A 114,971-nucleotide genomic window follows, 5' to 3' on the forward strand; every position below is an offset into this window, starting at 1 on the left:
GCCAGATGATACGGCGTGGTCGACGGCATATCCCGTCGGCTCACGTTGCCCTGGGCATCCAGGCACTCATGCCAGCCCTTGGCATGCAGGAAGCGCTGCCGCAACGCGAGCAACTGGCGCTGCAGCACGGCTTCGCTGCCCGCGCGCAAGGTCAATGCGCGCAGGTATTCCGCCTGGGCCCAGATGCGTTGGGTGCCGTCGCGCACGCTGCCGTCCACGGCGAGCATGCCGCTGACCGCGCCGGTCTGGTTATCCACACCCTTTTGCTCGGCATAGGCAAAAGCCCGCGTCAGCGAAGCATGCAGCGGTGTGCCGCGCAGCACGTCTGAAGACTCGAGCAAGAAGAACCATTCGAACTGGTGCCCCGGCTCAAACCAGTTATCCACAGCGCCCAGCGGTTTTTCCATCATCACGCCATGCTGGCGCTCGATGAAACGCTGCTGCATGGCCGTCGCCAAGGCCAGTAATGCGCTTTGCACGTCGGCGTCTTCACGCACCGCCAGGGTGGCGAGGAAGCCTTCAGCCAGGTGCATCAACGGGTTTTGCAATGGGCCGGACTTGAGCGACGACCAGTTACGCTCCAGCACCGCCTCGTACAGGCCATCGCCGCTGGCGAAGCGTTGGGCGACCACTGCCAGCGCGGCATTCAGCACCGACTCCACCAGCGGTTCGCGTACTTTGGCCCAGTAATGGGCGCAGGCGAAGATGATGAAGGCGTGGGTGTAGAGATCCTTGCGCTTGTCCAGCGGCTGGCCGACGGGGTCGATGCTGTAGAACCAGCCGCCGTGCTCGGCGTCGTGGAAATGCCGTTGCAACGAGCGGAACAACGCGGCGGCGCGTTCTTCGGCAAAGGCTGCGCCGGGTTCGCCGATCAGGCTGGCGAACAGGTACAACTGCCGGGCGCAGGCCATGGCGCGGTAGCGTTGCGGTGGTAACGGCCGGTGGTCGGCGTCCAGCGCCTCATAGGGCAGCGCCAGCTCGGCGTTCCAGCCCGGGCCCTGCCAGAGCGGCACGATCAGGTCATGGAAGTGCGTGAGCACGGCATTCAAGGAAGGCTGAGGGGCGGAGCTTGGAGCGATGGGCATCGGCTGGCGTCGTCACGGCAGGGGTGTAGGCGCGCATGGTAGCAGGCTTGGGATCAGTGGTGTCTGCACCACCGCTATCGGGGGCAAGCCCCCTCCCACCTTTGACTGTGTAAACCCGATCAAATGTGGGAGGGGGCTTGCCCCCGATGAGGCGCTTAATCGCGCCGCAAATCAGCCAGCCAGCAACCAAACCCCAGTCGCCGCCGAGGCCGCCCCGGCAACCCGCACCAACGGCGCCGCTGCAGTCGGCAGCCAGCGCACCGCGGCATAACCGGCAGCGTGCAACACAGCGGTCGCGCCGACAAATCCGGCGGCATACGCCCAAGGGCTGGACATGTCCGGCAGCTCCAAACCATGGGCCACGCCGTGGAACAGTGCGAACAACGCCGTAGCCCCCAGCGCCATGAACAACGGCGGCCGCACCGCCAGTGCAACGGCCAGGCCCAGAGCCAGCACCGAAGCGGCAATCCCGCTTTCCAGCGCCGGCAACGCCAGGCCTTCAAAGCCCAATAGGCCGCCCAGCAGCATGGTGACGACGAAGGTGCAGGGCAGCGCCCAACGTGCGGCGCCTTTTTGCTGGGCGGCCCACAAACCGACCGCCACCATGGCCAGCAAATGGTCGAGACCGCCCAATGGATGGCTGATACCCGCCATCAGGCCGTTGTCGCCGTGACCCGGGTGGGCGAAGGCCAAGGCGGGTGCGAGCAGCAGGGCGGCGGCAGCGAAGAGTTTTTTCAGGCGCATGGACAGGTTCCTTATGGGTTGATCAGGCCGCGGTCAGCAGGCCCTGGCGTTCGATGAAGGCGACGATCTCATCCAGGCCGACGCCGGTTTTCTGGTTGCTGAACACAAAGGGTTTACCGTTGCGCATGCGTTGGGTGTCGCTGTTCATCAGCTCCAGCGAGGCACCGACCAGGGGCGCCAGGTCGATCTTGTTGATCACCAGCAGGTCGGATTTGCAGATACCCGGACCGCCTTTGCGCGGCAGCTTGTCGCCGGCCGACACATCGATCACATAGATGGTCAGGTCCGACAGTTCCGGGCTGAACGTCGCCGACAGGTTATCGCCGCCCGACTCGACCAGGATCAGGTCCAGGCCGGGAAAGCGCCGGTTGAGTTGGTCGACTGCTTCCAGGTTGATCGAGGCGTCTTCGCGGATCGCCGTGTGCGGGCAGCCGCCGGTTTCCACGCCGATGATGCGTTCGGGCGCCAGGGCCTGGTTGCGCACCAGGAAGTCGGCGTCTTCGCGGGTATAGATGTCGTTGGTGACCACCGCCAGGTTGTAGCGATCGCGCAAGGCCAGGCACAGGGCCAGGGTCAGGGCCGTCTTGCCGGAGCCCACCGGGCCGCCGATGCCGACACGCAAAGGTTGTGTGTTCATGTGCTTCTCCTAGGAACGGAACAGGCGGCTGTACTGGCGCTCGTGGGCCATGCACGCCAGGGACAGGCCGAACGCGGCGCTGCCGAAATGGTTGGGGTCGATGTGGCTGGCGTCCTGCTGGGCGTGTTGCAACAGGGGCAGCAGTTCACTGGTCAGGCGCTGCGCGGCTTGTTGGCCGAGCGGCAGGGTTTTCATCAGCACGGCCAGTTGGTTTTCCAGCCAGCTCCACAGCCAGGCGGCGAGGGCGTCATCCGGGCTGATGCCCCAGGCGCGTGCGGCCAAGGCCCAGCCCAACGCCAGATGTGGCTCGGCGTGTTGTGCGAGAAAACCGCGAGCCGCGTCGTCCAGTTCCGGCAGGCCGTTGAGCAGTTGCTGCAGGGAGTACCCCATCTGCCGGCTCTCCTGATACAGCTCGCGGGTCTCGCGACTGGCGCGGTGTTCTTCGCACCGTTGCGCCAGTTGCGCCCAATCGCCGGCCACGGCGGCGCGGCAGTGCGCGAGCAACAGTGGCGCTTCGAAACGCGCGAGGTTGAGCAGCAACTGGTCGCTGATCCAGCGGCGGGCGCCGGCCGCGTCCTTGACGCGGCCATTCTCCACGGCCATTTCCAGGCCCTGGGAATAGCTGTAGCCGCCAATCGGCAATTGCGGACTGGCCAGACGCAGCAGCGCCCAGGCTGGGTTCATACACGCACGCCGAACTGATGCAGCTTCGGCGGGTAGTTGAAATCTTCATCGCCATGGCGCGAATGATGGTGCCCGCCGCCGTAGGCCCCGTGTTCCGGTTGGAACGGTGCTTCGAGGCTTTCGGTCTGCGCGCCCAACTGTTCAAGCATGGCCTTGAGCACGTAATCATCCAGCAGGCGCAGCCAGCCGTCGCCCACTTGCAAGGCCACATGGCGATTGCCCAGGTGATACGCGGCGCGGGTCAGTTCAAACGCGTTGCGGCAGGTGACGTGCAGCAGTTGTTCAGGGCGCGCGCAGACACGCACGACACGTCCGTCTTCAGCCTGTAGGAACTCGCCATCGTGCAGCGGCGGCTGGCCACGCTCCAAGAACAGGCCGACGTCTTCGCCGTCGGCACTGAAACAGCGCAGGCGGCTTTTGCTGCGTGCTTCGAAGTTCAGCAGCAACTCGGCGGCCCAGAGGGCTTGCGGGGCGATTCGGCGGTGGATCACCAGCATCAGAAGGTTTCCAGCTATGGGCGATAAGAGTGCTAGAGCAAGGGGCTTGCCAATCCTGCGCAGGAGTAGGAATTCCCTGTAGGCAAGCACAGCCATGCCACCGAATAGGGCGTCAGCCATTTTGCTGGCTGCTTCAATCTGGTGCGTGATAGGTGGTGTGGCACTGGATAGGTGCGTTTTGCGTGGGTGCTGCGTCCGTATTGCGTGAATTTTCCTTCGTCTATTTCGTGCTGATGGTTTTTCAGATTTTTCCTACGGGACATCCGGATTCGGCGTTCAAAAAGTTACGTGCTGTTTCTTTAGGATTTGCGCCGTCTTAAAACCACAGCGATGTTCATCATGTTCAAGTCAGTTTTCTTTTTAATTCTTTTCAGTCTTTCCTGTGTCATTTCATCGGCCTCGGCCAACCTGAAACCCCAATCGACATTCGGCTCTTCGCTGCCAGGTGTCCCAACGTCGTCAGTGGCGAATGTGATCGACCGCGCTCATGCCCTGCTGGGCACCCCGTACAAATGGGGGGGCACCTCGGCCGAGCAAGGGTTTGATTGCAGTAGTTTCCTGGTCTACCTGTTCAAGACCGAAGCCAACATTCACATCCCGCGCACCACGGCGGCGATGCACCGTTCAACGGCCGCGACCGTCAAGCGCAGCGAACTCAAGCCGGGGGACGCGGTGTTTTTCAAAGGCAACGGGCGCGGCCAGGTCAGCCATGTGGGGCTGTATATCGGCGAAGGTAAATTCATTCATTCGCCGCGCACCGGCAAGAACGTGCGCATCGATTCGCTCGGCAACAACTACTGGAACAAGAACTACACCGGCGCCAAGCGTTTCCATAAGGCGGGTTGACGGCTTACTCGGTGCTGCCGAGGCCCTGCCAGTGCTTGAGGCCAATGAAGATGAAGCGCAACTGCTGGGTGATTTTCGCCTGGGGCGTGAGGTGGGCGGGCAGCGCGTGGGCGGGCGGGTCGATGATGTCGGGCAGGGTGGCGAACACACTTTTGACGATCAGGTCGGCCATCACGTGCAGGCCGTCGGCATCCAGGTGCTGGAGCTTGGGCATCAAGGTCAGGTCGGCGGCCAGGTCACGGGTGATGTCTTCGCGCAAGGCGCCGATGGCTTGGCGCACGGCGAGGCAGCCACCGTACTGTTCGCGGGCCAGGAACAGGAATTGCGAGCGATTGGCGGAGACCACATCCAGGAAGATCCGCACGGACGCATCGATAATGCCGCCCATCACGAATTCGTTGTGGCGCACCAGGCGGATCGTGGCGCGGAAGGTCTGGCCGACTTCGCTGACCAGCACCAGGCCCAGTTGGTCCATGTCGGCAAAGTGACGATAGAACCCGGTGGGCACGATCCCGGCCGTCTTGGCCACTTCGCGCAGGCTCAGGCTGCCGAACCCACGGCCGCACTCCATCAGATGGCGGGCTGCGTCCATCAGGGCGAGGCGGGTCTGTTGCTTCTGTTCGGCGCGGGGCAGCATGGCAGGCGGGCTTTGTCGGCAAGTACAGCGACGCACTCTAGCAAAACCGCTTCATTGGCGTCGAACTTGGCGGGGGATTGCTGCGTGGATACGTGACAGGTTCTGCAAAAAGTCAAAAGCCCGATCCAGGGATCGGGCTTTTTTTTAAGGCCACCACGGGCTTAGCTCTGAGCTTGATGCAGTTCTTGCAGGCGGTCAGCACCACCTTCAGCAACACCTTCGGTGTAGGCGCGCTTGTTGGCTTGTTCAGCACCACCTTCAACCAGACCTTTCTCTTCCAGGCGGTTGCGGCCGTTTTCGGTCACGCCTTCAGCGTAAGCGCGTTTGTTGGCTTGTTCCGAACCGTTTTCAGCAACGGCACCTTTGGCGTAGTCACGGTTCTCTTGTTCTTGCGACCCGCTACGGGCGAGGGTTTGGCTGAACTGAACGGCATCGGCTTTGACTTGTGGGATCGCTTGTTCAGCGGCCGGCAGGGCAAAGGCACTGGAAGCGAGGACAGACAGCAGCACGGTAGCGAGTACTTGGCGTTTCATGATCGGTTGTTCCTTGGGAGGGCAATTAAGTGGGTACGGGGCTAATGCTACTCTCGATAAGTCGATATAAAAGTTCATAAACACAATGGTAATAATCAACGGAATTGATTGTTCCCGTAGGAGGCTCTAAGTCGGACCTCTCAAGCCCGCGGTATTGCACCGTACTGGGTATTTTCGACACGTACCTGGGTATCAATGGTGCACTGGCGTAGAAAAAATCTGTCGAGTCGGTCAGAAAAATGTGGTTTTTCTGGCAAAACGTCGATCGGGTTAAACCCCGAGGTGGTTTGCCAGTCCTAGCTGTATAAGCTGTCTTAAGGGCTGTGACTCGGCCAGTCGTATTCAGGAGTTCTGTGCAATGACGCGCACTCGTAAAATCGTCGCTTGGTGCTGCGCCAGCATCGTTCTGTCAATCGTCGTGGCGGTGGTGTTTTTGCTGTTCTTCGACTGGAACCGCATCAAACCGCCGCTCAATGCCAAGGTCTCCGAAGAGCTGCATCGCCCGTTTGCCATCAATGGCAACCTGGCGGTGGTGTGGCGCCGTGAACTGGACGAGGGCGGCTGGCGTGCCTGGGTGCCATGGCCCCATGTGATCGCCGAAGACCTGAGCCTGGGCAACCCCGAGTGGTCGAAAAAACCGCAAATGGTCACGCTCAAGCGTGTGGAGCTGCGTATCTCGCCGTTGGCCTTGCTGGTGCAACGCGTGGTGATCCCGCGCATCGACCTCACCGAGCCGAGCGCCGAGTTGCAGCGCCTGGCCGATGGACGTGCCAACTGGGTATTCACATTCGATCCCAAGGACCCCAACGCTGAGCCCTCCAACTGGGTGGTGGAGATCGGCGCCATCGGCTTCGACAAGGGCCACGTGACGCTCGACGACCAGCCCCTCAAAACCCAGCTGGACGTGATCATCGACCCGCTGGGCAAACCCATTCCGTTTGGCGAAATCGTCGGCGATGCCGATGCCAAAAAAGTCTTGGAAAAAGGCGCGGCCCCCCAGGACTACGCGTTCGGTCTTAAGGTCAAAGGCCAGTACCACGGCCAGAAACTCGACGGTAGCGGCAAGATCGGCGGCCTGCTCGCCTTGCAGGACGCGGCCAAGCCGTTCCCGCTGCAAGCCCAGGTGAACATCGCCGACACCCGCATCGCCCTGGCCGGCACCCTGACCGACCCGCTCAATCTCGGCGCCCTGGACCTGCGCTTGAAACTCGCAGGCGCAAGCCTGGGTAACCTGTACCCGCTGACCGGTGTCACCCTGCCGGACTCACCGGCCTACTCCACCGACGGGCACCTGACCGCCCAACTGCGCCAAGCCAGCGGCGCGACGTTCCGCTACGAAAACTTCAACGGCAAGATCGGCGCCAGCGATATCCGCGGCAACCTGGCCTACGTCGCCAGCCAGCCACGCCCCAAACTCAGCGGCGCGCTGGTGTCCAACCAACTGTTGATGGCCGACCTTGCACCCTTGATTGGCGCTGATTCCAACGCCAAGCAAAAGGCCCGTGGCGGGATGAGTAAACAGCCGGCGACCAAAGTACTGCCGGTGGAAGCGTTCCGCACCGAGCGCTGGCGTGACATGGATGCCGACGTCGAATTCACCGGCAAACGCATCGTCCACAGCGCCGACTTACCCTTCACCGACCTCTACACGCACGTGGTGCTGACGGATGGCGAACTGAGCCTGCAACCCCTGCGGTTCGGCGTGGCTGGCGGCAAGCTCGATGCGCAGATTCGCCTGAACGGGCGCGTCACGCCAATGGAAGGCCGCGCCAAATTGACTGCGCGCAACTTCCAGCTCAAACAGTTGTTCCCGACCTTCGAACCGATGAAAACCAGCTTTGGCCAACTCAACGGCGATGCGGATATTGCCGGGCGCGGCAACTCGGTGGCGGCGTTGCTGGGCTCGGCCAACGGCGACCTGAAGATGCTGATCAACGACGGCGCCATCAGCCGGGGCCTGATGGAAATCGTCGGGCTCAACGTGGGCAACTACGTCGTCGGACGTTTGTTTGGCGACAAGGAAGTGAAGATCAACTGCGCGGCGGCGGACTTCGGCATCAAGACCGGGCTCGCGACCACACGCTTGTTTGTGTTCGACACCGAGAACGCCATCATCTACATCGATGGCACGGCGAACATGGCCTCGGAGCAGCTTGACCTGACCATCACCCCGGAGTCGAAAGGCTTCCGCCTGTTCTCCCTGCGCTCACCGCTGTATGTGAACGGTCCGTTCATCAAACCGAATGCCGGCGTGAAAGCCGTCCCCCTGGCACTGCGCGGCGCTGGCATGGTCGCGCTGGGGATCATCGCCGGCCCGGCCGCCGGGTTGCTGGCACTGGTCGCGCCGAGCGGGGACGTGCCCAACCAGTGCGCGCCGTTGTTGCAGCAGATGAGGGAAGGCAAGGCGCCGAAGACTGTGAAAGGCTAACTGACCCGACGGAGATGAAAAAAATGGTAGCGGGTTTGCTCGCGATAGCGTTGCGTGCGTCAGTCAATTTATCCGCTGACGGACACTCTACAATCGCACGCAAGCCCGCTACCACAGGGGGATTTCGGCACTTTTTGCAGCGGCTTATAGGCTTTCGAGAATATCCGCCATGTCATCCGCATGCTCTTCTTCCTGAGCCAGGATTTCTTCAAACAGGCGGCGAGTGGTCGGGTCTTTATCACCGATGTACTGGATGATTTCGCGATAGCTGTCGACCGCAATCCGCTCGGCGACGAGGTCTTCGTAGACCATTTCCTTCAAATTGTTGCCGGCCACGTATTGCGCGTGGGAGTTCTTTGACAGCAGGTCCGGGTTGAATTCGGGCTCGCCACCCAACTGCACGATACGTTCGGCGAGTTTGTCGGCGTGTTCGCCTTCCTGGGTCGCATGTTCGAGGAATTCTTCCGCGGCGATCTGCGCTTTCACGCCGCTGGCCATGAAGTAGTGGCGCTTGTAGCGCAGCACGCACACCAGTTCAGTGGCCAGCGAGGCGTTGAGCAGGCGAATGATCTCTTCGCGGTCGGCGCTGTAGCCTTCGGTCACGGCGCCGTTTTCGACGTTCTGGCGGGCGCGTTGGCGCAGGGTCGCAACGTCAGTCAAGTGTGCTTCGGTCATCTCAATCTCCTGGGGCTAATCCGGTTTTACGCCACGCTCTGTCGGCGTGATCGCTCCAAGTTGTGAGTCATGCGCAACGCAAAAAGTTTTATTGGATTTACCGGCAGGTGTCATCAGCGCGTCGCCGGATTGGGTTAGCCTGCTCGCATCCTTTCTTGATCAAGGACGTTCGCTTCATGTCGCAGTCGTTAGCCACGCGTTACCCCTTGGTGCTGGTGCCGGGCATGCTGGGGTTTGTGCGCCTGGGGTTGTTTCCTTACTGGTATGGCATCGTCCCGGCGCTGCGGGCGGGTGGGGCGCAGGTGTTTGCGGTGCAGGTGGCGCCGCTCGATTCGAGCGAGGTGCGCGGTGCGCAGTTGCTGGTGCAGGTCGAGCGGATTCGCCGCGAAACCGGCGCCGACAAGGTCAACCTGATCGGCCATAGCCAGGGCGCGCTCACCGCGCGTTATGCCGCCGCCAAGCGCCCGGACTGGATCGCGTCGGTGACGTCGGTGGCCGGGCCCAATCACGGCTCGGAGCTGGCGGATTATTTCCATACCCATTACCCGATGGACAGCGTCAAAGGCCGGATCGTCAGCGCGCTGTTTCATCTGGTCGCCGCCGTCATGAGCCTGCTCGAAACCGGCTACCGTGGCCCGCGCTTCAAGGCGGACCTGCACGCCTCGCACCAGTCGCTGACCAGTGCGGGGGTGGCGTTGTTTAATCGTGAATATCCCCAGGGATTGCCGCAGACGTGGGGCGGGCAGGGCGCCGCAGAGGTGAATGGCGTGCGCTATTACTCGTGGTCCGGCACCTTGCAACCGGGTAAGACCGATCGCGGGCGCAACCTGTTCGATGGCACGAATCGCAGTTGTCGCCTGTTCGCCCGCAGCTTCGTGCGTGAGAAGGGCCAGTGCGATGGCATGGTCGGACGCTACAGCTCACACCTGGGCACGGTGATCGGCGATGACTACGCCCTCGACCATTTCGATATCGTCAACCAGTCGCTGGGGTTGGTGGGCAAGGGGGCGGAGCCGATCCGCTTGTTCGTCGAGCATGCGCAGCGGCTCAAGGCGGCCGGGGTGTAGCAGGTGCACCGCGTTATCGTTCATCGGGGGCAAGCCCCCTCCCACATTGGACCGCGTTCGCCCTGGCGCCTCGGTCAACTGTGGGAGGGGGCTTGCCCCCGATAGCGATAGCTCAGGCAACGCCCAGCTTACGCCCGACCGGCGTGGTCCAGCGCTCCGACAAAATCACCCCGCCCAACGTCAACAGCCCGCCCACCAGGTGATACAGCGCCAACTCTTCCTTCAACACCAGGGCCGCGATCAGTGCGGTAATCAGCGGCAGCAGGTTGAAAAACAACGTGGTGCGGCTCGGCCCCAGGGTTTTCACCGAGTGCATCCAGGCCAACGGCGCGAGCATTGAGGCCAGCAGGCAGGCGTACAGCACCAACGGGATATTCGCCCAGCCCAGCCCGGCTTTTGCCGAAAACAGGAACAGCGGAAACAGCACCACCACCGCCACCAGCACCTGCAAATACAGCAACACCAACGGCGGCAGGCGCAGCTGCCATTTTTTCAACAGGGTGCTATAGACCGCGTAGGCCAGGGTGGCGACCAGCATCATCGCGTCGCCCAGGTTGACCCCGTGTTGCAGCAACGCGCCCAGGCTACCGGACGACACCACCACCACCACGCCGGCGAACGACAGCACCGCGCCGCTCAGTGCACCAAACGTCAGGCGTTGGCCGAGGCTGATGATCGCCGCCGTCAACGCCATCAATGGCATCAGCGACAGGATGATGCCCATGTTGGTGGCGCTGGTCAGCGACGCGGCGTAATAGGCCAGGCTTTGATACACCGCCATGCCCAGCACGCCGAGGATAAAAATCTTGCCCAGGTTCGGGCGGATGACCGGCCAATGGGCAATCACCGGCTTGAGCATGAACGGGGTAAACAGCAGCGCCGCCAACAACCAGCGGTAGAAGCCGATTTCAGCAGGGAAGATCGAACCCACGGCCAGTTTGTTGACCACGGTGTTGCCGGCCCAGATGAAAATGGCCAGCAGGGGATACGCGTATTGCATTGAAAGCAACCCAGTGTGTTGATGAGACGGGATTATCCCCTGTCTGGATCGAAGCCTATACTGCGATCCAGACAAACGACCTCTGAATCCAGACAACATGCCCAGACACACCGTCCGCCTTGCGGATTTTCCCAGCCTGCCGAGCCCGGTGTACTTCCGTTACTCCGATTTTGCCCCGAACACCGAATGCACTCCGCACCGGCACTTCTGGGGTTCGTTGGATTATTCGGCGAGCGGGGTGATGCGCATGGAAGTGGCCGGCAGTCGCTTTATGTCGCCGCCGCAGTACGCGGTGTGGATACCGCCGGACACCGAGCACAGTTCCTACAATGCCCAGGCCATTGTCTACCGCTCGGTGGGCCTTGCCCCGCCGTTGTGCGCGCAACTGCCCAAGCAGCCTTGTACCTTGGCGATCAGCGATATCCTCAAGGCGATCCTCAGCGACTTCGCCCAACGTGATGTCAACATCCCCCACACCGAAGCCGATATCCGCCTGGCCCAGGTGCTGGTGGACCAGCTCAAGCAAGCCCCGATCCACGATGGTTTCCTGCCCTACGCGCGCCAATCCGGGCTGCTCGGCGTGCTCGAAGGCATGCAGGCCGAACCGGGGGATAACCGCCCCCTGGCGCAATGGGCCGAGCAGGTGCATGTGAGCGAACGCACCCTGGCCCGCCAGTTTGTGCGCGAACTGGGCATGAGCTTCGGCGAATGGCGCCAGCGCCTGCGCTACCTGGCAGCGATCGAAGCCCTCGACAGCCCGCGCAGCGTGCAACAGGTGGCCTTCGACCTCGGCTACAGCACTGCCTCGGCGTTTATCGCCATGTTCCAGCGCCACGCCGGCTGTACCCCGGAGCAGTACCGACGGGCGAACATTCGCGGCCGGTGAATATGTAACAGGGTTTGGCTACACTCGTCGGTAGGCCGTGCCCTCCGGCACGGTAACAGGGAGAAAACTCCATGAAGATGCTGCGAATTCCGTTGTTGATGATGGGCCTGATGCTGTGTTCCCAAGGCTTTGCCGCTACCGCCCAGCAAAATAAAATGACCACCTGCAATGCCGAGGCCACCACCAAGACGCTCAAGGGCGACGAGCGCAAGGCCTTCATGAAAACCTGCCTGTCGGCGCCGGCGGCCAATGACGCGAAGACATTGACCCCGCAGCAGCAGAAGATGAAGGATTGCAATGCGTCGGCGAAAACCAAGGCGCTGACTGGCGACGCACGCAAGACGTTCATGAGCACCTGCCTCAAAGGCTGATTGCGATTTCGCGGCCGCTGAAGATCAAATGTGTGAGGCTGGCTTGCCTGCGATAGCGCGCCAGCTCCCACACTTGATCGCATTCACCACCGATCCCCTCGCTTGATTCCCCCAAGGCTGGCAGACTGCCCATCCTTTAACGCCGTTCGTTTTGAGGCTGTATGCCAACGTTTTCTCAGCGTCACGTGTTGTTGCTGGCCAGTTACATCATCATTTTCGGCGGGTTACTGCTGGTTCTGCCGCTGAAGTTACTGCCCAGCCTGCTGGCCGGTCTGTTGGTGTTTGAACTGGTCAACATGCTTACCCCTCAACTGCAACGGCTGATCGAAGGTCGGCGTGCGCGCTGGCTCGCCGTCGCCTTGCTCGGCACCTTGATCGTCAGCGTGTTGGCCCTGATCTTTGCCGGCGCGATCAGCTTCCTGCTCCACGAAGCGGAAAACCCCGGGGCCTCCCTCGACAAATTCATGGGCGTGGTCGACCGCGCGCGCGGCCAGTTGCCGCCGTTCCTCGACGCCTACCTGCCCGCCAGCGCCGCCGAATTCCGGGTGGCCATTGGCGACTGGATCAGCAAACACCTGAGCGACCTGCAACTGGTGGGCAAAGATGCCGCCCACATGTTCGTCACCCTGCTGATCGGCATGGTGCTCGGCGCGATCATCGCGCTGCAGCGCATCCCTGACCTGACCAAGCGCAAACCCCTGGCCGCCGCGCTGTTCGATCGTCTGCACCTGTTGGTCCAGGCGTTTCGCAACATCGTCTTTGCACAGATCAAGATCGCCGCCCTCAACACCGTGTTTACCGCCGTGTTCCTCGCGGTGGTGCTGCCGCTGTGCGGGATTCACCTGCCGCTGACCAAAACCCTGATCGTGCTGACCTTCCTGCTCGGCCTGCTGCCGGTGATCGGCAACCTGATGTCCAACACCCTGATCACCATCGTCGCGCTGTCGCTGTCGATCTGGGTGGCGGTGGCGGCGCTGGGGTATTTGATCGTGATCCACAAGGTCGAGTACTTCCTCAATGCGCGGATCGTCGGCGGGCAGATCAGTGCCAAATCCTGGGAGTTGTTGTTGGCGATGCTGGTGTTCGAGGCCGCGTTCGGCCTGCCGGGCGTGGTGGCGGGGCCGATTTACTACGCGTATTTGAAGAGTGAGCTGAAGCTCGGCGGGATGGTTTGAATGTGGAAGGGGCGATGTGTCAGTCAATATTCCTGGTGACTGACCCACTGCAATCGGGGGCAAGCCCCCTCCCACATTTTGATTTTCAGTGCCAGTGAGTTGGGGGGCAGATCAGCTGCCGTAACGCTTACTGGCCTCAATCGCCAACCCACTACCGATACTGCCGAAGATATTCCCTTCCACATGCCGCGCATTCGGCAGCATCGCCGAGATGCTGTGGCGCAGCGCCGGAATGCCGCTGGAACCGCCGGTAAAGAACACCGTGTCCACCTGCGCCACATCCACCGACGCGTCGGCGAGCAATTGGGTGACGCTGTTACGCACGCGCTCCAGCAGCGCATCGATGGCCGACTCGAACAACGCACGGCTCAGGTCCACGCTCAACCCTGGCTCCACCCGGTCGAGCAGCACATGGCGGCTGTCTTCGTGGGTCAGCTGGATCTTGGTTTCTTCCACTTCCATCGCCAACCAGTGCCCGGCCCGCTGTTCGATCAGTTTGAACAGGCGGTCGATGCCGCCGGTGTCTTCGATGTCGTAGCGCATGCTGCCCAACGCCAGCTGGGATTTTTGCGAGTACACCGAGTTGATGGTGTGCCAAGTGGCCAGGTTCATGTGATGGCTGGTGGGCATGTACGCGCCGCTTTTCATGCGGCTGCCGTAGCCGAACAGCGGCATCATGCCGGCCAGCGAGAGCTGTTTGTCGAAGTCGGTACCGCCGATGTGCACGCCGCCGGTGGCGAGGATGTCGTCGTGGCGGTTGTCGTTGTGACGACGGTCCGGCGACAGGCGCACCAGCGAGAAGTCCGAGGTACCGCCGCCGATGTCGACAATCAGCACCAGCTCTTCTTTTTCGATGGTGGACTCGTAGTCGAAGGCCGCGGCAATCGGTTCGTACTGGAACGAGATGTCCTTGAAACCGATCTTGCGTGCCACGTCGACCAAGGTGTTTTCGGCTTCCTGGTCGGCCATCGGGTCGTCATCGACGAAGAACACCGGGCGACCCAGCACCACTTCTTCGAACTCGCGGCCGGCGGCGGTTTCGGCACGGCTCTTGAGTTGGCCGATAAACAGCGCCAGCAAGTCGGTGAACGGCATCGCGGTGCCCAGCACGCTGGTGTCATGCTTGATCAGCTTGGAACCCAGCAGGCTCTTGAGCGAGCGCATCAGCCGGCCTTCGTAGTTCTCCAGGTATTCGTGCAGCGCCAGGCGACCGTAGACCGGGCGGCGCTCCTCGAAGTTGAAGAACACCACCGACGGCAAGGTGATTTTGTCGTCCTCCAGCGCGATAAGCGTTTCCATGCCGGGGCGAATCCAGCCGACGGTGGAGTTGGACGTGCCAAAGTCGATGCCGCAGGCACGGGCTGGGGATGGGTTTTTCATGTCTATCGGGTTCCGGTTGAAAAACGGCCGCGCAGTGTATGCCACCCGCGTGCAGATGCGTAGGCCGACGATCTGTTAAATAGCCGGCGCCGCGCCTTGAAAGGCCAGCGTTTGCCCCCAACTTGTCCCGCATACCGTCGGTGGCTGCAAGATTATTCATGCGGTGCCGATAAACTACTAGACGCAGCCATCGGCTTGGGATTGAGTTCAGTCAATCCAAACGCTGCAAACCGGCGCATGCTGTGCCCTTGGCTGTGCGATATCGATGACGGAGGGTGACCCCCCAGATGGACTTTAAAGACTATTACAAGATCCTTGGCGTGGAGCCGACGGCGGACGACAAGGCGATCAAGACCGCCTATCGCAAGCTGGCGCGCAAATATCACCCGGACGTGAGCAAGGAAAAAGACGCCGAAGCCAAGTTCAAGGACGCGTCTGAAGCCTATGAAGCGCTGAAAAGCGCCGACAAGCGCGCCGAGTACGACGAGTTGCGCAAATACGGTCAGCATGGCCAGCCGTTCCAGGGGCCACCGGGCTGGCAGAGCCGTGGCGGCTACAGTGGCGGCGAGGATCAGGGGGATTTTTCGGACTTCTTCAGCTCGATCTTCGGCGCCCGTGGCGACGGCTTCGGCGGCGGTCAGCGCCGCAGTACCGGGCGCAAAGGCCAGGACGTGGAGATGCAACTGTCGGTGTTTCTTGAAGAGACGCTGTCCACCGAGTCCAAGCAGATCAGCTTCCAGGTACCGCAATACGACGCTTCGGGCCGGCATGTCAGCAACACCGTCAAGAGCCTGAACGTGAAGATCCCCTCCGGGGTCACCGACGGGGAGCGCATCCGCCTCAAAGGCCAGGGCGCGCCGGGCATTGGCGGTGGGGCCAACGGTGATCTGTACCTGATCGTCAAGTTTGCGCCGCACCCAAAATTCGAGGTTGAAGGCGAAAACCTGGTGATCAGCGTGCCGGTGGCGCCGTGGGAACTGGCGTTGGGCACCGAAGTTGCCGTGCCGACCCTGACCGGCAAGATCAACCTCAAGGTCCCGGCCGGCAGCCAGAACGGCCAGCGCATGCGCGCCAAGGGCCATGGCCTGATGAACAAGGGCGGGCAGCGCGGTTATCTGTTCATCCAACTGAAAGTGGTGATGCCCAAAGAGGCCAGCGAGGAAGTGCTCGGGTTGTGGAAGGCACTGGCCGACAGCGCCGCCTTCGATCCGCGCAAAGGCTGGAACAACTGATCCACCCGGGCAACTGTCTTGCATAGTTAGGCCCAGGCCCGTGGGGGCCATGAATAAGCTGCTCATTTTCACAATGAGGTACTTTTCATGGCCCACGCTCAAGCCCCGCTCCCTCCGGGAGACCAGGGGCAGCACTACGCAACGCTCGCCAGCCTGATTCCGCAGGCACTCGTCAAAGCCTCCCCACACAACCGCGCTGCGCTGCGCCAGCTCAGCCCTGAGCTGCCTGGCTGGTACATCTCGACCAGCCTGCAGCAAAAAGACACGCTCAAGACCTTCATCGACGCCAGCTGGAACTCATTGAGCCAATGGGAAGCGCAGATGGCGAAGCTGCAGACGGTCACGGAGTTCGCCCAACCGTTGTTGGAAGCCGCATTAAAAGACGCCGGTTACACGCTGGATGTGCAGCAAACGTATCTGCTGCTGTATGTCCCGGCAGAAGACGCCTTCGGTCGGCAAACGGGCGGGTTCAAGACCAAGACGTTTTCCCTGCTGCAAGCGGCGCTGAACAACTTTGAAGCGCCGGAAGCGGCGCCCGGCTTTTTCAACAGTGCTTCAGGTTTCATCTCCCGGCCCGATGATGACACCGGTCGTTTTGAGCGGGTCGCTACCGCGCTTCCCATCGATACGTTTGTCACGCTCTGCCGTGAGCTGGACCTGGGCGCTCAGTACCAGGCCTACCTCAATGGTCACCTGCGCTCGGGCAATGTGATCGATGATGCGTTGTTGCGCCTGCGCTTTACCACGTGGAAAAAAGACGCCCTCAAGGTGGAGGCGCACCTCGCGTTGCTCAAGGGGGATATCGGCGCCGATGATTTTGCGTTGCTGTTGAGAGTGGCCAACGGCGAGAAAGACATCCGGATTGGCGACAAACAGATCTGGTACAGCACGCCGTGCCTGATGCACCTGCGGCTTCAAGGCTGTTTGCTCATCGAACCGAGCGTGATCCGGCGTTATGGCACCTGGTTTATCGCCTGGTTTCCCGACGATCCGGTCCAGCCGATCAAGCGCTATGAGTCGTTTGCCGAATTCCGCCAGGACATGACGGACCGCCTGACCCACGGCACGCAAGACGACGACCGATCCAAGGGCATCGAACCCACGCAATACCAGGTGTTTTTCAGCCGTTTCGTCGCCAAAAAGGACCGCCCCTATTACTTTCGCCGGTTGACTGAGCTGGTCAAAGACGCGCCACAACAGTCTTGGGCGGTGCAGTGGATGCGCTCGGAGCGTGGGCAGTTCTGGTCAAAACTGCTCGCCCCGACGCCGTTCACCCAGGTGCTGGGTGACCCCGCCCATACCGTTCGAATCCCCATCAAAGGCCCGAATCTGGATATCAACAGCGACCCGATCAAGGGGCTCTGGAGCGTTATCGACCTGTGGGACGAACTCTACGAAAGCCAACTCGAGCGTTTGCTCGACGATGGGCTCGCCGACGCGATTACGACCGCGCACACCGATGCCGCCAACCGCTCCCGCCGTTGGTCGCACTACCTGGGCCTGGGCATGTTGGTGTTGAACACGGTCTCGATGGTGGTGCCGCCGTTGGGGTATGCGATGCTGGCGGTCACGGCCGCGCAGTTGTTGCATGAAGTATTTGACGGGGTGCATGAGCTGAGCACGGGCGACCGCGAGGCCGGCTGGTTGCACTTGGGCGATGTGTTGGAAAGCCTGGTGATGCTCGGTGCGGGCGCGGTGGTGTTCCACTTTACCGTCTCGCCGTTTATCGAAGGCCTGAAGCTGGTCAAGTTGCCCGACGGCAAAGTTCGGCTGTGGAAGCCGGACTTGAAACCCTATGTGCGCAACATCAACATCGCCACCGACTCGCAGCCCTCGGCCGAAGGGTTGCACACCTACGGTCGCGACCAGATCCTGTTGCTGGAAGGCCAACCCCTGGAGCTGAAAAAGGACCCGTACCCCGGCAAATATCGCATTCAACACCCGCGCCGCCCCGATGCCTACCAGCCTGAGATCCGCCACAACGGTTCCGGTGGCTGGCGCCATGAAGTGGAGCAGCCGCGGGGTTGGCGACAACCACGCCTGATGCGACGTCTGGGGCCGTCCATGGACGCCTTCGAGGACATCGAACTGGAGCAGATTCGCACGGTCTGTGACGTGGATGACGATGCGCTGCGCCGTGTGCATAGCGAGAGCGAGGCGCCGCCCGCCGTGCTCCTCGACACGGCCAGCCAGTTTCAGGCCTATGCCGATGCGGTGACGGTAAGCGAGCTGATCCGCAGCGGCAACCTGTCCAGCCCGCTGGCCCAGTATGCCGTGCCGTTGACGGTCGAACTGCCCGGCTGGCCGGCGGCGTGGGCTATCGAGGTGGTCGAAGGTTCGGGCGCGGCGGCCAAGCGCGTGCGTTATGCGCCTGTGGGGCCGCCAGCGACGCAGGTGATCAACCTCGACATGGCCGACCTGATGGCCGGCAAACTGCCCGAGCGGGTCGTCCAGGCGCTCAGTCGCGAGCAGGTGGCGCACATCCTGCGTCAGTTCTTTCAGTACATTCCCGAAGACAACAGCGCACGCGTGACGCTGGTGCAGTCGGCCCTGGCCGATTTTGCGGTCGGGCAACGCGCGCGGTTGTTCAATAGCTTATACGCCGGCCAGGCGCCCGCCGCCGACTCGGCGCTGCAAGTGCTGCAGCGGGATTTCAAAGGGTTGTCGAACGCCATGGGCCGCGAGCTGCTCGATACTGCGCCCGCAGCTGCGCTGGCCAGCCTCAAAAACACCGGCAAGCTGCCGCTGGCGCTGGCCCGGCAGGCGCGCGGCATGCAGCGCCAGATGCGCCTGGTGCGCGCTTATCAAGGCTTATACCTGGAGGCGCTGGCCGGCCCGGACACCGAGACACTGGTGCTCAACACCCTCGAAACGCTGCCCGGCTGGCAAGACGACTTGCGCCTGGAGGTGCGCGAACATGACTATGACGGCACATTGCGCGCCAGTTTCGGCCCCATCGATGCGAGCAGCCGCAAGGTGCTGGTATGGGTTGCCCGAGGTCGCTATCAGCCGTTCGATGAAGAAGCCAACGCACTGTCCGGCATCAACAGTTTCTATGGGGCGATCCAGCATGCGCTGACCGATGGGCATCGCGCCTCCCTGGGCCTGCCGCACGTCGCGCAGGGCCAGCAGCTGAAGGCGCTGATCCAGCGATATGCCTTGCCCCGGCCGCAATTGCGCCGTTTGTTGCATATCCTGCCCGAGAGCCGGCCGTTCTTCCTCGCGCCCAGCGTTTTGCCCGGCAATCGCCGTGGGTATCCGTTGAGCGGTCGAGGCGTGGGCCTGGGCGACTGGGATCGCATCATTGAGGAGCGCTTGCGCACGTTGTACCCGGACTTTACCGACGAGGAGGTGATCGCGTTGCGTGCGGCCAACGATCCCTACAGCGATCAGTGGCTCAAGGCGCTGGAGCGCGAGTACAAGGTGCTGGATGCCGCGCTGCAAACCTGGATGAGTCAGCCGATCGAAGGCGTGGGCGAGTTCGGCAGCCAGGCCTATCGCGAACAGTTGCTCAGGCGCAGCGAGATTGTCCGCGCCCTCAAGGATGCCTGGCGCCGCATCGGGCCGCGGCATTACGACGAGAGCGGGCGCTACCTGGGGCAGAAAATCGAACTGGCGGACAAACCGCTTCAGCAGCAACTGCTGAGCCTGCCCGCGCTGAGTGCCAACTTTGAGCATGTCAGCGGGCTGGGTCTGTCCAACTCCGGTTTCAGCGATGCGAACGTGTCGTTCCTGGCGCACTTTCGCGCCTTGCACACCCTGGATATCGCCGCGTGCGAGTTGACCCGATTGCCGCCGCAGATCACGCAGATGGCGCGTCTTCAGGAACTGGAAATGGCGGAGAACCATATCGTTCTGGATGCCGATGCGGTCGCGCGGTTGCGCTCGATGCGGCATTTACGGACGCTCTGGTTGGACGGCAATCCGCTGGGGCTCGCGCCCGATATCAGCCAGATGCACGAGCTGCGCCTGCTGTGGCTGGGCGGCACTGGCCTGACCGACTGGCCGCCGGGCCTGCTTGAAGTGCCACGGCCGCGTTCGTTCCTGCTGGACTTGAGCGCCAACCCCATCGAGCGCATACCCGCTGTGGCGCTGGGTTCGGAGCATGCCGGTGTGCTTGCCCGCACGCGTGTTGACCCGTCACGCCTGACGCCTGAGGTGAGCCGCACGCTCAGGGGCTATATGGAATCCGTCGGTATTGACCCGGATCGGCGTCTCCCGCCGGCCGGCACGCAGGACAGCGCGCACTGGATGGCCGGTTTGACGCAGGACGAATGGCTGGCCAAGCAGCCGGTCTGGGATGCACTGGAAGGCGCGCGCGGTTCGGAGCCGTTTTTTGATGAGATCAGAAAGTTATCGGAGTCGTCCGATGCGCTTCTGGCGCCCTACAAGGTCGAGCTGACGAGCAAAGTCTGGCGCATGCTGGAGGCCGCCGACGCCGAACCCCGGCTGCGCGAAAAGCTGTTCCAGATGGCCACGGCGCCGACCACCTGCGTCGACGCCGGGGCGCAGTTGTTCAATGCCATGGGGGTCGAGGTGATGCAGTGGGAAGCCCACGCGGCAGGGCGTCCGGAATGGGTCCTGCTTGAACTGCTGGACCTGGCCAAGGGCAAGTGCCGGTTGGACGAAGTGGGCCGGATCGCCCGCGCCCGCGTGGAGGCGCTGCGCGCGCAGGGCCGGCGTTTTCCGCTCTATGACGAAGACGGGCATCTGCTCACCCAGTACGATGAACGCGGCAACCCGGTACGCACGCTGGATGAAGTCGAGATCCATCTGGCGTTCGTCACCGGGCTCGCCCAACGGCTGGACCTGCCTTGGCAATCGCGCAGCATGCGCTTCGACGAACCGGATGTGACGCCCCAGATGCTCGATGACGCCTATGAGCGCGTCACGCGCCTGGAAGAGGGCGACCTGCTCCGCGAGCAACTGATCGAACAGGACTTCTGGCGCAACTACCTGGAAGCCACCCACGCCGAGGCGTTCGAGGTGGTGCTCAACAAGAGCCGGGCCTTGGATGACCTGCTGGAGGCGCAGACGGCCTGGGCCAGCAATGGCAACCTGTCGGACATGCAAAAGGCCGCGCAACGAAGAATCATCGAAAGCACGGCCCGCACCCTGGGCAAGCCCGCCAGCGAAGTCGCCCCCGGCCTGGTGATGAGTGACGCGCGATACTACGCAGACATCGCCGTGTTGGCCGAGGAAAGTAAAAACATCCTGCGCCGCCTCTGCGACCAGGCGATGGGGCGCAGTGTCGATTGATCATGCGGGGTGCAACGCAACCCTGAAAACCTCGGTTTTCAGGGTTGAATCACCGGCGCTAAAACAAGAAATAGCGCTGCGCCATCGGCAGCACATCCGCCGGCTCGCACCACAGCAACACGCCGTCGGCCTTGACCTGATAGGTCTGTGGGTCCACGTCGATGTGCGGCAGGTAGTCGTTGTGGATCAGGTCGGTTTTCTGCACATTGCGACAGCCCTTGACCACCGCGATCTGCTTCTTCAAACCCAAGGCTTGCGGTAAGCCGGCATCCTCGGCGGCCTGGCTGATAAAGGTCAGGCTGGTGGCGTGCAGGGCGCTGCCGAAGCTGGCGAACATCGGCCGGTAGTGGACCGGCTGCGGCGTGGGAATCGAGGCGTTGGCGTCGCCCATCAGGCTTGAGGCAATCGCGCCGCCCTTGAGGATCAGGGTTGGCTTGATGCCGAAGAACGCCGGACGCCACAGCACCAGATCAGCCCATTTGCCGACTTCGATGGAGCCGACGATATGGCTGATGCCATGGGTGATCGCCGGGTTGATGGTGTACTTGGCGATGTAGCGCTTGGCGCGGAAGTTATCGTTGCCAGGGCCGTCGCCGGGCAGGGCGCCGCGCTGTTTTTTCATCTTGTCGGCGGTTTGCCAGGTGCGCGTGATCACTTCGCCGACGCGGCCCATGGCCTGGCTGTCGGAGCTGATCATCGAGAACGCGCCGAGGTCGTGCAGGATGTCTTCGGCGGCGATGGTCTCGCGGCGGATGCGGCTTTCGGCGAAGGCCACGTCTTCGGCGATGCTCGGGTCGAGGTGATGGCAGACCATCAGCATGTCGAGGTGTTCGTCGATGGTGTTGCGCGTGAATGGCCGCGTCGGGTTGGTCGAGCTGGGCAGCACGTTGGCGAAGCCGCAGGCCTTGATGATGTCCGGCGCGTGGCCGCCGCCGGCGCCTTCGGTGTGGTAGGTGTGGATGGTGCGGCCCTTGAGCGCGGCCAGCGTGGTTTCGACGAAGCCGGATTCGTTGAGGGTGTCGCTGTGGATCGCCACCTGCACATCGTATTGGTCGGCGACGTTCAGGCAGTTGTCGATGCTCGCGGGCGTGGTGCCCCAGTCTTCGTGCAGCTTCAAACCGATGGCGCCGGCCTTGACCTGCTCGATCAACGGCTCGGGCAAACTGGCGTTGCCCTTGCCGGTGAAACCGATGTTCATCGGGAACGCGTCGCTGGCCTGCAGCATGCGCGCCAGGTGCCACGGGCCGGAGGTGCAGGTCGTCGCGTTAGTGCCGGTGGCCGGGCCGGTGCCGCCGCCGATCAGGGTGGTAACGCCGCTGGTCAGCGCCTCTTCGATCTGCTGCGGGCAGATGAAATGCACGTGGGAGTCGATGCCGCCGGCGGTGAGGATCATGCCTTCACCGGCGATCACTTCGGTGCTGGCGCCGATGGCCATGGTCACGCCGGGCTGGATGTCCGGGTTGCCGGCTTTGCCGATGGCGTGGATGCGGCCGTTCTTGAGGCCGACGTCGGCCTTGACGATGCCCCAGTGATCGATGATCAGTGCGTTGGTGATCAGGGTGTCGACCACTTCATGGGCGAGCAACTGGCTCTGGCCCTGGCCATCGCGGATCACTTTGCCGCCGCCGAATTTCACTTCTTCGCCATAGACGGTGAAGTCTTGTTCGACTTCGACGAACAGCTCGGTGTCGGCCAGGCGGACCTTGTCACCGACGGTGGGGCCGTACATGTCGGCGTAGGCTTGGCGGCTGATTTTCATGTGTGGTTGCCCTGAAAAAATGTGTTGAATGTGAAATCGCTATCGGGGGCAAGCCCCCCCCCACTTTTTGACTGTATTCACAAATCAAACTGTGTGAACCCAATCCAATGTGGGAGGGGCTTGCCCCCCCACCTTTTGGCTGTATTCACAAATCAAACTGTGTGAACCCGATCCAATGTGGGAGGGGGCTTGCCCCCGATGAGGCCCTAAAGGTCGCCCATGATCCGCCCGGCAAACCCAAACACCCGCCGCCCTCCGCCGAAATCGACCAACTCAACTTCGCGACTCTGCCCTGGCTCAAACCGCACCGCCGTGCCCGCCGGGATATTCAGGCGCATGCCGCGGCTCAGCGCACGGTCGAAGGTCAGCGCGTCGTTGGTTTCGAAAAAGTGATAGTGCGAGCCCACCTGGATCGGCCGGTCGCCGCTGTTGGCCACGCTCAGGCTGACGGTGCGGCGGCCGACGTTGAGTTCGATGTCGCCAGGCTGGATCTGAAATTCACCAGGAATCATGCAGGTTGCCCCAGGGTCTTGTAGTAGATGGCGGTCGGGCTGTAACGCCCGTCCGGGCTTTGGCAGTAATCGGGCAGTTCACCCACCTTGGTGTAGCGCAGCGCCTGGTAGAAGGCTTCGGCCTCGGAGCCGGCTTCGGTGTCCAGGTACAGCAGGCCGCGCTTGTGTTGGCGCGCGGCGAGTTCCAGGGCGTGCATCAACTGGTGGCCCAGGCCGTGGCGGCGGGCGCTGCTGTGGACCAGCAGTTTTTGCACTTCGGCGCGGTTCAGACCGTTGGCTTTCTGGCACAGCGCCAGTTGCACGCTGGCAATCACGCGCTCGTCGCGCACCACCACCCACAGCAACAGGCTGGCGTCTTCGATGCTCGCTTGCACGCTGTGCAAATACGCGCGGGCCTGGGCCTCATCGAAGTCGGCCATGAAGCCGATCGACGCGCCGTGCCTGACCGCATCCAGCAACAGCTCGATCAAGCCCTGGCGATAGTGGGCAAAACTTTCAGCATTGACTCGACGCAGTTGCGCGGCGTTCATCGATCTCACTCCTGGGGCGGTTCGGCGCCCGGATTCAAGGTCAGTTGCATAAAGGTCAGATCGAGCCAGCGGCCGAATTTGATGCCCACTTGCGGCATCTGCCCGGTGGTGCTGAAACCCAGGCGCTCATGCAGGCGGAGCGAGGCCTTGTTGCCGCTTTCAATGGCCGCGACCATCACGTGTTTGCCGCCGGCGCGGGCGCGTTCGATCAGGGTTTGCATCAGGCGTGGGCCGAGGCCTTTGCCACGCTGATCGTTGCGCACGTACACCGAGTGCTCGACGCTGTAGCGAAAACCTTCGAAGGGGCGCCAGTCGCCGAACGAGGCGTAGCCCGTCACTTCGTGGTTTTCCACCGCGACCAGGATCGGGTAGCGCTGCGCCTGGCGCGCACTGAACCAGGCCAGGCGGTTAGCCAGGTCCACTGGCTGTTCGTTCCAGATCGCCGTGGTGTTCAGCACCGCGTCGTTGTAGATGTCGCGGATCGCTGGCAGATCGTGCTCGGTTGCATCACGGATCATGGCGGGGCCTCACGCGATGGGTTGGTGGACGGTCACCAGTTTGGTGCCATCGGGAAAGGTGGCTTCCACCTGGATATCCGGGATCATTTCCGGGATGCCTTCCATCACCTGTTCGCGGCTGAGCAGGGTGGTGCCGAAGTGCATCAGGTCGGCCACGGTGCGGCCGTCGCGGGCGCCTTCCATCAGCGCCGCGGAGATGTAGGCGATGGTTTCCGGGTAGTTGAGTTTCACACCGCGCGCCAGGCGCCGTTCGGCGACGAGGCCTGCGGTGAAGATCAGCAGTTTGTCTTTTTCCCGTGGGGTCAGGTCCATGGTTCAAGGTCCTTCATAAAATGCATTCTTAAATACAATGGAGATCAAGTGTGGGAGGGGGCTTGCCCCCGATAGGGGAGTGTCAGGCAATGCATCTGTAACTGACCCACCGCCATCGGGGGCAAGCCCCCTCCCACATTTTGATCTTCATGTGCTCCAGATTCTGGGTGCCACGGCCTCTCGCCCCAGTACCGCCGGGCGCAGCAGCCGCCATAAATCAATCAACCAGCCCCGCGCCAGCAGCGCTTCGCTCGCCAGGCAGCGGGCGACCAGCAGGCCGGGCAGTTGGGTCAGGTCGCCGCGCACCGCATGGGGCAGCGAGCGGCAGTGTTCGAGTAATTCTGGCTCGATATCGCCGGTCAGCAACAAGGTGGCGAAGACCGGTTGCCCGTCCAGTCCGATCGGCGAGTCGAGCAAGCCATCGCCGCCCACAATGCGCTGGCGTTCGTGCCAGAGCAACTGGCCGTCGCGACGGATGTCCAGGTGCGCTTGAAAGTGCCCGAGGTCGAAGCGCTCGCCGCTGGCCGGGCGGCCCAGGGCGACCACGTCCCAGTACAACAGCCGCGCATCGCCGTGCAGCGCGATGCGCGTAGTGAGTTCGGCCTGGGCGGCGCTGAACACGATGGTTTCCTGGGGCAGCCATTCCAGGGTGGCGCCGGCCTCGACGCTCAGCTCGAGTTGCTGAAACGCCGGGCCGCTGGCGCGGTACCACTTGGCCGCGCCGGGGCTGGTCAATTGCGCCCAGGCGCCCTCGGCGACGTGGGCGCGGATGTCCAGGCGGTCGCCGCCGGCAATCCCGCCGGGCGGATGCACGATGATGTGCTGGCACACCTCGGGGCCTTCGGCGTACAAGTGTTTTTGCACGCGCAGCGGGCCGAGGTGGCGACGCATCACCGGGCGCGTGGTGTCGCCGAAACGCGCGTAGCCGAGTTCCAGCTCGGCGTGCCAGCTAGGGGTGAACAGGGCAGGAGAAACGGGCAGGTTCATGGCGTGGGCTTATCGTTAGGAAGCTACAGATTAGATGGTTACGAGGCCGCGCACACCGTCGCTTTCCATATTTTCTCCACGGCCTTGCTGGACGATTTCACCGCGCGACATCACCAGGTACTGGTCGGCCAGTTCGGCGGCAAAGTCGTAGAACTGCTCCACCAACAGGATCGCCATGTCGCCACGGGCCGCGAGTTTCTTGATCACCGCAGCGATCTCCTTGATCACCGACGGCTGAATGCCTTCGGTTGGCTCGTCGAGAATCAACAGGCGCGGCCGGCTGGCCAGCGCGCGGCCGATCGCCAGTTGCTGTTGCTGGCCGCCGGACAAATCGCCCCCACGGCGGTGCTTCATTTGCAGCAGCACCGGGAACAGTTCGTAGATAAACGCCGGGACTTCCCTGGCTTCGGCGCCGGGGAAGCGCGACAGGCCCATCAGCAGGTTTTCTTCCACCGTCAGCCGCCCGAAAATCTCCCGGCCCTGGGGCACGTAGGCGATCCCGGCGTGTACGCGCTGGTGCGGCTTGAAGCCGGTGATGGCCTGGCCTTCCCAGTTCACCGCGCCCTCTTTGGCGGGCAGCAGGCCCATCAGGCACTTGAGCAGGGTGGTCTTGCCCACGCCGTTACGGCCGAGCAGGCAGGTGACTTCGCCAATCTGCACCTCGAATGAAAGCCCGCGCAGGATGTGGCTACCGCCGTAATACTGGTGCAGCTTGTCGACTTGCAGCATTCTCAAAACCTCCTCAATTCCCTGTAGGAGCGAGCTTGCTCGCGAAAAACCTGAGGGCGCCGCGTGCATTCAGGCTGCCCGCGTTATCGTTAACGATTTTCGCGAGCAAGCTCGCGCCTACAAAAAAACGAACTCAGCGCCCGAGGTATACCTCGATCACGCGCTCGTTTTCCTGCACCTGTTCCAGCGACCCTTCGGCCAGCACGCTGCCCTGGTGCAACACGGTCACATGGTCGGCAATCGAGCCGACAAAGCCCATGTCGTGTTCCACCACCATCAGCGAGTGCTTGCCCGCCAGGCGCTTGAACAGTTCGGCGGTGAATTCGGTTTCGGCGTCGGTCATGCCTGCCACCGGTTCGTCGAGCAGCAACAGTTGCGGGTCTTGCATCAGCAGCATGCCGATTTCCAGGAATTGCTTCTGGCCGTGGGACAGCAGGCCGGCCGGGCGATGCACCGAGGCGGTCAGGCGGATGGTGTCGAGCACTTCATCGATGCGGTCTTTCTGCTCGCCGCTCAGGCGTGCGCGCAGGCTGGCCCACACCGACTTGTCGGTCTTCTGCGCCAGCTCCAGGTTTTCGAACACGCTCAAGGCTTCGAACACCGTGGGTTTCTGGAACTTGCGGCCGATGCCGGCCTGGGCGATCTGTACTTCGCTCATCGCGGTCAGGTCGAGGGTTTCGCCGAACCAGGCGTTGCCGTGGCTGGGCCGGGTCTTGCCGGTGATCACGTCCATCAGCGTGGTTTTGCCCGCGCCGTTGGGGCCGATGATGCAGCGCAATTCGCCGACGCTGATGTACAGGTTCAAGGCGTTGAGTGCCTTGAAACCGTCGAAGCTGACGCTGATGTCTTCCAGGGTCAGGATCGTGCCGTGGCGCGTGTTGAGGCCCGTGCCGGCGGCCTGGCCGATGCCGATCGCGTCGCGGCCGCTGCCGGCGTCGAGAATAGGTTCGAGCATAAATTCTGCGGTCGCCGTGACTCTCATTGTTCACCCCGTTTCTTCAACAGCCCGATCACGCCCTTGGGCAAATACAGGGTGACGATGATGAACAGCGCCCCCAGGAAGAACAGCCAATACTCCGGGAACGCCACGGTGAACCAGCTCTTCATGCCGTTCACCACTCCGGCGCCGAGCAGCGGCCCGATCAAGGTGCCGCGCCCACCCAAGGCCACCCACACGGCGGCTTCGATGGAATTGGTCGGTGACATTTCGCTGGGGTTGATGATGCCCACCTGCGGCACGTACAACGCTCCCGCCAGGCCGCACAGCACTGCGCTCAACACCCACACGAACAACTTGAAGCCACGCGGGTCGTAGCCGCAGAACATCAGGCGGTTCTCGGCATCGCGCAGGGCGGTCAGTACCCGGCCGAACTTGCTCTTGGCCAGGCGCCAGCCGATGTACAGGCTGCTCACCAGCAACACCACGGTGGCCACAAACAACGCCGCGCGCGTGCCCGGTTCGGTGATGCCGAAGCCGAGGATGCTGCGGAAATTGGTAAAGCCGTTATTGCCGCCGAAGCCGGTCTCGTTGCGAAAGAACAACAGCATCCCGGCGAAGGTCAGGGCCTGGGTCATGATCGAGAAATACACGCCCTTGATCCGCGAGCGAAAGGCGAAGAAGCCGAACACCAGCGCCAGCAACCCCGGCGCCAACACCACCAGGCACAAGGCCCAGAGGAAGTGCTCGGTGCCGACCCAGTACCAGGGCAATTCGGTCCACGACAAGAAGGTCATGAACGCCGGCAACTCATCGCCGGAGGCCTGGCGCATCAGGTACATGCCCATGGCGTAACCGCCGAGGGCGAAGAACAAACCGTGGCCGAGGGACAACATCCCGGCGTAACCCCACACGAGGTCGAGCGCGAGGGCGACGATGGCGTAGCAGAGAATCTTGCCCACCAGCGTCAACGTGTAGGCCGAGACGTGCAGCGGATTGTCCGGCGTCAACAGCGAACACAGCGGCAGGGCCAGCAGCAGGATCAGGATCACCGCGCCGATGGCAATCGTCAGCTTGGGGCCGGCCTTTTGTGTGGCCGTGAGCATCAATGGCTGGTTCATCAGTCGATCACCCGTCCTTTGAGTGCGAAGAGGCCTTGCGGGCGTTTCTGGATAAACAGAATGATCAGCGCAAGGATCAGGATCTTGCCGAGCACGGCGCCGATCTGCGGTTCGAGGATCTTGTTGGCGATCCCCAGGCCGAACGCGGCCATCACGCTACCGGCCAATTGGCCGACACCGCCGAGCACCACGACCAGGAAGGAATCGATGATGTAGCTCTGGCCCAGGTCCGGGCCGACGTTGCCGATCTGGCTCAGCGCCACGCCGCCCAGCCCGGCGATGCCGGAGCCCAGGCCAAACGCGAGCATGTCCACGCGCCCGGTGGGCACGCCGCAGCAGGCGGCCATGTTGCGGTTCTGGGTGACGGCGCGCACGTTGAGGCCCAGGCGCGTCTTGTTCAGCAGCAGCCAGGTCAGCAGCACCACGCACAAGGCGAAGGCGATGATCACGATGCGGTTGTACGGCAGCACCAGGTTGGGCAGCACTTGAATGCCGCCGGACAGCCAGGCGGGGTTGGCCACTTCGACGTTCTGCGCGCCGAACACCAGGCGCACCAGTTGGATCAGCATCAGGCTGATGCCCCAGGTGGCGAGCAGGGTTTCCAGGGGGCGGCCGTACAGGTGACGAATCACCGTGCGTTCCAGGGCCATGCCGATAGCGGCGGTGACGAAAAACGCCACCGGCAGCGCGATCAGCGGGTAGAACTCGATGGCGTGCGGCACGTAGCGCTGCATCAGCAACTGCACCCCATAGGTGGAATACGCGCCGAGCATCAGCATCTCGCCGTGGGCCATGTTGATCACGCCCAGCAGGCCGAACGTGATCGCCAGGCCCAGGGCCGCGAGCAGCAGGATCGAACCGAGGGACATGCCGCTGAAGGCCTGGCCGAGGATCTCGCCCAGCATCAATTTGCGTTTGACCTGGGCCAGGCTGGTCTCGGCGGCGGTATGCACGGCGGCATCGGTTTCTACGCCGGGGGCGAGCAGGGTTTCCAGGCGGGTGCGGGCCAGCGGGTCGCCGGTGCTGCCGAGCAAGCGCACGGCGGCGAGGCGCACCAGCGGATCGGCGTCGACCAATTGCAGGTTGGCCAGGGCCAGGCTGAGGGCGGTGTGGACGTCTTCGACGGTTTCGGCGGCGACGCGCTGGTCGAGGAATTTGAGCTGCGCCGGTTGCGCGGTTTTTTGCAGGGTTTGCGCGGCCGCCAGGCGCACCTTGGGGTCGGCGGCGAGCAGTTGCTGGCTGGCCTGGACGTTGTCGATCAGACCGCGCAGGCGGTTGTTCAGGCGCACGGTCTTGGTTTCGCCATTGACCGTGAGTTGGCCTTGTTGCAGGGCGTCCACCAGCTCGATGCGCGCCGGGTCGGGCTGGGCGGCCCAGTCCTGCAGCAGTTTGGCTTGTTGCGTCGGGTTGGCGGTGAGGAAGTCGTCGGCGTCACCGGCGTGTGCGCCAACAGGCAGCAACAGTAGGGCCGTGAGGATCAAGCGGTAGAGGGCAGTGGGCATAACAAAATGTCCTGAGCAGGCACGGGTCGGCTTTATGTGGGAGGGGGCTTGCTCCCGATAGCGGTGGGTCAGGCAATGCATGGGCTGACTGATCCACCGCTATCGGGGGCAAGCCCCCTCCCACATGTCGATCTGCGCTGGGGCTTAGTTACTTTTCACGGCGTAATCAGGTTTTTTGTCGTTGCCGGGAATGTACGGGCTCCATGGCTGTGCGCGGATCGGTTCCTGGGTCTGCCACACCACCGAGAACTGCCCGTCGGCCTGGATTTCACCGATCATCACCGGCTTGTGCAGGTGGTGGTTGGTCTTGTCCATGGTCAGGGTGAAGCCCGACGGCGCGGCGAAGGTCTGGCCGGCGAGGGCTTCACGCACTTTGTCGACGTCGGTGGACTTGGCTTTCTCGGCCGCCTGCGCCCACATATGGATGCCCACGTAGGTGGCTTCCATTGGGTCGTTGGTCACGGCTTTGTCCGCGCCCGGCAGGTTGTGTTTCTTGGCGTAGGCTTTCCAGTCGGCGACGAATTTGGTGTTCACCGGGTTCTCCACCGACTGGAAGTAGTTCCAGGCGGCGAGGTTGCCCACCAGCGGCTTGGTGTCGATGCCGCGCAGTTCTTCTTCGCCCACCGAGAACGCCACCACCGGTACGTCGGTGGCCTTCAGGCCCTGGTTGGCCAGCTCTTTGTAGAACGGCACGTTGGAGTCGCCGTTGACGGTGGAGATCACCGCGGTCTTGCCGCCGGCGGAGAACTTCTTGATGTTGGCGACGATGGTCTGGTAATCGGCGTGGCCGAACGGGGTGTAGACCTCTTCGATGTCTTTATCCGCAACGCCCTTGGAATGCAGGAACGAGCGCAGGATCTTGTTGGTGGTGCGCGGGTACACGTAGTCGGTGCCCAGCAGGAAGAAGCGCTTGGCGCCGCCGCCTTCTTCGCTCATCAGGTATTCCACCGCCGGTATCGCCTGCTGGTTCGGCGCCGCACCGGTATAGAACACGTTTGGCGACATTTCTTCGCCTTCGTATTGCACCGGGTAGAACAGCAGGCCGTTGAGTTCTTCGAACACCGGCAACACCGATTTGCGCGACACCGAGGTCCAGCAGCCGAAGACCACGGCGACCTTGTCCTGGGTCAGCAACTGCCGGCCTTTTTCGGCGAACAGCGGCCAGTTCGACGCCGGGTCGACCACCACCGGTTCCAGCATCTTGCCGTTCACACCGCCCTTGGCGTTGATCTCGTCGATGGTCATCAGCGCCATGTCTTTGAGCGAGGTTTCGGAGATCGCCATGGTGCCGGAGAGCGAATGCAGAATGCCGACCTTGATGGTCTCGGCGGCCTGCACGGTCCAGGTCATGCCCATGGCGGCAATCGATGCGGTGAGTGTGAAAGCCTTGATCAAGCTACGACGCTTCATGGTGCGATCTCCGGGAACTCGATGTTGTTATGAGGGCATTGCTCAGGCTTTTGCAAAGGCTGTGCCGAGGTGCCTGTTCGCGGGGCCGCGCACTTCGATGTCTCCCGTTGAGGCGCGGCGGCGCACCAGTTCGGGGCCGTTGCGGGGGCGTCGTGCATGCTCGCGCACCTGAAAGGGGCTGTTTTGGACGGTGATTAATTAGCTACCGCTTGAGCCGGGTTCGGTGTGACGAGAATGCCCCCTGACCACATCGATTCAGGTGTTCCACAGGGAGTGTTTATGGCTATCAGATTAACGCGCGAAGAACGTGCCGCCGGTTCACGCAGGGGCGCCACGAGCTTGCCGCTGCTGAGCCCGGAATTTTTGAAGGAAGAGGATGCCGCTTACTGGGCGCACACCCAGATCGGCGCGAAAAGAGACCGCGAATACGGCGGTGTGATTGTGCGCGGGGCGACGGGCCGGTTTCTGGCGACCGAGCCCGTACCTGGCGATGACAGAGAGTTCGATTTGCTCAAGGTCCTGGCGGTCGGCGCCGACGGTTATTACCAGCAGCCCAAGGGCTACACCTGTGTGGCCAGCTACCATTCACACCCGGCGATCCAGGCTGAAATCCTGCAGCGAAACCCTTCGTTCGACGAGCGCATGGCGAAGGCTTTCGTGAATTTTTTCTCGGCGAGCGACTTGTTTGCCGACATCAATGAGCAACAGTTTTTCCCGGCGGCGTATTTGTCCGGGCCGGACGGTTCGCTGATTCGCTATGCGCCCAGTGGCTCGCCACGGGAACGGAGTTTCGCGCTGTGGCTGCGCGCCGGCAAGCCCGCAGGTAACCCGGTGGGGGTGTATGGCCCGTTCAGCGAGCTGGTGAAGAAGGTCTCCACCCTGGGCGAATTGAGCCTGATCGTATCGGCTTCATTATGGGGCGGCTCCATCGGCACGGTACCGGCGGACTGGGTGGTGTTCGAGCCGTTCACGTCTGACGCCGTGACCCGCCAGCCACTGTTCACCTCGATCCTTGGCAGCGCCGAAGAGGCGCTGATCGCGGCGCGTCGGTATGACACCACGGCGCTTGACGCCCGCACATTCGGCTGTGTGCTCAAGCATCTGACCGATGAACTTTATGTGGCGACGTTTCCAGTCGTGGAGCACTCGCCCTCGTTCTCGGCGGCAGGGCTGTTCCCCGAGCGGACCCCAGGCAAACTGAGGCTGCCGTCCAACTTCCGATTGGAGGCGATCTACTACCGCTCCACCGTCGTGACCGCCGATATTCCCGAGCGCGAATCCTGGCTGTACAGCACGTTCCCGACGCCGGCGGAGGTGGTGGCTGCCATCGTTCAATCGGCGGCGACCCTGGAGTTGCAGCAGGAAAGCCGCGGCTTGCGTCTTTACGCACAGACCTCGGATGGCGCCCTGCTTGAACTCAAGGTGCCTGCGGCCAGTGATGCCGGCGCGCTGGTCAGCACCGGCGGCGACGGTGTGCTCGACGACAATGGCGCCCAGGCCGCATTGAAGGCCGGCAGCCTCAGCCCGCGCGACTATGTGCGGCGAGTGATCGGCGCGACGTCGGTGTCGGTGGTCGAGGCCGGCTTGTTCTGGCGGGTCGTCGGTCCGCTGGACAATCATTCGGCGGTGTTGAACGGTTTCTATCAGGCGGTATTGAGCCCGCCCTTTATTAACGCCCATGACGCCGCGGTGTATGCCCACGAGCAGATCGGCCCAAGGCGCGAGCGAGCCTACGGCGGCTATGTGCTCAAGGACAGGGAAGGCCGCTTCTTTATCACCCAGCCCCTGGCCAGCGACGCCAACCCGTTCGCGCGTAAGCTGTTTTTTCCGGTGGATATACCCGGCCCGTTGATCCCGCCCGAGTTTTATACGCTTTATGGCCGTTACGGTTCCCGCCCGGCGCTGTCGATGGTCGACCCCGGCTGGGTCAAACAACGCAATTGGACGCGCGAAGACGCCCTCATCAACCTGCAGATTTTTAGCCCTGCTGAAATCCACGACGTGATCCCGGCCAGGCACCCGGTGTACTTGTCGGCCGCCGAGGACTGTTTGCTGGCGTACACCCCGAGCGGCTCGGAGCAGGAGGCATTGGTGTCAACCGGCGCCGCGCCACAAGCGGCTGGCAGCGTGTTGCAAAAACGCCTGGACAGAGGGCTTCTCAAGCCCGCGATGTGGGTCACCCGGTTGGCTGAGGCGGGTGATTTGCGGGTGATCCAAGGCAACGCATTGTGGGGCCAGCGTTCGCCGATCTATAAAGACTGGACGCCCTCTTTCGAGTACGCACCCAGAGCCGGCGCTCCCGACTATGCGACCTATGGCGCGCTGTTCAGCACGGCAGACGAAGCCGCCCGCGATCTGCATGCGCGGGTGCATGGGCGCAACCTGCCGGAGCAGGCGTACTTTGCGTTTATCCTCAAGCACCAGGACAAGGAGCTGTACGTGGCCACCGAGGTGGTGGGCGTTAGTGAACGGGTCAAGCTGTTTAGTCTCAACAGCGTGTTTGCTCCGACAGACGACAATGACTATCGGTTTCCCGCTGGGTTTTCGCTCTGCGGGCTGTTTCGTTCGCAGCAATGGCAGCCGACCGGGTTGTCGCCGTCCAGCGCCTGGCTGACCCGCTATTTTGTGATGCCGATGGTGTTGTACGACGTGCTTTACGAGAGCAAGCGCAGAGGGGCGAAATACAACAGCAATAGAAACCTGCCGGTGTATTTTTCGACGCAAGAGGGGGCCTTGTTGCGATTCGTACCGCTGCCCTTCAATGTGGGAAGCGGCGGGCCGGTGGAAAGCGCCTTTGAAGCGGCGGTCACCGAGTTGGCCTCTGGTCAAAAGACGGCGCAGACCTTTGTCCGGGAGTGGGCCAACGGCGGGGATCTGCACGTGGTGCGTACCAGTCAATGCTGGGACCAGCCAGGGCGGGTGCCGCGCACCTGGTCCGGCTACGAACACCTGACCCGCCGTCGCGTCGGGCCTGCGTTTGCCAACCCGGACGATGCGGCGCGGTATGCCGCGGCCATTGTCGGTGAGGGCCGTCATCGCACCTACGGCGGGGTCCTGCTCAGGCTGCTCAATAACTTGTTCGTCGCGACGGACCCGCTGGTGGTGCCGCCCCAGGGGTTTGAGCTGAACTGGATTTATCCTGATTCGGCGATCGCACAAGGGCTGTATCCGTCGGGAAGTACCATCGTCGCGCGTTACCGCTCGGTGCTCGGGAAGGAGACGCAGATGCTGATGTCGGCCACCGAAAAGGCGGTCTACCAGAGCATGGTGCCCACGGGCGTGCTGTCGGATCTGTTGCACCGTCAAGTCCACATCAAGCGCGAATACGTGTTCGGCCCCGAGGGCGTCATCCTGAGTTACCAACTGAAGGGGTCGGCTGAGGAGGAGGCGCTCAAGCTGAAACTGGCGCCATTGAATTTGGTCAAGGGGGATGTCGCGGACAATGAAATTGAACGGCAACTGCACAGCGGCGCGCTGCTGCCTGTCGATTTCGTCACGCAGGTGGCGAAGGCCGGTGATCTGCGGGTGGTCGACGGTAATCGTCTGTGGGGCTACCCGCGACAGTTGAGCGGGCCGTTCGTGCCGAACGTGGACCAGGCCACGGCGCTGAAGATCAAGCAGATGTTTGCCGATGCGCCGTGCGGCCCGAGCTTTACCCAGGCCTACGACGCAGTGCGTTACGCACAGCGCTTGTCGTCGCCGCAGCAGCAGTTGCAGTTCGGTTATGTTCTCAAGGACGTGCGCAAAAATGTCTACATGACGACCTTGCCGTTGGTCCGCGCCGAATACTGGCGCTTCGAGCAGGTCTTCGTCGAGGGTCTGTTGCCCCAGGGGTATTCGCTCGATGGCTTGTATTTGTGCGCCTCTAGCGTGGCGATCGCGCCGTCGAGCGATGAGATGGCGCTTAGCTTTTTCTCGCCCCAGGACCTGGTCAACGGCGTCAGTTTTGTCTGCAACCTGGCCGGCAATGGCGCCTTGCCGCTCTATCTGCTGTGCGCCGACGGCGCGTTGCTACGGTATTCATTCACAAAGAACGGGCGGCAAGCACTGGATGCGCTGAGCACTGAGGCCCGAACGCTCGGCCCGCAATTGCTCGAGGGCACCGCCAGCGTCGCCGACTACGTGCGTGGGCTCGCGACCAAGGGCCAATTGTATGTGCGGGTCCCGAGCACGGTGTGGGGCAAGGAACAAGCGGTGACCGCGCAGTGGCAACCCAAGGCCGCGCCCTGGCCTGTGCAGGACAACCCGCATTTTCTGTCCTTTTGCGGACCGCTGTTCAGCCATGCCGATGACGCCGCGCGTTGGGCCGTGAAACAGTTGGGCGGCTTCAAGGGCTTCGAATACCTCGGCGCCGTGCTGGCGTCGCCCAGGGGGCTGGGGTTCGTCGCGCTTGAGCCGGTGGAGGATCGCCGTGGGTGGCTGGAAGACACGATTTCACGGCTGTTCTGGTTCGGTCATCTGGGCTTCGATATCACGCCCGAGCATCCGCTGTTCTTCTACACCATCCAGGCGGTCCAGGCGTTTTACAAAGTCATCCCGTTGCGCCCGGATCTGTCGTCGCTGGATCAGCGCTTGCTGGACAACTTCGCCGACCAGAATGATCTGCGCCTGTACCTGGGCATCATCCGCAGTAACCGTCCGGTCGCCGAGAGTGTTTACCTGGCGTGCCGCGGCGGTGCGCTCCTGAAGTATGTGCCGGGTTTCACGGCCGACGAGGCGCGACTGCTGAGTGTCGACGCGTCGCCGTTGCCCAGTGTGCTGGTCAGCGGCTTGCGCGAGGCCGGTACGCTGAGTGTGCTGGATACCGACGCCTTCTGGACGCGTCCGGGGCCGCTGGGGGCGGAATGGCAGGTCAAGGACGTACTCGCCGAGCCGGACCCGCAGGACGTGCTGTACGGTCGCGACAAGGACGAACTCTGAGCGGTGTTCAGCGCTGCTGAAGCCGGCCGCCGTGGATCGACCGATCCACGGCGGCGTCGGCGTCAAACGCGCGAAGGTTGCGCAAACAGCCGCGACAGCAGCAGGCGATCCAACGCCCACACGACGATCAGCGACGCGCCCACCAACGGAAAGATGATCGCCAACCCGAGCATGATCACCATCGCGGTTTTCCACTTCGGCAGGTCATGACGCAACGGCGGCACACCCAGGCCGCCGGCCGGTCGCCGCTTCCACCAGATCACCACGCCGCTGACGGCGCTGAGCAGGATCATCAGGCAGATCAGCAGCACAATCAGTTGATTGACCCAGCCGAACATCTTGCCCTCGTGCAACATCACGCCGGTCTCGGTCGCCCGCGCCACGCCGTTGTAGTGTTCCCAGCGCACATCGGCGAGGACCTTGCCGGTGTACTGGTCCACGTGCAGGGTCGCGTCATTGCGCGGGTCGTTGGCGAATACGGCGACAGTGAATACGCCCTCGGCAGTGGTGGGTGGGGTGATGCTGTAGCCGGGTTCGACCTTGCGTGCGGTGGCGAGGTCGACCACCTGTTGCAGGCTGATGGTGGGCGCGGCAGGGGCGGCCTGCATCGCGCCGTGGTTCATGTGTTCGGCATGGTCGCCGGACACCGGCATCGGTGTGTTTTCCATGGCCCAGGGCACGGTCTGTTGCGTCGCGGTGTTGAGCACGCGGGCCTGTTGATCGGAGGTCGGCACGGCGTTCCACATCGCCGCCGGGAAGCGGTTCCACAGCTCGGCGTATTGCTTGCCCCAGAAGCCGGTCCAGGCCATGCCGCTGAGCAGCATCACCAGCAATAATGCGGCACCCCAGAAGCCGGTGACCACGTGCAGGTCGCGCCAGAACACTCGGCCACGCGTAGTGAAGCGTGGCCACAGCACGCCGGACGATGACTTGCCGCGCGGCCACCACAAGTACACGCCTGAGATCACCAGCATCACGCCCCAGCCGGCGGCGAGCTCGATCAGGCGATCACCCACGGTGCCGATCATCAACTCGCCGTGCAGGGCGCGGGCGATGGCTTGCAGGTTGTTTTTCGCGTCCTGCGTGCCGAGTACGGTGCCGCGATACGGGTCGACGAACACCGTCATTTCGCGGCCGCCGTCGTGCATGACGAACTGGGCGCTGCTGGTGGCGTCGGCCGGTGGCAGGTATTTGCTGAGCGTGCCCCGCGGGTAGGCGGCCTTGGCGCGTTGCAGTTGCTCGTCGGCGCTCAGCGCGTGTTCGGCGGCGGGGACGGTGAGCAGGTCGCCGTACATCAGCGGGTCGAGTTGGGGCTTGAACAGGTAGATGATGCCGGTCAACGCCAGCAGCACCATGAAGGGGGCGACAAACAGCCCGGCGTAGAAGTGCCAACGCCAGGCCAGGTTGTAGAAGGAGATTTTTTGTGTGCTCATCGGGGGCTCCGCAAGGTTTTGTTTTTTGGGGGCAGTTACACCGCTATCGGGGGCTTGCCCCCGATGCTTTAGAAGCTCATGTCGACCTTGGTCCAGAGCGTGCGGCCCGGCTCATTGATGGCTTGCGGATCGTTGGCCGGGTAGCCGAACCCGGCGTTGCCGGCCAGGTTCAAATGCTCGGCGTAGGCTTTGCCGAACAGGTTGTCGACGCCGGTGCTGACCTTGAAGTTTTTATTGATGCGGTACGCCGCGTTCAGCGAGAACACGCCAAAGCCGCTGCTCTTGTCGTAGTCCTTGCCGACCACGTTGCCTTTGTTCTGGTCGATGCGGTTTTGCGCGGCGACCACTCGCCACAAGGCGCCGGCGCTCCAGTCGTCCTCGCTGTAGGTCAGGCCCAGGCGCGCATCCAGCGGCGGCATTTGCGGCAGGGGCTTGCCGTCGCTGCTGTTCTTGCCCCAGGCATAGGCGAGGGTGGCGTCGGCCTTCCAGTTTTGGGTCAGCTTGTACGCTGCGCCCAACTCACCGCCCATGATCCGTGCGTCGACGTTACGCGCCTGGGAAGTGGTGCCCATCATTCCGGCTTTGTAATCGAAGAGGATGAAATCGCGCACTTGGCCGATATAACCCGAGGCCCAGGCTTCGAGGTCAGCGGTCTTGTATTGCGCGCCGAAGTCGAGCTGAGTGGTTTTCTCCGGCTTCACGCCATCGAACGCGTTGACCGAACCGGCCGCGCCGGTGTTGGGGGAAAACAGTTCCCAGTAATCCGGAAAGCGTTCGGCATGGCCCAGCCCGGCGTAGAGCGTGGTCGGGGTGTCTGCCAGGTCGTGCTCATAACGCATGAAGCCTGAGGGCAGGGTGTCGGCGCGGGTGTCATCGGCGGTCGGGTTGGCGCGTGCCGACATGCCTGAGCCGATGGTTTGGCGGAAGTCCCTGGCCGAGGCGCGGTCCAGGCGCGCGCCGGTGATCAGGCGGTCGCGGTCGGCGGCGTACCAGGTCAGTTCGCCGAAGACGCCGTAGTTATGGAAATTGGCGTCCTTGTTGCGCGGTAAATCCTTGTAGGTGTCGACGCCCATGCTGCTGCGCTGGCGGTGTTCGTTGGTCTGCGCATCCAGGCCGCCGATCAGTTGCAGGTCGGCCCAGCGCCAGGTCGCCTTGATTCGCGCGCCGAGGGTGCGGCGGTCGACGTTGGAGGCCATGGGGCCGGCCATCATCCCGGTGCCCGACGGGACGCGCAGGCTGTAGTTGTCCATGACGTGGTCGGCGTAGTTGTAGTAGACCTGGGCCTCGACCTTGTCCAGCACTTCACCGATATTGGACTTCTCGAAGCGCAGCCCCAGGCTTTCGCGCAGGAACTGCGAGCCGTCCATGCTGCGCCCGGCGTAGCGCGCCTCGCCATCGCCGCGGCCGGCGGTGAGTTCGAGCAGGGTGTCGGCGTCGGGGGTGAAGCCGACCGCGACGTCGCCGTTCCACTTGTCGTAGCGCGAGGCGACTGTGTCGTTATTGCCGTCCTTGTAGTCGTCGGAGTGCGCCTGGTTGCCGATCACCCGCACGTAGCCCAGGGGCCCGCCGGCAGCGGCATCGACGACTTTGTCGAAGCGCCCGTTGGAGCCGGCCAGCACGCTGGCGTTGAGCCGCGTGCCCAGTTCGCCAAAATGCTCGGGCTCGCGCTCGAACAGGACGGTGCCCGCCGATGCGCCCGGGCCCCAGAGCACGGTTTGCGGGCCTTTGATCACGGTCAGTGTGTCGTAGGTTTCCGGGGAAATGTACGACGTAGGCGCGTCCATCCGGCCAGGGCAGGCGCCGAGCATCATGCTGCCGTTGGTGAGGATGTTCAGGCGTGAGCCGAACATGCCGCGCAATACCGGGTCGCCATTGGTGCCGCCGTTGCGCACCAGGGCGAAGCCGGGGATGGTCTTGAGATAGTCGCCGCCATCGCTGGCGGGCACTGGCTGGCGTGGGTCTTTCGGGTTGGTGACCACGGTCAGTGGCGAGCTGGGCGCGATGGCCGTGATCACGGTGGGGCTCAGTTCGTGCTCGGCGTGCTCATCGGTAGCGGCATGGGCCTGTGGCATCAAGAGCGCGCCGCACAGAACGGCGAACACGGGAGTGCTTCCCAAGCGGGTGTCAGCAGAAAACCTGGACATGAAAAATTCCATCTATCAATCGTAAACAACACGGCCAGCAGCCTGTGGCTGTCTGTCTAACGTCGGCCGGGGTGAAGTAACGGTGTCAAGTGCTTACGCGGCGATGGGTGGGGCACGACTGCGCGCGCCGGGGAAAATGCTCTGCCGGGCATGGCCCAGGCGCGGTGAGGGGGTGAGGGCGTTGGCCGGCGATGGGGCGCCGAGGGTGAGGTAGGACACGCTGCCGGGCAGGGCCGGGCAACTGAAGAGCAGGCTGCAATAGCCGCACTTTTCCCAGAGCACGTGGTGTTCGTCGGGGGCCTGTTTTTGAGTCGGACGCTGTTGCGGTTCGCCATGGCACTCGGGCATGTCCATGGACATACCGGCGTGCTGATTCATCGGCATCGCTTGGGAAATCAGCGGACCGATAAAAATCATCAGCATGGCGAACAGGCTGATCCAACTGCCGCGCTTAAGGCTCACGGGCCTGCGGCGCTGCACGGACAGCCTGGCGCGTGGGGCGCCCATCGAGTGTTGGCCTACTGCGCGTGTTTATGCTCGTGGGGGGCCATCTGCGGGACTTTCTGTACGGACACTTGCACCTCGACGTCCCCGGCTTTTTCGAAGGTCAGGGTCAGTGGGAAGTGTTTGCCGTCAGCCAGCACGCTGCGGTCTTTGAGACCGAACAACATCACGTGATACGCCATGGGCGCGAAGGTCAAGTCACCCTTGGCCGGCACGGCAACGCTGGGCACTTGTTGCATCTTCATCAAGGCGCCTTGCATCACATGCTCATGCAGTTCGGCGGTGTCTGCCACCGGCGTCTTGACGCTGAGCAGGCGGTCCGGGGTTTCGCCGGTATTGTGAACCACAAAGTAGGCCGCGACGGTCGGCGCGTTGGGGGGCAATTCCTGGGACCAGGGATCGCTGACCAGCAGGTCGCCGGCCTTGTAGTCATCGGCATTGGCAGCACTGAACGCCGGCAGCAGCAACGCGGCCAGAAGCAGGGAAGATTTGAGCATGGCAGTTCTCCAGAACGGTTCTAAACGCAGTTGATTTGCGAAGACCATCAGACCGTTGGAGAGGCGCGCGGGTTAAGGCTCGGCCATTGCTGGCGCGGCGTGGGCGACTGCAATGACGGCGGCGGCAGGCTCTGCACCGCCTCGAACCGTGTGACATACAACTGCGGCACATGCCCCGGCAACGCCACCAACGGCGCCGAGCCCGAGCAACACCAGCAATGCTGCATGGCGGAGTGATCGTCCTGCTGCGGTGCCGGAATGTCCAACTTGCCCAGAGCAACGGTTTTCAGGCTGGCGCCATTGGACGAACAGAAGCTGCCCCACAGCAGTTGCTGCACGGGGTCTTTGGACTGCTGCATCGCCCCGGCCAACGGCATGGCAAAGGCGTTGAACAGCACTGCAAAGCAGGCGATCCAGACGATTGCAAAGCGTTGACGGGCCATGGCGGACAATCCGTAGGGTTAAACGATCAGGTGGGTATTTAGCCTGATCGGGGGGGATAAGTAAAAAGTGGCGGTGTGGTTTGGTGTCGCAGCTCTACCAAGTTATGCCGTTGGTACGCCGTGGACCTGCATATCGACACCTAACGCTTTTCTAATCACTGCAAAAATCGCTGCCAGGTTATCCATGCTTGGGTTTCCGCTGGCTGACAACATCCGGTGCAGGCTTTTACTAGGTTTTGCGGTCTCTGTCGCAAGCCCTTCAAATCCTACTGTGGCGTTGACCAAATCACGCAGAATCACGCGTGAAATTTCCGGCTCGCCATTGAGAAAAAGCGTAGCAGCCTCATCCAGGAGTGCTTGGGCAAATTCAGGGTCGCGTTGAGCGCGTTCGGCAATGGTGTGTTTGTAGCTGCGGGTTAGTGCCATGCTGGTTACCTCTTTTGTTCCGATGCCCTGCGCCGCTGCTACTTTGCGATCCGCGACGTTACTGCGGTGAGATCGCGTTTTGGGCTGACGTGGTTGTCGCGTCGGTATTCTTCAATCTCAATCATTGGCCGTGCTGAAGGTAACAAATAGGTTACCAATCAAGCAGGCGAGCGATCCTGACTTATCGAATGAAGTTTGCCAACGCGATGAGTGTTTCTTCCGGCGACAAGAGTTCCCGATCCACTTGAGCCAACACCGGCCGCCTCAACACCAACACCGGCACCCTACGCTCGCGCGCCACTTCCAGCTTCGGTTCGGTGGCGGTGCTGCCACTGTTCTTGCTGATCAGCACATCGATCTGTTGTCGTTCGAACAACGCGCGCTCGTTTTCGATCAGAAACGGCCCACGCGCGCCGATCACTTCGCAGCGTTCATTACCCGGATACACCTCCAGCGCGCGCAGCGTCCAGAACTGCTCCTGCGGGATCTCATCAAGATGCTGCAACGGCTCGCGGCCCAAGGTGAACAGCGGGCGCTTGAAGGGTTTCAGGGCCTCGATCAGCTCGGCCCAGTCAGCGACTTCGCGCCAGTCATCGCCCGCTTGCGGTTGCCACGCCGGGCGGCGCAGGGCCCAACACGGAACACCGCACAACCGTGCGGCCTGGGCGGCGTTGTGGCTGATCTGTGCCGCGTAAGGATGGGTGGCGTCGAGGATCAGGCTGATCTGCTCGTCGCGAACGAACTGCGCCAAGCCTTCAAACCCGCCGTAGCCCCCGACCCGCACCTGGCACGTGAGGTCAGTCGGCACGCGGCCCACTCCGGCCAAACTGTAGATATGTTCCGGCCCCAGGGTTCGGGCGATGGCGAGGGCTTCGGTGACGCCGCCCAGCAGCAGGATGCGTTTCATAGTGGCTTGACCACGTCCAGCAGGGTGATCGGCAGCGCCTGGCGCCAGGTGTCGAATTCACCGAGCGGCTGGGCCTGGGCCACGTGGAGGCGGGTCAGTTCGCCGCCGTGTCGGGCGCGCCAGGCCATCAGGGTCATTTCGCTTTGCAGGGTCACCGCATTGGCGACCAGGCGGCCACCGGGGCGCAGGTGTTGCCAGCAGGTCTCGAGCACGCCGTCGCGGGTGACGCCGCCGCCGATGAAGATCGCGTCGGGTGTTTCCAGGCCGTCGAGGGCCGCCGGCGCGGTGCCGCGCACCAGTTGCAGGCCGGGCACGCCGAGGGCGTCGCGGTTGTGTTCGATCAGGCCTTGGCGGCCTGCATCGGCTTCAATCGCCAAGGCGCGACAGCTCGGGTGGGCGCGCATCCATTCGATGCCGATGGAGCCGCTGCCCGCGCCCACGTCCCACAGCAGTTCGCCGGGCAGTGGCGCCAGGCGGGCCAGGGTCATGGCGCGCACGTCGCGTTTGGTCAGTTGACCGTCGTGCTTGAACGCTGCGTCCGGCAGGCCGGCGAGGCGCGACAGGCGCGGGGTATTGGCGTCGGCCAGGCAGTCGATGGCGACCAGGTTCAGATCGGCGACCGAGGCATGCGGCCAAGCGTGGGCCACGCCATCGAGACGCTGCTCATGCGCACCGCCCAGATGTTCAAAGACGCTCAGACGGCTCGGCCCAAAGCCGGATTCAACCAACAGCGCCGCAATCGCCGCCGGGCTCTGCCCGTCATTGCTCAACACCAGCAAGCGCACGCCGCTGGCCAGATGCGCATTCAGCGCCGCCAGGGGCCGGGCCACCACGGATAACGTCATCACGTCCTGCAACGGCCAGCCCAGGCGCGCCGCCGCCAACGACACCGAGGAGGGCGCCGGCAAGATCAGCGACTCTTCAGCCGGCACCTGCCGCGCCAGGCTGGCGCCGACGCCGTAGAACATCGGATCGCCGCTGGCCAGCACGCACACCGGTTCACCGCGCCGCGCCAACACCGGTTCCAGGGAAAACGGGCTCGGCCATAACTGGCGCTCGCCGCGAATACACAAGGGCAACAGGTCCAGTTGGCGTTGGCCACCGATGATCCGCGACGCGCGCAACAAGGCATGCCGGGCGTTTCTGCCGAGCCCTTTGAAGCCGTCTTCACCGATGCCTATTACCGTCAGCCAGGGCGACATATGAATTCCTTGAACGACATCCGACGGGCAGGCTTTTCATGCCGTCGGACAAAGCAGGCATAATACCGCGCCTTGACCCGCGAACCGGTAGCCCCGTGAACCCAATCCCTGCTCTGAACACCTTGCGCCCCTCGGCTTGTCCGGGGTTGCTGCGTATCGTCCAGGCGTTGGACGGCGGCATTTGCCGGATCAAACTGGCCGGGGGCGCAATCAGTGCCGCGCAAGCCCATGCCGTGGCGGACGCGGCCCAGGCCTATGCGGGTGGGGTGATCGAGGCGACCAACCGCGCCAACCTGCAGATCCGCGGGATCGGCGCCGAGCAGGACGCCTTGATCGCACTGCTCCTTGCCGCAGGCCTTGGCCCCAGCACCGCCGCCGGTGACGACGTGCGCAACCTGATGCTCAGCCCCAGCGCCGGTATCGACCCGCAGATGCTGTTCGACACGCGCCCGCTGGCCGAGCAGATTCTCGCCAGCCTGCAAAATCATGCGCGCTTCCATGAGCTGTCGGCCAAGTTCGCCGTGCAACTGGATGGAGGCGAAGCCCTGGCGATGCTCGAACATCACCACGACCTGTGGCTGTCGGCTTTTGAACAGCACGGCGAGACGCTGCTCGCGTTCGGCCTGGCCGGCTGCCCGGGGTTGGATGCGCCGCTGGCAGCGGTGCGACTGGAGCAGGGGCATGCCTTGGTGGTGGCGGTGCTGGAACGGTTTCTGGACCTGGCCACGCCGGCGCAAACGCGGATGCGTCATCTGCCTGTGGATAACTTCCTCGCGGGTCTGCACCTGCCGCTGTTGCCGGTCGATGGCTTCAAACGCCCGGCCAGCGGGGCGTGGCTGCACCTGGGAAGTTATCCACAGCGTCAGCAGGATCGGGTCTACGTCGCCGCCGTGACGCCGCTGGGCCGACTCGACTCAAGCATGCTCAAGGGCGCAGCCCAACTCGCCAATGAGTATGGCGACGGCACGCTGCGCTTTACCCCCTGGCAAGGCCTGCTGCTGCCCAACGCGAAAAGCCACGATGCCGCCGCGATCACTGCGCGCCTGGCACAGTTGGGCTTCCTCTGCTCGGCCGAGCAGCCGCTGGCGCACCTGATCGCCTGCACCGGTTCCAGCGGCTGCGGCAAAGGCCTGGCCGACACCAAAGCCGACGCCGTGCAACTGGCCGTGCTGCACCCCGGCCACGCGGTACACCTGTCCGGCTGCCCGCGTTCCTGCGCGGCGGCGCACAGTGCGCCGGTCACTTTGCTGGCGGTCAGCCCCGGCCATTACGACGTCTATTTTCGCGAGGCAACCCAGCCCGGTTTCGGCCGGCTGCACGCACGCACTCTTTCTATTGAAGCGGCGGGCGCCCTGCTGCGCGCTCACCCACGGAGCAACACCGATGATTGATTACATCCGCGACGGTCAGGAGATCTATCGCAACTCCTTCGCCATTATTCGCGCGGAAGCCAAGTTGGAGCGCATCCCGGCCGACCTGGAAAAACTCGCGGTGCGGGTGATTCATGCCTGCGGCATGGTCGAGGCGATCGACGGCCTGCAGTTCTCCGAAGGCGCGGGCAAGGCCGGGCGCGAAGCGCTGGCCGCCGGTGCGCCGATTCTGTGCGATGCGCGGATGGTGTCCGAAGGCGTGACCCGTGCGCGCCTGCCGGCCAACAACGAAGTGATCTGTACTCTGCGCGACGACCGCGTGCCGGCGTTGGCGCAGGAACTGGGCAACACCCGTTCCGCCGCCGCCCTGGAGCTGTGGCGCCCGCACCTGGCAGGCAGTGTGGTGGTGATCGGCAACGCGCCGACCGCCTTGTTCTACCTGCTGGAAATGCTCGACGCCGGCGCGCCGAAACCGGCGTTGATCCTTGGCTTCCCGGTGGGTTTCGTCGGCGCCGCCGAATCCAAGGCAATGCTCGCCGCCGATAGCCGTGGCGTGCCGTTCGTGATCATGCAGGGCCGTCTGGGCGGCAGCGCGATGGCGGCTGCGGCGGTCAATGCCCTGGCCACGGAGGTCGAATAATGTCGGCACGCGGACGTTTGATTGGCCTGGGCGTAGGCCCCGGCGACCCGGAACTGATCACCCTCAAGGCCCTGCGCCTGCTGCGCGAATCGCCCGTGGTGGCGTACTTCGTGGCCAAGGGCAAAAAGGGCAACGCCTTCGGCATCATCGAAGACCACCTGGTAGCGCAGCAAACCCTGATGCCGCTGGTGTACCCGGTGACCACCGAGGCGTTGCCGGCGCCGCTGTCCTATGAACAAGTGATCAGCGATTTCTACGACAGCGCCAGCCTCGACGTCGCTGCGCACCTGGACGCCGGCCGCGATGTGGCGGTGATCTGTGAAGGCGACCCGTTCTTCTACGGCTCCTACATGTACCTGCATGACCGCCTGGCCGAGCGTTACGAAGCGCAGGTCATCCCCGGCGTGTGTTCGATGCTCGGCGGTGCCTCGGTGCTCGGCGCCCCGCTGGTGTATCGCAACCAGAGCCTGTCGGTACTGTCGGGGGTGCTGCCCCATGAAGACCTCAAGCGCCGCCTGGCGGATGCCGACGCGGCGGTGATCATGAAGCTGGGGCGCAACTTCCCCAAGGTCCGCCAGGTGCTCGAAGAACTCGGCCTGGCCGAGCGTGCGCTGTATGTGGAACGCGCGACCATGACCAACCAGAAGATCGTGGCGTTGGATCAAGTCGAGCCGATGTCCTCGCCGTATTTCTCGCTGATCATCGTGCCCGGTGAACGGTGGCAAGGTTGATGCGCCCGGCGATTGTCATTCTGGGGCAGGGCAGCCTGGCCACGGCGCGCCGGATTGCGCAGGTGTATCCGGGTGCGGTGATCCACGGCCTGCTGGGCCGGGTTGACGGCGCAGACCAGACCTACAGCGAATTCGGCACGACCCTGCGCCAGCTCTATCAGCAGGGTACGCCGCTGATCGCGCTGTGCGCCGCCGGCATCGTGATCCGCACCCTGGCGCCGCTGCTGCTGGAAAAAGGCGAAGAACCCGCCGTGCTGGCCGTGGCCGAAGACGGCAGCGCGGTGGTGCCATTGCTCGGTGGCCTGGGCGGGGTGAATGGCATGGCGCGGGAGATTGCCGCTGCGTTGGGCGTGGCCGCGGCGATCACCACCAGTGGCGAGCTGCGGTTCGGCACGTGCCTGCTCAACCCGCCGACGGGGTATCAACTGGCGGACCTGGAGCTGGGCAAGCGCTTCGTCTCTGACCTGCTCGCCGGGGAAAGCGTGCGTATCGAAGGCGCAGCGCCGTGGCTTGACCAGGCCAACCTGCCGCAGGACCGACAGGCGCGCCTGGCGATCCACGTGGGCAGCGCCGAGCGTGTACCGGCGGCCAACGAGTTGCTGATTTATCCACAGACCGTGTGCGTCACCTGCAAGCCCGCTGCGCAATTGGCGCAGCGTGTGCGCGCGGCGTTGCATGCGTCGGGGATTGCCGTGCAGTCCCTGGCCTGCCTGTTGGCCAGCGATACCCAGATGGCTGAGCCGTCGTTGCACGAAGCCGCGTTGGAATTAGGCGTGCCGCTGCGTTTCGCCGAGGTGGAGCAAACGGAAGACATCGTTGTTTCGGTCGCCGAGCAGCCGCTGGACGTGTCCCAGGTCGGTCGCCCGCGTGGCCGCCTTGCGGTGATCGGCCTCGGTCCTGGCGCCGCCGACCTGATGGTGCCGGCGGTGAAGGCCGAACTGGCGCGCTGTACCGATGTGCTGGGGTACGAGACTTACGTGCGCATGGCCGGGCCGTTCCGTGACGATCAGGTGCAGCACTGCACCGATAACCGCGAAGAAATGCAGCGCGCCCGCCACGCCTTCGAGTTGGCCGCCCAAGGCCGTTCGGTGGTGGTGGTGTCGTCCGGTGACCCTGGTGTGTTCGCCATGGCGGCGGCGGTGATCGAGGCGCTGCACGCGTCCATCGACCCGGCCTGGCACCAGGTCGACCTGCAAATCCTGCCGGGCGTTTCCGCGTCCCTGGCCACCGCTGCCCAGGCCGGCGCGCCGTTGGGGCACGACTTCTGCGTGATGTCGCTGTCGGACAACCTCAAGCCCTGGTCGATCATCGAGCAGCGCCTGGACCTTGCGTCCCAGGCCGACCTGGCCCTGGCGTTCTACAACCCGATCTCGCGTGCGCGCCCGTGGCAACTGGGCCGCGCCCTGGAGATCGTCGCGCAACACCGCAGCGCCGAAACGCCGGTGGTGCTGGGCCGTGACATCGGGCGTCCGGGCCAGACCCTGCGCGTGACCACGCTGGCGCAACTGACCCCGGAACAGGTGGACATGCGCACCATGGTGCTGATCGGCTCGTCCACCACCTGCGTGTTCCCGCGTGCGGGTGGCGGTGAGTGGGTGTACACGCCGCGCTGGTACGGAGAAAAACCGGCCTCCTGAAAGCCGCCGCGCAACCGCCGGAAAGCTCCGAATGACGCTGGGTGAACGCCTGCCGTGATTCGGGGCTTTTTCTTTTTTTATTGGATGAAATCCGAAGGTGCCCAGCGAATGCTGGACAGCGCCGTGCGGGCGCCGCCGGCAAGGGATGTTTGTCGTGTGGAAAGCCCGCCGACGCCTGGACTAGTGTGGACACACGCCCCATGTGGGGTGCTTGTGGAGAACTGAAAATGGAGCGACATCACAGAAGGATCAACAGCGCCAAACGGCGCAAATTGATTGCCGCCTATAAGCTGCCGGGTGCGCCGGGGACGCACGCTGTGTTACCGCTGGATACCGAGGACGACTGCAACGCGGCAGTGGTCAACAATGGCGTGATCTCGTTCGCCGATGGCCTGAGCGGCCTGAACCGCGAATACATCCGCAAAAGTTATCTGTTGGCCAGCAGCTACGTGAGCGATGTCTTGAAAGTTCGTCGCGGCACGGAGGATTGGTACGACGAATTTATCAAGGTGATGATCAGCCTGGGCTGGCTGCCGGTGCGTAGCCGTTTCGAGCGGGTCTCAAGCGCCGGCAAGGGCCTGACGGTGCAACTGGCGGCGCTGAATATCATCGCGACCCTGCTGGCCTCGACCTCACTGGCCGGGCCACTGCTGGCGACCCTACCGAAATTGGCTGCCGATGCGCTGGATGCCTTGAAGCAGATGCCCGCATCGTTCGAGCTGTTCAAGCGCAATAGCACGGTGCATCAGGGCGGCGATTTTGGCCTGGCCTCCTGCGCCGAAACCGACGGCGAAGTCATGATGGTGCTGGTGACCTACAGCTCCCATGGCGTCAGCAAACAGGTGGGGCTGCCCTTTCTTGAGTGGGACAGTTCCTCGTTCGAGGCCTTCAGCGGGCAAACCTGCCTGGTGCTGAATACCTCGGTGGTCAACGAAAAAACCATCCAGTTGATGCGTGAGAGTGCGGGCGACAAGGTGCGACTGGCGATCGCCAAATACCGGATCTAAGGCACCAGGTAGCCGCGCACCCCGGTAAAGATAATTTGTGCGGCCAAGGCGCACACGAACAAGCCCATTAACCGACTGACAATTTGCAAGCCCTGGTCACCGAGAATTCGTTCGATCCGGTTGGATAAATACAGCACCACACCCACCGTGAGGCTGGCCAGGGCGATGCTGAGGATGGCGGTGAGCTTGTCATCCCAATGGGGCTGGCTGACGCCCATCACCAGCAGCGCCCCGATGGTGCCGGGGCCGACGGTGAGGGGGATGGTCAGCGGCACGATGGTCACGTCCTGCTGCACGTTATCGGTCTGCACCGCCGACTTGCCCTGGGCCATGCCCAGGGCCGAGATAAACAGCACACTACCGGCGCCGATGCGGAAGGCGTCCACGGTGATGCCGAACACACTGAAAATCACCCGGCCGAACAGGTAGAGCAAGACGCTCGACACCAGTGTCGCCAACGCCACTTTCCAGGCCAGGCGTCGCCGTTCTTTGCTGGAGTAGCCGCGGGTCAGGCTGATAAAACAGGACAACACGAAGAACGGGCTGTAGAGCACCAGCATCTTCAGGTAAACGCTGAATAACACGTGGAGCATGGGGATGGCTCGCGACAGAAGGAGATTGGCGGAGTCTATCAGGCGACAGAGCACAAATGTGGGAGGGGGCTTGCCCCCGATGGCGGTGTGAGAGTCAGCTTATTTGTAACTGTTCCAGCGCTATCGGGAGCGAGCTTGCCATCGCTGGCTTTCAGTCGATGCATCGGTGACTGATCCGCCGCCATCGGGGGCAAGCCCCCTCCCACATAGGATCTGTGGTGTTCATCCATTGTGTGGCAGACGCAGGTTCAGTGTGGGAGGGGGCTTGCCCCCGATGGCGGTGTGAGAGTCAGCTGATTTGTAACTGTTCCAGCGCTATCGGGAGCGAGCTTGCCATCGCTGTCTTTCAGTCGATGCATAGGTGACTGGTCCACCGCCATCGGGGGCAAGCCCCCTCCCACATAGGATCTGTGGTGTTCATTCCTTGTGTGGCAGACGCAGGCTCAGTGTGGGAGGGGGCTTGCCCCCGATGGCGGTGTGAGAGTCAGCTGATTTGTAACTGTTCCAGCGCTATCGGGAGCGAGCTTGCCATCGCTGTCTTTCAGTCGATGCATAGGTGACTGGTCCACCGCCATCGGGGCAAGCCCCCTCCCACATAGGATCTGTGGTGTTCATTCCTTGTGTGGCAGACGCAGGCTCAGTGTGGGAGGGGGCTTGCCCCCGATGGCGGTGTGAGAGTCAGCTGATTTGTAACTGTTCCAGCGCTATCGGGAGCAAGCTTGCCATCGCCGGCTTTCAGTCGATGCATAGATGACTGATCCGCCGCCATCGGGGGCAAGCCCCCTCTCACATAGGATCTGTGGTATTCATTCCTTGTGTGGCAGACGCAGGCTCAGTGTGGGAGGGGGCTTGCCCCCGATAGCGGTGTGAGAGTCAGCTTATTTGTAACTGTTCCAGCGCTATCGGGAGCGAGCTTGCCATCGCTGTCTTTCAGTCGATGCATAAGTGACTGGTCCGCCGCCATCGGGGGCAAGCCCCCTCCCACATTTGATCGTGTTTGACGTTAAGAGGGCGCGTGCTCCGGCTGTGGCTGGCGCTGCGCTACCCAGTATTCCACCAGCTCGCGCAATTGCGACAACTCCACTGGCTTGGCCATGTGCCCGTCCATCCCGGCCTGGCGTGCGCGCTCTTTGTGTTCCGAGAGGATGTGTGCGGTGAGCGCCACCACCGGGGTGCGGATGCGCTGGTGGCTGACTTCCCAGGCCCGCAACTGCTGGGTTGCGGAGAAGCCATCGAGGATCGGCATTTCACAGTCCATCAACACCAGGTCGTAGCGCTGGGCTTTCATCGCCAGCAGGGCTTCTTCGCCGTTGCTTGCGGTGTCTGGGTCGAGGTTGAGCTTGCCGAGCATGCCGCGGATGACTTTGGTGGAGATGCTGTTGTCTTCGGCCACCAGGATGCGGAAGTCGCTGGGCACGGTGATGGGCGCCGGGATATTGAGGGGCGCGCGTGGCTGCCCGCCGCCTTTGCTGCGCTGGGTCAGTTCGTCGGCCAGGGTGGTCTTGAGGGTGTAACCGGCCACCGGCTTGGCGAGGATGCGCTTGATCCCGCAATTGCGCGCAATGATCTTGCTCGGCGCGTTACTGATGCCGGTGAGCATGATCAGCAGGATGTCGTGGTTGAGGCTCGGGTCTTCCTTGATCTTTGCCGCCAGTTGCATGCCGGTCATGCCGGGCATGTTCTGGTCCAGCAGCACCACGTCGAAGTAATCACGCAGGTGCGCCTTGGTGCGCAACAACGCCAGGGCTTCCTTGCCCGACGGCACGGCGCTGACGTTGAGGCCCCACGCGGTGCATTGCTGCACCAGGACTTTGCGGCAGGTGTCGTTGTCGTCCACCACCAGCACCCGCGCCCCCTTGAGCGGGCCGTCGAGGTCGGAGGTCGGGTGTTCCAGGCGTTCCGGGTCCAGCGGCAGGGTCAGCCACAGGGTGCTGCCCTGTTGCGCGCCGCTCTTGATGCCGAATTCGCCGTTCATCAACAGGATCAACTGGCGCGCGATGACCAGGCCCAGGTGACCGCTCAAGCGGGTGGCCGAGAGGAAGTTCTTGCTGTGCAGTTCGCTGTGCAGCAACGCATCGCGTTCGGCGGCTTCCATCGGCAGGCCGCTGTCCTGCACGGCAATGCGCAGGCGCGGCTTGGTGCTGCGCTCGTCGAGGGCGACAACGATCAACACTTCGCCTTCGTCGGTTTTCTGCAGGGCGTTTTCCAGCAGGCTCAACATTGCCTGGCGCAGGCGCGTCGGGTCGCCGCTGATCACCCGCGGCACCTGGGGCTGGATAAAGCTGATCAGCTCGACGTTCTGCTGCTCGGCCTTGGCGCGGAAGATGCTCAGGCAATCTTCGATCAGCGCATTGAGGTCGAATTGCACGTCGTCCAATTCGATCTGGCCGGATTCCAGCTTGGAGATATCGAGGATTTCGTTGATCAGTGTGAGCAGTTCGTTACCGGCGCTGTGGATTGTCTGCACATAGTCGCGCTGCTTCACCGACAACGGCGTGCCCAGCAGCAGCTCGGTCATGCCCAGCACGCCGTTCATGGGGGTGCGGATTTCGTGGCTGATCTTCGCCAGGAACTCGGCCTTGGCGGCGATTTCGGCGTTGCTGGCCGCCAGCTCACGGCTGAGGTTGAAGCGTGCTTCGACAAGGGCGCGTTGGCGCTCGCCCAGGGCCAGGCTCATCAGCAGGCCGCTGAGGCAGATAAAGCCGAGCAGGGTAATGATCAAGCCTTGTGGCGCCAGCCGCGTGAGGCCAAGCAGGGCGGGCAGGATGATCAGTATGCCGATGTTGAACACCACCATCCCCGCCACGAACAACCGCGCCGGCCGGTAGCCTTTTTGCCAGTGATACGCCGAGACAAACAACATGCTCAGGCCGGCCAGGGCCACCAGGGCGTAGGTGATGATATTCAGCGGCAAGGTGTTGACGAACAACAGCAGCAAGCCGCACAGCACGATCAGCAGAATGTCGGCCATCAACAGTTTGTTCAGCGGGTGCTGGCCCAGGGGCATGAAGAAGCGATAGGCAAACATCAGCCCGCACGGCGCGGTCAGCAGCAGGGCGAGGTAGGCGCCTGGTGTCTGGACCGCATGCCAATTTTTCAGCCATGGCCCCAGCAGGTTGAGCAGCAACGCCAGGCTGAGCATCAACAGCAATTCGCTGGCCGCCAGCCACAGGCTGCTGCGTGAGCGGTGGTAGGCGAAGCGGGAGAGGTTGTGCAGGATCAGCATCAGCAGGCAGCCGAACAGCAGGCCGTAGATCAGCGTCTGGGTCTGGTCGGCGGCGGCGAGTACGGCCGGCTCCAGGGTGATATAGGGGCGCAGTTCGTGTTCCGAGACCAGGCGCAGGTAGACCTCAAGGGGCTTCGGGCTCTGTGGCATCGGCAGCATGAAGTCGCTGCTGGGCAGTGGTCGCTCGGATTGGGGCTGGCGGGTGCCGGTGGTTTGCTGTTCCACCAGGGTGTCGCCATCCAGCACATAGAGGCTCAGGTGGGAAACGTCCGGGGCGAATATCCGCAGCACTTGCTCGTGCTGGCCGGGTTGCAGCTTGAAACGTACCCACAACGCACCGTCCGGCTCGGCGGCGGTGATCCGGTCCAGTTCGGTGGGGCTGAATTGATTGGTGTAGCGCGGGGAACGGATGTCGCTCAGTTGCAGGTCGGCCTGTTCATCAAGCAATACTGCCCAGCCACTGCCTTGCGCGGCGGCCTGGGCCGGGAGCAAACAGAGCAGTGTCAGCAGACTGACAGTGAAACCTATGGCGATCCTGAGCCAGCGCACGGCGAAATCCCTTCGTAGGTTGATGCACGGGTTAACTATGCGCGGGGTCACACGAGTACGGCAAGGGCCAGAGGCCCTTACCTAACCGAACGGATAGCGACTTAATGCGTCTCGCCACGTTCACGGGCAATCGCGCGATAGCCGATGTCTTTGCGGTAGAAGCAGCCTTTCCAGCTGATTTTCGCGGCCAGCTTGTAGGCCTGTTGCTGCGCGGCGTCGACACTGGCGCCCATCGCCGTGGCACACAGCACGCGGCCACCGGCGGTTACGACCTTGCCGTCGTGGAGCGCGGTGCCCGCATGGAACACCTTGCCTTCCAGCGTCGCCGCCGCGTCCAGGCCTTCAATCACATCGCCCTTGGCGTAGTCGGCAGGGTAACCACCGGCCGCCAGCACAATGCCGACGCTCGGACGTGGGTCCCACTGCGCTTCAACCTTGTCCAGGGCCTGGGCCAGTGCAGCTTCCACCAGCAGCACCAGGCTCGATTGCAGACGCAGCATCACCGGTTGGGTTTCCGGGTCGCCGAAGCGGCAGTTGAACTCGATGACTTTCGGGTTACCGGCCTTGTCGATCATCAGACCGGCATAGAGGAAACCGGTGTACACGTTGCCTTCGTCGGCCATGCCACGCACGGTTGGCCAGATCACCAGGTCCATTACGCGTTTGTGCACTTCGCTGGTGACCACCGGGGCGGGGGAGTAAGCCCCCATGCCGCCAGTGTTCGGGCCGCTGTCGCCGTCGCCGACGCGCTTGTGGTCCTGGCTGGTGGCCATCGGCAGGACGTTCTTGCCGTCGACCATCACGATAAAGCTGGCTTCTTCGCCGTCGAGGAACTCTTCGATGACCACGCGCGAACCGGCTTCACCGAAGGCGTTGCCGGCGAGCATATCGCGCACGGCGTCTTCGGCTTCCGGCAGGGTCATGGCGACGATCACGCCTTTGCCCGCAGCCAGGCCGTCGGCCTTGATCACGATCGGTGCGCCTTTTTCACGCAGATAAGCCAGGGCCGGCTCGATCTCGGTGAAGTTCTGGTAGTCGGCGGTCGGGATCTTGTGGCGCGCCAGGAAATCCTTGGTGAACGCTTTGGAACCTTCCAGTTGGGCCGCGCCGGCGGTCGGGCCGAAGCAATCCAGGCCGCGGCTGCGGAACAGGTCGACGACGCCGGCAACCAGCGGCACTTCCGGACCGACGATGGTCAGGGAAACGTTTTTCTCGGCGAAATCCGCCAGTTGCTCCAGCGCCAGCACGTCGATGGCGACGTTTTCGCACTTGGCTTCAATGGCGGTGCCGGCGTTGCCGGGGGCGACGAAGACTTTCTGGACACGTGGGTCCTGGGCAACTTTCCAGGCCAGGGCGTGTTCACGGCCACCGCTGCCAATGATCAAAACATTCATTTCAAAAACCTCTGAGAAACGCTGTGCTTTCCTGTAGGAGCGAGCTTGCTCGCGAAGGTCGTCAACGATAACGAGGGAAACCTGACACCTCGTGGCGTTTTTGAGTTTTTCGCGAGCAAGCTCGCTCCTACAGTCGGGAAGCGGTGCTGTTTAGTGACGGAAGTGGCGCATGCCGGTGAAGACCATGGCGATGCCGGCTTCGTCAGCAGCAGCAATCACTTCGGCATCACGCATCGAGCCGCCTGGCTGGATCACCGCAGTGACGCCGGCCTTGGCCGCGTTGTCCAGGCCGTCGCGGAACGGGAAGAACGCATCGGACGCCATCACCGAGCCCGCAACCTGCAGACCGGCGTGTTCAGCCTTGATCGCGGCGATACGCGCCGAGTTTACGCGGCTCATCTGGCCGGCGCCGACACCGATGGTTTGGCGGTTTTTGGCGTAGACGATGGCGTTGGACTTAACGTACTTGGCCACTTTCCAGGCGAAGATCAGGTCGTTGATTTCCTGCTCGGTCGGGGCGCGCTTGGTCACCACTTTCAGATCGGCGCTGCTGATCATGCCGATGTCGCGGCTTTGCACCAGCAGGCCGCCGTTGACGCGCTTGTAGTCCCAGGCAGCGGCACGTTCAGCCGACCACTCACCGCAGGCCAGCAGGCGCACGTTGGCTTTGGCGGCGACGATGGCGCGGGCTTCTTCGCTGACGGACGGGGCGATAATCACTTCGACGAACTGACGCTCGACGATGGCCTTGGCGGTCTCGGCGTCGAGTTCGCGGTTGAAGGCGATGATGCCGCCGAAGGCCGATTCGGTGTCGGTGGCGTAGGCCAGTTCGTAGGCCTGGCGGATACCGCCTTCAGCGTCCGGGCTCACGGCCACGCCGCATGGGTTGGCGTGTTTGACGATCACGCAGGCTGGCTTGACGAAGCTCTTCACGCATTCCAGCGCGGCGTCGGTATCGGCCACGTTGTTGTAGGACAGTTCTTTGCCTTGCAGTTGGGTCGCGGTGGCGATGCCCACTTCGGCCGGCTTGGCTTCCACGTAGAACGCCGCACTCTGGTGCGGGTTCTCGCCGTAGCGCATTTCCTGGGCCTTGATGAACTGGCTGTTGAAGGTCCGTGGGAACTGGCTGCGGCCTTCTGTGCTGAGGGGCTCGGCGGCCTGGTTCACGGTGCCCATGTAGTTGGCGATCATGCCGTCATAGGCGGCGGTGTGTTCGAACGCCTTGAGCATCAGGTCGAAACGCTGGGCGTAGGTCAGGCCACCGGCTTGCAGGCTTTCAAGCACCTGGGCGTAGTCGCTGGCGTTGACCACGATGGCCACGTCTTTGTGGTTCTTGGCGGCCGAGCGAACCATGGTCGGGCCGCCGATATCGATGTTTTCGATGGCGGTCGGCAGGTCGCAGCCCGGCTTGTTGATGGTGGCTTCGAACGGGTAGAGGTTCACCGCCACCAGATCGATCGGCTTGATGCCGTGCTCGTTCATGATGGCGTCGTCGATGCCGCGACGGCCGAGGATGCCACCGTGGATTTTCGGGTGCAGGGTCTTGACCCGACCGTCCATCATTTCTGCGAAACCGGTGTAGTCCGCGACTTCTACTGCGGCCACGCCGTTGTCTCGCAGCAGTTTGAAGGTCCCGCCCGTGGAGAGGATTTCCACACCCAGGGCTTCCAGCCCCCGGGCAAATTCGAGAACCCCGGTCTTGTCGGAGACACTGATCAAGGCGCGGCGGATCGGCAGGCGGGTGGTCTGGTCGGTCATTTCAATTTCCATCAAAAGCAAAGGAGTCAGCAAAAAAGGCGACCGGTTTTACGCGGGCGCCTTTCTGGTCGGATTGAATGCTTACAGCAAATCGTATTGTTTGAGCTTTTTGCGCAAGGTGCCACGGTTCAGACCCAGCAGTTCACTGGCTTTGGTCTGGTTACCCTTGACGTAGTTCATCACGCTTTCGAGCAAGGGCGCCTCGACTTCGGAGAGCACGAGGTTGTACACGTCCGTGACGGAAGCGCCCTCAAGGTGGGCGAAATAATTGTGCAGCGCCTTCTCGACACTCCCGCGAAGGGTCTGGCCTTCTTCGCTCGGCGTGTTGAGGTGCTGTTTCAAATTGACGTTGTCGCTCACGGGTGTTGTTCCACTCACTAAAGTCTCGGTCATCGTCGTCATGCGGCCACCCCTTCTCCGTCCCCTGTCACCAGGCTCTTGTCACGCTCGCTGAAGTACTCTCGAACGGTGGCGACCTGTGCTTGCGTATCATCCAAACGATTGAACTGGGCGCGAAACTCCCTGGCGCCCGGCAGGGTTGCGAGATACCAGCCGACATGCTTGCGAGCAATACGTACTCCCATCACGTCTCCATAGAAGGCGTGCAGGGCGGCCAGATGCTCTAGCAGAATACGTTCCACCTCGATCAACCCCGGTGCCGGCAGGAGCTCGCCGGTACGCAGAAAATGCTCGATTTCACGAAAAATCCACGGCCGCCCCTGGGCGGCCCGGCCAATCAACAGGCCATCGGCGCCGGTCGCGTGCAGTACGCGCCGGGCTTTCTCGGCTGAGTCGATATCGCCATTGGCAAATACCGGCATCGACACAGCCTGCTTGATCGCGGCAATGGTGTCGTACTCGGCTTCACCGGTGTAAAGATCGGCGCGGGTGCGGCCATGCACCGCCAGCGCTGAAATACCCGCCTGTTCGGCGATCTTCGCCACCGTCAGGCCATTCTTGTTGTCCCGGTCCCAACCGGTACGAATCTTCAGGGTGACCGGTACATTCACTGCGGCGACAACGGCCTGCAGGATCTCGGTGACCAACTGTTCATCCTTCAGCAGCGCGGAACCGGCGGCCTTGTTACAGACCTTCTTGGCCGGGCAGCCCATGTTGATATCAATGATCTGCGCGCCCAGCTCCACGTTGGCCCGGGCCGCCTGCGCCAGCATCTGTGCATCGCCACCGGCGATCTGCACCGAGCGGGGCTCGGGATCACCTTCGTGGATCATGCGCAGCCGCGATTTGCGGGTGTTCCACAAGCTCATGTCGCTGGTGACCATTTCCGAGACTACTAGACCCGCGCCCAAACGCTTGCACAGCTGACGAAAGGGCTGGTCGGTGACCCCCGCCATTGGGGCGAGAATCAAGCCATTGTGCAATGTGTATGGGCCGATGCGTACCGCCGACATAGGACTTCCCTGTTGTGGGGCCGGATCATTAGAGTTCGAAAAAGGGTTGGCATGATACCCGCTCTCGATGACTGGATAAAGGCTGAATTGGATAAAATCTGAACAGTTATTTCTTTATCGCCGCTGGTTTGGTTGCCGGCGGTCCGGTCAATAATCTGCCGTCAAACCTCGGTGACCGAGCCGATTCACTCAGGCGAATGGAAGCTCAGGCTGTAATTCACGGCTTTGTTGCCGGGGTCGAGGATGTCCAGCGAGATATGGATCGGCGTCTGCGACGGCATTTCGCTGACCCCGGCCAGCTCACCGCTCAGGTACTCGGCGGGCTTGAAGCGACGACTGGCGATCAGGCTGCCGTTCAGGTCGGCAAACCGCAACTCCAGCAGCGGGAACGGCTGGGAGAACGTCGCACGGTTATAGATGATGGCATCCACTACCAGCGCGCCGGCGAATTCCGGGTGGCTGCGCACCACCAGGTTGCTGCTCTTGATGTGCGCGATATCGACCCGTGATGGCACCGTGCAGCCCAGTGTCGGGCACAGTTGCTGGAACCACGGGCGATAGGCGTCCTGGCGCGCCAGGTCGTCGAACTGGTAGGCAATGTACTGGCCAGCGAGGCCGGCGGCGGCGATCAGCACCAGCAGCAGCCAGATCAGGCGGCGGCCCCAGCTCGACGGGCGTTTGCCCGAGTACAAGTGCAGCGGGTCATCTTCGAGGTCCTGCAACAGGTCGTCGTGGGCGCTGGCGGCGGTGCGCGAGCGCTTGCGGCCGGACAGGGGGCGCTCGTCGGGTTCCGGTTCGTCGGCTTCGTCGCTGACAGCGCTCACGGGCGGGTCGGGTTGCTCGTCCTCATTGGCGGGCGTGGCGCGCAGTGGTGGTTCATCGTCGATGTCGTCGGTACCGAGAGACATCGACGGCTCGGTGCGCTGTTTGGTCGCAGAGGGATTTGCCGGTTCAGGTTCGTCTTCGGGCGCCTTGGCGCGTTCTTCAGGCGGTTCGCTGAACAGGCTGGCGGCCCATTTTTCTTCCTCGGCCTTGATCGTGTCGCGGCTGGCGCTGAGGGCTTCTTCCTTTTTGCGCCGGTCGGCGCCTTGACGGCGTTCCGCACCCTGCGGCTGGGTGTGCTGAATCTCGCGGCGTTCCAGCTTGGCCAGTTCTTCGTCCAGGTCCAGGTTGTCCAGGTCCAGCTCTTGGGCTGTCCACTGCTTCTGGCTGATTGCCCGGGGCGTCTCGGCGGCGTGTTCCGCTGTGGCCGGCTGTTCAGGCTTCTGCGCTTGCGCGTGGGCGCGCTGCTCCAGCAACTGGCGCGCGGCGTTGAACACTTGCAGGCACGAGCCGCAGCGCACGACGCCGCGTGCCACGTTCAACTGAGCGTGGCTGACGCGAAAGCGCGTTTGGCAATGTGGGCACTGGGTGACGAAACTGTCGGTCATGCGGCCATCCGATTCAGGCAAGCGCTCATTCTAGCGCCGACGCCCGCTGATGCGTACCCAGCCATCACGATTGGCGATCGGGTCGAGCTCGAAATCCTGGGCATAGGCGGCGGCAACGTCGTCACCCTGTTCGGCGAGGATGCCCGACAGTGCCAGGCGGCCACCCGGCTTGACCAGGCTCGACAACTGCGGCGCCAGGGCCACCAGCGGACCGGCGAGGATATTGGCCACCAGCACATCGGCCTGCACCTGGGGCAATTGCTCCGGCAGGTACAGTGGGAATTTGCTTTCAGCAATGTGGTTGCGCCCGGCGTTATCGCGGGAGGCTTCCAGGGCTTGTACGTCGATATCGGTGCCGACGGCTTCCTTGGCGCCCAACAACAGGGCGGCAATCGCCAGGATCCCCGAGCCGCAGCCGAAGTCCAGCACGTTGCAATCGTTCAGGTCCTGGCCGTCCAGCCATTCTAGGCACAGCGCGGTGGTCGGGTGCGTGCCGGTGCCAAACGCCAGACCCGGGTCCAGCAGCAGGTTGACCGCCTCTGGTTCAGGCGCGGCATGCCAGCTCGGGACGATCCACAGGCGCTGGCCGAAACGCATCGGCTGGAAATTGTCCATCCAGCTGCGTTCCCAGTCCTGGTCTTCGATGATTTCGCTGTGGTGCTCGGGCAGCGGGGCGCCGGTGAGCAGTTCCATATGGGCCAGGACGCTGGCGGCATCGGTGCCGTCTTCGAACAGGGCCAGCAAGTGGGTGTGGGACCACAGCGGGGTGGTGTTGAGTTCCGGCTCGAAGATCGGCTGGTCTTCGGCGTCCATGAAGGTCACCGAGACGGCGCCCACTTCAAGGAAAGCGTCTTCGTAGGTTTCGGCTTGTTCTGGGCTGATGGCGAGACGGACTTGCAGCCAAGGCATGGCGGGCACCTTTGAAAAAATGAGTGTGCAGCGGGGAGGGGCTGCGAAAGCGCGCAAGTTTACGCGAGCGTGGAGAAGAAGACGACTGTACTGACAGTGCGCCGACCAAATGTGGGAGGGGGCAAGCCCCCTCCCACATTTGGTCGGCGTACATCTTCAAAATGGAGGGGCCACAAACAACCAAGCCGCCCGAAGGCGGCTTGGTTGGGTGGAGCACTTACTGGTTGGCCAGTTTGTGTTCCAGATAGTGAATGTTCACACCACCTTCGCAGAAGCCTTCATCGCGGACCAGATCCCGATGCAGCGGGATGTTGGTCTTGATGCCGTCGACCACGATTTCGTCCAGGGCGTTACGCATGCGGGCCATGGCCTCGTCGCGGGTGGCGCCCCAGGTGATCAGCTTGCCGATCAGCGAGTCGTAGTTGGACGGAACCTTGTAGCCGCTGTACAGGTGCGAATCGACGCGAACGCCGTTGCCGCCCGGAGCATGGAAATGCTTGACCAGGCCTGGACTCGGGATAAAGGTTTTCGGGTCTTCGGCGTTGATCCGGCACTCCAGGGAGTGGCCGTGGATCTTCACGTCGTCCTGGGTGAAGGACAGCTCGTTACCGGCGGCGATGCTCAGCATCTCCTTGACGATATCGATACCGGTGACCATCTCCGAAACCGGGTGCTCTACCTGCACGCGAGTGTTCATCTCGATGAAGTAGAAACGACCGTTCTCGTAGAGGAACTCGAAGGTCCCGGCGCCACGGTAGTTGATGTCGATGCAGGCCTTGACACAACGCGCCAGCACTTCCTGGCGGGCTTTCTCGTCGAGGCCCGGTGCCGGTGCTTCTTCCAATACCTTCTGGTGACGACGTTGCAGCGAGCAATCGCGGTCGCCGAGGTGGATGGCGTGGCCCTGGCCGTCGGACAGCACCTGCACTTCCACGTGACGTGGGTTGGTCAGGTACTTTTCCAGGTAGACCATCGGGTTGCCGAACCAGGCAGCCGCTTCGGAGCGAGTCTGCCTGGCGGCTTCGATCAGGTCTTCTTCTTTATGCACCACGCGCATGCCGCGACCACCGCCGCCGCCTGCGGCCTTGATGATCACCGGGTAACCGACTTCGCGACCAATGCGCAGAGCGGTTGTCTCGTCTTCAGGCAGCGGGCCGTCGGAGCCTGGAACGGTCGGCACGCCGGCTTCGATCATGGCGTCCTTGGCCGAGACCTTGTCGCCCATCAGGCGAATGGTCTCGGCTTTCGGGCCGATGAAGGCAAACCCGGATTTTTCCACCTGTTCGGCGAAATCGGCGTTTTCCGCGAGGAAGCCGTAGCCTGGGTGAATGCCATCAGCGCCGGTCACTTCTGCGGCGGCGATGATGTTCGAGACTTTCAGGTACGAGTTCGTGGCCAGTGGCGGGCCGATGCAGATGCTTTCGTCCGCCAGTTTCACGTGCATCAGTTCGGTATCGGCCGTCGAGTAAACAGCGACGGTCTTGATGCCCTCTTCCTTACAGGCGCGCAGGATACGCAGCGCGATCTCGCCGCGGTTGGCGATCAGGACTTTTTGCAGTTTCTTCGCAGGTTTCAACATCGAAGGCGCTCCGCGGTTCAAACGATGGTGAACAGCGGCTGGTCGTACTCAACCGGCTGACCGTTTTCTACCAGAATGGATTCGATGACACCGGCTTTTTCGGCCGTGATGTGGTTCATCATTTTCATCGCTTCCACGATGCAAATGGTGTCGCCCACTTTCACGGTCTTGCCGACTTCAACGAAGGCTGGCGAACCCGGTGCCGGGGTGCGGTAGAACGTACCGACCATTGGCGACTTGGCCACGAAGCCATTCAGCACAGGCGCGGCCGGGGCGGCAGGCGCTGCGGCAGCAGGTGCGGCGGCCGGAGCAGCAGGTGCCGGAGCTTGCATCTGTGGCGCGTAGAACTGCTGGGCCGGGGTCTTGCTGTGACGGCTGATCCGGACGGACTCTTCGCCTTCCTTGATTTCCAGCTCGTCGATGCCGGACTCTTCCAGCAGTTCGATCAGTTTCTTAACTTTACGGATATCCATGAATCATCAACTCCCAAGGGTCGGTCAGGGGCGCTTGGCCGGTTGTTCAATGTGTTCCAGGGCGGCCTCCAGGGCCAGTCGATAACCGCTGGCGCCAAGGCCGCAGATCACACCTACCGCTACGTCGGAGAAGTAGGAGTGATGGCGGAAAGGTTCGCGTTTGTGCACGTTCGACAAATGCACTTCGATGAATGGGATGCTCACCGCCAGCAGCGCGTCACGTAATGCAACACTTGTGTGCGTAAAAGCGGCGGGATTGATCAGGATAAAGTCCACGCCTTCGCCGCGCGCGGCGTGGATGCGATCAATCAATTCGTACTCGGCATTGCTTTGCAGGTACAGCAGATGGTGGCCGGCTTCACGGGCCCGTCGCTCCAGATCGAGGTTGATCTGTTCCAGGGTCACTGCCCCGTAGACGCCCGGTTCGCGGGTGCCGAGCAGGTTCAGGTTGGGTCCGTGAAGAACCAGTAAGGTCGCCATCGGCTGTTCCTTGTTATTGATGTGGGTACGGCAGAACCCGGCGACTATGCCGCAAAGCGTTTATGACTGTCCAGTTCTATGCAGTAGGCAGCACGATTAGCGAGGATTGCGCAAAGTATGTGACCAAGTCGCCCGGTCTGGTCATTGGCAACACGATTTTGAAAACACAGGAGGTCAAATGTGGGAGGGGGCTTGCCCCCGATAGCGGTGTGCCAGTCTCAATATCTGCAACTGATCCACCGCTATCGGGGGCAAGCCCCCTCCCACATTGGTTCTTCGCATGGCGCTGGATCGGGTCAGACGCGGAAGGCCTGGACGGCAGTGTTGAGTTGGCCGCCCAGCACCAACAGGTGTTCACCCTGGCTGCGGCCCTGGCCGATGCGCAGCAGGTTGTCCTCACCTAGCTGATGAATCCGTTCGCTGTTATCGCGAATCTCACTCACCGCGCCACTCTGCTGCGCGGTCACATCGGCGATACGCACGGCGGTGTCGGAAATGGTCTGTATTGCCCCGACGATTTCATCCAGCGCACCGTCGGCCGCCTGTGCTTGCTGGGCGGTGGCTTCGGCGTGTTCGACCTGTGCGCGCATGCCTTCTACCGACTGGCGGGCAGCGGTTTGCAGGCCGGCGATCAGGCCCTGGATTTCGGCGGTGGCGCCTGCGGTGCGTTGGGCCAGGGAGCGCACTTCGTCGGCAACCACGGCGAAACCACGCCCGGCTTCCCCGGCGCGGGCGGCTTCAATGGCCGCGTTGAGCGCCAGCAGGTTGGTCTGGTCGGCGATCGAGCGAATCACCGTCAACACGCCGCCGATGGTCGCGGACTCTTCGGCGAGTTTCTCGATCATCTGTGCGTTTTGCTGTACTTCGCCCACCAGCGCATGCAGCCCGGTCAGGCTCAGGCCGATCACTCGCTGGCCTTGTTCCACCGCCTGGCCCGCGCTGCGGCTGGCGCCAGCGGCCTGGCTGGCGTCGCCGGCCACCTGTTGGATGGTTGCTTCCAGTTCGCCCAGCGAGTCGCGGATCTGTGCGGTGTCCCCGGCCTGACGCTCGGCGCCGTCGTGCAGGCCGCTGCTCAACTCGGCCAGGGCGCGGCTGCTGCCCGCCACTTCCTCGGCATTGCCGCGAATGGTGCCCACCAAGTCCACCAGATAGGCGCGCAGGCGGTTGAGGGAGGCTTCGATGTCGCGCAGTTCGCGGTTGGTCTTGCCCAGGGCAATCGGCTGGCTGAAGTCGCCTTCGGCCCAGGTCGACAGGGCCGGTGCCAGGTTGGTCAGCACCCGCGCCAGGCGCCGTTGCAGAGTATCGATCAGCAGCGCGATCAGCAGGATCAGACCGATCATCACCCCTTGCATCAGGCGCACTTCGCCCTGGATCGCGGCGTGTTGCCCACGCACGACCGGCTCCAGGCCTGCGATGGCCTGTTGCACGGCGGCGATTTTCAGTTGGGTGCCGGCGGCCAGGTTGGCGCGCTGCTGGATTTGCTCGCGGGTGCGCTTGAGTTCGGCCGGGTAGCGGGTCAGCAGGCTGTTGAGTTCGCGCTTGAGGTCGACGCCGGTGTCTTGTGTTTCGGCTTTTTCGCTGTTTTCCAGGCCCATCAGTGCCGAAAAATCATCGGTGTTCGAGCCGGCGCTGGCCTTGACCCCGAGTAAGGGCAGTTGCTCCAGCAGGTCGGCCTGGCCACGCATATTGGCGACTTCGCGCTCCACATCGTCCGCCAGTTCCGCCCGCCCGCTGCTCACCAGCTTGTCGCGGGCCAGGGACAGCTTGCCCAGGTGCTGCGAGGCCGCCAGCAGCGGCGGCAGGTAGCGCGCCGCGTCGGGCGAATTGACCCCGCTGGCGTACTGGCTCAGTTGCTCCAGGTTCGCGCCCAATTCGCGCTCGGCTTGCAGCAGCAGCGCTTGCGGGTCGCCGGCCAATTTGCCGGCGGCGAGCAGGTCGGTTTTGCTGAAGGTATCGAGTTCCTTCAGGCTGGGGCGCAGGCTTTGTGCGAGGTCGGCAGGCAATTCATCCAGGTGCTGCAGCAGGCTTTCCAGGCTCTGGCTGGCGCTGCTCAAGCGCAGGGCGTCGCCGCTGGCCAGGTAGTCGTCGATATTGCGTGCGGCCTGGTTCTGGAAGGTCTGCGACAACCCCAGGTAGCGTTCCATCAACAAGTAAGGTCGCTCCAGCGCGCGTTGCGACCACCAGAGCGTCGCCCCGAGTGCCAGGCACACGGCCACCAGCAGGAGGGTATTGAGATTGGTCAGCAGCTTCAGGCGCATGCGTGGTTTCAACCGACAGCAAAAGTTAAGTGCCTGAAGTTATTGCGTTTCCATTACAAAGTTATGACGGAATCACTGGATTCCGGTGAAAAGATGGCACTTTGCTTTGATGTGCGCGCGGCTTGAACGCGATTGCGTCCGGCATCCTTGGCGCGGTACAGCGCCTCGTCCGCAAGGGTGGCCATCATCAGGCTGTCGGAGTCGTCGCACAGCTCCACCAGCCCGGCGCTGAAGGTGCACCACAGGTCATGCGGTTGGGCCGGGTAGTGAATTTCGGCAAAGCGCCCACGAATCTCATCCAGCACCTTGCAGGCCGATTCCAGGTCGGTATCGGGCATCACAATCGCAAACTCTTCACCGCCGTAGCGGCCGATGTAGTCGGTCTTGCGCAAGCGCTGTTTGAGAAACAACGCCAGGCTCTTGATCACCCGGTCGCCCATGGGGTGGCCGTGGCTGTCGTTGACCCGCTTGAAGTGGTCGATGTCGAGCATCGCAAAGCTCAACGGCTTGTTCTCGCGGCGTGCGCGGAAGCTGCAGTCTTCGAGCAGTTGCAGGATATGGGTGTGGTTGTACAGGCCGGTCAGGCTGTCGCGCACCATCCGCGCCTTGAGGTTGCGCGCACGGGCCGCGCGGTTGCGCACGGTGGTGATCAGGTGGCGCGGCTTGATCGGCTTGGTGAGGAAGTCGTCGCCGCCTTCGCTCATGGCGTCCAGCTGTTTATCCAGGTCGTCCTCGGCCGACAGGTAGATGATCGGCACGCTGACGTAACGGTCGTTGTGACGAATCACCTTGGCCAGTTCGGTGCCGGTACAGGCGGGCATGTACATGTCGAGGATGATCAGGTCGGGCTGGAAATCCGCCAGCTCGGCCATAGCCTTGATCGGCTCGATCAGCGTGCGGGTGATGATGCCGGCACTGTTGAGCAGGCGCTCGGTGTGCAGCGCCTGCGCCCGTGAGTCATCGATGATCAGCACTTTATAGGGGTCGTACTGCGCAACGCAGGTCAGCACTTCGATCTTTTCCAGCAGGCTCGAGGCTTCCAGCGTGCCGGTCAGGAATTCTTCGCCGCCGGCGCGCACGGCGGCGAGGCGGGTCGGGGTGTCGGTTTCATGCAGGCTGAAAAACAGCAGCGGCAGCTTTTGCTCCAGGCCTTCCTGGGCCTCGGCGGCCAGTTGGAGGCCCAGGCCCGGGCCGCAGAAGTCCACGTCCATCACAATCGCCGACGGCAGGCGCTCGGCCATCGCCACACGATATGCCTCCACGCTGTCCAGAGAGTGGGCGCTCAAGCCAAAGAATTCCAGTTGCTTGGCCAGGCGCTCTGCGCGATCGTGATCGGCCAGCATCACGTAGATCGGCTTGCGCATCGGCGGCAGGAAGGTTTGCTCGAGCTGGTCGCCCTGGCGCAGGCCGGTGCGGGACAGGCGTTGCATCAGGCGGTTGATTTCGGTGATCAGTTGGCTACTCAGGCGGCCGCGATTGGCGTCCACCGCTTTGAGCGACTCACCGATATGCTGCGCCAGTTGGCCGTGTTCGGGCTGTTCGAAGCGTTCGGCGAAGCGCAGCAGTCGCAGGTTGGCTTCGCTGAGTTCGGAGAAGTCGGCGTCGGACCATTCGCTGCGCTGCAGGCGCTGCCAGATCTCAAGAATTTGACGTGCCTGATGAATTACCCGCTGGGCAAAGTGCTGCTTGAGACGCTCACGGCTGGGGTCTTCTGGCTCGGTCATATCCTGACTACTAGTGAAGGTGCGTACTGAGGTCGACTAATGGCTCTATGCTAGCACCTCTTTTCGGTTCGATGAGTGTCATACGTCAATTAACTGCGTATCCCTGGCATTCAGTTATTGACTCATTGGTCGCACAGCGAAAAAAACCTGCATCCTTTATAGTCGGATGCCCTCAGGTACGCCCATTGGATGACGGCTGTTCGATGAAAAGCCCCGCATTGACGGGCACGATGGGGTAGGGTTGCTGTCGGAGTGTTTGAACGCACGCCGTCGATTTGAAGTGCATGAACTCAAGTGATTGAAAGGATATCGCCATGCTGGACTGGAAAAACCGTGCAGGCAGTGCCAAAGGCCCCGCCCCTGAACCCAAGTCGGCCAATCGCAGCTATTTGCGTAGCATGCTGATGAGCCGAGCGGTGCTCAGCGTACTCGGCTTGTATCTGTTGGTCACCGGTGCTTTGGGTTGGTACTGGAGCGAAGAGCCGGCGCTGTTCCCGGTCCAGCAGAACGCCCAGCTTGCCGCCGAAAAGGAAGGCAAGCAGATGGTGCTGGGTTACACCACCGTGGAAACCCTCAAGACCGTGGCCGGCACCTTGCTGAACAAGCCCGGTGGCTATATTTCCAACGACCGTTTCCCGCCGGGCCTGTGGATGGACAACATGCCGAGCTGGGAATACGGCGTGCTGGTGCAGGTGCGCGACCTGACCCGTGCCTTGCGTAAGGATTTCGCCCGTTCCCAGTCGCAGTCGGCGGAAGACGCTGACCTGGCCAAGGCTGAGCCGCGTTTCAACTTTGACAACAAAAGCTGGGTGCTGCCTTCCAGCGAGTCGGAGTACCAGGAAGGCATCAACTCCCTGAATCGCTATGAAGTGCGCCTGTCCGACCCGAACCAGCGCGGCGCCCTGTTCTATGCGCGCGCCGACAACCTCAACAACTGGCTGGGCGATGTCGCCACGCGCCTGGGTTCGTTGTCGCAACGTCTGTCGGCCAGTGTTGGCCGGGTCAAGCTGAACACCTCGCTGAAAACCGAAGCGCTGGCGCCGGGCGAAGTGCCGCAGCTCGATGAAGAAGTGGTGGAAACCCCATGGATGCAGATCGACAACGTGTTCTACGAAGCCCGTGGCCAGGCCTGGGCCTTGTCCCACCTGTTGCGCGCTATCGAAGTCGACTTTGCCGACGTGCTGGCCAAGAAAAACGCTACGGTCAGCGTGCGCCAGATCATTCGTGAGCTGGAGGCTTCGCAAGAGCCGGTCTGGAGCCCGATGATCCTCAACGGCAGCGGCTTTGGCATACTGGCCAACCACTCGTTGGTGATGGCCAACTACATTTCCCGGGCCAACGCGGCCGTGATCGACTTGCGTCAGCTCCTTAACCAAGGGTGATGATGGACGTGACTCAAAAGGAGGCCGCGCACCGTGCGGCCTCCGATGCGGAACTGATCTGCTGGGTCGACGAGCACGACAACCTGCTCGGCGCCCTGGTCCGGTCCGACCTTCGCCAGCGCGGCCTGATCGGCCGTTGTACCTTTATCTTCCTGTTCAACTCGGCAGGTGAACTGTGCGTGCATCGCCGCACCCTGAGCAAAGCCCTGTACCCCGGATTCTGGGACACGGCCGCGGGCGGGATGGTGGCGGACGGCGAGAGTTATGCCGACTCGGCCGCCCGGGAGCTTGAAGAAGAACTCGGCGTCGGTGGGGTGGAGCTGGTTGAACACGACCATTTCTACTTCGAGGATGGCGACAGCCGGCTCTGGTGCAAATCCTACGCAGCCGTGTGGGATGGCGCGCTGAGCCTGCAGCCTGAAGAAGTCATGGAAGCGCGCTTTTTACCCCTTGAAATAGTCCTACAGGAAGCTGAACAAAAGCCCTACTGCCCGGACGCGCAAGAGGGCTTGCGCCGCTATCTGGCCTCACGTCGCTAAAGTTGTATAAATTGGCGCGATTTGGCCCTTAGCAAGTGAGCTTTTTGTGGTTACACTGCGCGACTTTTCACCCGAACCACCCTTGTTCCACCCCCTGATTCCTGTAGGAGCGAGCTTGCTCGCGAAAACCTCAAGCGCGCCGCGGGCATCCTGAATGCCCGCGTCATCGTTGGCGATCTTCGCGAGCAAGCTCGCTCCTACAGGGAATCGGGGGCAATGACATGGGGGGAGCGGTAGCGCTGCCCCTGCCTGAGTGGGGCTTCGCGGTCGGCAACCGCCTGAGCGTGTGCCGATCAGTCTTTGTCCTCACAAGAGGATTGCCGGTGGCCAAAAAAGCCGCATCCTTCGCCGCCCTCGGCGGCCTGGTATTTTCCACCGACGCAGGTCGACACTGCCCGGACTGTCGTCAGCCCGTGGACGCCTGTACCTGCAAACAAACCCTGATCCCCGAAGGCGACGGCATTGCCCGCGTGCGACGCGAGAGCAAAGGCCGTGGCGGCAAAACGGTGACCACCATCACCGGCGTGCCTCTGGCCGAAGACGCCTTGAAGGAACTGGCTACCACGCTGAAAAAGCGCTGTGGCACCGGTGGCGCGTTGAAAGACGGGGTTATCGAGATCCAGGGCGATCACGTCGAGTTGCTGTTGGCCGAGCTGATCAAGCTCGGGTACAAGGCCAAGAAGTCCGGCGGCTGAAAGCCTCTTCCCAACCTGTGTCTAAACTCTGTCCTGCGAGTGGGGTCTTACCTTGCTTACAGGCAAATCGTCATTTTCATTCTTTAGACTGCGCCAGCCTCGAACGAGGGGCGGCGCCTTCGACTTCATTTATAGGGGACTTCAATGTCCGTACGACGCACACGCAAAGACGATGGCAGCCAATGGACAGTTGCGGACAGCCGCAGTGTTTACGGGATTCGCCATTGGGGGGCCGGGTATTTCGCGATCAATGATGCCGGTCGCGTTGAAGTTCGTCCGAACGGCCCGAAAAGCACGCCGGTCGACCTGTACGAGCAAGTCGACGCGCTGCGCAAAAGCGGCTTGTCCTTGCCGTTGCTGGTGCGTTTCCCCGACATCCTGCAAGACCGCGTGCGCCAGTTGACCGGTGCATTCGACTCGAACATCGAGCGTCTGGAATACCAGAGCAAATACACCGCGCTGTACCCGATCAAGGTGAACCAGCAGGAAGCGGTGATCGAAAACATCATCGCCACCCAGGACGTGTCCATCGGCCTGGAAGCCGGCTCCAAGCCGGAACTGCTGGCCGTGCTCGCCCTGGCGCCGAAAGGCGGGACCATCGTCTGCAACGGTTACAAGGACCGCGAATTCATCCGCCTGGCGCTGATGGGCCAGAAGCTGGGTCACAACGTGTTCATCGTGATCGAGAAAGAGTCCGAAGTTGAGCTGGTGATCGAAGAAGCCGCCAACCTCAAGGTCAAGCCACAGGTCGGCCTGCGCGTGCGCCTGTCGTCCCTGGCGTCGAGCAAGTGGGCCGACACCGGCGGCGAGAAGTCCAAGTTCGGGCTGTCGGCGGCGCAATTGTTGTCGGTGGTCGAGCGCTTCCGCGCCGCCAGCCTGGACCAGGGCATCCGCCTGCTGCACTTCCACATGGGCTCGCAGATCGCCAACCTGGCCGACTACCAGCACGGGTTCAAGGAAGCCATTCGTTACTACGGCGAACTGCGTAACCTCGGCCTGCCGGTGGATCACATCGACGTCGGCGGCGGCCTGGGCGTGGACTACGACGGCACCCACTCGCGTAACGCCAGCTCGATCAACTACGACATGGACGACTACGCCGGTGTGGTCGTGGGCATGCTCAAGGAATTCTGCGACGCGCAGAGCCTGCCGCACCCGAACATCTTCTCCGAGAGCGGCCGTTCCCTGACCGCGCACCACGCCATGCTGGTGGTGCAAGTCACCGACGTCGAGAAGCACAACGACGAAATGCCGCAGATCGAGAACAAGGAAAACCTGCCGGAAACCGTGCAATGGCTGGTGGACCTGCTCGGCCCGACCGATATCGAGATGGTCACCGAAACCTACTGGCGCGCCACTCACTATATGAGCGACGTGGCCACTCAGTACGCTGACGGCAAACTGTCCCTGGCGGAAAAAGCCCTGGCCGAGCAATGCTACTTTGCCGTGTGCCGCCGCCTGCATAACTCGCTGAAGGCGCGCCAGCGTTCGCACCGCCAGGTGCTCGACGAACTCAACGACAAGCTGGCGGATAAATACATCTGCAACTTCTCGGTGTTCCAGAGCCTGCCGGATACCTGGGCCATCGGCCAGGTACTGCCGATCCTGCCGCTGCACCGCCTCGACGAAGAGCCGATGCGCCGCGCGGTATTGCAGGACTTGACCTGTGACTCCGACGGCAAGATCAAGCAATACGTCGACGAGCAGAGCATCGAGACCAGCCTGCCGGTACACGCGTTGAAGGATGGCGAAGACTACCTGCTGGGTATCTTCCTGGTCGGCGCCTACCAGGAAATCCTCGGTGACATGCACAACCTGTTTGGTGACACCGACTCGGTGAACATCTACCAGCGTGCCGACGGTTCGGTGTACAGCGCCGGGATCGAGACCCACGACACCATCGAAGACATGCTGCGTTATGTGCACTTGTCGCCGGAAGAGTTGATGACGCATTACCGGGACAAGTGCGCGAGCGCGAAGATCAGCGCCAGCGAGCGCACGCAGTTTCTGGATGCGTTGCGCTTGGGGTTGACGCGTTCGTCGTACCTGTCTTCGTAAGTGAAGTGCCCCGGCTCTCCGATGTGGGAGCCGGGCAATATCCCAGGGGCGGTTGCGAGGTGCGCTGTGAGGTTCAGTTCACGGATAGGCACAGCGCCACAGAGCAATTTCCGGGATTGAAGGAAAGCTTCAACTGGCTCACTTCGCCGTTGCCCTCTTCTGGCTCAACCGTGATGTCGGCAGCACTCATCGCAATGTCAGCCGATGCTCCTGCGGTAACTTTCTGTTTTTCGTCACGATTTGTTACCGTGAGTGTGTAATCTGTTTTGTTTTCGATCCGCAGTGTTCCGGCTATCTTGGCCTGACTGGCGGTATCAGCGATGGCCGTTTGCATAAACGCGGTGAGTAACACTAAAGCGGTGATGCCGACACGTTGTGAGATGTTCATCTTCGATTCTCTCCGGGCAGATGAAATGGGCGTTGTTCAGCACCATTCAACGCGCGAAGGACAGGTTTGTAACCTGTCAAACCTTACAGGTAGGGTTAGGTGATGTCAGCTTGCGCTGCCGCCGAACCATCGACCCTGCCGCTTGATTCGCCACGCAATGATCCAAAGCGTCAAGCTGCGTACCGCCATAAACAGTAGGAAGGTTATCCACAGGCCGTGGTTGCCGAACCTCTGTGACTCCCAGGCAAACGGCAGCACAATGACCACCGTCAGCAGCATGCCGTTGCGCATTTCCCGCGCACGCGTGGCGCCGATGAACAGCCCGTCCAGCAGATAACTCCACACCGCAATCAACGGCAGCACCGCGAGGTACGGCAGGTAGATGTCGGCGGTTTCGCGCACGCTGGGGATATCGGTCTGCATGGCGATGAACAGATGGCCGGCGAAGCTGAACAGCAGGGCAAAACCGACGCTGGCGATCAGCGACCAACCGCCGGCGACGACCAGTGAGCGGCGCAACGCATGACGGTCATGGGCGCCGATGGCGTGGCCGCACAGGGCTTCGACGGCGTGGGCCAAACCGTCCAGCGCGTGGGCCGTCAGCAACAGGCCGTTGAGCAACAGCGCGTTGGCCGCCACCGTGGCATCCCCGAGCCGCGCGCCTTGCACCGTGATCATGAAAAACACCGACTGCAACGCCAGGCTGCGGATAAAAATGTCGCGGTTCACCGCCAGCAGCGGGCGCCAGCTGTGCCAGCGTTGCAAGGCGGCCCAGGCGATATGCCCGGGGTAGGCGCGCAGGGCTTTTTGCGTGAGGGCCAGGCCGAGCAGGGCGCCGGTCCATTCGGCGAGCACCGACGCCCGCGCGGAACCGACCACGCCCCAGTCCAGGCCGAGTACAAACCACAGGTTCAGGGCGATGTTGATCAGGTTGGTGGTCAGCAGGATCGCCAGCGGCGCGCGGGCGTTTTGCGTGCCGAGGAACCAGCCGACCAGGGCGTAGCTGGCGAGGGCGGCGGGCAGGCCGAACAGGCGGGTGTGGAAAAATTCGCGGGTCAGTTGGTTCAGTTCGGGGGAGGGTTGCATCCACTCCAGGGCCAGGTGACTCAGGGGGATGCCCACCGTGCCGAGCAACATCGCCAGCCCCAGCGCCAGCAACAGACCTTGCAGCAGGATTTGCCGCAGCGCCGCGCCGTCATTGCGCCCGGCGGCCTGGGCGGCGAAGCCGGTGGAGCCCATGCGCAGAAAACCCATGGCCCAGGCGAGGAAGGTATACAGGCTGGCCCCGACGGCGACCGCGCCCAGTTGGTGGGCGTGGGGCAGGTGGCCGATGACCATGCTGTCGACCAGGGCCACCAGCGGCACCGAGAGGTTCGACAGGATCATCGGCGCGGCCAGGGCCCAGACGCGGCGGTGGGTTGGGCGGTGGCGCCAGTCGGTCAGTAAGGTGGACATGCAGGCTCCTTGGGGGAGCGGCATTGTAACTGTCCCCCCAGCACGCCGCAGAACCGATGTGGAATGGGGGGCTAAATGTGGAATGGGGGGCCAAATGTGAATGGGGGGCTAAATGTGAATGGGGGGCTAAATGTGAATGGGGGGCTAAATGTGGGAGGGGGCTTGCCCCCGATGGCGGTGAGTCAGTCAGCTTATTTGTAGCTGATCCACTGCAATCGGGGGCAAGCCCCCTCCCACATTTGGCCTCATTCCACATTTAGGCCTCATTCCACATTTAGCCCCTCATTCCACATTTTGATCTTTTGTGATTTTGATCTTTTGTGTTTGTGGGATTTTGCTTGGATCGGTGGCCGGCCAGAACCAAACTGCCCTCCGTCGGTCAATGTGACCGGCGCCACATCGGCTTGGCCGGCGCTGATATATAGTTCACCCCTCGGTTCCCTCTGACTACGAGTGCCCCATGCTTAACAAAGGACTGTTCCTGGCTTGTGCGCTGGCCCTGCTGAGCGCCTGCGATTCCTCCGATAAACCGGCCGCCCCGACCGCGCCAGCCGCGAGCAGCGTAGCGCCGAAGGCGGTCAAGGCGGCGGTGGATGTGTCGGCGTTGAAGCAGCGGTATGCGGGGCGTGAGCTGAGTGTGGTGGACGTGTCCGAGGTGCAGTTGGACGGTGCCAGCACGTTGTCGGTGAGTTTTTCCATCCCGTTGGACCCGGAGCAGAAATTCGCCGACAAGCTGCATCTGGTGGACAGCAAGTCGGGCAAGGTCGATGGCGCCTGGGAGCTGTCGGATAACCTGATGGAACTGCGCCTGCGCCACCTGGAACCGCAGCGCAAGTTGGTGCTGACGGTCGACCCCGGCGTGCGTGCGGTGAATAACAACCTGTTGCCCGCCGAGTACATCGCCCGTCTGGAAACCCGCGACCTGCAGGCCACTGTCGGCTTCGCCAGCCGTGGCACGCTGTTGCCCACGCGCCTGGCCGAGGGGTTGCCGGTGATTGCGCTGAATGTCGACAAGGTCGACGTCGAATTCTTCCGGATCAAGCCCGAATCCCTGCCGTCGTTCCTTGCGCAGTGGGGGCGCAATACCAGCCTGCAAAGCTATGAATCGCGCGAGCTGCTGCCGCTGGCCGATCTGGTCTACGGCGGCCGCTTCGACCTGAATCCTGCGCGCAATACCCGCGAAACCCTGTTGCTGCCGATCGCCGGCCTCAAGCAACTGCAGCAGCCGGGCGTATACCTGGCGGTGATGCGGGCGTCGGGCACCTATAACTATTCGCAACCGGCCACGTTGTTCACCTTGAGTGATATCGGCTTGTCGGTTCACCGCTACGCCAATCGCCTGGACGTGTTTACCCAGGCGTTGGACGGTGGCAAGGCGCTGGATGGCGTCGACCTTGAAGTGCTCGACGCCGAGGGCCGGGTGGTGGGCCAGGGCAAGACCGAGCAGGGCGGTCACGCCGAACTGCCGTTGCCGAAAAAGGCCCAGGTGCTGCTGGCCAAGCAGGGCGAACAGACCAGCCTGTTGCGCCTGGACAGTGCCGCCCTGGATCTGGCGGAGTTCGATATCGGCGGGCAACCGTCGCACCCGCTGCAGTTTTTTGTGTTCGGCCCGCGTGATCTGTATCGCCCTGGCGAAACCGTGCTGCTTAACGCCTTGTTGCGCGACAAGGACGGCAACGCGGTCAAGCCGCAGCCGGTCAGCGTCGAAGTGCGTCGCCCGGATGAGCAGGTCAGCCGTAAATTCGTCTGGGATGCCGACGCGTCCGGCCTCTATCAATATCAACTGCAACTGGCCGGCGAAGCGCCGACCGGGCGTTGGCAGTTGGTGTTCGACCTGGGCGACGGTAAGCCACAGTTGTATGAATTCCTCGTCGAAGACTTCCTGCCCGAGCGCCTGGCGCTGGAACTCAAGGGCAGCGATACGGCATTGAGCCCGGCGGAGAACCCGGTCATCCAGGTCAATGGCCGCTACCTCTACGGCGCGCCGGCGGCGGGCAACCGGGTCAGCGGGCAGGTGTATGTGCGCCCGCTGCGCGAGGCGGTGAAATCGCTGCCGGGTTATCAGTTCGGCTCCGTCACCGAAGAAGAGCTGAGCCAGGATTTCGAACTGGATGAAAGCGTGCTCGACGCCAAGGGCCAGGAAGCCCTGAGCCTGGAAAGCAAGTGGGCCGACGCCAAGTCGCCGCTGCAACTGATCGTGCAAGCCAGCCTGCATGAGTCGGGCGGACGGCCGATCACCCGGCGCCTGGTGCAGCCGATCTGGCCGGCTGAGCAACTGCCGGGGCTGCGTGGGCTGTTTGACGGCAAGGAAACCAACGGCGACGGCCCGGCGGAATTTGAAGTGCTGCTGGCCAACCAGGCCGGGCAGAAACTTGCCGCGAAAAACCTCAAAGTGCGTCTGGTGCGCGAGCGCCGCGACTACTACTGGAATTATTCGGAGAGCGACGGCTGGAGCTATCACTACAACCAGAAATTCCTCAACCTCGACGAGCAGACCCTGAACATCAAAGCCGGCGACACCGCCAAGGTCAGCTTCCAGGTGGAGTGGGGCCCGTACCGCGTCGAGGTCGAAGACCCGCAGACCGGGCTGGTCAGCAGCCTGCGCTTCTGGGCCGGCTACCAGGTCCAGGACAACACCGAAGGCGGCGCGGTGCGCCCCGACCAGGTCAAGTTGGCGCTGGACAAACCCGCCTATGGCGACGGCGATACCGCCAACGTCACCGTGACGCCGCCGGCGGCCGGTAAAGGCTACCTGCTGGTGGAGTCCGCCGAGGGGCCGCTGTGGTGGCAGGAAATCGACGTGCCGGCCGAGGGCAAACGTTTCGCCGTGAAGCTCGACCCGAAATGGGCGCGTCATGATCTCTACATCAGCGCCCTGGTGATTCGCCCCGGTGAGCGCAAAGCCAATATCACCCCCAAACGGGCGGTGGGCCTGCTGCACCTGCCGTTGGATCGCACCCAGCGCAAACTTGGGCTGACCCTCACCGCACCGGAAAAAATGCGCCCCAAACAAGCGCTGACGGTGAAAGTCGCCGCAAAAAATGCCGATGGCAGCGTGCCCAAACAGGTGCATGTGCTGGTGGCGGCGGTGGACGTGGGCATCCTCAATATCACCGAATACCCGACACCCGATCCGTATTCCAGCCTGTTCGGCCGCAAGGCGTATGGCGTGGACCAGTTCGACATCTATGGCCAACTGATCGAGGCCGGCCAGGGGCGCCTGGCGAGCCTGGCCTTCGGCGGTGACGCTGCATTGGCCAAAGGCGGCAAACGCCCGGACACCAGCGTGACCATCGTCGCCCTGCAAAGCGCGCCGGTGATGTTGAACGAGCAGGGCGAGGGCGAAGTCAGCGTCAATATCCCGGACTTCAACGGCGAACTGCGCCTGATGGCCCAGGCCTGGAGTGATGACCGCTACGGCATGGCGGAAGCCAAAACCGTGATCGCCGCACCGCTGATTGCCGAATTGTCGGCGCCGCGCTTCCTTGCGGGTGGCGACCAGACCACCTTGGCGCTGGACCTCTCCAACCTGTCGGGCAAGGCGCAAAAGCTCGACGTGCAACTGAGTGCCGAAGGGCAACTGGAGCTGGTCAACGGTGGCGCGCAATCGGTCGAACTCAAACAAGGCCAGCGCACCACGCTGCGCATCCCGGTGAAAGCCTGGGGCGGCCTGGGGCAAGGCAAGGTCAAGGTCACGGTGAACGGCCTGGACCTGCCCGGTGAAAACCTGCCGCCGTTCAGCCGCGAATGGACCCTGGGCGTGCGCCCGGCCTACCCGGCCTTGCTCAAGCATTATCGTGCGGTGCTCAAGGAGCAGCCGTGGAGCCTGCCGGCGGGCGCGCTCGATCAATTCGACAGCTCGGGGCGCGAGGCGTTGTTGAGCCTGTCGAGCCGGCCGCCGTTGAACCTCGGCGCGCAAATCACGGCGCTGAAGGCTTACCCCTACGGTTGCCTGGAGCAGACCGCCAGCGGCCTGTACCCGTCGCTGTATGCCGACGATGCCTTGCTCAAGCGCCTGGGCGTCAAGGGCGAGCCGGACGCCGAGCGCAAACGCAAGATCGAGCTGGGCATCGAACGCCTGCTGGGCATGCAGCGCTACAACGGCAGCTTTGGCTTGTGGGGCGCCGATGGCGAAGAGGAATACTGGCTGACCGCCTACGTCACTGACTTCCTGCTGCGCGCTCGCGACCAGGGGTTTGCCGTACCGCCGGACGCCTTGAAAAAAGCCAGTGAGCGCCTGCTGCGTTATGTGCAGGAGCGCAACCTGATCGAAGTCGACTACAGCGACAACGCCGAACACACCCGCTTTGCCGTGCAGGCCTACGCCGGTCTGGTACTGGCGCGCAGTCAGCAGGCACCGTTGGGCGCGTTGCGCAGCCTGTTCGAGCGGCGCAGCGATGCGCGCTCCGGGTTGCCGTTGGTGCAACTGGCCATCGCCCTGCAGAAGATGGGCGACCAGCCGCGTGCCGATCAGGCCTTGCTCGCAGGGCTGGCGGCGCAGCGCAATGCCAAGGAATGGCTGGCCGACTATGGCAGCCCGCTGCGGGACCAGGCGATGATCCTGGCGTTGCTCGAAGAAAACGACCTGGCCAAGGGCAAGCGTGAAGAGCGTTTGTTTACGCTGTCGGATCAATTGGCGGCCAGCCCGTACTTGTCGACCCAGGAACGTAACTCGCTGTTCCTCGCCGGGCGCCTCGGGTTCGCCCAGCCTGAGTCGAATTGGCAGGTGGCGCTCACCGGCAGTGGCGGCGTGCGCGAATTGAATAATCAACAGTCGACGTTGGCGTTGGCCGGCGCGCTGTTGTCCAGCGACCTGAGCCTGAGCAATCAGGGCGAGACGCCGGTGTACCAGCAGTTGACGATCTCGGGTTATCCACAGGTGCCACCGGCTGCCGGCGGCGACAACCTGAGCATCCGCCGCGAATACCTGGGCATGAACGGCCAGCCGCTGAACCTGCGTAGCCTCAACAGCGGCGATCTGGTGCTGGTGCATCTGGCGGTGAGCGCCAAGCAGCGCGTGCCGGACGCCCTGGTGGTGGACCTGTTGCCGGCGGGCCTGGAGTTGGAAAACCAGAACCTCGCGCAAAGCGCCGCAAGCCTGGAAAACGCCAGCAGCCAGGTGAAGGAATGGCGCGAGTCGATGCAGAACGCGTCGCTCAAGCATCAGGAGTTTCGTGATGACCGCTATGTGGCGGCGATGAATCTGGATGGCTATGGCACCACGCACTTGTTGTATCTGGCGCGGGCGGTGACGCCGGGGACGTATCGGGTGCCGCCGCCGCAGGTGGAGTCGATGTATCGGCCGAACTGGCAGGCGGTGGGGGAGACGCCGGTGGATCTGGTGATCAAGGGGCGTTGAAAGCTCGATGTGGAAGGGGGACTAAATGTGGAATGAGGGCTAAATGTGGGAGGGGGCTTGCCCCCGATGGCGGTGGGTCAGTCACCTGATGCATTGACTGAAATACTGCTATCGGGGGCAAGCCCCCTCCTACAGGGATTTGTGGTGTTTTTTTGGGGTTAGTGGACTACCCAGCTGAGTAGCCATAGGCCGAGTATCAGCCAGATGATGCCCATGATGATTGATGCGCGCATGAACGCGCGCACCGCCGAGTACAGCAGCATCAGGCCGAGGATCAGGGTAATGATGCTGATGATGGAAGTGTCCATGCCCAAGGTGCGCGACAGGCCATCGATGAAGTTGCCACCGGCGTGGGTCAAGGCACCGAAGATGCCGCTGAGGCCGTCGACGATAAAACGGATGACGGAGCCGAGCGCCTGGCCCAACCATTCGAAAAAGCTTTCTACCTGCATGTGCGTGTCCTGATGAGAAGGTGGGCGTGTCTGTGCCTTTGGTTGTTGATAACGCCGGCTAGTTCCCTGCAAGCATAGAGGTTTGCCCGTTTGAATTTGCGATTAATCATGGTTGGATGTGTTCGGTTTGATTTGGGAGCGGGTTTGTTCGCGGTGGGGGTGGGGCAGTGACGTCTGTGCCGGTTGGTCTGGCGCCATCGCGGGCAAGCGCGCTCCCACATTGGCTGCGTTGGGTTTTGGGTTTTGTGGTGGTGGTTGTTGCGCTGTTGTGGCTGGCTGACCGCATCTGGCCGTTGCCGTTGCCCAAGGATGATTTGGCGCGGGTGGTGCTGGCCGAGGATGGCACGCCGTTGTGGCGGTTTGCCGATGCCCATGGCGTGTGGCGTTACCCGGTGCAAACCGCTGAGGTGTCGCCGTATTACCTCGATGCGCTGCTCACCTACGAGGACCGTTGGTTCTACCAGCACCCCGGCGTGAACCCGTTGGCGCTGGCGCGGGCGACGTGGCAGAACCTGACCGGCGCGCGGGTGGTGTCGGGTGGCAGTACCTTGTCGATGCAGGTCGCCCGTTTGCTCGATCCCCATTCGCGCACATTCCACGGCAAGCTGCGCCAACTGTGGCGCACCGCGCAGTTGGAATGGCACTTGTCCAAGGCCGAGATTCTCAATCTGTACCTCAACCGCGCGCCGTTTGGCGGCACGTTGCAAGGGGTGGCAGCGGCCAGTTGGGCTTATCTGGGCAAGTCGCCGGCGCAACTGACTCATGCCGAAGCCGCCTTGCTCGCGGTGTTGCCCCAGGCGCCGAGCCGCCTGCGCCCCGACCGCCACCCCCAGCGCGCCCAGGAGGCCCGGGACAAGGTGCTGCGCCGCCTCGGCGAGTTCCAGGTCTGGCCGCCATCGGCGGTGGCCGAGGCCCTGGAAGAACCGTTGCTGCTCGCGCCGCGCCTGGAGCCCAGCCTGGCGCCCTTGCTTGCCCGCCGCCTGAACCGACCCGACAGCCCGCCGCTGATCCGCACCACCCTGGACGCCACCCTGCAACGCCGTCTCGAAGACCTGCTGCTGGGCTGGCGCGCGCGTTTGCCGGAATACACCTCGGCGGCGATCCTGGTGGTGGAGGAAGACAGCATGGCCGTGCGCGCCTACTTAGGCTCGGTGGATATCAATGACGCCAAGCGCTTCGGCCATGTGGACATGATCAGCGCGTTGCGTTCGCCGGGCTCGACCCTCAAGCCCTTCCTGTATGGCATGGCCCTGGACGAGGGGCTGATTCACTCCGAATCACTGTTGCAGGATGTGCCCAGGCGTTATGGCGATTACCGGCCGGGTAACTTCTCCATGGGCTTTACCGGCGCGGTGCCGGCGAGCACCGCGTTGTCCAGTTCGCTCAACCTGCCGGCGGTGCAGTTGCTGGAAGCCTACGGGCCGAAGCGCTTTGCCGCGCAGATGCGTATCGGTGGGGTGCCGTTGGCGTTGCCGGTGTTGGCCGAGCCGAACCTGGCGTTGATCCTGGGCGGCGCGGGCAGTCGCCTGGAAGATCTGGTGAGCGGCTACAGCGCCTTCGCCCGTGACGGCAGGAGCGCCACGATTCGATTACAGCCGGACGATACGCTTAAAGAACGGCCATTACTGTCGCCAGGGTCCGCCTGGATTGTGCGGCGTATCCTCAGCGGTCAGGCGCGGCCCGACCGCGACCCGCGTGCCGAACTGGTGCAGCGCCCGGCGCTGGCCTGGAAAACCGGCACCAGCTACGGTTTCCGGGATGCCTGGGCGATCGGCGTGGGGCCGCGCTATTTGATCGGTGTGTGGATTGGCCGCCCCGACGGCACGCCAGTGCCGGGGCAGTTCGGCTTGGCCTCGGCCGCACCGTTGATGTTGCAGGTGCATGACGTGTTGACCAACCGCGACAGCCAGCGTGGCATCAGCGCGCCGGTCAAACCGGTGCCGGCGAATGTCGGTGTGGCGGCGATCTGTTGGCCGCTGGGCCAGCCCATGAGCCGCAACGACCCCAATTGCCGCCGCCAGCGCTTTGCCTGGACGCTGGACAACACCACGCCGCCGACCTTGCAGGCACTGGATCAGCCGTTGAGTGTGGGCTTGATGGAAAGCGTCTGGGTCAACCCCAAGGGCTTGAGGGTGGACGCCCATTGCCCCGGCGCCGTGTTGAAAAACATTGCCCTGTGGCCTGCGCCGTTGGAGCCCTGGCTGCCGCGGGCCGAACGCCGCGACGCGCGCCTGCCCGCTGCTGACCCCGATTGCCCGCCGCCGGCCCTGGCGGCGTCGTCGCCGTTGTCGATCGTCGGCGTGCGCGAGGGCGATCAATTGCGCCTGCCCGCCGCCAGCCAACAGGCGCTGCGCCTGAACCTCTCCGCCCTGGGCGGCAGTGGCCGGCGCTGGTGGTTCCTCAACGGCGCGCCGTTGGGCGACAGCGCCAACCAGGAGAGCATCAACGCCAGTTTCGAGCAATTGGGCCGCTATCAGCTCAGCGTTCTCGACGAGGCCGGCCAAACCGCCCGAATCGAATTCAGCGTCGTCGACTAAACCCCATCACCGCCAAACCAACCCCCACATTCTGCTGTGTGAATCCATTCAAATGTGGGAGCAGGCTTGCCTGCGATAGCGCCCTAAAGTCCACCACCCGGATTCACTTGCCTTCATCCCTGATCCCCCCGAAGCTATACGCCTTCAGGAGCCCCCCATGAACCTCGAACACCTCACCGAACGCCTGCATCGCATCCGCGATACCAACAATTGGAAACAATTCCACAGCCCGAAAAACCTGGCCATGGCCGCCAGTGTGGAAATGGCCGAATTGGTCGAAATCTTCCAATGGCTCACCGAAGACCAGTCGCGCCAGTTGCCCGCCGACACACTCGCCCACGCCGGCCAGGAAGTCGGCGATATCGTGCTGTACCTGCTGTTGCTGTGCAGCGAGTTGGGCCTGGACATGAACGAGGTGGTGCGCGCCAAGCTGGCCGACAGCGAACGGCGGTTTGCCCATGAGTGATCGTCACTTCGACCAACTGGCCACGCGTTTTGCCGAGAAAATCTACGGCGGCGCCAAGGGCGCGATTCGCCTGGCAGTGTTGCAGGCCGACCTCACCGAAGCCTTGCCGCAGCGGCCACTGCGTGTGCTGGATATTGGCGCGGGCCTGGGGCATATGTCGCTGTGGCTGGCCGAGCGCGGGCATCAGGTGACCCTGGCCGAACCCGCCGAGCCGATGCTTAGCGGTGCGCGCCAACGCTTCGCCGAGGCCGGGCAGACCGCGACCTTTATCCACGCGCCCTGGCAAGACCTGCTCGGCCAACTCACCGAGCCCTACGATGTGGTGCTGTGTCACGCCGTCCTCGAATGGCTGGCCGAACCCCACGCGATCCTGCCCGTGTTGCACCAGTTGACGGTGCCCGGCGGCTGGCTGTCGCTGGCGTTCTACAACCGCGATGCGCTGATTTACCGCAACCTGCTCAAAGGCCACTTCCGCAAAATGCGCAAGAACGACATGGCCGGCGAAAAGCAAAGCCTGACCCCGCAACAGCCGCTCGATCCGCGAGAGCTGGCGGCGCAACTCGATGGGCTATGGCAGGTCGAAAGCCAGAGCGGCGTGCGGGTGTTCCACGACTATATGCCGGTGGAGTTCCAGGCTCGCGTGGATTTGAAGGAGGTGTTGGAGATGGAGCTCGCTCATCGTCGTCACCCAAGTTTTGCCGGGCTTGGGCGTTATTTGCACTGGATCTGCCGTCCGGTTTAAGCGGCCCAGTCAGTGGAGGTCGAAATGCGTCGTTTCGGGTTAATCCTGTTGTCCCTTGGGCTGGGCGCCTGCTCCAGCCCCAATCCTTACGTGGCCGCCTCGGCGCCGATGCCGCCGGCGCCGGCCCAGGCGGCCCAGACCTTTGATGCCAGCGCGTACCCCGCGCCGGTACGTGACTACGGTGCCTATCGCATTTGGGCCTGGCGCAACGGCCAGTTGCCGGCGGGCACGGCCTGGGCGGACTCGGCGCAGATTGCCGAAGCGGTCAGCGGCGCCCTCGACCAGCGTGGCTTGCGCCCCCTGCACGACAACCGCGCGCCCGACCTGCTGGTGAGCGCCGACGTGCATCTGGAGAAGCGCCTCAAGCAGGTCCAGGATGACTACGGCTATGGGTACGGTGGCTACAATCGTTATGGCAATGGCTACGGCATGTACAACTCGGCGCCGATCGTGCGTACCTATGAAGTTCAGGTCGTGGTGGTGCGGGTCAATCTGTTCGATGCACGCAGCGGTCAGCCGGTGTGGAGTGCCAGTGCCGAAACCGGCAGCCAGGGCAGCCTCAGTGAGCGGGCGGATGCGTTGCGCCAGGCGGTGCAAAAGGCAATGACGGCGTATCCTCCCAGTTAACAGCTATTCTCATTTAATGCCCGGATCGCTCGTTGGAGAATCACCATGTTTCGACGTATCGCAACGCTCGCTTTTGTCGCGCTGTTGGGCGGTTGCCAGACCAGTCAGGTCAACCACGACTTCGATGCCAGCCGAGACTTCGGTGCCTACCGCAGTTGGGCGTGGAAAGACCCGGCTGTGCAATACCGTCCCGATGATCCGCGGATCAAGAGCGACCTCACCGAACAACGCATCCGCCAGGCTGTCGGCGAACAACTCGACCAACGCGGCCTGCGCCCCGCAGCGGCGGGCACCAGGGCGGACCTGACTGCGCAGGTCTACCTGATCGTCGAAGACCGCCAGCAACAAGTCAGCACCAACTACGGCGGCGCCTGGGGCGTGCCGTGGAATGGCTACTGGGGCGGGCCGATGTACTACGAAACGCGCAACATCAGCTACAAGGTGGCGACCCTCCAGATCGACCTGCTCGACGGCAAGGACGGCAAACTCGTCTGGCGCGGTAGCGACGAGCAGATCATGGCCAACTCGCCGGACCCACAGGATCGTAGCAACGCCATCCGTAAGACGGTCAGCCGAATCCTTACCAGCTACCCACCGCACTGAAACTGCGTTGCCCCGAGAGAGAGCCCCGGCCGGTTTCAGCCAATCGGCCGCCATCTACCCACCATGTGTTCAATATCCCCCGAGCCTTTTAACCACAACTCGCCACTGGAACCGGCGCCGCTGGCGTGCAGGGCGACCTCGCTGGGCAGGCGTACCGGTTTCTTGAACTCGACCTCTATGTCGATATTCGCCACGGGCAGGTGCTCACCGAGGGCGGCGAGGGTCCGCGCCTTGTTCCACAGGCCGTGGGCGATGGCTTGGGGGAAACCGAATAATTTGGCGGTCAGGGCGCTTAAATGGATCGGGTTGTAATCGCCGGACACCCAGGCGTAGCGACGGCCGATATCGGCGGGGGCTTTCCAGCGGGTCAGTTCGCTGACCTGGGTCGGCGTGGGCAAGGCGTCGTCCGCCGCCGCGCCGTCGAGCTTCACGCCACGGCAGAGCAGGCGGCTCTGCGCTTCCCACAGCAGGCCGAGGGCATCTTCGACGGTGGTCACCACCTCAAACGTCGCGCCCTTGGCATGGGGCTGGAGGTTTTCTGCGTGTACGGCGATGGTCAGGTCACTCACCGCACCCAAGGGCCGGTGAACACGGATGCGATTGCTTAGGTGGACCAGCCCCAACAGCGGGAACGGAAACGATGGGGCCGTCAGCAGTTGCAACTGCAGACCGAATGCCAGGAGGTGTGGATAAGTTGCCGGCAGCATCGGGCTGTCGGCAAAGCCGCACACCTTGCGATACGCCGCCACATGCTGGGGGTTGACGCTCACGCGGCAGCGAAACCCCTGCTCGGGCAAGTGGCTGCCGGTGATCTTGCGCTTGAGCACCGCGTGCCAGTACAACGGCGCAAGCATTGGCGGGCTATCCAGAGTTTTCCATTCCATGCTTACGCTCCCAGCACACTTTGCCCACACACCCGCAGCGCTTGGCCGCTGACCGCGCCGGAGCCCGGCTGACCGAGCCAGGCCACCGCTTCGGCGACATCCTGCGGCAAGCCGCCCTGGCCCAGCGAGCTCATGCGGCGCCCGGCCTCTCGCAGGGCGAACGGGATATGCGCAGTCATCTGGGTTTCGATAAAACCGGGGGCCACGGCGTTGATGCTGATCCCCCGCGCCTTCAATAGCGGGGCCCAGGCCTGGGCCAGCCCGATCAGCCCGGCCTTGCTCGCGGCATAGTTGGTTTGCCCGCGGTTGCCGGCAATCCCGCTGATGGAGGCCAGCAGCACCACGCGCGCGTTGTCGTGCAGGGTGCCGCTGTCGAGCAGGGCCTTGGTCAGCACTTGCGGCGCGTTGAGGTTGACCGCCAACACGGCGTCCCAGTATTCCGGGGTCATGTTGGCCAGGGTTTTGTCGCGGGTGATGCCGGCGTTATGGACCAGGATGTCGAGGCCATCCGGCAGCTGTTCGATCAACTGGGAGGCGGCGTCTTCGGCGCAGATATCCAGCACGACGGCGCGCCCTCCCAGGCGCGCGGTCAGGGCTTCGAGGTCGGCCTTGGCTTGGGGCACATCCAGCAGAATGACCTCGGCGCCGTCACGGGCGAGGGTTTCGGCGATGGCGGCGCCAATGCCCCGCGCCGCGCCGGTGACCAGCGCTTTGCGCCCGGCAAGTGGGCGCGTCCAGTCTTCGACGGGGGTGGTGCAGGCTTCCAGACGAATCACCTGACCCGAGATATAGGCACTTTTGGGCGACAGGAAAAACCGCAGCGCCCCTTCCAACTGGTCCTCGGCCCCTTGGCCGACCGACAGCAATTGCAACACGCCACCGTTGCGCAGTTCCTTGGCCAGGGAGCGACTGAACCCTTCGAGGGCACGCTGGGCGCTGGCGGCGAACGGGTCGCTGAGACTTTCCGGGGCGCGGCCGAGGATCACCAGGTGCGCGCTGTGATCGAGATTTTTCAGCAGTGGCTGAAAGAACTCACGCAGTTGCTTGAGTTGGTCGGTGTGTTGCACGTCGCTGGCGTCGAACACCAGCGCCTTGAGTTTGGGACCGTGCCCGGGAATCCAGGCCGGTGCTTCCAGTGCCCCGGTGCCGTAGCTATAAATGGCCTCGGTGAGTTTAGGGGCGAACGCCAGCACCTTGGCCGCCAGCGCGCCGCCGCCGAGCAGCAGTGCGCCGTCGACCGGGCGCAGGCGCCCGGCTTGCCAGCGCTCCAGGCGTACCGGTGACGGCAGGCCAATGGCGGCGACCAGGCGATGGCCGAGGCTTGAGTTGGCGAAGTCGATATAACGGTCAGACATGGAACGCTCTCCGAAGGCTGGGGTTCAAAGGGTTGACCACCCCGGGGCGGCAGTCGTTCGATTGAGCCTAGGCTAGTCTGAGGGACTTACCCCACAACCGACAGGGAGCTTTCCATGACTCAATTGCGCCGTGTAGCGATCATTGGCGGTAATCGCATTCCTTTCGCCCGCTCCAATGGCCCGTATGCCACAGCGAGCAACCAGGCGATGCTGACTGCCACCCTGGAGGGCCTGATCGAGCGCTACAACCTGCACGGCCTGCGCCTGGGCGAGGTGGCTGCCGGTGCGGTGCTCAAGCACTCGCGCGACTTCAACCTGACCCGCGAATGCGTGCTGGGCTCGCGCCTGTCGCCGCAAACCCCGGCCTATGACATTCAGCAGGCTTGCGGCACCGGGCTGGAAGCGGCGTTGCTGGTGGCCAACAAGATTGCCCTGGGTCAGATCGAATGCGGGATTGCCGGTGGGGTGGACACCACGTCCGACGCACCGATCGGGGTGAATGAAGGGCTGCGCAAGATTTTGTTGCAGGCCAATCGCAGCCGGTCTATGCCGGACAAACTAAAAGTCTTGTTACAACTTCGTCCGCATCACCTCAAGCCGGAACTGCCGCGCAATGGCGAACCGCGCACCGGTTTATCCATGGGCCAGCACTGTGAACTGATGGCGCAGACCTGGCAGATCCCCCGCACCGAGCAGGACCAGTTGGCCCTGGAAAGTCACCAGAAAATGGCCGCGTCCTACACCGAAGGCTGGCACAACGATTTGCTCACCCCGTTTCTGGGTCTCACCCGTGACAACAACCTGCGCCCCGACCTGACCCTGGAAAAACTCGCCGGCCTCAAGCCCGCCTTCGAGCTCAGCGCCAAAGGCACGCTCACCGCCGGCAACTCCACGCCGCTGACGGACGGTGCTTCCCTGGTGTTACTCGGCAGCGAAGCCTGGGCCAGGGAGCGCGGCTTGCCGATCCTGGCTTACTTGCGCGACGGCGAAGCGGCGGCGGTGGATTTCGTCAACGGTGCCGAAGGCCTGTTGATGGCGCCGGTGTACGCCGTGCCGCGTTTGCTGGCGAGGAATGGCCTGACACTGCAGGACTTTGATTACTACGAGATCCACGAAGCATTCGCTGCCCAAGTATTGTGCACGCTCAAGGCCTGGGAAGATGCGGACTACTGCAAGACCCACCTGGGGCTCGACGCGCCGCTGGGTTCGATTGACCGCAGCCGCCTCAACGTCAAGGGCAGTTCCCTGGCCGCCGGGCATCCGTTTGCCGCGACGGGCGGGCGTATCATCGCCAACCTGGCCAAGCTGTTGGACGTCGCGGGCAAGGGGCGCGGGCTGATTTCGATCTGTGCCGCCGGAGGGCAGGGCATGACGGCGATCATTGAGCGTTGAATTGCGTGGAAAATTGGCATATTGGATGCATTCTTCGGTGGTCAAAGCTCGCTAGCCCCTCCCCGAGGCGAGCCGATTGCCGTATAACGAGTGCCATACGCGTGTTTGGTAATAAAGGACCCACAATAAAAGCTGATGAAGACTCCTAAACGCATTGAACCCCTGATCGAAGACGGTCTGGTCGACGAAGTGCTGCGCCCACTTATGAGTGGTAAAGAAGCAGCTGTTTATGTGGTGCGCTGCGGCAATGAATTGCGTTGCGCCAAGGTTTACAAGGAGGCGAACAAACGAAGTTTTCGTCAAGCGTCCGAATACCAGGAAGGCCGTAAGGTCCGTAACAGCCGGCAGGCCCGGGCCATGGCCAAGGGCTCCAAATTCGGCAAGAAAGAAACCGAAGATGCCTGGCAGAACGCCGAAGTCGCGGCGTTGTTCCGCCTGGCCGGTGCGGGCGTTCGCGTGCCCCAGCCGTATGACTTCCTGGAAGGCGTGCTGTTGATGGAACTGGTGGCCGACGAGTACGGCGATGCGGCGCCGCGTCTGAACGACGTGACGCTGGAACCGGACCAGGCGCGCGAGTACCACGCATTCCTGATTTCCCAGATCGTGCTGATGCTGTGTACCGGCCTGGTGCACGGTGACCTGTCCGAGTTCAACGTACTGCTCACGCCGACGGGCCCGGTGATCATCGACCTGCCCCAGGCGGTGGATGCGGCGGGCAACAACCACGCGTTCAGCATGCTGGAGCGGGATGTGGGCAACATGGCTTCCTACTTCGGGCGTTTTGCCCCGGAGTTGAAGACCACCAAGTACGCCAAGGAAATGTGGGCGCTGTACGAAGCCGGCACCTTGCACCCTGGCAGCATCTTGACCGGCGAGTTCGACGAACCGGAAGAACTGGCGGATGTCGGTGGCGTGATCCGCGAGATCGAAGCGGCGCGACTGGATGACGAACGGCGCCAGGCGATCCGCGCGGCGGATGATGCCCCCGCGAGCAAAACAGCGGAAGAACCGCCGCCGCCTTGGATGCAGTGATCTTCAATCTGTTGGAGATCTAAAAAGTGTAGAAGTGATCTTCAAACAATTGGAGATCTAAAAAGTGTGGAAGTGATCTTCAGGCAATTGGAGATCTAAAAAGTGTAGAAGTGATCTTCAGGCAATTGGAGATCTAAAAAGTGTAGAAGTGATCTTCAGGCAATTGGAGATCTAAAAAGTGTGGAAGTGATCTCCAGGCAATTGGAGATCTAAATGTGGGAGGGGGCTTGCCCCCGATGGCGCCGTGTCAGTCGATACTTATATTGACTGGTCCACCGCTATCGGGAGCAAGCCCCCTCCCACATTGGTTTTGTGTACACCCTTTACGCCTTCAGGCGCAGCAACCACCCGACGCCAATTCCTTGAGAATCGGACAATCCGGCCGATGATCGCCGTGGCAGTGTGCCACCAGGTCCTGCAACGTATCGCGCAACTGCCCCAGTTCGCGAATCTTCTGATTCAGCTCTTCAATATGCTGGCGCGCCAAGGCCTTCACATCGGCGCTGGCCCGCTGTCGGTCCTGCCACAAGGTCAGCAACTTGCCGACCTCTTCCAGGGAAAACCCCAGGTCCCGCGAACGCTTGATAAACGCCAGGGTGTGCAAGTCGTCGGGGCCGTACACGCGGTAGCCGCTGTCGGTACGGTGGGCGGCTTTCAACAGCCCGATGGATTCGTAATAGCGGATCATCTTGGCGCTCAAACCGCTTGAACGCGCCGCCTGGCCGATGTTCATGCTCATGGATGTGGGTCCTCCAGATCCTTGGGTTTCCAGGTTTTCAACAACAGCGCATTGCTCACCACGCTGACGCTCGACAGCGCCATCGCCGCGCCGGCCAACACCGGATTGAGCAGGCCGAACGCCGCCAGGGGAATGCCGATCAAGTTATACACAAAGGCCCAGAACAGGTTCTGGCGGATCTTCGCGTAGGTCTTGCGGCTGATCTCCAGCGCCGCCGGCACCAGGCGTGGATCACCGCGCATCAGGGTGATGCCGGCGGCGTGCATGGCCACGTCGGTGCCGCCGCCCATGGCGATGCCGATATCGGCAGCGGCCAGGGCCGGGGCGTCGTTGATGCCGTCGCCGACCATCGCCACTACGCCGGTTTTTTTCAGTTCGGCGACGGTGGCGGCTTTATCGGCCGGGAGCACTTCGGCGTGGACATCGTCGATGCCCAGCGCCTCGGCGACGACCCGCGCACTGCCGCGATTATCGCCGGTGAGCAAATGGCTGCTGATGTGCCGCGCCTTGAGTTGGGCCACGGCTTCCAGCGCGCCGGGCTTGAGCGTGTCGCCGAAGGCGAACAACCCGAGTACACGCGGTTGCGCGCCTTGCTCGATCAGCCAGGACAAGGTGCGGCCCTCGGCTTCCCAAGCCTTGGCCGAAGCGTTCAGTGCGCCCGCGTCCAGCCCGTTGTCTTCCAGCAGACGGCGGTTGCCCAGGGCCAGTGGCCGACCGTCGAGGGTGCCGGCAATGCCGCGTCCGGTCAGGGACTGGCTGGCGCTCACATCGGCGACGTTCAGCCCTTGTTCGCGGCAGGCATCCAGCACCGCCTTGGCCAGTGGGTGTTCGCTGCCGCGTTGCAAGGCGCCGGCCTGTTGCAGCAGCAGCGGCTCGTTGCCGTCGACTGCCGCTAAGTGGGCGATCTTCGGCGTGCCAGAGGTGAGCGTGCCGGTTTTGTCGAAGACCACCGCGCTGACGGCGTGGGCGCGCTCCAGCGCATCCGCATCCTTGATCAGAATGCCGTGGCGTGCGGCAACGCCGGTGCCGGCCATGATCGCGGTCGGTGTGGCCAGGCCCAGGGCGCAGGGGCAGGCGATCACCAGCACGGCGACCGCATTGATGATCGCGATCTCCAGCGAGGCGCCGTACAGCCACCAGCCCAGCAGCGTGAGCAAGGCCAGCACGAGCACCGTCGGCACGAAGACCTGGCTGACTTTGTCCACCAGTTTCTGGATCGGTGCCTTGGCCGCCTGGGCGTCTTCCACCAGGCGGATGATGCGTGCCAGCACGCTTTCCGCGCCGAGGGCCACGGTGCGCACCAGCAAGCGCCCTTCGCCGTTGATGGCGCCGCCGGTGACTTTGTCGCCCGGTTGTTTCGGCACCGGCAGGCTTTCGCCGCTGATCAGCGCTTCATCGGCATGGCTTTGGCCGTCCACCACTTCGCCGTCCACCGGGAAGCGCTCGCCGGGTTTGACCAGCACGTGGTCACCGAGTTTGAGCGCGCTGATGGCGACGTCTTCTTCGCGGCCGTCAACCACCCGAATCGCGCGCTCCGGGCGTAAGGCTTCCAGGGCCCGGATCGCGCTGGCGGTCTGGCGTTTGGCGCGGCTTTCCAGGTATTTGCCGAGCAGCACCAGCGCGATCACCACCGCCGAGGCTTCGAAATACAGGTGCGGCATGCTGCCGACGGGCGCGGTGAGCCATTCATACAGGCTCAGGCCGTAACCGGCGCTGGTGCCGATCGCGACCAGCAGGTCCATATTGCCGGCGCCGGCGCGCACGGCTTTCCATGCGGCGATGTAAAAGCGCGCACCGAAGATGAACTGCACCGGCGTGGCCAGGGCGAACTGTACCCAGGCCGGCAGCATCCAGTGCAGGCCGAAGGGCTGTGCCAGCATCGGCAGCACCAGCGGCAATGCGAGCACAATCGCCAGCAGCAGCGCCCAGCGCTCGTGGTGCAGGCGCTCGGCTTGATCGGCCTCGGTCTTGGTTTCGCTTTGGGGCAGGGACGCGCTGTAGCCGGCCTTGTCGACGGCGGCGATCAACACGGCGGGGTCCATCTGGCCGAGCACCTCGATATGGGCGCGCTCGTTGGCCAGGTTCACGCTGACACGTTGCACCCCCGGCACCTTGCCCAGCGCGCGCTCGACACGCCCGGCGCAGCTGGCGCAGGTCATGCCGCCGATGGGCAGGTCAAACGTGGTGGTTCCATTCATGGGGCAGTCCTCCTGAAGAAGTTGCCCCTAGGATCAACCTTGACCTGTGGGGAAGGTCAAGCGTCTTTAATATCCCAATGTCGCAGGCTTGAGGTACATGCCTTCCGGGCCTTGGGCGATGCGCAATTTGCGCACATCACCGGCTTTCAGCGTGATGTTCTGCGCGGCTGGCGCCAGCAGGCCCGGTAGGCAACCCGGCGCTTGGCCCGGCAGCAGCTTCAGGCGCAGCGACACATTGCCGGCCGGCAGGTTGAACGAGGTGGACTGTTCCTGGAACAGGCGCCCGGCCAACTGGTCCTGGATGTACAGGCCGATCTCGCAGTTGGTCGGTACTTCCAGGCGTTCGCGAGAAATGATCAACACCGCATAATCTTCGGCGGCGCTGGCCATGGGCGCAGCGGCAGACAAACTCATCAGGCCGACAAGGGCAAAAAACGACCAGCGCATGGCGCGTGCTCCGTGGTTCATATCAAAGATGGGTGAAGCTTGGCCGACTGCGTCACCGAATACCAGCCCGGCGGCTATTTTTGCCGCTTGACCTTGCCATCGTGGCAAGGTCGAGACTGCGTCCACCCTCATTCAAGGAGTCATGTCATGCAAGTATTCGATGTTAAAGGAATGACCTGTGGCCATTGCGTCCGGGCGGTGACCCAGGCGGTGCAGAATCAGGACCCGGCAGCCGAAGTGAAAGTGGACCTGGCGGCAAAGCAAGTCAGCGTGCAGAGCCAGTTGAGCCGCGACGTGATCGCCGGCTTGATCCGCGAAGAAGGCTACATCGTCGCCTGATTTAATAGTTAGCGAGCTATCGTAATGTTCAACGCACCCAAGCGCGGCTAGACTGTCGGGCTGCCGACACACTTGGGTGCCTGATGAACCTGCGCATACTCCTGATTTTGGGCGCCTTGAGCGCCTTCGCGCCGCTGGCGATCGATTTTTACCTGCCGGGCTTTCCGGCGATGGCCACGGCGTTTGCCACCGATGAAAAACATATCCAGCTGACCCTAGCGGTGTATTTCGGCGGGCTGGCCATCGGTCAATTGATCTACGGTCCGCTGGCGGATCGCTTTGGTCGCCGTGTGCCGCTGCTCAGCGGGGTCACGTTGTTTACGCTGGCCTCCTTCGCCTGCGCCTATGCGCCGTCCCTGGAATGGCTGATCGGCGCACGCTTCGTGCAGGCCCTCGGCGGTTGCGCGGGCATGGTGATTTCCCGCGCGGTGGTCAGTGACAAGTGTGATGTGGTGACCTCGGCCAAGGTGTATTCGCAACTGATGCTGGTGACCGGCCTGGCGCCGATCCTCGCGCCATTGGCGGGCGGGTTGATGGTCGGTGTGTGGGGCTGGCAGTCGATCTTCCTGGCCCTGACGGTGTTCAGCGTGATGGCCGCGATCGCGGTGGCGGTCGGCCTGCCGGAAACCTTTCCGGCCCATCAGCCACGGCAACCGTTGTCCGGGTCGCTGCGCCGCTATATCGACCTGTTGTCGGACCGGGTCTACCTCGGTTACGCCCTGACCGGGGGCATTTCGATTGCCGGGATGTTTGCCTACATCGCCGGTTCGCCGTTCGTGTTCATCAAACTCTATGGCGTGCCCGCCGAGCATTACGGCTGGGTATTCGGCTCCAACGCCGCCGGCTTTATCCTCATGGCCCAAGTCAATGCGCGCATGCTCGCCAAGCGCGGGCCGGCGTTCTTGCTGTCGCGCACGGTGTGGCTCTACATGCTGGCGGCGTTGGCGCTGCTCGGCGTTGCGGCCTTGCGCACCGATGCGTTGTGGCCGTTGCTGGTGCCGCTGTTTATCTGCATCGCCAGCCTGGGCTGCATTTTGCCCAACACCTCGGCTTGCGCCATGAGCGGGCAGGGCGCACGGGCCGGTAGCGCCTCGGCAATGCTCGGCTGCATTCAGTTCGGCGTGGCGGCGGGAGCGGCTTCGTTGGTGGGCGTGTTGCACGACGGCACGGCGATGCCGATGGCCATGGTCATCAGCTTGTGCGGGTTGTTGGCGGTGACGATTGCGATGTCGACCCAGCGCCTGCAACGGGCACGAGCCCTACAGGCGCAGGTCTGAAAAAGTGTCGGTCAGCCAGCGGCGGAGCGTTGCTGGCCGAGTGGGAACCGGTGGGGCGCCTGGATGCGCGCTTGCAGCGTCTCGGCGAAGGCGCGGGCCTCGGCCTCACTGCGGAAGGTGATGGCGTCGCCGTCGAGACGGACCTGCCATTTGTTGCCCGGGGATTTTGCTAACGCTTTTATCAGGATCTTCATTGCTGACTTCCTCACGTAAAAAAATCGTGGCAAAGGCCGCCAATATAAACCCGAATACGCTCACAAATATGACAAAGGTCAATTCTCTGACTAGTGGCCACGTCCATCACTCACACGAATGACGGACGACACTGACAGACCTTTTTCAGAACCCTTCCAGCACGATCTTGCCCTTGGCCTTGCCGCTTTCCAGCAGCTTATGGGCGCGGCGCAGGTTCTCGGCGTTGATCACCCCGAAGTGTTCGCCCAGCGTGGTTTTCAGGGTGCCGGCATCGATCAGTTCGGCCACGCGATTGAGCAGGTTGTGTTGCTCGATCATGTCCGGCGTCTCGAACATCGAACGGGTGTACATGAACTCCCAGTGCAGCGACAGGCTCTTGCGCTTGAGTTTGCTCACGTCCAGGGCCTTGGGATCGTCGATCAGCGCCAGCTTGCCCTGGGGCTGCAGGGCTTCGACCAGTTGATCCAAATGCTGGTCGGTCTGGGTCAGGCTGGCGACGTGGGTCACGTGGGCCACACCGGCGTGTTTCAGGGCTTCGCTCAGCGGCTGGCGATGGTCGATCACCAGGTCGGCGCCAAGGGCCTTGGCCCAGGCCTGGGTCTCCGGGCGCGATGCGGTGCCGATGACCTTCAATGCGGTGAGCCGGCTGGCCAGTTGGGTCAGGATCGAACCCACGCCGCCGGCGGCGCCGACGATCAGCAGGCTCTGGCCTTCATCCGCTTGACCCTCGCGCACTTGCAGGCGTTCGAACAACAGTTCCCAGGCGGTGATGGCGGTCAGCGGCAAGGCGGCCGCTTCGGCAAAACCCAGGCTCTTGGGCATATGGCCGACGATGCGCTCGTCCACGGTGTGCCGTTCGCTATTGCCGCCGGGACGTACCAGGGAGCCGGCGTAGAACACCTTGTCACCGGCCTTGAACAGCGTCACTTCACTGCCGACGGCCTTGACCACACCGGCCACGTCCCAGCCGAGCACCTTGGCGGCGCCGTTTTCCGGGGCGACGTTCTGACGGACCTTGGTGTCCACCGGGTTGACCGAGATGGCTTTGACTTCCACCAGCAGGTCGCGCGGGCCGGCGATCGGTTCCGGCAACTCGATGTCTTGCAGGGATTTCGGATCGTTGATCGGCAGTGAGGCGTAGTAGGCAATGGCTTTCATGGGGGCTCCGGAAAAAGGGCGGTGATCAGGCAAGAAACTTCAGGCGCTTGAGTTCGAAGTGCGCGAGCACGTCGGCGGCCTTGGTGCGGAAACTCTGGATGTGTGCGCTCTGGTCGTGGTCGGCCAGGGCGGCGTCGTCGCGCCAGCGTTCGAGCATGTAGAACGTCTCGGGATGTTGCAGGTCCTGGTGCAGGTCGTACTGCTCGCAACCGGCTTCCTGGCGGGTCGGTTCCAGCAGGCCGCGCAGCAGGGGCTCGAGGATGTCTTGTTGGCCAGGTTTGGCGACCAGCGTGGCGATGACGTTAAAGGCAGAGGACATATTCAACTCCTGAGGCGGGATATATGGGATGGGCAGATGATTGGCTATTTCCCGTGCAGATAAAAGCGGCTAAAACAGCAGGCTGTTTCAACAATATATTGATAATGGGTGGGATTGGATGCTGCGCTTTGATGATTTGCAGTTGTTCGTACGCGCGGCGGACCTGGGTAGTTTGTCGGCCGCAGCGCGGGTCATGGACCTGTCGCCGGCGGTGGCCAGCGCGGCGTTGAAGCGCATCGAACAGCAACTCGGCACGCGCTTGCTGGCGCGCTCTACCCGCAGCCTGCGCCTCACCGCTGAAGGTGAAGGCTTTCTCGAATATGCCCGCGCTGCGCTAAGTTCTCTGGATGAGGGGCGACGCTTATTGGCCAGTGCCCAGGACCGTGTCAGCGGCGTGTTGCAACTGTCGGCGCCCTCGGATTTTGGCCGCAACCAGCTGTTGCCCTGGCTTGACGAGTTCCAGCGTGAATACCCGCAACTGACCGTGCGCCTGTTGCTGGGTGACCGCATTGCCGACCTGTTCCGCCAGCCGGTGGATATCGCCCTGCGCTATGGCGAACCGGAAGATTCCAGCCTGGTCGCGCTGCCTGTCGCGCCGGATAACGTGCGCGTGCTGTGCGCGGCGCCCAGCTATCTCGCACGCCACGGCGAACCGCGGCATCTGGAGCAACTCGCGCAGCACAATTGCCTGCTGTATATGCTCGGCAGTCGCGTGCATGACCACTGGACGTTTCATGACGGCAAACGCGAAGTCAGCCTGACTGTCGGCGGCGACCGCTTCAGTGACGATGCTGACGTTGTACGTCGATGGGCGGTGGCAGGCGTGGGAATCGCCTACAAGTCCTGGTTGGATGTGAGCAGCGATGTCCTCGCCGGGCGCTTACGCGTGATTCTGCCTGAGCTGCGCGGCGAGCGTACGCCGCTCAACCTGTTATGCGCCCATCGTGCGCAGTTGAGTAAGCCCATCAATCTGCTGCGGGAAATGCTCGTGTCCCGCTGTGCGACATTGACCGCGCAATGGTCGGAACAATTCACCAGTGGGTAATAGCCTCCACGAAAGCAGGAAATTTCACTCAGATCCTGTCCCTATCCGCGCTGTCAGACGCCGGGGAACTGGCTGCTCGCGCACCTATACTTTGGCGCCAACCACAGCAGACAAATGATCTAACAAGGAGTGAACCGATGGAACAGGCACCTTGCATCAGTCAGATTGCCAGCTTGCTCGCCGAGCCAAAACGCACCGCTATGCTCTGGGCCTTGATGGACGGCTCGGCCAAGTCTTCGCACGAACTGGCGACGCTCGTCGGGCTGTCGCCGGCCTCGGCGAATGCGCATCTGGCGCGGCTTACCGGGGGTGGTTTGCTGCGCGTCGAGGCCCGTCGCGGCAAGCGCCTGTTTCGTGTGGCGGCGGCTGATGTCAGCACCGCGATCGATGCGTTGGCCAGCACCACCATGGCCAGTGCCGCGCGCAGCACACCGCAGGCTTCACCGATGACGCTAGCGGCCCCGGCGCTGCTGCGTCATGCGCGGTTATGCCATGGCCACCTGGGTGGCGAGCTGGCGGCGCAGCTGTATCAGCGGATGATCGCGGCTGGTTGGATCGAGCGCTGCGAGCACCGCACCCAAGTCACGGTCAAAGGCGCGCAGCACCTGGCCGGCCTGGGCATCTTTACCCAGGCGCTGGCGTTACCGCTGGTGTGCGACTGTTTCGATTGGAGCCAGCAACAACCGCATCTGGGCGGCGCGCTGGGGGCCGGGCTGTTGCAACTGTTTTTGCAGTCGAACTGGATCAGTGCGATCAACGAGTCCCGCGCCTTGCTGGTCAGTGACGTCGGGCTCGCGGAAATCACGCGGTTGGCCGGGCCCGACGCGCTCTGATGCCGGATGGCGTCGTTCAGAGTTGCGATCAGGTCGCCCCCAGCAATAACCCGGAAAAACGATGCCCCACACTCCCAATAGGGATTTTTCACACGGGGGATGGGGCATGGGTACGCACGGCTATAGCGCAGCAGAACGGCTGGAACGGTTACCCATCAGCGGTTACCACCGAGTCATTTTTATCATCATCGCCCTGGCGTTTTTCTTCGACTCCATGGATCTGGCAATGATGACCTTCCTGCTCGGCTCGATCAAAACCGAGTTCGGCCTGAGCACTGCCCAGGCGGGCTTGCTGGCCAGTTCGAGTTTTTTCGGCATGGTGGTGGGCGCGTCGTTGTCCGGGATGCTCGCGGATCGCTTCGGGCGCAAGCCGGTGTTCCAGTGGAGCATCGTGTTGTGGGGGATCGCCAGCTACTTATGTTCCACGGCGCAGACGGTGGAGACGCTGACGCTGTTTCGCATCCTGCTCGGGATTGGCATGGGCATGGAGTTTCCCATCGCGCAGTCGATGCTCTCGGAGCTGATTCCGGCCAAGAAGCGCGGGCGCTATATCGCGTTGATGGATGGTTTCTGGCCGTTGGGTTTTGTGGCCGCGGGGGGGCTGTCGTACTTTTTGCTGCCGGTGATTGGCTGGCGCGACATCTTCCTGGTGCTGGCGGTGCCGGCGGTGTTTGTGTTGGCGATCCGGTTTTTTATCCCGGAGTCGCCGCGCTGGCTGGAGCAGGCCGGGCGACATGCGGCAGCAGATAGGGTGTTGCTGGGGATCGAGCAGAAAGTGCGGGACTCCCTGGGCCGCGCCGACTTGCCGGAGCCCATTCGCCTGCCACGGGTGGAGAGTGTGCCGGGGAACTTCTTCTCGGCGTTCCAGCAGTTATGGTCGGCGCAGTATCGCCAGCGCACGATGATGATCTGGAGTGTGTGGTTCTTCGCCTTGCTCGGGTTCTACGGGCTGACATCGTGGTTGAGTGCGTTGTTGCAGCAGTCGGGGTTTGCGGTGACCCAGTCGGTGTATTACACGGTGATCATTTCCCTGGGCGGGATTCCCGGCTTCCTGATGGCGGCCTGGCTGGTGGAGCGTTGGGGGCGCAAGCCGGTGTGCGTCGTGACGTTGCTCGGTGGTGGGGTGATGGCGTTTCTGTATGGGCAAAGCGCAGTGTTCGGCGGCAATGTTGGCCTGCTGATCACGTCGGGGCTGTTGATGCAGTTCTTTCTGTTTGGCATGTGGGCGGTGCTGTACACCTACACGCCGGAGTTGTACCCCACCTCGGCGCGGGCGACGGGGTCCGGGTTTGCATCGGCGATCGGGCGGGTCGGGTCGTTGCTCGGGCCGCTGGTGACCGGGCTGGTGTTCCCGATCACCGGGCAGGGTGGGGTGTTTGCCCTCGGCGCGCTGTGTTTTGCTGTGGCGGCGTTGGTGGTGTGGGTGTTTGGGATGGAGACGAAGGGGAAGACGCTGGAAGAGTTGAGCGAAATTTAACCGGTAATACACAACACATGTGGGAGCGGGCCTGCTCCCACATGGTTGGTCGGTGTTTATTCGGTTATGGCTTCACCAGCCGCGCATCCAGGCTGTTTTGCGCCAGGCGTTTGGCCTGGTCCTGGGTCATGCCCAGGGCGGTGTACAGCGCATAGAAGTTCTCGGTGACATAACCGCCGAAGTACGCCGGATCGTCCGAGTTCACTGTCACCTTTACCCCACGCTTGAGCATGTCGAGGATGTTGTGCTGGGCCATGTCGTCGAACACGCGCAACTTGGTGTTGGACAGCGGGCACACGGTCAGCGGGATCTGTTCGTCGATGATCCGTTGCATCAGGCGCTCGTCTTCGATGGCGCGCACGCCATGGTCGATACGCTGGATTTTCAACAGGTCGATGGCTTCCCAGATGTACTCGGGCGGGCCTTCTTCGCCGGCGTGGGCCACGGTGAGGAAGCCTTCGTGGCGGGCACGGTCGAACACGCGCTGGAACTTGCTCGGCGGGTGGCCCATTTCCGAACTGTCCAGGCCCACGGCCACAAACGCGTCACGGAACGGCAGCGCCTGGTCGAGGGTTTTCTCGGCTTCGGCTTCGCTCAAGTGGCGCAGGAAGCTGAGGATCAAACCGCTGGTGATGCCCAGTTGCTGCTCGCCATCTTTGAGCGCGGCGGCGATGCCGTTGAGCACCACTTCGAACGGCACGCCACGGTCGGTGTGGGTTTGCGGGTCGAAGAAAGGCTCGGTGTGGATCACGTTCTGCGCTTTGCAACGCAGCAGGTAGGCCCAGGTCAGGTCGTAGAAGTCCTGGGAGGTGCGCAGCACATCGGCGCCCTGGTAATACAGGTCGAGAAACTCTTGCAGGTTGTTGAAGGCGTAGGCCTTGCGCAGGGTGTCGACGTCGTTCCAGGGCAGCGCAATTTTGTTGCGCTCGGCCAGGGCGAACAGCAGCTCAGGCTCCAGCGAGCCTTCCAGGTGCAGGTGCAGTTCAGCCTTGGGCAGGGCGTTGAGCCAATCGTACATGTCTAAAATCTCATCAGGTGCAATGGCGGCATTCTACAGGCGATGACTGAAATAATCGGCAAAACCTGACCATGAGGAGAGTATTGGTTCTATTCGCGCAAGGGCGCCGCGAACTAAAATGTAACGAAACGTTAGCGGTGTGGTGCAGTCTGTACCCCATCCACGACTGATTTGCCGCACAAAAGGCCCGCAATGCTCACACTCCTCAAGCAAGAAAAATTCATGCTGCTGGCGCTGATTGCCGCCATCGCCGCATACCCGCTGGAGCACTGGATGCTCCATAACGGGCAAATGGTCGCGCTGCTGGCCGGCATGGCGCTGATCGGCTTTATCGTGGTCGCCTCGATGCGCGTCGCCCACCATGCCGAGCAACTCGCGGAAAAGGTTGGCGACCCCTACGGCACCATGATCCTGACCCTGGCCGCCGTGCTGGTGGAAGTGGTGATCCTGGCGATCATGATGAGTCACGAACCGTCACCGACGCTGGTGCGCGACACCATCTACTCGGCGGTCATGCTCGATATCAACGGCATCCTCGGCCTGGCCGCGCTGATGGGCGGCATCAAGCATGGTGAACAGTCCTACAATGATGATTCGGCGCGGACCTACAGCGTAATGATCCTCACCGCCATGGGCGTGTCGATGGTGGTGCCGGAATTCATCCCCGAAGCGGACTGGAAGATTTACTCGGCCTTCACCATCGGCGCGATGGTGGTGCTCTACACCCTGTTCCTACGCATGCAGGTGGGCCCGCACAGTTATTTCTTCAGCTACAGCTACCCGGATAAACGTCGCAAGACGTTGCCGGAAGAACAGGCGCCGCCGGTGAACCTGGCACTTTCCATCGGTACGCTGGTGTTCGGGGTGATTGTGATTGGGGCGCTGGCGGAGGTGATGTCCAAGACCCTCGACCTGGGCCTGGAAGGCACGGGCGCACCGCCGGTGGTGACGGCGATTGTGGTCGCGGCCATCTCGGCGGCGCCGGAGATTCTGACCGCTTTGCGCGCCGCCCTGGCCAACCGCATGCAGTCGGTGGTGAATATCGCACTGGGCGCATCGTTGTCGACGGTGATCCTGACCGTACCGGTGATGGAAGCGATGGCGCTCTACACCGGCCAGCCGTTCCAGATGGCAATGAGCCCGGTGCAAAGCGTGATGGTGTTGATCACGCTGATCGTCAGTGCGATCAACCTCAACGATGGCGAAACCAACGCCATCGAAGGGATGACCCACTTTGTGCTGTTTGCGACCTTTATCATGTTGTCGCTGTTGGGGGTGTAGGCGTGAGCTTGCTCGCGAATAATCTGAGAGCGCCGTGTGAACCAGAACGCCCGCGTTATTGTTGACGTTTTTCGCGAGCGAGCTCGCTCCTACAAGGGATTGATCAGGTTACGGGCGGCCTGGCTGTGATCGGCAATCAAGCCTTTGAGGTCGAGGCCCTCGACCTGGCCGTCGATCACCCGCCACTTCCCGCCGATCATCACCCGGTCGGCCCGGTCGGCGCCGCACAACAGCAGCGCCGAAATCGGATCGTGACTGCCGGAGAAGCGCAGTTCGTCCAGTTTGAACAGCGCCAGATCGGCCTGCTTTCCTACGGCTAACTCACCGATATCCGAACGGCCAAGCAACTGCGCCGAACCTTTGGTCGCCCAGCCCAGCACGCCTTGCGGGGTGATTTTTTCCGCGCCATAACGCAGGCGCTGGATGTACAGGGCCTGACGGGCTTCGAGGATCATGTTCGACGCATCGTTGGACGCCGAGCCGTCCACGCCCAGGCCGATCGGGGCCCCGGCGGCGAGCAGGTCCAGGGTCGGGCAGATGCCGGAGGCCAGGCGCATGTTCGAGCTTGGGCAATGGCAGATGCCGGTGCCGGCGGCGCCCAGGCGGGCGATTTCATCCGGGTTGAAGTGAATGCCATGGGCCAGCCAGGTGCGCGGGCCGAGCCAGCCGACGCTGTCGAGGTAGTCCACTGTGCGCAGGCCAAAGCGTTGTAGGCAGAAGTCTTCCTCGTCGAGGGTTTCCGCCAGGTGCGTGTGTAGGCGAACGTCGAGGCTCTCGGCCAGTTCGGCGCTGGCTTGCATGATTTGCGGGGTGACGGAAAACGGCGAGCAGGGCGCCAGGGCGATCTGGATTTGCGCGCCGTCGCCGCGTTCGTGGTACTGGCGGATCAGGCGTTGGCTATCGTCCAGAATCACCGCGCCCTGTTGCACGGTTTGTTGCGGCGGCAAGCCGCCGTCGGCTTCGCCCAGGCTCATGGACCCGCGAGTGAGCATGGCGCGCATGCCCAGTTCGCGCACCGCGTCGACTTGCACGTCGATGGCATGTTCCAGGCCGTCCGGGAACAGGTAGTGGTGGTCTGCCGCCGTGGTGCAGCCCGAGAGCAGCAATTCCGCCAGCGCGACTTTGCTGGCCAGGGCGAGTTTTTCCGGGGTCAGCCGCGCCCACACCGGGTACAGGGTTTTCAACCAGGGGAACAACGGTTGATTGACCACCGGCGCCCAGGCGCGAGTCAGGGTCTGGTAGAAGTGATGATGGGTGTTGATCAGGCCCGGCAGGACCACATGTTCGCGGGCGTCGAACACCTGTGTACAGGGCAGTGCAGGCGCTTGCCCGATGCCCAGCAGTTCGCTGATCACACCGTCTTGCAGCACCAGGCCACCACGGGCATCGAGGCCATTGGCAGTGAAAATCGCGAGGGGGTTTTTTAACCAGATACGGGTCGCAGGCATGGGCCGGCTCCTCTGAATGATGGGTTCAGGTTTGCCAGCTCAGTGTTGCCCTGTCTGCTGATCCAGGGTCGCCGGTGAGGGCGAGGTGGCTAGATTACGTGTAGTTCCAGATCCGGTCTACCGGTAGGAACGCGCTGCTCTCGAGAAGCGTGTTCCCACCTTTGATGGCGGCTTACCAGGGAATGGTATGGCCCCGGTAGTCCACAAAGTGGTGGCCGCCTTTGCCGGTGTAGGCATTCACCTGATCGAGCAGGCCGCGCACGCTGGTCTCGACATCGATGAGCGCGTTTTCGCCGCCCATGTCGGTCTTGACCCAACCTGGATGCAGCGACAGCACGGTCATTTTTTGCTCGCCGAGCTGGGTGATAAAGCTGTTGGTCATCGAGTTGAGGGCCGCTTTGCTCGCCTTATAGAGCGCCAGGTCGGAGCCGTCGGGGATGGTCACGCTACCCAGGACTGAACTCATGAACGCCAGCACGCCGGAGTCCTTGCGGATCTGCCCGACAAAGCGCTGGGCCAGGTTGATCGGCGCTACGGCGTTGGTGAAGAACAACTGGCCGACCTCTGCCAGAGTGGCGTGGCCTGGTTCCTGGTTCGCCGGGCCCTTGACGCCGGCGTTGACGAACAGCAGGTCGAGCGTGCGGTCTTTGAGGCGCTGGCTGAGGGCGATCACGGCTTGCTGATCGTCCATGTCGAGTTTCTCGATCTGTACCGGGCCCACGGCTTTCAGGGCGTCGGCCTTGTTCGGGTCACGCACGGTGGCGGTCACGTCCCAGCCGTCCTTGAGCAATTGCTTGACCAGGCCAAGGCCCAGCCCGCGTGAGGCGCCGATGATCAGTGCGGTTTTTGGCGTAGACATGAAGAGCTTCCTTTAGCGTCGCGGTTCAGGGAGTTCAGCGAACAACAGTAGCAGTTTCAACGTTGCAGCAGGATACGCCCCCGGCTCAGGTCGGCAAGTTGGTTTTGCAGGGTGTCGATGTGTGCTTCGCCCAGGGCCAGTTGCAGCTCCACGCCGTTGGCGGTGAAGTGTTCCTCCACCACCAGCCCGCCGAGTTCGGCGACGCGCAACTTGACCAGGTTCAGCTCGGAAAACCCGCAGGCACAGCTCAACGGCACGCGGCTGATCAGCTCAATGCGCTCGGCGGTTTGCAGGCATTTATTCGCGCCGCCGCCATACGCCCGCGCCAGCCCGCCCGTGCCCAGTTGGATGCCGCCGTACCAGCGAATCACCAGCACCACCACCTGATCGAAGCCCTGGGCCTCGATGGCGGCGAGGATCGGTCGCCCGGCGGTGCCGCCAGGTTCGCCGTCGTCGTTGCTGCGGTACTGGTCGGCGAGCTTCCAGGCCCAGCAGTTGTGCGTGGCGTTCAGGTCACTGTGCTGCTCGATGAACGCCTGGGCTTCTTGCGCACTGGTGATCGGTGCGGCGAGGGTGATAAAGCGGCTTTTGCGTATTTCTTCGCGAAACTCGCAAAAGCCGATGAGGGTGAAAGGCATAAGAGGCGTCGTCTAGAGGGCAGGCTTGATGCCACAGCCTTTGAGAATGATGTGGATCAGGTTGGTGCCGGCGTCTTCCATATCTTGCTTGGTCAGCTTGGTGCGCCCGGTGACGCGGCAGATCTGGGTGGCGAAGTCGGCATAGTGCTGGGTGCTGCCCCACAGCAGGAAGATCAGGTGGACGGGGTCGACGGGGTCCATCTTGCCGGCGTCGATCCAGGCCTGGAACACCGCCGCCCGGCCACTGAACCAGGCGCGGTAGTCCTGCCCGAAGTATTCGGTGAGGCATTCGCCGCCGCTGATGATCTCCATGGCGAAGATCCGCGAGGCCTGGGGCTGTCGTCGGGAAAATTCCATTTTGGTGCGGATGTAGCGGGTGAGGGCCACGGCCGGGTCGTCCTCGGCGGTCAGCGCGTTGAAGGTGCTGTCCCACAGTTCGAGGATATTGCTGAGCACCGCGATGTACAGGCCCAGCTTGTTGGTGAAGTAGTAATGCAGGTTGGCCTTGGGCAGCCCGGCGCTGGCAGCAATGGTGTTCATGCTGGTGCCCTTGTAGCCGTGACGTGCGAACTCGTCTTCAGCCGCTTGAAGAATCGCTTGCTCGTTCTTTTGCCGAATACGGCTGGCGGGCTTCCCGGCGTGGGTGCTGTGGGCAGGAACTTCGAGGCTCATGGAGGTTTCCGTGCTGATCGATAGAGACGACGTATGCACAGATAACCCACCCTCAAGCCTCAGACAAGTCCTGAAGCAATAAAACCATTAAAGCGGTTCCAGCGTATCGCTTTGCGGCGCGCCGTTTGCGGCGGCGCTCGCTTTGGCTTCCGGCAGTAACAGGCACAACGCGATGGCGGTCAGCCCGCCGCTGGTGATGGCCGAGTCGAACAGGTTTTGTACCAGCGTCGGCATCAAGTGCAGCAGGTTCGGTTGGGCGGCAATGCCCAGGCCGACGCCAAACGAGGTGGCGATGATCAGCATGCTGCGTCGGTCCAGCGGCGCCTGGGCGAGAATACGCACGCCGGCGGCTGCCACGCTGCCGAACATCACCAGGGTCGCGCCGCCCAATACCGGCTTGGGGATTTGCTGCAGCACCGCGCCGATCGACGGAAACAAACCGAGGCAAAACAGCACCACGCCGATGTACAGGCCGACATAACGGCTGGCCACGCCAGTGAGTTGGATCACGCCATTGTTCTGGGCGAACGTGGTGTTGGGGAACGCGCTGAAGGTGGCGGCGATCATGCAGCTCACCCCATCGCCAAGTACGCCGCCCTTGAGTCGGCTTATATAAGAAGGGCCGCTGATGGGCTGACGGGCAATCATGCAGTTGGCGGTGAGGTCACCCACGGTTTCGATGCTGCTGATCAGATATATCAGCGCGATCGGTAGGAAAGCGCTCCAGTCGAAGTTGAAACCATAACGAAACGGCATTGGCAGGCTGATCAACGGCAGGTCGGGCAGGGCGTGGGGCACCAGTTTGCCGCTGAACCAGGCCGCGAGGCTGCCGAGGGCCAGGCCGATGATGATCGCCGAGAGGCGTACCCAGGGTGTGTTCGAGCGGTTGAGCAAGATGATCGTCAACACCACGAACAGGCCCAATGCCAGGTTGAGGGGCGCGCCGAAGTCGGGGGCATTAAAACCACCGCCGAGGTCGGTGATACCCACTTTGATCAGGCTGATGCCGATCAGGGTAATCACGATCCCGGTGACCAGCGGCGTGATCACCCGGCGCAGTTGCCCGATAAACCGGCTCAGGACGATTTGTACGGCGGCGCCGAAAAAGCACACGCCGAAGATCATCGCCAGGATGTCTTCCGGGCTGCCGCCGCGTTGCTTCACCAGGAAGCCCGCCGACAGCACGGCGCCGAGAAACGCAAAGCTGGTGCCCTGCAGGCAGATCATGCCGGCGCCGATGCCAAACGGCCTACGCGCCTGGATGAACGTGCCGACACCGGAGACCATCAGCGCCATGCTGATCAGGTAGGGCAGGTGAGCCGCCAGGCCCAGGGTGGAGCCGATGATCAACGGCGGCGTGATGATGCCAACGAAGGCGGCCAATACGTGTTGCAGGGCGGCCAGTAGGGCGGGCAGGGGTTTTGGGCGGTCGTTGAGGCCGTAGATCAGATCGCTGGGGCTGGAAGTTTCTGGTGGCATGGCGGGCAAACTCGAGTCGGACGGTTCTAGGTCCTTGTGCTCTTGCAAAAAGCTGTCCACTTGCTCAGCTTTTTGCGCAAGGCCCGAGTTAGCGGGTTGCCGCTAGGCTCTCGAGGAAACTTTCCAGCACCAAATGAGGGCGGCGCCCCTTGCGCGTGACCGATGCCAGGCTCAAATCGTAAAAACGTGTAGTAGGTTTCAGCGCGCGTAGTCGGCCTTGTTGCACCCACAGGCTGGCGTAGTGATCGGGCAGGTAGCCGATGTAGCGGCCGGTGAGGATCAGGAACGCCATGCCTTCGCGGTCCGAAGCGCTGGCGGTGCAGTTGAGTGCCTGGTAGTGGGCCTGGATCTCGGCGGGCAGGCGGAAGGTGGGGGCGATCGCATCCTGGCTGTCGATGCGTATATCGTCCAACTGCTTGTCGTCGGCGTAGAACAGCGGGTGGCCGACGGCGCAGTAGAGCAGCGAGCGTTCGCTGTACAGCGCCTGGTATTCCAGGCCGGACAGCGCGCTGGCCTGGGGCACCACGCCGACATGCAGGCGGCCGTCGAGCACGCCCTGTTCCACTTCATTGGGGGCAATCATGCGGATCTGGATCTGCACGTCCGGGCCGCGTTCCTTCAACTGCGCCAGGGCGTGGGTGATGCGCATATGGGGCAGGGTGACGAGGTTGTCGGTGAGGCCGATGGTCAGTTCGCCGCGCAAATGCTGGTGCAGGCCGTTGACCTCGGTGCGAAAGCTTTCCAGGGCACTCAATAGTTGCAGCGCCGACTGATAGACCTCGCGGCCTTCTTCGGTCAGCGAGAATCCGGCACGCCCGCGCTGGCACAGGCGTAATCCCAGGCGTTGTTCCAGATCGCTCATCTGCTGGCTGATGGCCGAGCGCCCGATGCCGAGCACGGTTTCCGCCGCCGAGAAGCCGCCACACTCCACCACACTGCGAAAGATGCGCAGCAGGCGAATATCGAAGTCGCTGACTTGGGCCAGCGGATCGGGTCGACGGATGCTCATAGTTTAGTGAAGACCTGACTGAAGGTTAGAAGAGTTGGATTTCACCGACTTTATCCCCATGGCAATTTAGCTGCAAGAACGCTTTTCAATCCCGACGCTGCCTTTTGCCTTGCGAGGTTTTGCTGATGAACATGCCCGAAAACGCCCCTTCGTCCCTGGCCAGCCAACTGAAGTTGGACGCTCACTGGATGCCTTACACCGCCAACCGTAACTTCCAGCGTGACCCGCGCCTGATCGTGGCCGCCGAAGGCAGTTGGTTGACTGATGACAAGGGCCGCAAGATCTACGATTCGTTGTCGGGCTTGTGGACGTGCGGCGCCGGGCACACCCGCAAGGAAATCCAGGAAGCGGTCGCCAAGCAACTGGGCACGCTGGACTACTCGCCGGCCTTCCAATACGGTCATCCGTTGTCGTTTCAACTGGCGGAAAAAATCACCGACCTGACCCCTGGCAACCTCAACCATGTGTTCTTCACTGACTCCGGCTCCGAGTGCGCCGATACGGCGGTGAAGATGGTGCGTGCGTACTGGCGCCTAAAAGGTCAGGCCACCAAGACCAAGATGATTGGCCGTGCCCGTGGCTATCACGGGGTGAACATCGCCGGTACCAGCCTGGGCGGCGTCAACGGCAACCGTAAGATGTTTGGTCAGGCGATGATGGACGTTGACCATCTGCCTCACACCTTGCTGGCGAGCAATGCATTCTCGCGCGGCATGCCGGAGCAGGGCGGTATTGCGTTGGCCGATGAGCTGCTCAAGTTGATCGAGTTGCACGACGCGTCGAACATCGCCGCCGTGTTTGTCGAGCCGATGGCTGGCTCCGCTGGCGTGCTGGTGCCGCCGCAGGGCTACCTCAAGCGTCTGCGTGAGATTTGCGACCAGCACAACATCCTGTTGGTGTTCGATGAAGTGATCACCGGTTTCGGTCGTACCGGCTCGATGTTCGGTGCCGACAGCTTCGGCGTGACCCCGGACCTGATGTGCATCGCCAAGCAAGTCACCAACGGCGCGATCCCGATGGGCGCGGTGATTGCCAGCAGCGAGATCTATCAGACGTTCATGAACCAGCCGACGCCTGAGTACGCGGTGGAATTTCCCCACGGCTACACCTACTCGGCGCATCCGGTCGCTTGCGCGGCCGGGCTGGCGGCATTGGACCTGCTGCAGAAGGAAAACCTGGTGCAGAGCGTAGCCGAAGTCGCGCCGCACTTTGAGAATGCGCTGCACGGTGTGAAGGGCAGCAAGAACGTGATCGATATCCGCAATTACGGCCTGGCCGGCGCGATCCAGATTGCCCCGCGTGACGGTGATGCCATCGTGCGTCCATTCGAGGCCGGCATGGCCTTGTGGAAAGCCGGCTTCTACGTGCGTTTTGGCGGCGACACCCTGCAGTTCGGGCCGACCTTCAACAGCAAGCCGCAGGACCTGGATCGCTTGTTCGATGCGGTCGGCGAAGTGCTGAACAAGATCGACTGATTTCTCCTTCTATATAGAACAACTTTTCAGGAGCCCTGCATGAGCCTTATCCAGCATTTGATCAACGGCCAGTTGGTCAGCGAGTCCGGTCGCACTGCCGACGTGTACAACCCGTCCACCGGCCAAGTGATTCACCAGGTGCCGCTGGCCAGTCGCGAAACCATCCAAAGCGCGATCGACTCGGCCAAGGCGGCGTTCCCGGCCTGGCGTAATACGCCGGCGGCCAGGCGTGCCCAGGTGATGTACCGTTTCAAGCAGTTGCTGGAGCAGAACGAAGCGCGCATCTCGCAGTTGATCAGCGAGGAGCACGGCAAGACCCTGGAAGACGCGGCAGGGGAATTGAAGCGTGGGATCGAGAACGTGGAATACGCGTGCTCGGCGCCGGAAATTCTCAAGGGCGAGTACAGCCGCAATGTGGGGCCGAACATCGATGCCTGGTCGGATTTTCAGCCATTGGGCGTGGTTGCCGGGATTACCCCGTTCAACTTCCCGGCGATGGTGCCGTTGTGGATGTACCCGCTGGCGATCGTCTGCGGCAACTGCTTTATCCTCAAACCGTCGGAGCGTGATCCGAGTTCGACGCTGTTGATCGCGCAATTGCTGCAGGAGGCCGGTCTGCCTAAGGGCGTGCTGAGCGTGGTGCATGGCGACAAAGGCGCGGTGGATGCGCTGATCGAAGCACCGGAGGTCAAGGCCTTGAGCTTTGTGGGTTCTACGCCGATTGCCGAATACATCTACGCCGAAGCGACCAAACGCGGCAAACGCGTGCAAGCGCTGGGCGGTGCGAAGAACCATGCGGTGCTGATGCCGGATGCGGATCTGGATAACGCGGTCAGTGCCTTGATGGGCGCGGCGTATGGTTCTTGTGGTGAGCGTTGCATGGCGATCTCGGTAGCTGTCTGCGTGGGTGACCAGGTCGCGGATGCATTGGTCGCCAAGTTGGTGCCGCAGATCAAGGCGCTGAAGATTGGTGCGGGCACGTCGTGCGGTCTGGATATGGGGCCACTGGTCACTGGCCAGGCGCGGGATAAGGTCAGTGGCTATATAGAAGACGGCGTGGCTGCGGGGGCTGAGCTGGTGGTCGATGGCCGCGGCTTGAGCGTTGCCGGGCATGAGCAGGGTTTCTTCCTTGGCGGCAGTTTGTTTGATCGCGTGACGCCGCAGATGCGTATCTATAAAGAAGAGATCTTCGGGCCGGTGCTGTGCGTGGTGCGGGTCAATAGCCTGGAAGCGGCGATGCAGTTGATCAACGATCACGAGTACGGCAACGGCACGTGCATCTTCACCCGTGACGGTGAAGCGGCGCGGCTGTTCTGTGACGAGATTGAAGTGGGCATGGTCGGCGTGAACGTTCCACTGCCGGTGCCAGTGGCCTACCACAGCTTTGGTGGCTGGAAGCGCTCGTTGTTTGGTGACTTGCATGCTTATGGGCCGGATGGGGTGCGCTTCTATACCCGGCGCAAGGCAATTACCCAGCGCTGGCCGCAACGGGCCAGTCATGAAGCGTCACAGTTTGCCTTCCCTAGCTTGTAAGACGTGTTGAAAGCCGGCCCTTTGGGGCCGGCTTTCGCGTTTCTGGGGCCTTTTTGACCTATATGACAGAATTGTGAAGAAAGGTGTTGACGGCAAATCCTGGACGTCTATAATTCGCCCCACTTCCGGCGCAGTCGAAACGGAAAACTCCTTGGTAAACAAAGAGTTATGCGAGATTCGACAGCGGCCTGCTTCAGTTCATCGAGGCCTGGAAGGAGTTGGTAGAGCGGTGCTGTTTGGCTCTATCTAACGTTTCGATCTTCTCGGTCGAAAGCGGAGAAAAAGAGGTGTTGACAGCAGCGTGTAACGCTGTAGAATTCGCCTCCCGCTAACGAGAGATCGGAAGCGCAAGTGGTTGAAGTTACAAAGGAAACTTTGAAAACTTCTTAAAATAATCACTTGACAGCAAATGAGGCTGCTGTAGAATGCGCGCCTCGGTTGAGGCGAAAGATCTTAACCAACCGCTCTTTAACAACTGAATCAAGCAATTCGTGTGGGTGCTTGTGGAGTCAGACTGATAGTCAACAAGATTATCAGCATCACAAGTTACTCCGCGAGAAATCAAAGATGTAACCAACGATTGCTGAGCCAAGTTTAGGGTTTCTTAAAAACCCAAAGATGTTTGAACTGAAGAGTTTGATCATGGCTCAGATTGAACGCTGGCGGCAGGCCTAACACATGCAAGTCGAGCGGTAGAGAGAAGCTTGCTTCTCTTGAGAGCGGCGGACGGGTGAGTAATGCCTAGGAATCTGCCTGGTAGTGGGGGATAACGTTCGGAAACGGACGCTAATACCGCATACGTCCTACGGGAGAAAGCAGGGGACCTTCGGGCCTTGCGCTATCAGATGAGCCTAGGTCGGATTAGCTAGTTGGTGAGGTAATGGCTCACCAAGGCGACGATCCGTAACTGGTCTGAGAGGATGATCAGTCACACTGGAACTGAGACACGGTCCAGACTCCTACGGGAGGCAGCAGTGGGGAATATTGGACAATGGGCGAAAGCCTGATCCAGCCATGCCGCGTGTGTGAAGAAGGTCTTCGGATTGTAAAGCACTTTAAGTTGGGAGGAAGAGCAGTTACCTAATACGTGATTGTTTTGACGTTACCGACAGAATAAGCACCGGCTAACTCTGTGCCAGCAGCCGCGGTAATACAGAGGGTGCAAGCGTTAATCGGAATTACTGGGCGTAAAGCGCGCGTAGGTGGTTAGTTAAGTTGGATGTGAAATCCCCGGGCTCAACCTGGGAACTGCATTCAAAACTGACTGACTAGAGTATGGTAGAGGGTGGTGGAATTTCCTGTGTAGCGGTGAAATGCGTAGATATAGGAAGGAACACCAGTGGCGAAGGCGACCACCTGGACTGATACTGACACTGAGGTGCGAAAGCGTGGGGAGCAAACAGGATTAGATACCCTGGTAGTCCACGCCGTAAACGATGTCAACTAGCCGTTGGGAGCCTTGAGCTCTTAGTGGCGCAGCTAACGCATTAAGTTGACCGCCTGGGGAGTACGGCCGCAAGGTTAAAACTCAAATGAATTGACGGGGGCCCGCACAAGCGGTGGAGCATGTGGTTTAATTCGAAGCAACGCGAAGAACCTTACCAGGCCTTGACATCCAATGAACTTTCTAGAGATAGATTGGTGCCTTCGGGAACATTGAGACAGGTGCTGCATGGCTGTCGTCAGCTCGTGTCGTGAGATGTTGGGTTAAGTCCCGTAACGAGCGCAACCCTTGTCCTTAGTTACCAGCACGTCATGGTGGGCACTCTAAGGAGACTGCCGGTGACAAACCGGAGGAAGGTGGGGATGACGTCAAGTCATCATGGCCCTTACGGCCTGGGCTACACACGTGCTACAATGGTCGGTACAGAGGGTTGCCAAGCCGCGAGGTGGAGCTAATCCCAGAAAACCGATCGTAGTCCGGATCGCAGTCTGCAACTCGACTGCGTGAAGTCGGAATCGCTAGTAATCGCGAATCAGAATGTCGCGGTGAATACGTTCCCGGGCCTTGTACACACCGCCCGTCACACCATGGGAGTGGGTTGCACCAGAAGTAGCTAGTCTAACCTTCGGGAGGACGGTTACCACGGTGTGATTCATGACTGGGGTGAAGTCGTAACAAGGTAGCCGTAGGGGAACCTGCGGCTGGATCACCTCCTTAATCGACGACATCAGCTGCTCCATAAGTTCCCACACGAATTGCTTGATTCATTGAAGAAGACGATAAGAAGCAGCCCGAAATTGGGTCTGTAGCTCAGTTGGTTAGAGCGCACCCCTGATAAGGGTGAGGTCGGCAGTTCGAATCTGCCCAGACCCACCAATTTTGTGTGGGAACCTGTAGAAATACGGGGCCATAGCTCAGCTGGGAGAGCGCCTGCCTTGCACGCAGGAGGTCAACGGTTCGATCCCGTTTGGCTCCACCACTACTGCTTCTGAAGTTTGAAAGCTTAGAAATGAGCATTCCATCGTGATGATGGTGAATGTTGATTTCTAGTCTTTGATTAGATCGTTCTTTAAAAATTTGGGTATGTGATAGAAAGATAGACTGAACGTTACTTTCACTGGTAACGGATCAGGCTAAGGTAAAATTTGTGAGTTCTCTTAATTGAGAAATTCGAATTTTCGGCGAATGTCGTCTTCACAGTATAACCAGATTGCTTGGGGTTATATGGTCAAGTGAAGAAGCGCATACGGTGGATGCCTTGGCAGTCAGAGGCGATGAAAGACGTGGTAGCCTGCGAAAAGCTTCGGGGAGTCGGCAAACAGACTTTGATCCGGAGATGTCTGAATGGGGGAACCCAGCCATCATAAGATGGTTACCTTACACTGAATACATAGGTGTAAGGGGCGAACCAGGGGAACTGAAACATCTAAGTACCCTGAGGAAAAGAAATCAACCGAGATTCCCTTAGTAGTGGCGAGCGAACGGGGACTAGCCCTTAAGTGGCTTTGAGATTAGCGGAACGTTCTGGAAAGTACGGCCATAGTGGGTGATAGCCCTGTACGCGAAAATCTCTTAGTCATGAAATCGAGTAGGACGGAGCACGAGAAACTTTGTCTGAATATGGGGGGACCATCCTCCAAGGCTAAATACTACTGACTGACCGATAGTGAACTAGTACCGTGAGGGAAAGGCGAAAAGAACCCCGGAGAGGGGAGTGAAATAGATCCTGAAACCGTATGCGTACAAGCAGTGGGAGCCTACTTTGTTAGGTGACTGCGTACCTTTTGTATAATGGGTCAGCGACTTATTTTCAGTGGCGAGCTTAACCGAATAGGGGAGGCGTAGCGAAAGCGAGTCTTAATAGGGCGTCTAGTCGCTGGGAATAGACCCGAAACCGGGCGATCTATCCATGGGCAGGTTGAAGGTTGGGTAACACTAACTGGAGGACCGAACCGACTACCGTTGAAAAGTTAGCGGATGACCTGTGGATCGGAGTGAAAGGCTAATCAAGCTCGGAGATAGCTGGTTCTCCTCGAAAGCTATTTAGGTAGCGCCTCATGTATCACTGTAGGGGGTAGAGCACTGTTTCGGCTAGGGGGTCATCCCGACTTACCAAACCGATGCAAACTCCGAATACCTACAAGTGCCGAGCATGGGAGACACACGGCGGGTGCTAACGTCCGTCGTGAAAAGGGAAACAACCCAGACCGTCAGCTAAGGTCCCAAAGTTATGGTTAAGTGGGAAACGATGTGGGAAGGCTTAGACAGCTAGGAGGTTGGCTTAGAAGCAGCCACCCTTTAAAGAAAGCGTAATAGCTCACTAGTCGAGTCGGCCTGCGCGGAAGATGTAACGGGGCTCAAACCATACACCGAAGCTACGGGTATCACTTAGGTGATGCGGTAGAGGAGCGTTCTGTAAGCCTGTGAAGGTGAGTTGAGAAGCTTGCTGGAGGTATCAGAAGTGCGAATGCTGACATGAGTAACGATAATGGGTGTGAAAAACACCCACGCCGAAAGACCAAGGTTTCCTGCGCAACGTTAATCGACGCAGGGTTAGTCGGTCCCTAAGGCGAGGCTGAAAAGCGTAGTCGATGGAAAACAGGTTAATATTCCTGTACTTCTGGTTATTGCGATGGAGGGACGGAGAAGGCTAGGCCAGCTTGGCGTTGGTTGTCCAAGTTTAAGGTGGTAGGCTGGAATCTTAGGTAAATCCGGGATTCTAAGGCCGAGAGCTGATGACGAGTTAACTTTTAGTTGACGAAGTGGTTGATGCCATGCTTCCAAGAAAAGCTTCTAAGCTTCAGGTAACCAGGAACCGTACCCCAAACCGACACAGGTGGTTGGGTAGAGAATACCAAGGCGCTTGAGAGAACTCGGGTGAAGGAACTAGGCAAAATGGCACCGTAACTTCGGGAGAAGGTGCGCCGGTGAGGGTGAAGGACTTGCTCCGTAAGCTCATGCCGGTCGAAGATACCAGGCCGCTGCGACTGTTTATTAAAAACACAGCACTCTGCAAACACGAA

At 62.3% G+C, this 114,971-nt stretch carries 95 protein-coding genes, 2 tRNA genes, 2 rRNA genes and 2 pseudogenes (2 of these 101 running past the window's edge); 39 read left to right on the plus strand and 62 right to left on the minus strand.

Translation table 11 applies throughout. From position 1 onward, the window contains the following. The 5 genes from J2Y83_RS02195 to ureE form a co-directional block, all read right to left on the minus strand. Window positions 1–1,085, minus strand: partial view of an AGE family epimerase/isomerase gene (locus tag J2Y83_RS02195; RefSeq protein WP_253393158.1) — the 5' portion only. Its footprint begins 37 nt before the window's first position; 1,085 of the gene's 1,122 nt are visible here — the first part of the coding sequence; it begins with the start codon at window positions 1,083–1,085; its stop codon lies beyond the left edge, outside the window. Window positions 1,086–1,256: 171 nt separating this feature from the next. Continuing rightward, a complete protein-coding gene (locus J2Y83_RS02200; RefSeq protein WP_253393159.1) occupies window positions 1,257–1,829 on the minus strand; it encodes a HupE/UreJ family protein in 573 nt (190 codons plus the stop codon). A 22-nt stretch (window positions 1,830–1,851) separates the two neighbouring features. Beyond that, on the minus strand, window positions 1,852–2,466 hold the full coding sequence (gene ureG, locus J2Y83_RS02205; RefSeq protein WP_017849719.1) for an urease accessory protein UreG: 615 nt from the start codon (window positions 2,464–2,466) through the stop codon (window positions 1,852–1,854). A 9-nt stretch (window positions 2,467–2,475) separates the two neighbouring features. Further along, window positions 2,476–3,150: an urease accessory protein UreF gene (locus tag J2Y83_RS02210; RefSeq protein ID WP_253393160.1), complete on the minus strand. Its 675-nt coding sequence runs from the start codon at window positions 3,148–3,150 to the stop codon at window positions 2,476–2,478. Continuing rightward, window positions 3,147–3,647 carry an urease accessory protein UreE gene (ureE, locus tag J2Y83_RS02215; RefSeq protein WP_253393161.1) on the minus strand — a complete coding sequence of 167 codons (501 nt, stop codon included), beginning with the start codon at window positions 3,645–3,647 and terminating at the stop codon, window positions 3,147–3,149. Before ureE ends, J2Y83_RS02210 begins: the two co-directional genes overlap by 4 nt. Before the next feature lie 339 nt (window positions 3,648–3,986). Between ureE and J2Y83_RS02220 the strand changes: the two genes are divergently transcribed. After that, window positions 3,987–4,493 (plus strand): C40 family peptidase, encoded by a 507-nt coding sequence (locus J2Y83_RS02220; protein WP_253400330.1) that lies wholly within the window; start codon window positions 3,987–3,989, stop codon window positions 4,491–4,493. A 4-nt stretch (window positions 4,494–4,497) separates the two neighbouring features. On the opposite strand, the gene J2Y83_RS02225 is transcribed toward J2Y83_RS02220, so the two are convergent. Next, window positions 4,498–5,130: a TetR family transcriptional regulator gene (locus J2Y83_RS02225; protein WP_253393162.1), complete on the minus strand. Its 633-nt coding sequence runs from the start codon at window positions 5,128–5,130 to the stop codon at window positions 4,498–4,500. A gap of 161 nt (window positions 5,131–5,291) precedes the next feature. After that, the gene (locus J2Y83_RS02230) at window positions 5,292–5,663 is read right to left on the minus strand and encodes a hypothetical protein (RefSeq protein WP_253393163.1); all 372 of its coding nucleotides are present in this window, start codon (window positions 5,661–5,663) and stop codon (window positions 5,292–5,294) included. Window positions 5,664–6,021: 358 nt separating this feature from the next. On the opposite strand from J2Y83_RS02230, the gene J2Y83_RS02235 reads away from it, so the two are divergent. Next, window positions 6,022–8,091, plus strand: coding sequence for an AsmA family protein (locus tag J2Y83_RS02235; RefSeq protein WP_253393164.1), 2,070 nt, complete (start codon window positions 6,022–6,024; stop codon window positions 8,089–8,091). A 144-nt stretch (window positions 8,092–8,235) separates the two neighbouring features. On the opposite strand, the gene J2Y83_RS02240 is transcribed toward J2Y83_RS02235, so the two are convergent. After that, the gene (locus J2Y83_RS02240) at window positions 8,236–8,766 is read right to left on the minus strand and encodes a ferritin-like domain-containing protein (protein WP_253393165.1); all 531 of its coding nucleotides are present in this window, start codon (window positions 8,764–8,766) and stop codon (window positions 8,236–8,238) included. A gap of 176 nt (window positions 8,767–8,942) precedes the next feature. Here J2Y83_RS02240 and J2Y83_RS02245 point away from each other — a divergent pair, with 176 nt between their 5' ends. Continuing rightward, window positions 8,943–9,833, plus strand: coding sequence for an esterase/lipase family protein (locus J2Y83_RS02245; RefSeq protein ID WP_253393166.1), 891 nt, complete (start codon window positions 8,943–8,945; stop codon window positions 9,831–9,833). Between the two features lie 112 nt (window positions 9,834–9,945). Here the strand turns inward: J2Y83_RS02245 and J2Y83_RS02250 are convergent, their stop codons facing one another. Beyond that, window positions 9,946–10,833: a DMT family transporter gene (locus J2Y83_RS02250; protein WP_253393167.1), complete on the minus strand. Its 888-nt coding sequence runs from the start codon at window positions 10,831–10,833 to the stop codon at window positions 9,946–9,948. A gap of 97 nt (window positions 10,834–10,930) precedes the next feature. Between J2Y83_RS02250 and J2Y83_RS02255 the strand changes: the two genes are divergently transcribed. The 3 genes from J2Y83_RS02255 (at window position 10,931) to J2Y83_RS02265 (ending at window position 13,265) form a co-directional block, all read left to right on the plus strand. Next, window positions 10,931–11,719 (plus strand): AraC family transcriptional regulator, encoded by a 789-nt coding sequence (locus J2Y83_RS02255; protein ID WP_253393168.1) that lies wholly within the window; start codon window positions 10,931–10,933, stop codon window positions 11,717–11,719. A gap of 71 nt (window positions 11,720–11,790) precedes the next feature. Further along, entirely contained in the window at window positions 11,791–12,090 is a 300-nt protein-coding gene (locus J2Y83_RS02260; protein ID WP_253393169.1) for a PsiF family protein, read from the plus strand. 161 nt (window positions 12,091–12,251) lie between these two features. Next, window positions 12,252–13,265, plus strand: a complete 1,014-nt coding sequence (locus J2Y83_RS02265; RefSeq protein ID WP_247400743.1) for an AI-2E family transporter — start codon at window positions 12,252–12,254, stop codon at window positions 13,263–13,265. Window positions 13,266–13,376: 111 nt separating this feature from the next. Here J2Y83_RS02265 and J2Y83_RS02270 read toward each other — a convergent pair whose 3' ends face one another. Next, window positions 13,377–14,645 carry an Hsp70 family protein gene (locus tag J2Y83_RS02270; RefSeq protein WP_253393170.1) on the minus strand — a complete coding sequence of 423 codons (1,269 nt, stop codon included), beginning with the start codon at window positions 14,643–14,645 and terminating at the stop codon, window positions 13,377–13,379. A gap of 287 nt (window positions 14,646–14,932) precedes the next feature. Between J2Y83_RS02270 and J2Y83_RS02275 the strand changes: the two genes are divergently transcribed. Beyond that, window positions 14,933–15,877, plus strand: coding sequence for a DnaJ C-terminal domain-containing protein (locus J2Y83_RS02275; RefSeq protein ID WP_253393171.1), 945 nt, complete (start codon window positions 14,933–14,935; stop codon window positions 15,875–15,877). 87 nt (window positions 15,878–15,964) lie between these two features. Next, window positions 15,965–21,136 (plus strand): NEL-type E3 ubiquitin ligase domain-containing protein, encoded by a 5,172-nt coding sequence (locus J2Y83_RS02280; RefSeq protein WP_253393172.1) that lies wholly within the window; start codon window positions 15,965–15,967, stop codon window positions 21,134–21,136. 58 nt (window positions 21,137–21,194) lie between these two features. Here the strand turns inward: J2Y83_RS02280 and ureC are convergent, their stop codons facing one another. The 12 genes and pseudogenes from ureC to urtA all read right to left on the minus strand — a co-directional run bounded on the left by ureC (window position 21,195) and on the right by urtA (window position 31,453). Then, a complete protein-coding gene (gene ureC / locus J2Y83_RS02285) occupies window positions 21,195–22,895 on the minus strand; it encodes an urease subunit alpha (protein WP_253393173.1) in 1,701 nt (566 codons plus the stop codon). Window positions 22,896–23,101: 206 nt separating this feature from the next. Next, complete coding sequence (locus J2Y83_RS02290) at window positions 23,102–23,407, minus strand: urease subunit beta (protein ID WP_017849702.1); 306 nt, start codon at window positions 23,405–23,407, stop codon at window positions 23,102–23,104. After that, window positions 23,404–23,937, minus strand: coding sequence for a GNAT family N-acetyltransferase (locus J2Y83_RS02295; RefSeq protein WP_253393174.1), 534 nt, complete (start codon window positions 23,935–23,937; stop codon window positions 23,404–23,406). The genes J2Y83_RS02290 and J2Y83_RS02295 overlap by 4 nt, the downstream gene beginning before the upstream one ends. Before the next feature lie 5 nt (window positions 23,938–23,942). Then, complete coding sequence (locus J2Y83_RS02300) at window positions 23,943–24,455, minus strand: GNAT family N-acetyltransferase (protein ID WP_253393175.1); 513 nt, start codon at window positions 24,453–24,455, stop codon at window positions 23,943–23,945. A 9-nt stretch (window positions 24,456–24,464) separates the two neighbouring features. Continuing rightward, complete coding sequence (locus tag J2Y83_RS02305) at window positions 24,465–24,767, minus strand: urease subunit gamma (protein WP_010213535.1); 303 nt, start codon at window positions 24,765–24,767, stop codon at window positions 24,465–24,467. Between the two features lie 147 nt (window positions 24,768–24,914). Further along, entirely contained in the window at window positions 24,915–25,754 is an 840-nt protein-coding gene (locus J2Y83_RS02310) for an urease accessory protein UreD (protein WP_253393176.1), read from the minus strand. A 30-nt stretch (window positions 25,755–25,784) separates the two neighbouring features. Beyond that, window positions 25,785–26,483, minus strand: a complete 699-nt coding sequence (gene urtE / locus J2Y83_RS02315; protein WP_253393177.1) for an urea ABC transporter ATP-binding subunit UrtE — start codon at window positions 26,481–26,483, stop codon at window positions 25,785–25,787. 22 nt (window positions 26,484–26,505) lie between these two features. Then, window positions 26,506–26,592, minus strand: a pseudogene (locus tag J2Y83_RS02320) (outer membrane lipoprotein carrier protein LolA); the annotation flags it as partial. Between the two features lie 24 nt (window positions 26,593–26,616). Then, window positions 26,617–27,465 (minus strand): urea ABC transporter ATP-binding protein UrtD, encoded by an 849-nt coding sequence (gene urtD / locus J2Y83_RS02325; protein ID WP_253393178.1) that lies wholly within the window; start codon window positions 27,463–27,465, stop codon window positions 26,617–26,619. Then, entirely contained in the window at window positions 27,462–28,541 is a 1,080-nt protein-coding gene (gene urtC, locus J2Y83_RS02330) for an urea ABC transporter permease subunit UrtC (protein WP_253393179.1), read from the minus strand. The genes urtD and urtC overlap by 4 nt, the downstream gene beginning before the upstream one ends. Continuing rightward, complete coding sequence (gene urtB / locus J2Y83_RS02335; protein ID WP_253393180.1) at window positions 28,541–30,043, minus strand: urea ABC transporter permease subunit UrtB; 1,503 nt, start codon at window positions 30,041–30,043, stop codon at window positions 28,541–28,543. Before urtB ends, urtC begins: the two co-directional genes overlap by 1 nt. A gap of 144 nt (window positions 30,044–30,187) precedes the next feature. Further along, window positions 30,188–31,453: an urea ABC transporter substrate-binding protein gene (urtA, locus tag J2Y83_RS02340; RefSeq protein ID WP_253393181.1), complete on the minus strand. Its 1,266-nt coding sequence runs from the start codon at window positions 31,451–31,453 to the stop codon at window positions 30,188–30,190. Between the two features lie 279 nt (window positions 31,454–31,732). Between urtA and J2Y83_RS02345 the strand changes: the two genes are divergently transcribed. Then, entirely contained in the window at window positions 31,733–36,373 is a 4,641-nt protein-coding gene (locus J2Y83_RS02345) for a DUF4329 domain-containing protein (protein ID WP_253393182.1), read from the plus strand. Window positions 36,374–36,435: 62 nt separating this feature from the next. On the opposite strand, the gene J2Y83_RS02350 is transcribed toward J2Y83_RS02345, so the two are convergent. From J2Y83_RS02350 to cbiE, 8 genes are all read right to left on the minus strand, one after another. Next, window positions 36,436–37,806, minus strand: coding sequence for a PepSY-associated TM helix domain-containing protein (locus J2Y83_RS02350; RefSeq protein WP_253393183.1), 1,371 nt, complete (start codon window positions 37,804–37,806; stop codon window positions 36,436–36,438). Window positions 37,807–37,874: 68 nt separating this feature from the next. Continuing rightward, on the minus strand, window positions 37,875–39,950 hold the full coding sequence (locus J2Y83_RS02355; protein WP_253393184.1) for a TonB-dependent copper receptor: 2,076 nt from the start codon (window positions 39,948–39,950) through the stop codon (window positions 37,875–37,877). Window positions 39,951–40,043: 93 nt separating this feature from the next. Continuing rightward, the gene (locus J2Y83_RS02360; protein WP_253393185.1) at window positions 40,044–40,457 is read right to left on the minus strand and encodes a DUF2946 domain-containing protein; all 414 of its coding nucleotides are present in this window, start codon (window positions 40,455–40,457) and stop codon (window positions 40,044–40,046) included. Window positions 40,458–40,468: 11 nt separating this feature from the next. Continuing rightward, window positions 40,469–40,951 (minus strand): copper chaperone PCu(A)C, encoded by a 483-nt coding sequence (locus tag J2Y83_RS02365; protein ID WP_247407431.1) that lies wholly within the window; start codon window positions 40,949–40,951, stop codon window positions 40,469–40,471. Between the two features lie 47 nt (window positions 40,952–40,998). After that, the gene (locus J2Y83_RS02370; RefSeq protein WP_253393186.1) at window positions 40,999–41,394 is read right to left on the minus strand and encodes a DUF2946 domain-containing protein; all 396 of its coding nucleotides are present in this window, start codon (window positions 41,392–41,394) and stop codon (window positions 40,999–41,001) included. 102 nt (window positions 41,395–41,496) lie between these two features. Beyond that, on the minus strand, window positions 41,497–41,820 hold the full coding sequence (locus J2Y83_RS02375; RefSeq protein ID WP_253393187.1) for a helix-turn-helix domain-containing transcriptional regulator: 324 nt from the start codon (window positions 41,818–41,820) through the stop codon (window positions 41,497–41,499). Window positions 41,821–42,001: 181 nt separating this feature from the next. Continuing rightward, window positions 42,002–42,727 carry a cobalt-precorrin-6A reductase gene (locus J2Y83_RS02380; protein ID WP_253393188.1) on the minus strand — a complete coding sequence of 242 codons (726 nt, stop codon included), beginning with the start codon at window positions 42,725–42,727 and terminating at the stop codon, window positions 42,002–42,004. Continuing rightward, window positions 42,724–43,929: a precorrin-6y C5,15-methyltransferase (decarboxylating) subunit CbiE gene (gene cbiE, locus J2Y83_RS02385; protein ID WP_253393189.1), complete on the minus strand. Its 1,206-nt coding sequence runs from the start codon at window positions 43,927–43,929 to the stop codon at window positions 42,724–42,726. Before cbiE ends, J2Y83_RS02380 begins: the two co-directional genes overlap by 4 nt. 38 nt (window positions 43,930–43,967) lie before the next feature. Between cbiE and cobG the strand changes: the two genes are divergently transcribed. The 5 genes from cobG (at window position 43,968) to J2Y83_RS02410 (ending at window position 49,314) form a co-directional block, all read left to right on the plus strand. Beyond that, window positions 43,968–45,320, plus strand: coding sequence for a precorrin-3B synthase (cobG, locus tag J2Y83_RS02390; protein ID WP_253393190.1), 1,353 nt, complete (start codon window positions 43,968–43,970; stop codon window positions 45,318–45,320). Then, window positions 45,313–45,939 (plus strand): precorrin-8X methylmutase, encoded by a 627-nt coding sequence (locus J2Y83_RS02395; RefSeq protein ID WP_253393191.1) that lies wholly within the window; start codon window positions 45,313–45,315, stop codon window positions 45,937–45,939. The genes cobG and J2Y83_RS02395 overlap by 8 nt, the downstream gene beginning before the upstream one ends. Beyond that, a complete protein-coding gene (locus J2Y83_RS02400) occupies window positions 45,936–46,670 on the plus strand; it encodes a precorrin-2 C(20)-methyltransferase (protein ID WP_253400331.1) in 735 nt (244 codons plus the stop codon). The genes J2Y83_RS02395 and J2Y83_RS02400 overlap by 4 nt, the downstream gene beginning before the upstream one ends. Next, window positions 46,670–48,307, plus strand: coding sequence for a precorrin-3B C(17)-methyltransferase (cobJ, locus tag J2Y83_RS02405; protein ID WP_253393192.1), 1,638 nt, complete (start codon window positions 46,670–46,672; stop codon window positions 48,305–48,307). Before J2Y83_RS02400 ends, cobJ begins: the two co-directional genes overlap by 1 nt. A 227-nt stretch (window positions 48,308–48,534) precedes the next feature. Then, window positions 48,535–49,314, plus strand: a complete 780-nt coding sequence (locus J2Y83_RS02410; RefSeq protein WP_253393193.1) for a hypothetical protein — start codon at window positions 48,535–48,537, stop codon at window positions 49,312–49,314. On the opposite strand, the gene J2Y83_RS02415 is transcribed toward J2Y83_RS02410, so the two are convergent. The 3 genes from J2Y83_RS02415 to purD all read right to left on the minus strand — a co-directional run bounded on the left by J2Y83_RS02415 (window position 49,311) and on the right by purD (window position 55,076). Next, window positions 49,311–49,907, minus strand: a complete 597-nt coding sequence (locus J2Y83_RS02415; RefSeq protein ID WP_003171467.1) for a MarC family protein — start codon at window positions 49,905–49,907, stop codon at window positions 49,311–49,313. The two genes, J2Y83_RS02410 and J2Y83_RS02415, sit on opposite strands and share 4 nt — an antisense overlap. A 1,003-nt stretch (window positions 49,908–50,910) precedes the next feature. Further along, window positions 50,911–53,682, minus strand: coding sequence for a hybrid sensor histidine kinase/response regulator (locus J2Y83_RS02420; protein WP_253393194.1), 2,772 nt, complete (start codon window positions 53,680–53,682; stop codon window positions 50,911–50,913). Between the two features lie 101 nt (window positions 53,683–53,783). Then, entirely contained in the window at window positions 53,784–55,076 is a 1,293-nt protein-coding gene (gene purD / locus J2Y83_RS02425; protein WP_253393195.1) for a phosphoribosylamine--glycine ligase, read from the minus strand. Window positions 55,077–55,097: 21 nt separating this feature from the next. Between purD and J2Y83_RS02430 the strand changes: the two are divergent. Next, window positions 55,098–55,211: pseudogene (locus J2Y83_RS02430) on the plus strand (outer membrane lipoprotein carrier protein LolA); the annotation flags it as partial. A 15-nt stretch (window positions 55,212–55,226) separates the two neighbouring features. Here the strand turns inward: J2Y83_RS02430 and purH are convergent. The 10 genes from purH to J2Y83_RS02480 all read right to left on the minus strand — a co-directional run bounded on the left by purH (window position 55,227) and on the right by J2Y83_RS02480 (window position 67,099). Next, window positions 55,227–56,834 (minus strand): bifunctional phosphoribosylaminoimidazolecarboxamide formyltransferase/IMP cyclohydrolase, encoded by a 1,608-nt coding sequence (purH, locus tag J2Y83_RS02435; RefSeq protein ID WP_253393196.1) that lies wholly within the window; start codon window positions 56,832–56,834, stop codon window positions 55,227–55,229. Between the two features lie 81 nt (window positions 56,835–56,915). Then, window positions 56,916–57,236, minus strand: a complete 321-nt coding sequence (gene fis, locus J2Y83_RS02440) for a DNA-binding transcriptional regulator Fis (RefSeq protein ID WP_043049474.1) — start codon at window positions 57,234–57,236, stop codon at window positions 56,916–56,918. Next, complete coding sequence (gene dusB / locus J2Y83_RS02445) at window positions 57,233–58,246, minus strand: tRNA dihydrouridine synthase DusB (RefSeq protein WP_253393197.1); 1,014 nt, start codon at window positions 58,244–58,246, stop codon at window positions 57,233–57,235. The genes fis and dusB overlap by 4 nt, the downstream gene beginning before the upstream one ends. A gap of 185 nt (window positions 58,247–58,431) precedes the next feature. Continuing rightward, complete coding sequence (locus J2Y83_RS02450) at window positions 58,432–59,676, minus strand: DUF3426 domain-containing protein (protein ID WP_253393198.1); 1,245 nt, start codon at window positions 59,674–59,676, stop codon at window positions 58,432–58,434. A 30-nt stretch (window positions 59,677–59,706) separates the two neighbouring features. Beyond that, complete coding sequence (prmA, locus tag J2Y83_RS02455) at window positions 59,707–60,585, minus strand: 50S ribosomal protein L11 methyltransferase (RefSeq protein WP_247408069.1); 879 nt, start codon at window positions 60,583–60,585, stop codon at window positions 59,707–59,709. Window positions 60,586–60,802: 217 nt separating this feature from the next. Continuing rightward, window positions 60,803–62,164: an acetyl-CoA carboxylase biotin carboxylase subunit gene (gene accC / locus J2Y83_RS02460; protein ID WP_253393199.1), complete on the minus strand. Its 1,362-nt coding sequence runs from the start codon at window positions 62,162–62,164 to the stop codon at window positions 60,803–60,805. Window positions 62,165–62,181: 17 nt separating this feature from the next. Beyond that, complete coding sequence (accB, locus tag J2Y83_RS02465) at window positions 62,182–62,637, minus strand: acetyl-CoA carboxylase biotin carboxyl carrier protein (protein ID WP_253393200.1); 456 nt, start codon at window positions 62,635–62,637, stop codon at window positions 62,182–62,184. 24 nt (window positions 62,638–62,661) lie between these two features. Next, complete coding sequence (gene aroQ, locus J2Y83_RS02470) at window positions 62,662–63,117, minus strand: type II 3-dehydroquinate dehydratase (protein ID WP_247408687.1); 456 nt, start codon at window positions 63,115–63,117, stop codon at window positions 62,662–62,664. A gap of 296 nt (window positions 63,118–63,413) precedes the next feature. Then, window positions 63,414–65,375 carry a methyl-accepting chemotaxis protein gene (locus tag J2Y83_RS02475; protein ID WP_253393201.1) on the minus strand — a complete coding sequence of 654 codons (1,962 nt, stop codon included), beginning with the start codon at window positions 65,373–65,375 and terminating at the stop codon, window positions 63,414–63,416. Between the two features lie 53 nt (window positions 65,376–65,428). Beyond that, entirely contained in the window at window positions 65,429–67,099 is a 1,671-nt protein-coding gene (locus J2Y83_RS02480; protein WP_253393202.1) for a GGDEF domain-containing response regulator, read from the minus strand. A 398-nt stretch (window positions 67,100–67,497) separates the two neighbouring features. Between J2Y83_RS02480 and J2Y83_RS02485 the strand changes: the two genes are divergently transcribed. After that, on the plus strand, window positions 67,498–68,481 hold the full coding sequence (locus J2Y83_RS02485; RefSeq protein ID WP_373423813.1) for a DUF2333 family protein: 984 nt from the start codon (window positions 67,498–67,500) through the stop codon (window positions 68,479–68,481). A gap of 2 nt (window positions 68,482–68,483) precedes the next feature. After that, complete coding sequence (locus J2Y83_RS02490) at window positions 68,484–69,020, plus strand: NUDIX hydrolase (RefSeq protein ID WP_247400113.1); 537 nt, start codon at window positions 68,484–68,486, stop codon at window positions 69,018–69,020. On the opposite strand, the gene J2Y83_RS02495 is transcribed toward J2Y83_RS02490, so the two are convergent. Further along, the gene (locus J2Y83_RS02495; protein WP_253393204.1) at window positions 69,009–69,209 is read right to left on the minus strand and encodes a hypothetical protein; all 201 of its coding nucleotides are present in this window, start codon (window positions 69,207–69,209) and stop codon (window positions 69,009–69,011) included. The two genes, J2Y83_RS02490 and J2Y83_RS02495, sit on opposite strands and share 12 nt — an antisense overlap. Window positions 69,210–69,343: 134 nt before the next feature. Here J2Y83_RS02495 and J2Y83_RS02500 point away from each other — a divergent pair, with 134 nt between their 5' ends. Next, the gene (locus J2Y83_RS02500) at window positions 69,344–69,715 is read left to right on the plus strand and encodes a translation initiation factor Sui1 (RefSeq protein WP_017849660.1); all 372 of its coding nucleotides are present in this window, start codon (window positions 69,344–69,346) and stop codon (window positions 69,713–69,715) included. A 144-nt stretch (window positions 69,716–69,859) separates the two neighbouring features. Further along, entirely contained in the window at window positions 69,860–71,773 is a 1,914-nt protein-coding gene (speA, locus tag J2Y83_RS02505; protein WP_247400117.1) for an arginine decarboxylase, read from the plus strand. Window positions 71,774–71,846: 73 nt separating this feature from the next. On the opposite strand, the gene J2Y83_RS02510 is transcribed toward speA, so the two are convergent. After that, complete coding sequence (locus tag J2Y83_RS02510) at window positions 71,847–72,161, minus strand: hypothetical protein (protein ID WP_253393205.1); 315 nt, start codon at window positions 72,159–72,161, stop codon at window positions 71,847–71,849. A gap of 105 nt (window positions 72,162–72,266) precedes the next feature. Beyond that, a complete protein-coding gene (locus J2Y83_RS02515) occupies window positions 72,267–73,616 on the minus strand; it encodes an MATE family efflux transporter (protein WP_253393206.1) in 1,350 nt (449 codons plus the stop codon). 460 nt (window positions 73,617–74,076) lie between these two features. Between J2Y83_RS02515 and J2Y83_RS02520 the strand changes: the two genes are divergently transcribed. Continuing rightward, the gene (locus tag J2Y83_RS02520; protein ID WP_253393207.1) at window positions 74,077–78,975 is read left to right on the plus strand and encodes an alpha-2-macroglobulin family protein; all 4,899 of its coding nucleotides are present in this window, start codon (window positions 74,077–74,079) and stop codon (window positions 78,973–78,975) included. 158 nt (window positions 78,976–79,133) lie between these two features. On the opposite strand, the gene J2Y83_RS02525 is transcribed toward J2Y83_RS02520, so the two are convergent. After that, window positions 79,134–79,427 carry a hypothetical protein gene (locus J2Y83_RS02525; protein WP_253393208.1) on the minus strand — a complete coding sequence of 98 codons (294 nt, stop codon included), beginning with the start codon at window positions 79,425–79,427 and terminating at the stop codon, window positions 79,134–79,136. Between the two features lie 224 nt (window positions 79,428–79,651). Between J2Y83_RS02525 and pbpC the strand changes: the two genes are divergently transcribed. The 5 genes from pbpC (at window position 79,652) to J2Y83_RS02550 (ending at window position 84,402) form a co-directional block, all read left to right on the plus strand. Further along, window positions 79,652–81,964 (plus strand): peptidoglycan glycosyltransferase PbpC, encoded by a 2,313-nt coding sequence (pbpC, locus tag J2Y83_RS02530; protein WP_301295280.1) that lies wholly within the window; start codon window positions 79,652–79,654, stop codon window positions 81,962–81,964. A 157-nt stretch (window positions 81,965–82,121) separates the two neighbouring features. Then, on the plus strand, window positions 82,122–82,430 hold the full coding sequence (locus tag J2Y83_RS02535; protein ID WP_038843772.1) for a MazG-like family protein: 309 nt from the start codon (window positions 82,122–82,124) through the stop codon (window positions 82,428–82,430). Continuing rightward, window positions 82,423–83,172, plus strand: coding sequence for a methyltransferase (locus J2Y83_RS02540; protein WP_253393210.1), 750 nt, complete (start codon window positions 82,423–82,425; stop codon window positions 83,170–83,172). Before J2Y83_RS02535 ends, J2Y83_RS02540 begins: the two co-directional genes overlap by 8 nt. Window positions 83,173–83,196: 24 nt before the next feature. Further along, the gene (locus tag J2Y83_RS02545) at window positions 83,197–83,799 is read left to right on the plus strand and encodes a DUF4136 domain-containing protein (RefSeq protein ID WP_253393211.1); all 603 of its coding nucleotides are present in this window, start codon (window positions 83,197–83,199) and stop codon (window positions 83,797–83,799) included. Between the two features lie 45 nt (window positions 83,800–83,844). Beyond that, complete coding sequence (locus tag J2Y83_RS02550) at window positions 83,845–84,402, plus strand: DUF4136 domain-containing protein (RefSeq protein WP_253393212.1); 558 nt, start codon at window positions 83,845–83,847, stop codon at window positions 84,400–84,402. A gap of 35 nt (window positions 84,403–84,437) precedes the next feature. Here the strand turns inward: J2Y83_RS02550 and J2Y83_RS02555 are convergent, their stop codons facing one another. Continuing rightward, on the minus strand, window positions 84,438–85,286 hold the full coding sequence (locus J2Y83_RS02555) for a MaoC family dehydratase (RefSeq protein WP_253393213.1): 849 nt from the start codon (window positions 85,284–85,286) through the stop codon (window positions 84,438–84,440). 2 nt (window positions 85,287–85,288) lie between these two features. Further along, the gene (locus J2Y83_RS02560; protein WP_253393214.1) at window positions 85,289–86,641 is read right to left on the minus strand and encodes a 3-oxoacyl-ACP reductase; all 1,353 of its coding nucleotides are present in this window, start codon (window positions 86,639–86,641) and stop codon (window positions 85,289–85,291) included. A 114-nt stretch (window positions 86,642–86,755) separates the two neighbouring features. Here J2Y83_RS02560 and J2Y83_RS02565 point away from each other — a divergent pair, with 114 nt between their 5' ends. Both J2Y83_RS02565 and J2Y83_RS02570 read left to right on the plus strand, forming a co-directional pair. Then, a complete protein-coding gene (locus J2Y83_RS02565) occupies window positions 86,756–88,033 on the plus strand; it encodes an acetyl-CoA C-acetyltransferase (protein WP_253393215.1) in 1,278 nt (425 codons plus the stop codon). Between the two features lie 135 nt (window positions 88,034–88,168). Further along, complete coding sequence (locus tag J2Y83_RS02570) at window positions 88,169–89,065, plus strand: PA4780 family RIO1-like protein kinase (protein WP_247404467.1); 897 nt, start codon at window positions 88,169–88,171, stop codon at window positions 89,063–89,065. 331 nt (window positions 89,066–89,396) lie between these two features. Here J2Y83_RS02570 and cueR read toward each other — a convergent pair whose 3' ends face one another. The 3 genes from cueR to J2Y83_RS02585 all read right to left on the minus strand — a co-directional run bounded on the left by cueR (window position 89,397) and on the right by J2Y83_RS02585 (window position 92,449). Beyond that, a complete protein-coding gene (gene cueR, locus J2Y83_RS02575; RefSeq protein ID WP_253400332.1) occupies window positions 89,397–89,798 on the minus strand; it encodes a Cu(I)-responsive transcriptional regulator in 402 nt (133 codons plus the stop codon). 2 nt (window positions 89,799–89,800) lie between these two features. Next, window positions 89,801–92,002, minus strand: a complete 2,202-nt coding sequence (locus J2Y83_RS02580) for a heavy metal translocating P-type ATPase (RefSeq protein ID WP_253393216.1) — start codon at window positions 92,000–92,002, stop codon at window positions 89,801–89,803. A gap of 66 nt (window positions 92,003–92,068) precedes the next feature. Then, window positions 92,069–92,449: a hypothetical protein gene (locus tag J2Y83_RS02585; RefSeq protein WP_253393217.1), complete on the minus strand. Its 381-nt coding sequence runs from the start codon at window positions 92,447–92,449 to the stop codon at window positions 92,069–92,071. A gap of 147 nt (window positions 92,450–92,596) precedes the next feature. On the opposite strand from J2Y83_RS02585, the gene J2Y83_RS02590 reads away from it, so the two are divergent. Then, window positions 92,597–92,788, plus strand: a complete 192-nt coding sequence (locus J2Y83_RS02590; RefSeq protein ID WP_253393218.1) for a heavy-metal-associated domain-containing protein — start codon at window positions 92,597–92,599, stop codon at window positions 92,786–92,788. Between the two features lie 83 nt (window positions 92,789–92,871). After that, complete coding sequence (locus tag J2Y83_RS02595) at window positions 92,872–94,065, plus strand: multidrug effflux MFS transporter (RefSeq protein ID WP_253393219.1); 1,194 nt, start codon at window positions 92,872–92,874, stop codon at window positions 94,063–94,065. A gap of 11 nt (window positions 94,066–94,076) precedes the next feature. On the opposite strand, the gene J2Y83_RS02600 is transcribed toward J2Y83_RS02595, so the two are convergent. The 3 genes from J2Y83_RS02600 to J2Y83_RS02610 all read right to left on the minus strand — a co-directional run bounded on the left by J2Y83_RS02600 (window position 94,077) and on the right by J2Y83_RS02610 (window position 95,737). Next, window positions 94,077–94,259, minus strand: a complete 183-nt coding sequence (locus tag J2Y83_RS02600) for a hypothetical protein (protein ID WP_253393220.1) — start codon at window positions 94,257–94,259, stop codon at window positions 94,077–94,079. Between the two features lie 145 nt (window positions 94,260–94,404). After that, the gene (locus J2Y83_RS02605) at window positions 94,405–95,418 is read right to left on the minus strand and encodes a zinc-binding alcohol dehydrogenase family protein (RefSeq protein WP_253393221.1); all 1,014 of its coding nucleotides are present in this window, start codon (window positions 95,416–95,418) and stop codon (window positions 94,405–94,407) included. Window positions 95,419–95,443: 25 nt separating this feature from the next. Then, window positions 95,444–95,737 (minus strand): putative quinol monooxygenase, encoded by a 294-nt coding sequence (locus tag J2Y83_RS02610; RefSeq protein ID WP_253393222.1) that lies wholly within the window; start codon window positions 95,735–95,737, stop codon window positions 95,444–95,446. 118 nt (window positions 95,738–95,855) lie between these two features. On the opposite strand from J2Y83_RS02610, the gene J2Y83_RS02615 reads away from it, so the two are divergent. From J2Y83_RS02615 to J2Y83_RS02625, 3 genes are all read left to right on the plus strand, one after another. Next, the gene (locus J2Y83_RS02615; protein ID WP_247402553.1) at window positions 95,856–96,782 is read left to right on the plus strand and encodes a LysR family transcriptional regulator; all 927 of its coding nucleotides are present in this window, start codon (window positions 95,856–95,858) and stop codon (window positions 96,780–96,782) included. Between the two features lie 137 nt (window positions 96,783–96,919). Continuing rightward, a complete protein-coding gene (locus tag J2Y83_RS02620; protein WP_253393223.1) occupies window positions 96,920–97,615 on the plus strand; it encodes an ArsR/SmtB family transcription factor in 696 nt (231 codons plus the stop codon). Between the two features lie 106 nt (window positions 97,616–97,721). Continuing rightward, window positions 97,722–99,092: an MFS transporter gene (locus tag J2Y83_RS02625; protein WP_253393224.1), complete on the plus strand. Its 1,371-nt coding sequence runs from the start codon at window positions 97,722–97,724 to the stop codon at window positions 99,090–99,092. 64 nt (window positions 99,093–99,156) lie between these two features. Here the strand turns inward: J2Y83_RS02625 and J2Y83_RS02630 are convergent, their stop codons facing one another. Further along, window positions 99,157–100,110: an adenosine deaminase gene (locus J2Y83_RS02630; protein WP_253393225.1), complete on the minus strand. Its 954-nt coding sequence runs from the start codon at window positions 100,108–100,110 to the stop codon at window positions 99,157–99,159. Between the two features lie 192 nt (window positions 100,111–100,302). Here J2Y83_RS02630 and J2Y83_RS02635 point away from each other — a divergent pair, with 192 nt between their 5' ends. Next, window positions 100,303–101,391, plus strand: coding sequence for a calcium:proton antiporter (locus J2Y83_RS02635; RefSeq protein WP_253393226.1), 1,089 nt, complete (start codon window positions 100,303–100,305; stop codon window positions 101,389–101,391). Window positions 101,392–101,480: 89 nt separating this feature from the next. Here J2Y83_RS02635 and J2Y83_RS02640 read toward each other — a convergent pair whose 3' ends face one another. The 6 genes from J2Y83_RS02640 to J2Y83_RS02665 all read right to left on the minus strand — a co-directional run bounded on the left by J2Y83_RS02640 (window position 101,481) and on the right by J2Y83_RS02665 (window position 107,496). Continuing rightward, the gene (locus tag J2Y83_RS02640) at window positions 101,481–102,839 is read right to left on the minus strand and encodes an 8-oxoguanine deaminase (RefSeq protein WP_253393227.1); all 1,359 of its coding nucleotides are present in this window, start codon (window positions 102,837–102,839) and stop codon (window positions 101,481–101,483) included. A 172-nt stretch (window positions 102,840–103,011) separates the two neighbouring features. Next, the gene (locus tag J2Y83_RS02645; RefSeq protein WP_247402083.1) at window positions 103,012–103,698 is read right to left on the minus strand and encodes an SDR family oxidoreductase; all 687 of its coding nucleotides are present in this window, start codon (window positions 103,696–103,698) and stop codon (window positions 103,012–103,014) included. A gap of 56 nt (window positions 103,699–103,754) precedes the next feature. Further along, a complete protein-coding gene (locus tag J2Y83_RS02650; RefSeq protein ID WP_253393228.1) occupies window positions 103,755–104,336 on the minus strand; it encodes an IMPACT family protein in 582 nt (193 codons plus the stop codon). Between the two features lie 12 nt (window positions 104,337–104,348). Next, the gene (locus tag J2Y83_RS02655) at window positions 104,349–105,008 is read right to left on the minus strand and encodes a TetR/AcrR family transcriptional regulator (protein ID WP_253393229.1); all 660 of its coding nucleotides are present in this window, start codon (window positions 105,006–105,008) and stop codon (window positions 104,349–104,351) included. A gap of 87 nt (window positions 105,009–105,095) precedes the next feature. Beyond that, entirely contained in the window at window positions 105,096–106,487 is a 1,392-nt protein-coding gene (locus tag J2Y83_RS02660) for a uracil-xanthine permease family protein (protein ID WP_253393230.1), read from the minus strand. A gap of 88 nt (window positions 106,488–106,575) precedes the next feature. Continuing rightward, window positions 106,576–107,496, minus strand: coding sequence for a LysR family transcriptional regulator (locus J2Y83_RS02665; protein WP_247402090.1), 921 nt, complete (start codon window positions 107,494–107,496; stop codon window positions 106,576–106,578). 125 nt (window positions 107,497–107,621) lie between these two features. Between J2Y83_RS02665 and J2Y83_RS02670 the strand changes: the two genes are divergently transcribed. The 6 genes from J2Y83_RS02670 to J2Y83_RS02695 all read left to right on the plus strand — a co-directional run. Then, window positions 107,622–108,971 carry an aspartate aminotransferase family protein gene (locus J2Y83_RS02670; protein ID WP_253393231.1) on the plus strand — a complete coding sequence of 450 codons (1,350 nt, stop codon included), beginning with the start codon at window positions 107,622–107,624 and terminating at the stop codon, window positions 108,969–108,971. Between the two features lie 39 nt (window positions 108,972–109,010). After that, window positions 109,011–110,504 (plus strand): CoA-acylating methylmalonate-semialdehyde dehydrogenase, encoded by a 1,494-nt coding sequence (locus tag J2Y83_RS02675; RefSeq protein ID WP_253393232.1) that lies wholly within the window; start codon window positions 109,011–109,013, stop codon window positions 110,502–110,504. Between the two features lie 624 nt (window positions 110,505–111,128). Further along, window positions 111,129–112,665 (plus strand): 16S ribosomal RNA (locus tag J2Y83_RS02680). Window positions 112,666–112,747: 82 nt separating this feature from the next. After that, window positions 112,748–112,824: transfer RNA gene (locus tag J2Y83_RS02685), tRNA-Ile, on the plus strand. Between the two features lie 27 nt (window positions 112,825–112,851). Beyond that, window positions 112,852–112,927, plus strand: a tRNA-Ala gene (locus J2Y83_RS02690). A 247-nt stretch (window positions 112,928–113,174) separates the two neighbouring features. Next, window positions 113,175–114,971: ribosomal RNA gene (locus J2Y83_RS02695) — 23S ribosomal RNA — on the plus strand (it continues 1,095 nt past the right edge of the window). The 16S and 23S rRNA genes sit together here with 2 tRNA genes alongside, the layout of an rRNA operon.

The sequence above is a fragment of the Pseudomonas marginalis genome, assembly GCF_024169655.1.
GTDB lineage: Bacteria > Pseudomonadota > Gammaproteobacteria > Pseudomonadales > Pseudomonadaceae > Aquipseudomonas > Aquipseudomonas paraveronii.

Coding starts and splice junctions, on each gene's coding strand:
- J2Y83_RS02640 (WP_253393227.1), bottom strand. CDS start 102,839: ATGCCTGCGACCCGTATCTGGTTAAAAAACCCCCTCGCGATTTTCACT.
- J2Y83_RS02360 (WP_253393185.1), bottom strand. CDS start 40,457: ATGGGCGCCCCACGCGCCAGGCTGTCCGTGCAGCGCCGCAGGCCCGTG.
- J2Y83_RS02480 (WP_253393202.1), bottom strand. CDS start 67,099: ATGACCGAGCCAGAAGACCCCAGCCGTGAGCGTCTCAAGCAGCACTTT.
- J2Y83_RS02620 (WP_253393223.1), top strand. CDS start 96,920: ATGGAACAGGCACCTTGCATCAGTCAGATTGCCAGCTTGCTCGCCGAG.
- J2Y83_RS02595 (WP_253393219.1), top strand. CDS start 92,872: ATGAACCTGCGCATACTCCTGATTTTGGGCGCCTTGAGCGCCTTCGCG.
- J2Y83_RS02590 (WP_253393218.1), top strand. CDS start 92,597: ATGCAAGTATTCGATGTTAAAGGAATGACCTGTGGCCATTGCGTCCGG.
- J2Y83_RS02540 (WP_253393210.1), top strand. CDS start 82,423: ATGAGTGATCGTCACTTCGACCAACTGGCCACGCGTTTTGCCGAGAAA.
- J2Y83_RS02240 (WP_253393165.1), bottom strand. CDS start 8,766: ATGACCGAAGCACACTTGACTGACGTTGCGACCCTGCGCCAACGCGCC.
- J2Y83_RS02655 (WP_253393229.1), bottom strand. CDS start 105,008: ATGAGCCTCGAAGTTCCTGCCCACAGCACCCACGCCGGGAAGCCCGCC.
- J2Y83_RS02520 (WP_253393207.1), top strand. CDS start 74,077: ATGCTTAACAAAGGACTGTTCCTGGCTTGTGCGCTGGCCCTGCTGAGC.
- urtA (WP_253393181.1), bottom strand. CDS start 31,453: ATGAAGCGTCGTAGCTTGATCAAGGCTTTCACACTCACCGCATCGATT.
- J2Y83_RS02550 (WP_253393212.1), top strand. CDS start 83,845: ATGTTTCGACGTATCGCAACGCTCGCTTTTGTCGCGCTGTTGGGCGGT.
- J2Y83_RS02535 (WP_038843772.1), top strand. CDS start 82,122: ATGAACCTCGAACACCTCACCGAACGCCTGCATCGCATCCGCGATACC.
- J2Y83_RS02365 (WP_247407431.1), bottom strand. CDS start 40,951: ATGCTCAAATCTTCCCTGCTTCTGGCCGCGTTGCTGCTGCCGGCGTTC.
- accC (WP_253393199.1), bottom strand. CDS start 62,164: ATGTTGAAACCTGCGAAGAAACTGCAAAAAGTCCTGATCGCCAACCGC.
- J2Y83_RS02380 (WP_253393188.1), bottom strand. CDS start 42,727: ATGAAACGCATCCTGCTGCTGGGCGGCGTCACCGAAGCCCTCGCCATC.
- purD (WP_253393195.1), bottom strand. CDS start 55,076: ATGAATGTTTTGATCATTGGCAGCGGTGGCCGTGAACACGCCCTGGCC.
- speA (WP_247400117.1), top strand. CDS start 69,860: ATGTCCGTACGACGCACACGCAAAGACGATGGCAGCCAATGGACAGTT.
- J2Y83_RS02210 (WP_253393160.1), bottom strand. CDS start 3,150: ATGAACCCAGCCTGGGCGCTGCTGCGTCTGGCCAGTCCGCAATTGCCG.
- J2Y83_RS02585 (WP_253393217.1), bottom strand. CDS start 92,449: ATGCGCTGGTCGTTTTTTGCCCTTGTCGGCCTGATGAGTTTGTCTGCC.
- purH (WP_253393196.1), bottom strand. CDS start 56,834: ATGACCGACCAGACCACCCGCCTGCCGATCCGCCGCGCCTTGATCAGT.
- J2Y83_RS02245 (WP_253393166.1), top strand. CDS start 8,943: ATGTCGCAGTCGTTAGCCACGCGTTACCCCTTGGTGCTGGTGCCGGGC.
- J2Y83_RS02305 (WP_010213535.1), bottom strand. CDS start 24,767: ATGGACCTGACCCCACGGGAAAAAGACAAACTGCTGATCTTCACCGCA.
- J2Y83_RS02270 (WP_253393170.1), bottom strand. CDS start 14,645: ATGAAAAACCCATCCCCAGCCCGTGCCTGCGGCATCGACTTTGGCACG.
- J2Y83_RS02605 (WP_253393221.1), bottom strand. CDS start 95,418: ATGAAAGCCATTGCCTACTACGCCTCACTGCCGATCAACGATCCGAAA.
- J2Y83_RS02355 (WP_253393184.1), bottom strand. CDS start 39,950: ATGTCCAGGTTTTCTGCTGACACCCGCTTGGGAAGCACTCCCGTGTTC.
- J2Y83_RS02375 (WP_253393187.1), bottom strand. CDS start 41,820: ATGGCACTAACCCGCAGCTACAAACACACCATTGCCGAACGCGCTCAA.
- J2Y83_RS02310 (WP_253393176.1), bottom strand. CDS start 25,754: ATGAACCTGCCCGTTTCTCCTGCCCTGTTCACCCCTAGCTGGCACGCC.
- J2Y83_RS02670 (WP_253393231.1), top strand. CDS start 107,622: ATGAACATGCCCGAAAACGCCCCTTCGTCCCTGGCCAGCCAACTGAAG.
- accB (WP_253393200.1), bottom strand. CDS start 62,637: ATGGATATCCGTAAAGTTAAGAAACTGATCGAACTGCTGGAAGAGTCC.
- dusB (WP_253393197.1), bottom strand. CDS start 58,246: ATGTCGGCGGTACGCATCGGCCCATACACATTGCACAATGGCTTGATT.
- J2Y83_RS02630 (WP_253393225.1), bottom strand. CDS start 100,110: ATGTACGATTGGCTCAACGCCCTGCCCAAGGCTGAACTGCACCTGCAC.
- J2Y83_RS02560 (WP_253393214.1), bottom strand. CDS start 86,641: ATGTCTGACCGTTATATCGACTTCGCCAACTCAAGCCTCGGCCATCGC.
- J2Y83_RS02665 (WP_247402090.1), bottom strand. CDS start 107,496: ATGAGCATCCGTCGACCCGATCCGCTGGCCCAAGTCAGCGACTTCGAT.
- J2Y83_RS02635 (WP_253393226.1), top strand. CDS start 100,303: ATGCTCACACTCCTCAAGCAAGAAAAATTCATGCTGCTGGCGCTGATT.
- J2Y83_RS02255 (WP_253393168.1), top strand. CDS start 10,931: ATGCCCAGACACACCGTCCGCCTTGCGGATTTTCCCAGCCTGCCGAGC.
- J2Y83_RS02660 (WP_253393230.1), bottom strand. CDS start 106,487: ATGCCACCAGAAACTTCCAGCCCCAGCGATCTGATCTACGGCCTCAAC.
- J2Y83_RS02220 (WP_253400330.1), top strand. CDS start 3,987: ATGTTCAAGTCAGTTTTCTTTTTAATTCTTTTCAGTCTTTCCTGTGTC.
- ureE (WP_253393161.1), bottom strand. CDS start 3,647: ATGCTGGTGATCCACCGCCGAATCGCCCCGCAAGCCCTCTGGGCCGCC.
- urtC (WP_253393179.1), bottom strand. CDS start 28,541: ATGAACCAGCCATTGATGCTCACGGCCACACAAAAGGCCGGCCCCAAG.
- J2Y83_RS02250 (WP_253393167.1), bottom strand. CDS start 10,833: ATGCAATACGCGTATCCCCTGCTGGCCATTTTCATCTGGGCCGGCAAC.
- J2Y83_RS02675 (WP_253393232.1), top strand. CDS start 109,011: ATGAGCCTTATCCAGCATTTGATCAACGGCCAGTTGGTCAGCGAGTCC.
- J2Y83_RS02410 (WP_253393193.1), top strand. CDS start 48,535: ATGGAGCGACATCACAGAAGGATCAACAGCGCCAAACGGCGCAAATTG.
- J2Y83_RS02570 (WP_247404467.1), top strand. CDS start 88,169: ATGAAGACTCCTAAACGCATTGAACCCCTGATCGAAGACGGTCTGGTC.
- J2Y83_RS02580 (WP_253393216.1), bottom strand. CDS start 92,002: ATGAATGGAACCACCACGTTTGACCTGCCCATCGGCGGCATGACCTGC.
- J2Y83_RS02200 (WP_253393159.1), bottom strand. CDS start 1,829: ATGCGCCTGAAAAAACTCTTCGCTGCCGCCGCCCTGCTGCTCGCACCC.
- J2Y83_RS02525 (WP_253393208.1), bottom strand. CDS start 79,427: ATGCAGGTAGAAAGCTTTTTCGAATGGTTGGGCCAGGCGCTCGGCTCC.
- J2Y83_RS02510 (WP_253393205.1), bottom strand. CDS start 72,161: ATGAACATCTCACAACGTGTCGGCATCACCGCTTTAGTGTTACTCACC.
- J2Y83_RS02295 (WP_253393174.1), bottom strand. CDS start 23,937: ATGAACGCCGCGCAACTGCGTCGAGTCAATGCTGAAAGTTTTGCCCAC.
- J2Y83_RS02650 (WP_253393228.1), bottom strand. CDS start 104,336: ATGCCTTTCACCCTCATCGGCTTTTGCGAGTTTCGCGAAGAAATACGC.
- ureG (WP_017849719.1), bottom strand. CDS start 2,466: ATGAACACACAACCTTTGCGTGTCGGCATCGGCGGCCCGGTGGGCTCC.
- urtD (WP_253393178.1), bottom strand. CDS start 27,465: ATGAGAGTCACGGCGACCGCAGAATTTATGCTCGAACCTATTCTCGAC.
- cueR (WP_253400332.1), bottom strand. CDS start 89,798: ATGAACATCGGCCAGGCGGCGCGTTCAAGCGGTTTGAGCGCCAAGATG.
- J2Y83_RS02345 (WP_253393182.1), top strand. CDS start 31,733: ATGGCTATCAGATTAACGCGCGAAGAACGTGCCGCCGGTTCACGCAGG.
- cbiE (WP_253393189.1), bottom strand. CDS start 43,929: ATGTCGCCCTGGCTGACGGTAATAGGCATCGGTGAAGACGGCTTCAAA.
- J2Y83_RS02275 (WP_253393171.1), top strand. CDS start 14,933: ATGGACTTTAAAGACTATTACAAGATCCTTGGCGTGGAGCCGACGGCG.
- prmA (WP_247408069.1), bottom strand. CDS start 60,585: ATGCCTTGGCTGCAAGTCCGTCTCGCCATCAGCCCAGAACAAGCCGAA.
- J2Y83_RS02350 (WP_253393183.1), bottom strand. CDS start 37,806: ATGAGCACACAAAAAATCTCCTTCTACAACCTGGCCTGGCGTTGGCAC.
- ureC (WP_253393173.1), bottom strand. CDS start 22,895: ATGAAAATCAGCCGCCAAGCCTACGCCGACATGTACGGCCCCACCGTC.
- J2Y83_RS02290 (WP_017849702.1), bottom strand. CDS start 23,407: ATGATTCCTGGTGAATTTCAGATCCAGCCTGGCGACATCGAACTCAAC.
- J2Y83_RS02545 (WP_253393211.1), top strand. CDS start 83,197: ATGCGTCGTTTCGGGTTAATCCTGTTGTCCCTTGGGCTGGGCGCCTGC.
- J2Y83_RS02515 (WP_253393206.1), bottom strand. CDS start 73,616: ATGTCCACCTTACTGACCGACTGGCGCCACCGCCCAACCCACCGCCGC.
- J2Y83_RS02555 (WP_253393213.1), bottom strand. CDS start 85,286: ATGGAATGGAAAACTCTGGATAGCCCGCCAATGCTTGCGCCGTTGTAC.
- J2Y83_RS02615 (WP_247402553.1), top strand. CDS start 95,856: ATGCTGCGCTTTGATGATTTGCAGTTGTTCGTACGCGCGGCGGACCTG.
- J2Y83_RS02260 (WP_253393169.1), top strand. CDS start 11,791: ATGAAGATGCTGCGAATTCCGTTGTTGATGATGGGCCTGATGCTGTGT.
- J2Y83_RS02265 (WP_247400743.1), top strand. CDS start 12,252: ATGCCAACGTTTTCTCAGCGTCACGTGTTGTTGCTGGCCAGTTACATC.
- urtB (WP_253393180.1), bottom strand. CDS start 30,043: ATGCCCACTGCCCTCTACCGCTTGATCCTCACGGCCCTACTGTTGCTG.
- J2Y83_RS02280 (WP_253393172.1), top strand. CDS start 15,965: ATGGCCCACGCTCAAGCCCCGCTCCCTCCGGGAGACCAGGGGCAGCAC.
- J2Y83_RS02300 (WP_253393175.1), bottom strand. CDS start 24,455: ATGATCCGTGATGCAACCGAGCACGATCTGCCAGCGATCCGCGACATC.
- cobJ (WP_253393192.1), top strand. CDS start 46,670: ATGCGCCCGGCGATTGTCATTCTGGGGCAGGGCAGCCTGGCCACGGCG.
- urtE (WP_253393177.1), bottom strand. CDS start 26,483: ATGCTGCAAGTCGACAAGCTGCACCAGTATTACGGCGGTAGCCACATC.
- J2Y83_RS02610 (WP_253393222.1), bottom strand. CDS start 95,737: ATGTCCTCTGCCTTTAACGTCATCGCCACGCTGGTCGCCAAACCTGGC.
- J2Y83_RS02565 (WP_253393215.1), top strand. CDS start 86,756: ATGACTCAATTGCGCCGTGTAGCGATCATTGGCGGTAATCGCATTCCT.
- J2Y83_RS02415 (WP_003171467.1), bottom strand. CDS start 49,907: ATGCTCCACGTGTTATTCAGCGTTTACCTGAAGATGCTGGTGCTCTAC.
- J2Y83_RS02490 (WP_247400113.1), top strand. CDS start 68,484: ATGGACGTGACTCAAAAGGAGGCCGCGCACCGTGCGGCCTCCGATGCG.
- J2Y83_RS02230 (WP_253393163.1), bottom strand. CDS start 5,663: ATGAAACGCCAAGTACTCGCTACCGTGCTGCTGTCTGTCCTCGCTTCC.
- J2Y83_RS02370 (WP_253393186.1), bottom strand. CDS start 41,394: ATGGCCCGTCAACGCTTTGCAATCGTCTGGATCGCCTGCTTTGCAGTG.
- J2Y83_RS02625 (WP_253393224.1), top strand. CDS start 97,722: ATGGGTACGCACGGCTATAGCGCAGCAGAACGGCTGGAACGGTTACCC.
- J2Y83_RS02645 (WP_247402083.1), bottom strand. CDS start 103,698: ATGTCTACGCCAAAAACCGCACTGATCATCGGCGCCTCACGCGGGCTG.
- J2Y83_RS02485 (WP_373423813.1), top strand. CDS start 67,498: ATGCTGATGAGCCGAGCGGTGCTCAGCGTACTCGGCTTGTATCTGTTG.
- aroQ (WP_247408687.1), bottom strand. CDS start 63,117: ATGGCGACCTTACTGGTTCTTCACGGACCCAACCTGAACCTGCTCGGC.
- J2Y83_RS02395 (WP_253393191.1), top strand. CDS start 45,313: ATGATTGATTACATCCGCGACGGTCAGGAGATCTATCGCAACTCCTTC.
- J2Y83_RS02450 (WP_253393198.1), bottom strand. CDS start 59,676: ATGACCGACAGTTTCGTCACCCAGTGCCCACATTGCCAAACGCGCTTT.
- J2Y83_RS02225 (WP_253393162.1), bottom strand. CDS start 5,130: ATGCTGCCCCGCGCCGAACAGAAGCAACAGACCCGCCTCGCCCTGATG.
- J2Y83_RS02475 (WP_253393201.1), bottom strand. CDS start 65,375: ATGCGCCTGAAGCTGCTGACCAATCTCAATACCCTCCTGCTGGTGGCC.
- J2Y83_RS02600 (WP_253393220.1), bottom strand. CDS start 94,259: ATGAAGATCCTGATAAAAGCGTTAGCAAAATCCCCGGGCAACAAATGG.
- J2Y83_RS02235 (WP_253393164.1), top strand. CDS start 6,022: ATGACGCGCACTCGTAAAATCGTCGCTTGGTGCTGCGCCAGCATCGTT.
- fis (WP_043049474.1), bottom strand. CDS start 57,236: ATGACGACGATGACCGAGACTTTAGTGAGTGGAACAACACCCGTGAGC.
- cobG (WP_253393190.1), top strand. CDS start 43,968: ATGCCGTCGGACAAAGCAGGCATAATACCGCGCCTTGACCCGCGAACC.